This is a genomic window from Arthrobacter glycogeni (assembly GCF_054511155.1).
Map to the genome: position 1 here is coordinate 1 of NZ_JBTNDE010000013.1, position 114045 is coordinate 114045.

The 114045-nt window shown below is 65.0% G+C and carries 104 protein-coding genes, 1 tRNA gene and 1 pseudogene (1 of these 106 only partly in view); 55 read left to right on the forward strand and 51 right to left on the reverse strand.

Annotated elements, in window-relative coordinates; genetic code table 11:
* Positions 1-534: 534 nt before the first annotated feature.
* From ACX80O_RS10160 to ACX80O_RS10195, 8 genes are all read left to right on the forward strand, one after another.
* Positions 535-804 carry a hypothetical protein gene (locus ACX80O_RS10160; protein ID WP_459308358.1) on the forward strand — a complete coding sequence of 90 codons (270 nt, stop codon included), beginning with the start codon at positions 535-537 and terminating at the stop codon, positions 802-804.
* A gap of 1101 nt (positions 805-1905) precedes the next feature.
* Entirely contained in the window at positions 1906-3804 is a 1899-nt protein-coding gene (gene dnaK, locus ACX80O_RS10165) for a molecular chaperone DnaK (RefSeq protein WP_459308357.1), read from the forward strand.
* A 2-nt stretch (positions 3805-3806) separates the two neighbouring features.
* The gene (locus ACX80O_RS10170) at positions 3807-4520 is read left to right on the forward strand and encodes a nucleotide exchange factor GrpE (protein WP_459333368.1); all 714 of its coding nucleotides are present in this window, start codon (positions 3807-3809) and stop codon (positions 4518-4520) included.
* Between the two features lie 165 nt (positions 4521-4685).
* Entirely contained in the window at positions 4686-5687 is a 1002-nt protein-coding gene (locus ACX80O_RS10175) for a DnaJ C-terminal domain-containing protein (RefSeq protein WP_459308354.1), read from the forward strand.
* Between the two features lie 29 nt (positions 5688-5716).
* Complete coding sequence (locus ACX80O_RS10180) at positions 5717-6130, forward strand: heat shock protein transcriptional repressor HspR (RefSeq protein ID WP_459308353.1); 414 nt, start codon at positions 5717-5719, stop codon at positions 6128-6130.
* A 62-nt stretch (positions 6131-6192) separates the two neighbouring features.
* On the forward strand, positions 6193-6792 hold the full coding sequence (locus tag ACX80O_RS10185; protein ID WP_459333369.1) for a hypothetical protein: 600 nt from the start codon (positions 6193-6195) through the stop codon (positions 6790-6792).
* Positions 6793-6812: 20 nt separating this feature from the next.
* A complete protein-coding gene (locus ACX80O_RS10190) occupies positions 6813-7496 on the forward strand; it encodes a PspA/IM30 family protein (protein ID WP_459333370.1) in 684 nt (227 codons plus the stop codon).
* Positions 7497-7556: 60 nt separating this feature from the next.
* Positions 7557-8237, forward strand: a complete 681-nt coding sequence (locus tag ACX80O_RS10195) for an SDR family NAD(P)-dependent oxidoreductase (protein ID WP_459333371.1) — start codon at positions 7557-7559, stop codon at positions 8235-8237.
* Positions 8238-8265: 28 nt separating this feature from the next.
* On the opposite strand, the gene ACX80O_RS10200 is transcribed toward ACX80O_RS10195, so the two are convergent.
* The 8 genes from ACX80O_RS10200 to ACX80O_RS10235 form a co-directional block, all read right to left on the reverse strand.
* Positions 8266-9072, reverse strand: a complete 807-nt coding sequence (locus ACX80O_RS10200) for an ABC transporter permease (protein WP_459333372.1) — start codon at positions 9070-9072, stop codon at positions 8266-8268.
* The gene (locus ACX80O_RS10205) at positions 9069-10013 is read right to left on the reverse strand and encodes an ABC transporter ATP-binding protein (protein WP_459333373.1); all 945 of its coding nucleotides are present in this window, start codon (positions 10011-10013) and stop codon (positions 9069-9071) included. The genes ACX80O_RS10200 and ACX80O_RS10205 overlap by 4 nt, the downstream gene beginning before the upstream one ends.
* 18 nt (positions 10014-10031) lie before the next feature.
* On the reverse strand, positions 10032-10328 hold the full coding sequence (locus ACX80O_RS10210; RefSeq protein WP_459333374.1) for a transcriptional regulator: 297 nt from the start codon (positions 10326-10328) through the stop codon (positions 10032-10034).
* Entirely contained in the window at positions 10321-10971 is a 651-nt protein-coding gene (locus ACX80O_RS10215) for a hypothetical protein (RefSeq protein ID WP_459308342.1), read from the reverse strand. The genes ACX80O_RS10210 and ACX80O_RS10215 overlap by 8 nt, the downstream gene beginning before the upstream one ends.
* A 92-nt stretch (positions 10972-11063) precedes the next feature.
* Entirely contained in the window at positions 11064-12215 is a 1152-nt protein-coding gene (locus ACX80O_RS10220) for an MFS transporter (RefSeq protein WP_459333437.1), read from the reverse strand.
* A gap of 171 nt (positions 12216-12386) precedes the next feature.
* A complete protein-coding gene (gene trmB, locus ACX80O_RS10225; RefSeq protein ID WP_459333375.1) occupies positions 12387-13271 on the reverse strand; it encodes a tRNA (guanosine(46)-N7)-methyltransferase TrmB in 885 nt (294 codons plus the stop codon).
* Positions 13272-13415: 144 nt separating this feature from the next.
* Complete coding sequence (locus ACX80O_RS10230) at positions 13416-14192, reverse strand: type 1 glutamine amidotransferase domain-containing protein (RefSeq protein ID WP_459333376.1); 777 nt, start codon at positions 14190-14192, stop codon at positions 13416-13418.
* Positions 14193-14411: 219 nt separating this feature from the next.
* Positions 14412-15659, reverse strand: a complete 1248-nt coding sequence (locus tag ACX80O_RS10235) for a M20 metallopeptidase family protein (RefSeq protein ID WP_459333377.1) — start codon at positions 15657-15659, stop codon at positions 14412-14414.
* A gap of 304 nt (positions 15660-15963) precedes the next feature.
* On the opposite strand from ACX80O_RS10235, the gene ACX80O_RS10240 reads away from it, so the two are divergent.
* Positions 15964-17646 (forward strand): DEAD/DEAH box helicase, encoded by a 1683-nt coding sequence (locus ACX80O_RS10240; RefSeq protein ID WP_459308336.1) that lies wholly within the window; start codon positions 15964-15966, stop codon positions 17644-17646.
* Between the two features lie 168 nt (positions 17647-17814).
* On the opposite strand, the gene ACX80O_RS10245 is transcribed toward ACX80O_RS10240, so the two are convergent.
* On the reverse strand, positions 17815-19266 hold the full coding sequence (locus tag ACX80O_RS10245; protein WP_459333378.1) for an amino acid permease: 1452 nt from the start codon (positions 19264-19266) through the stop codon (positions 17815-17817).
* A gap of 93 nt (positions 19267-19359) precedes the next feature.
* Between ACX80O_RS10245 and ACX80O_RS10250 the strand changes: the two genes are divergently transcribed.
* Entirely contained in the window at positions 19360-19761 is a 402-nt protein-coding gene (locus ACX80O_RS10250; RefSeq protein WP_459308333.1) for a YccF domain-containing protein, read from the forward strand.
* Here the strand turns inward: ACX80O_RS10250 and lepB are convergent.
* The 7 genes from lepB to ACX80O_RS10285 form a co-directional block, all read right to left on the reverse strand.
* The gene (gene lepB / locus ACX80O_RS10255; RefSeq protein ID WP_459308331.1) at positions 19758-20246 is read right to left on the reverse strand and encodes a signal peptidase I; all 489 of its coding nucleotides are present in this window, start codon (positions 20244-20246) and stop codon (positions 19758-19760) included. The genes ACX80O_RS10250 and lepB overlap by 4 nt on opposite strands.
* On the reverse strand, positions 20234-21838 hold the full coding sequence (locus tag ACX80O_RS10260; protein WP_459333379.1) for a multicopper oxidase family protein: 1605 nt from the start codon (positions 21836-21838) through the stop codon (positions 20234-20236). Before ACX80O_RS10260 ends, lepB begins: the two co-directional genes overlap by 13 nt.
* A 72-nt stretch (positions 21839-21910) precedes the next feature.
* Complete coding sequence (locus tag ACX80O_RS10265) at positions 21911-23251, reverse strand: sensor histidine kinase (RefSeq protein WP_459308328.1); 1341 nt, start codon at positions 23249-23251, stop codon at positions 21911-21913.
* Complete coding sequence (locus ACX80O_RS10270; protein WP_459333380.1) at positions 23244-23933, reverse strand: response regulator transcription factor; 690 nt, start codon at positions 23931-23933, stop codon at positions 23244-23246. The genes ACX80O_RS10265 and ACX80O_RS10270 overlap by 8 nt, the downstream gene beginning before the upstream one ends.
* Before the next feature lie 190 nt (positions 23934-24123).
* Positions 24124-25092, reverse strand: a complete 969-nt coding sequence (locus tag ACX80O_RS10275) for an AfsR/SARP family transcriptional regulator (protein ID WP_459333381.1) — start codon at positions 25090-25092, stop codon at positions 24124-24126.
* Positions 25093-25189: 97 nt separating this feature from the next.
* Positions 25190-25738, reverse strand: coding sequence for a hypothetical protein (locus ACX80O_RS10280; protein ID WP_459333382.1), 549 nt, complete (start codon positions 25736-25738; stop codon positions 25190-25192).
* Positions 25739-25780: 42 nt separating this feature from the next.
* The gene (locus ACX80O_RS10285) at positions 25781-27727 is read right to left on the reverse strand and encodes a penicillin-binding transpeptidase domain-containing protein (RefSeq protein ID WP_459333383.1); all 1947 of its coding nucleotides are present in this window, start codon (positions 27725-27727) and stop codon (positions 25781-25783) included.
* A gap of 154 nt (positions 27728-27881) precedes the next feature.
* Between ACX80O_RS10285 and ACX80O_RS10290 the strand changes: the two genes are divergently transcribed.
* The 4 genes from ACX80O_RS10290 (at position 27882) to clpB (ending at position 36009) form a co-directional block, all read left to right on the forward strand.
* On the forward strand, positions 27882-31292 hold the full coding sequence (locus ACX80O_RS10290; RefSeq protein WP_459333384.1) for a hybrid sensor histidine kinase/response regulator: 3411 nt from the start codon (positions 27882-27884) through the stop codon (positions 31290-31292).
* Positions 31289-32206, forward strand: coding sequence for a GGDEF domain-containing response regulator (locus ACX80O_RS10295; RefSeq protein ID WP_459333385.1), 918 nt, complete (start codon positions 31289-31291; stop codon positions 32204-32206). Before ACX80O_RS10290 ends, ACX80O_RS10295 begins: the two co-directional genes overlap by 4 nt.
* Positions 32207-32263: 57 nt before the next feature.
* A complete protein-coding gene (locus tag ACX80O_RS10300; protein ID WP_459333386.1) occupies positions 32264-33262 on the forward strand; it encodes an aldo/keto reductase in 999 nt (332 codons plus the stop codon).
* A gap of 149 nt (positions 33263-33411) precedes the next feature.
* Positions 33412-36009 (forward strand): ATP-dependent chaperone ClpB, encoded by a 2598-nt coding sequence (clpB, locus tag ACX80O_RS10305; RefSeq protein WP_459333387.1) that lies wholly within the window; start codon positions 33412-33414, stop codon positions 36007-36009.
* On the opposite strand, the gene ACX80O_RS10310 is transcribed toward clpB, so the two are convergent.
* Complete coding sequence (locus ACX80O_RS10310; protein WP_459333388.1) at positions 36006-36587, reverse strand: hypothetical protein; 582 nt, start codon at positions 36585-36587, stop codon at positions 36006-36008. The genes clpB and ACX80O_RS10310 overlap by 4 nt on opposite strands.
* A gap of 807 nt (positions 36588-37394) precedes the next feature.
* On the opposite strand from ACX80O_RS10310, the gene ACX80O_RS10315 reads away from it, so the two are divergent.
* Positions 37395-37634 (forward strand): DUF3073 domain-containing protein, encoded by a 240-nt coding sequence (locus ACX80O_RS10315; RefSeq protein ID WP_459333389.1) that lies wholly within the window; start codon positions 37395-37397, stop codon positions 37632-37634.
* A gap of 107 nt (positions 37635-37741) precedes the next feature.
* Here ACX80O_RS10315 and purM read toward each other — a convergent pair whose 3' ends face one another.
* The 7 genes from purM to ACX80O_RS10350 all read right to left on the reverse strand — a co-directional run bounded on the left by purM (position 37742) and on the right by ACX80O_RS10350 (position 45419).
* Entirely contained in the window at positions 37742-38866 is a 1125-nt protein-coding gene (gene purM / locus ACX80O_RS10320; protein WP_459333390.1) for a phosphoribosylformylglycinamidine cyclo-ligase, read from the reverse strand.
* On the reverse strand, positions 38863-40422 hold the full coding sequence (purF, locus tag ACX80O_RS10325; protein ID WP_459333391.1) for an amidophosphoribosyltransferase: 1560 nt from the start codon (positions 40420-40422) through the stop codon (positions 38863-38865). The genes purM and purF overlap by 4 nt, the downstream gene beginning before the upstream one ends.
* A gap of 41 nt (positions 40423-40463) precedes the next feature.
* Positions 40464-40859 (reverse strand): hypothetical protein, encoded by a 396-nt coding sequence (locus ACX80O_RS10330; RefSeq protein ID WP_459333392.1) that lies wholly within the window; start codon positions 40857-40859, stop codon positions 40464-40466.
* Between the two features lie 19 nt (positions 40860-40878).
* Positions 40879-42318 carry a DUF2079 domain-containing protein gene (locus ACX80O_RS10335; RefSeq protein ID WP_459333393.1) on the reverse strand — a complete coding sequence of 480 codons (1440 nt, stop codon included), beginning with the start codon at positions 42316-42318 and terminating at the stop codon, positions 40879-40881.
* Positions 42315-42692 carry a sterol carrier family protein gene (locus ACX80O_RS10340; RefSeq protein ID WP_459308302.1) on the reverse strand — a complete coding sequence of 126 codons (378 nt, stop codon included), beginning with the start codon at positions 42690-42692 and terminating at the stop codon, positions 42315-42317. Before ACX80O_RS10340 ends, ACX80O_RS10335 begins: the two co-directional genes overlap by 4 nt.
* A 5-nt stretch (positions 42693-42697) precedes the next feature.
* On the reverse strand, positions 42698-43702 hold the full coding sequence (locus ACX80O_RS10345) for an asparaginase (RefSeq protein WP_459308300.1): 1005 nt from the start codon (positions 43700-43702) through the stop codon (positions 42698-42700).
* Positions 43703-43799: 97 nt separating this feature from the next.
* Positions 43800-45419 (reverse strand): molybdopterin-dependent oxidoreductase, encoded by a 1620-nt coding sequence (locus ACX80O_RS10350; protein ID WP_459333394.1) that lies wholly within the window; start codon positions 45417-45419, stop codon positions 43800-43802.
* A 103-nt stretch (positions 45420-45522) separates the two neighbouring features.
* On the opposite strand from ACX80O_RS10350, the gene purD reads away from it, so the two are divergent.
* Together purD and ACX80O_RS10360 are read left to right on the forward strand one after the other, a co-directional pair.
* Entirely contained in the window at positions 45523-46854 is a 1332-nt protein-coding gene (gene purD, locus ACX80O_RS10355; RefSeq protein ID WP_459333395.1) for a phosphoribosylamine--glycine ligase, read from the forward strand.
* 2 nt (positions 46855-46856) lie between these two features.
* Positions 46857-47738 carry a phosphoribosylaminoimidazolesuccinocarboxamide synthase gene (locus ACX80O_RS10360; RefSeq protein ID WP_459333396.1) on the forward strand — a complete coding sequence of 294 codons (882 nt, stop codon included), beginning with the start codon at positions 46857-46859 and terminating at the stop codon, positions 47736-47738.
* A 459-nt stretch (positions 47739-48197) separates the two neighbouring features.
* Here ACX80O_RS10360 and ACX80O_RS10365 read toward each other — a convergent pair.
* From ACX80O_RS10365 to ACX80O_RS10385, 5 genes are all read right to left on the reverse strand, one after another.
* Positions 48198-48274: transfer RNA gene (locus tag ACX80O_RS10365), tRNA-Pro, on the reverse strand.
* 65 nt (positions 48275-48339) lie between these two features.
* The gene (locus ACX80O_RS10370) at positions 48340-50190 is read right to left on the reverse strand and encodes an ABC transporter ATP-binding protein (RefSeq protein WP_459333397.1); all 1851 of its coding nucleotides are present in this window, start codon (positions 50188-50190) and stop codon (positions 48340-48342) included.
* Positions 50187-52013, reverse strand: coding sequence for an ABC transporter ATP-binding protein (locus ACX80O_RS10375; protein WP_459333398.1), 1827 nt, complete (start codon positions 52011-52013; stop codon positions 50187-50189). The genes ACX80O_RS10370 and ACX80O_RS10375 overlap by 4 nt, the downstream gene beginning before the upstream one ends.
* A gap of 106 nt (positions 52014-52119) precedes the next feature.
* Positions 52120-53070, reverse strand: a complete 951-nt coding sequence (locus ACX80O_RS10380; protein WP_459333399.1) for a metallophosphoesterase — start codon at positions 53068-53070, stop codon at positions 52120-52122.
* Between the two features lie 2 nt (positions 53071-53072).
* Complete coding sequence (locus ACX80O_RS10385) at positions 53073-55370, reverse strand: transglycosylase domain-containing protein (protein ID WP_459333400.1); 2298 nt, start codon at positions 55368-55370, stop codon at positions 53073-53075.
* A gap of 36 nt (positions 55371-55406) precedes the next feature.
* On the opposite strand from ACX80O_RS10385, the gene sp36 reads away from it, so the two are divergent.
* Genes sp36 through ACX80O_RS10400 form a run of 3 tightly spaced genes read left to right on the forward strand, consistent with a single transcriptional unit; the run spans position 55407 to position 56973 of the window.
* Positions 55407-55568, forward strand: a complete 162-nt coding sequence (gene sp36, locus ACX80O_RS10390) for a Sp36 family protein (protein ID WP_019483144.1) — start codon at positions 55407-55409, stop codon at positions 55566-55568.
* Positions 55565-56047, forward strand: coding sequence for a RidA family protein (locus ACX80O_RS10395; RefSeq protein WP_459333401.1), 483 nt, complete (start codon positions 55565-55567; stop codon positions 56045-56047). Before sp36 ends, ACX80O_RS10395 begins: the two co-directional genes overlap by 4 nt.
* Before the next feature lie 5 nt (positions 56048-56052).
* Positions 56053-56973 carry an NUDIX hydrolase gene (locus ACX80O_RS10400; protein WP_459333402.1) on the forward strand — a complete coding sequence of 307 codons (921 nt, stop codon included), beginning with the start codon at positions 56053-56055 and terminating at the stop codon, positions 56971-56973.
* A 105-nt stretch (positions 56974-57078) separates the two neighbouring features.
* Here ACX80O_RS10400 and ACX80O_RS10405 read toward each other — a convergent pair whose 3' ends face one another.
* Positions 57079-57756, reverse strand: coding sequence for a Crp/Fnr family transcriptional regulator (locus tag ACX80O_RS10405; protein WP_019483148.1), 678 nt, complete (start codon positions 57754-57756; stop codon positions 57079-57081).
* 246 nt (positions 57757-58002) lie between these two features.
* Between ACX80O_RS10405 and ACX80O_RS10410 the strand changes: the two genes are divergently transcribed.
* On the forward strand, positions 58003-59187 hold the full coding sequence (locus ACX80O_RS10410; protein WP_459308284.1) for a MarP family serine protease: 1185 nt from the start codon (positions 58003-58005) through the stop codon (positions 59185-59187).
* Positions 59188-59191: 4 nt separating this feature from the next.
* On the opposite strand, the gene ACX80O_RS10415 is transcribed toward ACX80O_RS10410, so the two are convergent.
* Positions 59192-60205 (reverse strand): DUF2332 domain-containing protein, encoded by a 1014-nt coding sequence (locus tag ACX80O_RS10415; RefSeq protein WP_459333403.1) that lies wholly within the window; start codon positions 60203-60205, stop codon positions 59192-59194.
* A gap of 283 nt (positions 60206-60488) precedes the next feature.
* On the opposite strand from ACX80O_RS10415, the gene ACX80O_RS10420 reads away from it, so the two are divergent.
* The 3 genes from ACX80O_RS10420 to ACX80O_RS10430 all read left to right on the forward strand — a co-directional run bounded on the left by ACX80O_RS10420 (position 60489) and on the right by ACX80O_RS10430 (position 64155).
* The gene (locus tag ACX80O_RS10420) at positions 60489-62126 is read left to right on the forward strand and encodes an ABC transporter substrate-binding protein (RefSeq protein ID WP_459333404.1); all 1638 of its coding nucleotides are present in this window, start codon (positions 60489-60491) and stop codon (positions 62124-62126) included.
* Positions 62127-62212: 86 nt separating this feature from the next.
* Positions 62213-63217 carry an ABC transporter permease gene (locus ACX80O_RS10425; RefSeq protein WP_459308279.1) on the forward strand — a complete coding sequence of 335 codons (1005 nt, stop codon included), beginning with the start codon at positions 62213-62215 and terminating at the stop codon, positions 63215-63217.
* Positions 63214-64155 (forward strand): ABC transporter permease, encoded by a 942-nt coding sequence (locus tag ACX80O_RS10430; RefSeq protein WP_459333405.1) that lies wholly within the window; start codon positions 63214-63216, stop codon positions 64153-64155. The genes ACX80O_RS10425 and ACX80O_RS10430 overlap by 4 nt, the downstream gene beginning before the upstream one ends.
* A gap of 79 nt (positions 64156-64234) precedes the next feature.
* Here ACX80O_RS10430 and ACX80O_RS10435 read toward each other — a convergent pair whose 3' ends face one another.
* The 5 genes from ACX80O_RS10435 to acs form a co-directional block, all read right to left on the reverse strand.
* The gene (locus ACX80O_RS10435; protein ID WP_459308276.1) at positions 64235-65965 is read right to left on the reverse strand and encodes a dipeptide ABC transporter ATP-binding protein; all 1731 of its coding nucleotides are present in this window, start codon (positions 65963-65965) and stop codon (positions 64235-64237) included.
* A gap of 14 nt (positions 65966-65979) precedes the next feature.
* Complete coding sequence (gene aroQ, locus ACX80O_RS10440; RefSeq protein ID WP_459308275.1) at positions 65980-66450, reverse strand: type II 3-dehydroquinate dehydratase; 471 nt, start codon at positions 66448-66450, stop codon at positions 65980-65982.
* A gap of 29 nt (positions 66451-66479) precedes the next feature.
* Positions 66480-66698: a hypothetical protein gene (locus tag ACX80O_RS10445; protein WP_459333406.1), complete on the reverse strand. Its 219-nt coding sequence runs from the start codon at positions 66696-66698 to the stop codon at positions 66480-66482.
* On the reverse strand, positions 66698-67789 hold the full coding sequence (locus tag ACX80O_RS10450) for an MFS transporter (RefSeq protein ID WP_459333407.1): 1092 nt from the start codon (positions 67787-67789) through the stop codon (positions 66698-66700). Before ACX80O_RS10450 ends, ACX80O_RS10445 begins: the two co-directional genes overlap by 1 nt.
* A gap of 133 nt (positions 67790-67922) precedes the next feature.
* Positions 67923-69887, reverse strand: a complete 1965-nt coding sequence (acs, locus tag ACX80O_RS10455; RefSeq protein ID WP_459333408.1) for an acetate--CoA ligase — start codon at positions 69885-69887, stop codon at positions 67923-67925.
* Between the two features lie 286 nt (positions 69888-70173).
* On the opposite strand from acs, the gene ACX80O_RS10460 reads away from it, so the two are divergent.
* The 3 genes from ACX80O_RS10460 to ACX80O_RS10470 are packed head-to-tail and all read left to right on the forward strand — an operon-like array spanning position 70174 to position 73088.
* Positions 70174-71616 (forward strand): hypothetical protein, encoded by a 1443-nt coding sequence (locus ACX80O_RS10460; protein ID WP_459333409.1) that lies wholly within the window; start codon positions 70174-70176, stop codon positions 71614-71616.
* A gap of 9 nt (positions 71617-71625) precedes the next feature.
* Positions 71626-72432: an endonuclease III gene (gene nth, locus ACX80O_RS10465; RefSeq protein WP_459333410.1), complete on the forward strand. Its 807-nt coding sequence runs from the start codon at positions 71626-71628 to the stop codon at positions 72430-72432.
* Positions 72429-73088 (forward strand): NUDIX hydrolase, encoded by a 660-nt coding sequence (locus ACX80O_RS10470; RefSeq protein WP_459333411.1) that lies wholly within the window; start codon positions 72429-72431, stop codon positions 73086-73088. Before nth ends, ACX80O_RS10470 begins: the two co-directional genes overlap by 4 nt.
* Positions 73089-73118: 30 nt before the next feature.
* Here the strand turns inward: ACX80O_RS10470 and ACX80O_RS10475 are convergent, their stop codons facing one another.
* Positions 73119-74834 (reverse strand): bifunctional 3'-5' exonuclease/DNA polymerase, encoded by a 1716-nt coding sequence (locus tag ACX80O_RS10475; RefSeq protein WP_459333412.1) that lies wholly within the window; start codon positions 74832-74834, stop codon positions 73119-73121.
* A gap of 170 nt (positions 74835-75004) precedes the next feature.
* On the opposite strand from ACX80O_RS10475, the gene ssd reads away from it, so the two are divergent.
* From ssd to ACX80O_RS10510, 7 genes and pseudogenes are all read left to right on the forward strand, one after another.
* Positions 75005-76084, forward strand: coding sequence for a septum site-determining protein Ssd (gene ssd, locus ACX80O_RS10480; RefSeq protein WP_459333413.1), 1080 nt, complete (start codon positions 75005-75007; stop codon positions 76082-76084).
* Positions 76081-77274 (forward strand): TadA family conjugal transfer-associated ATPase, encoded by a 1194-nt coding sequence (locus ACX80O_RS10485; RefSeq protein WP_459333414.1) that lies wholly within the window; start codon positions 76081-76083, stop codon positions 77272-77274. The genes ssd and ACX80O_RS10485 overlap by 4 nt, the downstream gene beginning before the upstream one ends.
* On the forward strand, positions 77271-78056 hold the full coding sequence (locus ACX80O_RS10490; protein WP_459308262.1) for a type II secretion system F family protein: 786 nt from the start codon (positions 77271-77273) through the stop codon (positions 78054-78056). Before ACX80O_RS10485 ends, ACX80O_RS10490 begins: the two co-directional genes overlap by 4 nt.
* A gap of 1 nt (position 78057) precedes the next feature.
* Positions 78058-78681 (forward strand): type II secretion system F family protein, encoded by a 624-nt coding sequence (locus ACX80O_RS10495; protein WP_459333415.1) that lies wholly within the window; start codon positions 78058-78060, stop codon positions 78679-78681.
* 223 nt (positions 78682-78904) lie between these two features.
* A pseudogene (locus ACX80O_RS10500) lies at positions 78905-79063 on the forward strand (DUF4244 domain-containing protein); the annotation flags it as partial.
* Position 79064: 1 nt separating this feature from the next.
* Complete coding sequence (locus ACX80O_RS10505) at positions 79065-79460, forward strand: TadE family type IV pilus minor pilin (RefSeq protein ID WP_459333416.1); 396 nt, start codon at positions 79065-79067, stop codon at positions 79458-79460.
* 10 nt (positions 79461-79470) lie between these two features.
* Complete coding sequence (locus ACX80O_RS10510) at positions 79471-79860, forward strand: Rv3654c family TadE-like protein (protein WP_459308257.1); 390 nt, start codon at positions 79471-79473, stop codon at positions 79858-79860.
* 107 nt (positions 79861-79967) lie between these two features.
* On the opposite strand, the gene sftH is transcribed toward ACX80O_RS10510, so the two are convergent.
* Both sftH and ACX80O_RS10520 read right to left on the reverse strand, forming a co-directional pair.
* Complete coding sequence (gene sftH, locus ACX80O_RS10515) at positions 79968-82298, reverse strand: DNA 3'-5' helicase SftH (RefSeq protein ID WP_459333417.1); 2331 nt, start codon at positions 82296-82298, stop codon at positions 79968-79970.
* A 51-nt stretch (positions 82299-82349) separates the two neighbouring features.
* Positions 82350-83000, reverse strand: a complete 651-nt coding sequence (locus ACX80O_RS10520) for a GNAT family N-acetyltransferase (protein ID WP_459333418.1) — start codon at positions 82998-83000, stop codon at positions 82350-82352.
* 98 nt (positions 83001-83098) lie between these two features.
* On the opposite strand from ACX80O_RS10520, the gene trhO reads away from it, so the two are divergent.
* A complete protein-coding gene (trhO, locus tag ACX80O_RS10525; protein WP_459308252.1) occupies positions 83099-84025 on the forward strand; it encodes an oxygen-dependent tRNA uridine(34) hydroxylase TrhO in 927 nt (308 codons plus the stop codon).
* Here the strand turns inward: trhO and ACX80O_RS10530 are convergent.
* Positions 84022-84582 carry a DM13 domain-containing protein gene (locus tag ACX80O_RS10530; protein WP_459308250.1) on the reverse strand — a complete coding sequence of 187 codons (561 nt, stop codon included), beginning with the start codon at positions 84580-84582 and terminating at the stop codon, positions 84022-84024. The genes trhO and ACX80O_RS10530 overlap by 4 nt on opposite strands.
* Before the next feature lie 160 nt (positions 84583-84742).
* On the opposite strand from ACX80O_RS10530, the gene ACX80O_RS10535 reads away from it, so the two are divergent.
* The 5 genes from ACX80O_RS10535 (at position 84743) to proC (ending at position 92381) form a co-directional block, all read left to right on the forward strand.
* Complete coding sequence (locus tag ACX80O_RS10535; RefSeq protein ID WP_459333419.1) at positions 84743-86329, forward strand: DUF7059 domain-containing protein; 1587 nt, start codon at positions 84743-84745, stop codon at positions 86327-86329.
* 237 nt (positions 86330-86566) lie between these two features.
* On the forward strand, positions 86567-89329 hold the full coding sequence (gene topA / locus ACX80O_RS10540; protein ID WP_459333420.1) for a type I DNA topoisomerase: 2763 nt from the start codon (positions 86567-86569) through the stop codon (positions 89327-89329).
* An 88-nt stretch (positions 89330-89417) separates the two neighbouring features.
* The gene (locus ACX80O_RS10545) at positions 89418-90440 is read left to right on the forward strand and encodes a Ppx/GppA phosphatase family protein (RefSeq protein ID WP_459333421.1); all 1023 of its coding nucleotides are present in this window, start codon (positions 89418-89420) and stop codon (positions 90438-90440) included.
* 29 nt (positions 90441-90469) lie between these two features.
* Entirely contained in the window at positions 90470-91252 is a 783-nt protein-coding gene (locus tag ACX80O_RS10550; protein ID WP_459308363.1) for a sugar phosphate isomerase/epimerase family protein, read from the forward strand.
* A gap of 283 nt (positions 91253-91535) precedes the next feature.
* Complete coding sequence (proC, locus tag ACX80O_RS10555; RefSeq protein ID WP_459333422.1) at positions 91536-92381, forward strand: pyrroline-5-carboxylate reductase; 846 nt, start codon at positions 91536-91538, stop codon at positions 92379-92381.
* A 51-nt stretch (positions 92382-92432) separates the two neighbouring features.
* Here proC and ACX80O_RS10560 read toward each other — a convergent pair whose 3' ends face one another.
* Together ACX80O_RS10560 and ACX80O_RS10565 are read right to left on the reverse strand one after the other, a co-directional pair.
* Positions 92433-93101 carry a potassium channel family protein gene (locus ACX80O_RS10560; protein WP_459308242.1) on the reverse strand — a complete coding sequence of 223 codons (669 nt, stop codon included), beginning with the start codon at positions 93099-93101 and terminating at the stop codon, positions 92433-92435.
* A complete protein-coding gene (locus ACX80O_RS10565; protein WP_459308240.1) occupies positions 93094-94506 on the reverse strand; it encodes a TrkH family potassium uptake protein in 1413 nt (470 codons plus the stop codon). Before ACX80O_RS10565 ends, ACX80O_RS10560 begins: the two co-directional genes overlap by 8 nt.
* Positions 94507-94635: 129 nt before the next feature.
* On the opposite strand from ACX80O_RS10565, the gene ACX80O_RS10570 reads away from it, so the two are divergent.
* The 4 genes from ACX80O_RS10570 (at position 94636) to ACX80O_RS10585 (ending at position 97014) form a co-directional block, all read left to right on the forward strand.
* On the forward strand, positions 94636-95835 hold the full coding sequence (locus ACX80O_RS10570) for an acetoin utilization protein AcuC (protein WP_459308238.1): 1200 nt from the start codon (positions 94636-94638) through the stop codon (positions 95833-95835).
* A gap of 33 nt (positions 95836-95868) precedes the next feature.
* Entirely contained in the window at positions 95869-96315 is a 447-nt protein-coding gene (locus ACX80O_RS10575) for an ArsR/SmtB family transcription factor (protein ID WP_459308236.1), read from the forward strand.
* 183 nt (positions 96316-96498) lie between these two features.
* On the forward strand, positions 96499-96711 hold the full coding sequence (locus tag ACX80O_RS10580; protein WP_459333423.1) for a helix-turn-helix domain-containing protein: 213 nt from the start codon (positions 96499-96501) through the stop codon (positions 96709-96711).
* 204 nt (positions 96712-96915) lie between these two features.
* Positions 96916-97014 (forward strand): 30S ribosomal protein bS22, encoded by a 99-nt coding sequence (locus ACX80O_RS10585; protein ID WP_003792170.1) that lies wholly within the window; start codon positions 96916-96918, stop codon positions 97012-97014.
* Between the two features lie 59 nt (positions 97015-97073).
* Here the strand turns inward: ACX80O_RS10585 and ACX80O_RS10590 are convergent, their stop codons facing one another.
* Positions 97074-97898, reverse strand: a complete 825-nt coding sequence (locus ACX80O_RS10590) for an HAD family hydrolase (protein ID WP_459308233.1) — start codon at positions 97896-97898, stop codon at positions 97074-97076.
* A gap of 79 nt (positions 97899-97977) precedes the next feature.
* Between ACX80O_RS10590 and ACX80O_RS10595 the strand changes: the two genes are divergently transcribed.
* Entirely contained in the window at positions 97978-98271 is a 294-nt protein-coding gene (locus ACX80O_RS10595) for a glutaredoxin family protein (RefSeq protein WP_459308231.1), read from the forward strand.
* Positions 98272-98386: 115 nt separating this feature from the next.
* A complete protein-coding gene (locus tag ACX80O_RS10600; RefSeq protein ID WP_459333424.1) occupies positions 98387-99106 on the forward strand; it encodes a redox-sensing transcriptional repressor Rex in 720 nt (239 codons plus the stop codon).
* Between the two features lie 19 nt (positions 99107-99125).
* Here the strand turns inward: ACX80O_RS10600 and ACX80O_RS10605 are convergent, their stop codons facing one another.
* Both ACX80O_RS10605 and ACX80O_RS10610 read right to left on the reverse strand, forming a co-directional pair.
* Positions 99126-99767, reverse strand: a complete 642-nt coding sequence (locus ACX80O_RS10605; RefSeq protein WP_459333425.1) for a hypothetical protein — start codon at positions 99765-99767, stop codon at positions 99126-99128.
* A gap of 148 nt (positions 99768-99915) precedes the next feature.
* Entirely contained in the window at positions 99916-100464 is a 549-nt protein-coding gene (locus ACX80O_RS10610) for a YceI family protein (RefSeq protein ID WP_459333426.1), read from the reverse strand.
* Positions 100465-100636: 172 nt separating this feature from the next.
* On the opposite strand from ACX80O_RS10610, the gene ACX80O_RS10615 reads away from it, so the two are divergent.
* Genes ACX80O_RS10615 through ccsB form a run of 5 tightly spaced genes read left to right on the forward strand, consistent with a single transcriptional unit; the run spans position 100637 to position 105531 of the window.
* A complete protein-coding gene (locus ACX80O_RS10615; RefSeq protein ID WP_459308224.1) occupies positions 100637-101314 on the forward strand; it encodes a histidine phosphatase family protein in 678 nt (225 codons plus the stop codon).
* 37 nt (positions 101315-101351) lie between these two features.
* Positions 101352-101966 carry a TlpA family protein disulfide reductase gene (locus ACX80O_RS10620; protein ID WP_459308222.1) on the forward strand — a complete coding sequence of 205 codons (615 nt, stop codon included), beginning with the start codon at positions 101352-101354 and terminating at the stop codon, positions 101964-101966.
* A gap of 48 nt (positions 101967-102014) precedes the next feature.
* The gene (locus ACX80O_RS10625) at positions 102015-102773 is read left to right on the forward strand and encodes a cytochrome c biogenesis CcdA family protein (RefSeq protein ID WP_459308361.1); all 759 of its coding nucleotides are present in this window, start codon (positions 102015-102017) and stop codon (positions 102771-102773) included.
* Positions 102773-104506 carry a cytochrome c biogenesis protein ResB gene (gene resB, locus ACX80O_RS10630; protein ID WP_459333427.1) on the forward strand — a complete coding sequence of 578 codons (1734 nt, stop codon included), beginning with the start codon at positions 102773-102775 and terminating at the stop codon, positions 104504-104506. The genes ACX80O_RS10625 and resB overlap by 1 nt, the downstream gene beginning before the upstream one ends.
* Complete coding sequence (gene ccsB, locus ACX80O_RS10635) at positions 104506-105531, forward strand: c-type cytochrome biogenesis protein CcsB (RefSeq protein WP_459308219.1); 1026 nt, start codon at positions 104506-104508, stop codon at positions 105529-105531. The genes resB and ccsB overlap by 1 nt, the downstream gene beginning before the upstream one ends.
* Before the next feature lie 178 nt (positions 105532-105709).
* Here the strand turns inward: ccsB and ACX80O_RS10640 are convergent, their stop codons facing one another.
* On the reverse strand, positions 105710-106123 hold the full coding sequence (locus ACX80O_RS10640) for a PLD nuclease N-terminal domain-containing protein (protein ID WP_459308217.1): 414 nt from the start codon (positions 106121-106123) through the stop codon (positions 105710-105712).
* A 30-nt stretch (positions 106124-106153) separates the two neighbouring features.
* Between ACX80O_RS10640 and ACX80O_RS10645 the strand changes: the two genes are divergently transcribed.
* Entirely contained in the window at positions 106154-106450 is a 297-nt protein-coding gene (locus ACX80O_RS10645) for a DUF4229 domain-containing protein (RefSeq protein ID WP_459308215.1), read from the forward strand.
* A gap of 84 nt (positions 106451-106534) precedes the next feature.
* Here ACX80O_RS10645 and ACX80O_RS10650 read toward each other — a convergent pair whose 3' ends face one another.
* The 3 genes from ACX80O_RS10650 to ACX80O_RS10660 are packed head-to-tail and all read right to left on the reverse strand — an operon-like array spanning position 106535 to position 109563.
* A complete protein-coding gene (locus ACX80O_RS10650) occupies positions 106535-107419 on the reverse strand; it encodes a 1,4-dihydroxy-2-naphthoate polyprenyltransferase (RefSeq protein WP_459333428.1) in 885 nt (294 codons plus the stop codon).
* Positions 107420-107472: 53 nt separating this feature from the next.
* The gene (locus ACX80O_RS10655) at positions 107473-108606 is read right to left on the reverse strand and encodes an AMP-binding protein (RefSeq protein ID WP_459308213.1); all 1134 of its coding nucleotides are present in this window, start codon (positions 108604-108606) and stop codon (positions 107473-107475) included.
* 6 nt (positions 108607-108612) lie between these two features.
* Entirely contained in the window at positions 108613-109563 is a 951-nt protein-coding gene (locus tag ACX80O_RS10660) for a 1,4-dihydroxy-2-naphthoyl-CoA synthase (protein WP_459333429.1), read from the reverse strand.
* Positions 109564-109720: 157 nt separating this feature from the next.
* Here ACX80O_RS10660 and ACX80O_RS10665 point away from each other — a divergent pair, with 157 nt between their 5' ends.
* The gene (locus ACX80O_RS10665) at positions 109721-110152 is read left to right on the forward strand and encodes a hypothetical protein (RefSeq protein WP_459333430.1); all 432 of its coding nucleotides are present in this window, start codon (positions 109721-109723) and stop codon (positions 110150-110152) included.
* 32 nt (positions 110153-110184) lie between these two features.
* On the opposite strand, the gene ACX80O_RS10670 is transcribed toward ACX80O_RS10665, so the two are convergent.
* Complete coding sequence (locus tag ACX80O_RS10670) at positions 110185-110622, reverse strand: VOC family protein (RefSeq protein WP_459308209.1); 438 nt, start codon at positions 110620-110622, stop codon at positions 110185-110187.
* Between the two features lie 93 nt (positions 110623-110715).
* A complete protein-coding gene (locus ACX80O_RS10675; protein ID WP_459333431.1) occupies positions 110716-111270 on the reverse strand; it encodes an SRPBCC family protein in 555 nt (184 codons plus the stop codon).
* A 196-nt stretch (positions 111271-111466) separates the two neighbouring features.
* On the opposite strand from ACX80O_RS10675, the gene ACX80O_RS10680 reads away from it, so the two are divergent.
* Together ACX80O_RS10680 and ACX80O_RS10685 are read left to right on the forward strand one after the other, a co-directional pair.
* A complete protein-coding gene (locus ACX80O_RS10680; RefSeq protein WP_459333432.1) occupies positions 111467-113092 on the forward strand; it encodes an ABC-F family ATP-binding cassette domain-containing protein in 1626 nt (541 codons plus the stop codon).
* 163 nt (positions 113093-113255) lie between these two features.
* Positions 113256-114045: the 5' portion of a thiolase family protein gene (locus ACX80O_RS10685; RefSeq protein WP_459333438.1), read on the forward strand. It continues 419 nt past the right edge of the window; the window shows 790 of its 1209 coding nt (coding positions 1-790); its start codon is at positions 113256-113258; its stop codon lies off the right edge, out of view.

Sequence of the window (114045 nt, forward strand, 5' to 3'; positions counted from 1 at the left end):
CAGGCCGACCACCGCCGCCACAGCCACCCCGCCCATCAACACCGGCCGATCAGCTGCCGCTTCCCGATCAGCCGCCGGGGCGGTCCACACCGCGCCGACGCCCAACGGACCCCCCGGACCATACCCACCAGACGCCCCACCAGACGTCCCCGACGAACCGCCCGAAGCCCCCGCGGACGTGTTCGAGGACCCACCCGCGGACGCCCCCGTGGACGTACCCGCAGACGTATCTGCGGGCCCTCTACTGGAGCCGGAGTCCGGGCCGGATTCGGGAGGGTATCCCTTTCCGGTAGGAGAAGCTGTACTGCTTTTCATACCCCCATTCCATCATCGGGCACTGACAAAATAAGGTCCGCAGGAGGACATCCGGAAAAGAATTTTGAACTATTTTTCGCGGCCCGGTCACAGCCCACAGGGGGCGTGCACGAAACCCCACAACCCACCCGCTGAGGCGTTAGATCGGGCGACTCACCCGATCACCCACCAGACCTCACGGTTCTGCGAAAGGGAAGGGGTTGGCGTGACGGTCTAGATATGCTCGATACAGCTGAATCAGTAGAGGCCACAATCGGTCGCATCACAGACTCCACTGTTCAGCACGACGACGTTCAAGATACAGACCTGACTTTGAAAGCCAGGCACCGGGCCATGTGGGCGTTGGGCGACTATCCGGCATTGGCCGCCGAAATCATTCCCGACCTTGGCACCGTGCTCGTTGACGCCGCGTGGGTGCAGCCAGGAGACCGGGTCCTCGACGTTGCCGCCAGAACGGGCAATGCGCCAATTCGCGCTGCCCAGACATGAGCAGTTCTCAATCGCCGCACCCGAGGGAACGTTCGATCAGTTTGTTCGCTCGCTGGATCCCGGGGAGGAAACGTTCGACCGGGCGCTCACCGACCAATGCGTCTTGGTGATACCCGATGCGTCGTTGGAAACGCGACGGTTCCTCAAGGATCTCCCTGACTGCCAACATGGACGCGCTTGAGCCGAGCCTGCCAGTGTTTGAGGCCGCAATGGAGCAGCAAACGGATCGCTGCCGCGTTGACCTAGGTATTTCCCAAGGCGTGCAGTAGACACTCAAACAAGAGGAGTCGATGGTACCGAGACCGCCACCTGCGCCTCTGGATGCCGGGCATTGTAACGGCATACTGAACGGAGCCACCCGACGCCCCTAAAGACGGTGGCTCCGTTTGGGGGAGCCCCTGCGGTCTCAGCCCGGGCTCAGCCCCAGCCACGCCTGTTCTATTGTTGCCGAACCGGGCACAGTGCGCCCGTGAGCGCCGTCAACGGTCGCTTCTGGAAGCGACCCCGCTTCACCTCACCCGAGGCAGCTCGGCAATTCGGCTGTGCTACTGATAGCCGTGCTATCGGGACCTCGGGTGGAACCTCCGGCGAGTTCTGCGGCGGTCGCAAACCGTGAAGCCATCGCAATGCCAATCCCGGGCTCCGCCGCGAAGTCCCGCGCGTCACTCTGCAGCAATCCAGAGACACACCGGATCGGTGAAGAGCCCTCTGCGCAAGCATGAGAGCGTTCGAGCCGGGCCGACCTGCCCCGAACGGGATAGCTACCAATTCGGTGTCGGCGAGAGCGGTGATTTAGGTCATTCGTGACGCCGATGCTGTCAATACCCCGCGCGGATCTGCCACGTGGCTTCCCACAACCAATATGTGGCCCGTTCTCTCACGGCTGAACCGTCGCAAATTGGGCCAGATCCGCGCCATTCCGCTTTCGCAACGTCGACAGGCGTTGAAGTTGAGCGAAGGTGACTCAACTTCAATTTGACTCTCCATCAAGCCTGAGTACAGTTGAGTGAAGAACGCTCAAGCCTCGGTCGTCGACAGAAGATTCGGGGAATCCAGGGGCTGGGCGCTCCCCTCACTACGGGCTGTTGAAAGGAAATACGCATGTCACGTGCAGTAGGTATTGACCTCGGAACCACCAACTCAGTGGTTTCCGTACTCGAAGGTGGCGAGCCCACCGTTATCGCCAACGCTGAAGGCGCACGGACTACGCCCTCGATCGTTGCGTTCTCCAAGGGCGGCGAAGTACTGGTCGGCGAGATCGCCAAGCGCCAGGCCGTCAACAACATTGACCGCACCATCGCCTCCGTCAAGCGCCATATGGGCACCGACTGGAGCGTAAAGGTCGACGACAAAAACTACACGCCGCAGGAAATCTCTGCGCGTATCCTGCAGAAGCTGAAGACCGACGCCGAAAGCTACCTGGGCGAAAAGGTGACCGACGCCGTCGTCACCGTCCCCGCCTACTTCAACGACGCCGAGCGTCAGGCCACCAAGGAGGCCGGCGAGATTGCCGGCCTGAACGTGCTGCGCATTGTCAACGAGCCAACCGCTGCCGCACTGGCGTACGGCCTGGACAAGGGTAAGGAAGATGAGCTCATCCTCGTCTTCGACCTGGGCGGTGGCACTTTCGATGTGTCCCTCCTCGAGGTTGGTAAGGATGAAGACGACTTCTCCACCATTCAGGTGCGCTCCACCTCCGGTGATAACCGGCTCGGCGGCGACGACTGGGATCAGCGCGTCGTGGATTACCTGCTATCCCAGGCCAAGGCCAAGGGCGTTGACCTGTCCAAGGACAAGATCGCGCTGCAGCGTCTGAAGGAAGCGGCAGAGCAGGCCAAGAAGGAACTCTCCTCGGCGAGCTCCACCAACATCTCCCTGCAGTACCTCTCGGTGACGCCTGACGGCCCCGTCCACCTGGACGAGCACCTGTCACGCGCCAAATTCCAGGACCTCACCAAGGATCTGTTGGACCGCACCAAGAAGCCTTTCAATGACGTCATCGCAGAAGCCGGTATCAAGGTTGCCGACATTGACCACATCGTGCTCGTGGGCGGCTCAACCCGCATGCCGGCCGTCGTTGAACTGGTCAAGCAGCTGGCGGGCGGGAAGGAGCCCAACAAGGGCGTCAACCCCGATGAGGTAGTCGCCGTCGGCGCCGCACTCCAGGCCGGCGTGCTGAAGGGCGAGCGCAAGGACGTGCTGCTCATCGACGTCACCCCCCTGTCCCTCGGGATTGAGACCAAGGGCGGCATGATGACCAAGCTGATCGAGCGCAACACGGCCATTCCCACCAAGCGCAGCGAAACCTTCACCACCGCTGATGACAACCAGCCATCGGTAGCCATCCAGGTCTTCCAGGGCGAGCGCGAGTTCACCCGGGACAACAAGCCACTGGGTACCTTCGAGCTGACCGGTATCGCACCAGCGCCCCGCGGCGTGCCCCAGGTTGAGGTCACTTTCGACCTCGACGCCAACGGCATCGTCCACGTGTCCGCCAAGGACAAGGGCACCGGCGCCGAGCAGTCGATGACCATCACCGGCGGCACCGCGCTGTCGAAGGAAGACATCGACCGCATGGTCCGCGAAGCTGAAGAGCACGCGGCCGAGGACAAGGAACGGCGTGAAGCAGCCGACACCCGCAACGGTGCCGAGCAACTGGCCTATTCCGTCGACAAGCTGATCTCAGACAACTCGGACAAGCTGCCCGAGGACGTCAAAACCGAGGTTCAGGCCGACGTCGACGACCTCAAGAAGGCACTGGAAGCCAACCCCGAGGAAGCCGGATCGGTTGACGCGGTCAAGGCAGCGTTTGAGAAGCTTCAGACGTCGCAGTCCAAGCTCGGCGAAGCTATCTACGCAGCTGCCCAGCAGGACGCGGCGGCGCCCGGCGCCGACGCCCCTCAGGACGGGACGACGCCGGACGCCGGCCCGGCCTCGAACGACGAGGACATTGTCGACGCCGAGGTAGTCGACGAAGACGACACCACCGAAAAGAAGTAGTCATGCCGCACCACGGAAACGAAGAAGAGCACCAGTCTGAACCGGTCAACTTCCGTAACAACCGGAAAATTGATCCTGAGACAGGTAAGGTCCGTGGGCAGCACCAGGACGACGACGGCGCACAGGCTGGTCCCACTGACCAGCCCGTGACACCGGACTCCGTCCAGGATCCAGTTGATGAAGCCAACGTCGACGCCGGGGAGCAGCCTTCCGACGGCAGCGATGCACTGGCTCAGGCCGAGGCGATCCTCAACGGGATTGACGGTGAAGGGTTCACCCAGCCCGCCGCCGAATCGGCCTCCGCATTGGAAGCCGAGCTGCGCACGGACCTGCAACGCCTGTCGGCCGAGTACGTCAACTACCGGAAGCGGGTCGAACGTGACCGGGATGTCGCCCGGGATATGGCGGTAATCGGGGTCCTGAATTCCCTGATGCCCGTGCTCGACGACATCGACGCTGCCCGCCAGCATGGCGACCTGACCGACGGACCTTTCGCCGCGATCTCCACGAAACTGGAGAACGCGCTGAAGACCTACGGCTTGACCCGGATCGACGAGACCGGCGTGGAGTTCGACCCGAATATCCACGAAGCCTTGATCCAGCAGCCCAGCGCCGACGTGCAGTTCGACAGCGTCAACCAGATTCTGCGGGCAGGCTACAAGAAGGGCGACCGAGTCCTTCGCGCAGCCCAGGTTATCGTCGCAGTACCTGAGTGATCGCCGAAAGGTGACACTTGCAGCTGGGCGGGGGCCTTGTAAGGGCCTTTAATATTCCTAAGGCCGTCCGCGGCCGCAGGAATTTCGTTGGCCCGTCAAGGCTTCCGTCCCGCTGCGCAACCGACTTTACGAACACCGCACACCGAGAGACTAAGGGGACACCAATTGGCCAGTCAGGATTGGGTGGACAAGGATTTCTATAAGATCCTCGGTGTCCCCAAAGATGCTTCCGGCGCCGATATCAAGAAGTCGTACCGGAAGCTGGCACGCAAACATCACCCGGACCAGAACCAGGCAACCGGCGGCTCGGACAAGATGTTCAAGGACATCTCCGAGGCCTACTCGGTGCTATCCGATCCTGAGGACCGCCAGCAGTACGATGCCATCCGAGCCATGGGTGGCGGCGCACGCTTCACTGCTGGGGGAACCAGCGGAGGGCCTGGTGGCGCCGGCTTCGAGGATATTTTCGGCAACCTCTTCGGCCAAGGCTCTGGACGGCCCAGCCCTGGCCGCCAACGCGCCGGTAGCGGAGGAGCCAGCTACAACAACCTTCCCCCCGAGTTCGCGGACCTGTTCGGGCAGGGTGGTGGCGGCGGATTCGGCGGGTACCAGCCCACCCCGCGCAAGGGCGCCGACCGAACGGCAACCACCAACATCTCTTTCGCCGGTTCCATCAACGGCACCACCATCGGGTTGCGCGAGCCGTCCGGCGAGGTGATTGACGTCCGTGTCCCTGCTGGAATCAAGGATGGCCAGAAGGTTCGTGTTCGTGGCAAAGGGCAGGCTGGCGCGGCCGGAAACGGGGACCTGATGGTCAGCGTCAGCGTCAAATCGCACCCGTACTTCCAGCGCGACGGCGACAACATTCGCGTTCACGTCCCGGTGTCCTTCCCGGAGGCAGCGCTTGGAGCGCAAATCGATGTTCCGACGCTCACCGGAGACACAGTCAAGGTCAAAGTTCCGGCCGGAACGCCGTCTGGGCGCACCCTGCGCGTCAAGGGTCGTGGCGTTTCGACACCCAAGGTGTCGGGTGACCTGCTGGTGACCATCGACGTCGTCGTCCCCCAGAACCTCAACAAGGACGCCGAAGCGGCTGTCGAGGCGTTCGCCGCCGCGACATCGGACGCCGACCCGCGTGCCGGTCTCGCCGCCAAGGCGAAACTCTAAAGCCAAAACCGCTGCGAGAGGAGGTCACGATGCCCATTGATGCAACCTTGCCTATTTACGTGATCTCCGTCGCCGCGGAACTGGCCGACATGCACCCGCAAACCCTCCGCCAATACGACCGGCTAGGTCTGGTGACGCCCAGCAGGGCGCCCGGCCGTGCCCGGCGCTATTCGCAGCGGGACGTGACCACCCTTCGCGAGGTACAGCGGCTCTCGCAGGAGGGCGTGTCATTGGAAGGCATTCGTCGAATCCTGCAGCTCGAGAACCAGGTGGCAGCGCTGCAGCACCGGGTGCAGGAGCTCTCCGACGAGTTGGCGTCCCGCCGTCGTCAGCCCGACTCCAGCAGGGTCTTCGCTGCGGGGCTAGCGGGCGACGTCGTCACCCTCGCCCGCGGGAAGCGTCCCCGCCCCCGAAGTCAGGCGATGGTGGTGTGGCGGCCGTGATGCCGGTGCCGCGAGCTGGCGTACCGCTGGAAACCCGCGCGGTTACGGTGCAGACTGGGGGTATGCCTCAACAGTCCTCCGACGCCGGTGATTTCGGCGAAATGATCCAGCTGCTGCTCCTGATCGGCGGGGCGACGCTGGTGGTGATTGGCTTGGGCATGGCGTTTGCCACCTGGATGATTGTCCGGCGGCTGCGCCGGACCGGCGTCGTGCAGCGCAGCTTTTCGAATGGCGTGCTGACAGCTCGTTCGTACGCGGTCGACGACGGCGTCCGGCGGATCGCGCGGCTCCGCCTGGAGCTGCGGCGCTCGGGTCAGGCGACCCGGCGGGCCTTGGATGCCGCAGCGGGGAGCGGGGGGCCAATTGGTGAACTTCCCATCGTGGCTGAAGACCTTTTCCGGGCCGAGCGTGCGCTCGAGGATCAGCTGCGGATGGCCGAACGCGAACCCGACCGGCAGCTCAAACGTGACCTGGCTGGCCGGATCGGTGAGCAGGTCCAGTCGTACGGCACCTTGTCGGCTGACCTCCGCCGGTCCCTGATGCAGGCCGGCCAGCCCACGGGCGCCAACGAAATCCAGCGGGCCAGCACCCACCTGACGCGCGAGATCAATGTGCTGCAGGCGTGGAGCAAGTCCTACGGCACACGCGACCAGATCCAGTAGAGGCTGAGGGGACCACCATCATGTCAATTGGCCGCCGCATTTCCCGCGTCGTCCGCGCCAACCGCACGGCGGCGCAGGAGAAGCCCACCGACCCGATCCAGACAGTCGACGAAGCGCACCGCCAGCAACTCGATCTGGTGGACAAGGCGCGCCGCAGCGTCGCAGACCTGACCGCCAACCGTCACCGCCTCGAACTGCTCGCAGGAGAAGCACGCGCCGAACTCAATCAACTTGAGCGAGCCGCGTCCGACGCTGTCAATGCCGGCGACGACGACGCCGCCCGCGCTGCCCTGCGACGCAGCATGGCCGCCTCAAAGCGGCTCGAAACGTTCACCCGCCAGCGTGACGGGCTTGATGCGCAGGTGCGCCAGCTCGACTCGAACCTTCAACGGCTCGAAACCCGGGTAGAGGATAACGGCATCCGCTACCAGACGCTCAAGGCCCGCCACGGCGCGGCGCAGGCCGAACTCGGGATGCAGGATGCGCTCGCCGGATCCGGGCAGGCGGCTGCGGGCGCCGAAGCCGCGGCACGGCGGGCCGAGTTGGAAGCCCGCCGCATGCAGGCCCAGGCCGCGGCCCGTGACGAGCTGTCCTGGTCCGACCCCAACTCCAGCCGGGTCGAGGAAGCCTTCGAGGAGCTGGAGGCCAGCTCGGCGGCCGACCGGGAGCTGGAGCGGCTGAAGAACCGTCGCCCGAGCGACTAGTTCCCGTGTCACGGAGGGCCACACCGCTCGCGCGGCTGCGCCGTGGGTAGACTCGGCGACATGACAACAATCAGTGGCGGGCATTTCTTGGTAGTCGGAGCGACGGGGGTGCTCGGCGCTGCGATGGCGCGGCAGTTAGTTGCTGCTGGCGCGCAGGTTACCCTCTCTGGACGATCCACCGCAAAGCTTGGCAGCCTTGCCGAGGAGCTTGGGGCTTCCGCAGCCGGAACCATTGCGGCCGATCTCACCCATCCCGGAGCGCCAGCCGACATAGCTGAGGCGTGCGGGGAAATTGACGGCCTGGTCTATGCAGCCGGTGTGGTCGCATTTGGTCACGTGGCGGAGCTCGACGACGAAACGCTGGATGAGCTTCTTCTGGTGAACCTCATGGCTTACATCAGGCTGATCCGGGCGGTAGTGCCGCAGCTGCGACGGGATGCGGTGGTCGCCCAGATCAGCGCGGTCGTGGCCGAGAGCCCCACCGCTGGAATGGCCGCCTATTCCGCCAGCAAGGCCGCCCTGAGCGCATTCGGGAAAGCTCTGGCCCTTGAAACCCGGCGGCAGGGCATCCGGGTACTCGATGTCCGGCCGCCGCACACGGAGACCGGGCTGGTCGGCCGGGCAATTGCGGGGTCTGCCCCACGTCTGCCCCAGGGGAAGGATCCCGAAGCTGTTGCGGCCCGGATCCTGACAGCAATTGTCGACGGCGAGAAGGATCTGCCGGCATCGGCATTCAGCTAGCCATTCTTGGGACGACGACAGTCGGGCCCTACCGGAACCGTCGTCCCTGATCCCGCCGGTTGGCCCATAGTGCCAACGCGCCGAGCACCACGGTCCACGCGGTGATGGTCAGGAGTGACAGCGGTTCAATGACGTGACCGGTGAACACCTGAACCGAGATGTCCCGTGCGGCCCGGGACGGCAGGAACAACGAGAAAGTGTTGAGCCAACCCGGGAAGAGGAACGGCGGCAGCAACATTCCCCCGGCGAAGGCGAGCGGGAAGAAGACCACCTGCGTGACGGCAATCGCTACCTTCGATGTGCAGAGATACCCGATGAACAGGCCGAGGGCCAGAAATGGTAATCCGCAGAGCAGCCACACCCCGATCGAGACCGGAACCCGCCACCAGGACAGCGGGCCGCCCGTAAACGCGTCGGGTGCCGCGGTGAGCGTGGCGCCCAGAATCAGGACCGGAATCAGGGCGATGAAGGCAAACAGTATGGCGGTCAGTGCCCGGGCTATGGTCGCTGGGAGCGGTCCGGCCGGAAGTGTCCGAAGATAGCTGCTCCACGGGTTCGCCCGTTCTTCAGCGACGCCGATTCCATAGTTGAAGAGGAACGCGCTCATCACGCCGAACAGCGCCAGCTGCGCCACTGCGGTCAGGGACGCGATGGGATCCTCGATGGTGGTTGCCTGCGGAATGACGAAGAAAAGTAGTGCCAGGGCAGGAAAGATGGTCGACGAAATCACCGCCACCGGAATCCGGAGTTGCTCCAGGATCTGGGCTTTGGTGTGAGCCCGGATCAGGGTTATCTGCGAGGGTGCTCCGGCCCGTGGGCCTGACATCTCTGTCATGACTGCTCCTGACTGATAGTACGGGCGCCCTGCTGGTTCCCGGTCAGCGCCCTGAAGGCTTCCTCAAGGCTGGCTGTATGCACTTCGAGGGACCGGACATCGAGGTTTTCCAGCACGAGCGCCCTCACCGTGGCGTCCCCATCCGTGGTGGTGATGGTGACGCGGCCGTCGTCGTGCGTTGCCACGCCCACGGTGTCCGCCAAGCGTTTGAACGACGACGCCGGCAACCCGGTACGGAAGGAGACTTTGCTGAGCGCGACGTGACTGCGGATGTCGTCCACAGTGCCATCGGCGACTACCGCCCCCTTGTCGATCACGACCACTCGCCCGGCAAGTGCCTGGATTTCCTCGAGGTAGTGGCTGGTGATCAGCAGTGTCCCGCCGGACCGCTGGTAATCGCGCAGGAGCCGCCACAGACTTTCCCGGGCCTCGACGTCCAGCCCGGTGGTTGGCTCGTCGAGGATCACCAGCGCGGGGCGCCCCACCAGGGCAAGCGCAACCAGCAGGCGCCGCTGCTGTCCACCGGACAAACCACCGCACTGGTTGGCGGCCATCGTGGACAGGCCGAAGTTGTCCAGGAGTTCGGCGGTGGGTACCGGATCCGGATAGTGGGCGGCGACAAAGTCAACGGTCTCGCTGACCCTCAGGGTCTGGGGCACTGACGTGGCTTGCGGTGTCGATCCGAGGCTTAACCGGGATGCCGGGTCCCGCGGGTTACCTCCGAACAGGCGCACCTCGCCGGAATCGACCCGGCGGAGGCCGCAGAGCAGGCTGATCAGGGTGGACTTGCCGGCTCCGTTGGGCCCCAGTAGCCCTACGGCTTCGCCGGAGCGGATGTCGAGGCTGACGCCGTCCAGTGCCGTGATTCCGCCGAATCGTTTGACGACGTCCGACGCTGAAGCAAGGATAGGCGCGGCGGGGGGTGTGGTGGGGGCAGTCATGGCAGCTCCGGTCGACGGTCAGGACAGCCCCGCGAGGAGTTCCCGCAGAGCCTTTCGATAGTCTGCGAAGGCGGCCTTGCCCTTCGGGGTGATCGCCACGTAGGTGGCGGGCGTGCGGCCCTCGATGGTCTTGGTGACCTCCACATACCCGGCGTCCTCAAGCTTGCGCAGGTGGGTGGAAAGATTCCCGGCGGTCATATCCAGGATTTTGCGGAGCTTGGTGAACGCGATGCGATCCCGTTCCCCCACCTCGTTGAGGGTGGTGATGGCCCTCAACCGTGCCTCGGCGTGAATGATCGGGTCAAGATCAGGCATGGGTCTCCTGCCGTTGCTGACGGCGGCGTAAGGTTTCCACCAGGGCGGCAACAAAGAACCCACCGGACCCCAAAATGAAGAACACCGTGAGGTAGTGGGTTGACCCACTCAACAGCGCCACCATGTTAATCACCAGGAACCAGATGCCCATGATGGACTGCGTTTTGTCGTTGAAGGTGGTTCCGCCGGTGATGTAGAGGAGGCCCACGATCAGAATGGCGATGCTATTGATGAGCATCCCGCGCACCCAGAAGTCATCGACGACGTTGGCGATGATCCCGCTCAGCGTCCCCATGACGAGGAATCCCAGCGCCCAGGCGACCCCATACATCCCGCCAACAAACGAAGAGTGTCCCCGAATACCACGGCTGTAGCGGCCAGCAATGACAATAGTGATCACGACGGCGATCAGAACCGCTGCCCCGAGGACGCCAAGTGCCGGTCCATAGGCGAGGGGAAGCCACCCGAACCGCGCACCATGCAGGGTGCCGAAACCGAGCAGCCATGCAAGCCCCCACACCAGATACAGTAGGGCCTCATTGCCCCGGAGTTCACGGCGCGCAGTGGCTTGAGCACTATGCACCACGCGTAGGGCGTTGTGCAGATCGAGAGGCTGCTCGCCGTCGGTCGCAGGTGTAGTCATTGTGGTTCCCCATTTCCTACGTGTCGTTATGCAAACCAGTTTGTCGCGCAAACCAGTTTGCACACAAGGGGCTGTAGGAAATACGTGCCAGACTAATCGTCTGGCACGCTGCGGAGGGTGGCTATCGCGATCATCCCCGCGGTCAGTGCAAGCCCTGACGCAAAGAAGACCACCCCGGTCCAGCCGGCCCCGACAAAGAAGAAGCCTCCAACCCAGCCGATCAGACTGGACCCGGCGTAGTAAAAAAAGTTGTACAGGCTAGACGCCTGGGCGCGACCCACGTCGGCGAGCCTCGGCGTCCAGCCGGCGGCCACCGAATGGACCGTGAAGAATCCGCCGGTAAAGGTCACCAAGCCCACAACGATCAGGGGGAGGGAATCGGACAGGGTCATCAGCAGGCCCACCACGATGACCGGAATCCCCGCCAGCATGACCCGCAGCCGGCCAAAGCGGCCGGTGAGGGTTCCTGCCACCCTGGAAGTGACTGTCCCTGCAAGGTAGGCGAGGAACAGGAGGCTGATCACCGCTCCCGGGAGGCCGAACGGCGGCAGTTCAAGGCGGAAACCTAGATAGTTGTAGACCGCGACGAATCCACCCATCAGCAGGAAGCCCTGCGCATACAAACCGAGTTGGCGAGCCGACCGGAGGTTGTGGACAATTCGCTCCGACAGCCTGGGGTCAACGTCCCGGACCGCCGGAACAAATCCGCGCGGTGCGGGCGCGAGCCAGACAAACGCCACTGCCGCGAGCGCTGCCATCAGGCTCGCCACCAGGACGCCGGCCCGCCAATCGAACAGGTCCGCCACCGGCCCCGCGACCAGCCGACCAGACAGCCCCCCGATGGTTGTCCCCGCGACATAGGTCCCGGCAGCGACGGCGGCGTGCAGCCGCTGCACCTCCTCGTTAAGGTAGACCAGGGCGATGGCGGGGATTCCGCCCAGCGCCGCACCTTCCAGGAAGCGCAGCACCAGCATCAGCTCGAAGGTAGGAGCCAGTGGCACCAGCAGGCCGAAAACGACGGCGGCGCTGATCGCCCAGGTCATGGCGCGCTTTCGGCCAGCCCGGTCAGCCACCCAGGACCAGGGGATCACCGCCAGGGCCAGCCCGATCGTCGCAGCCGACACCGTCAGCGATGCGTCCGCCGCGGAGATCGCGAAGTCGTCGGTGATGCTCGTCAGGACGCTCTGCACGGCATAGAGCTGGGAGAAGGTCGCCACCCCAGCGAAGAACAAGGCCCAAAGCATCCGGTTGTACGCCCGGCTGCCCTTGGGGTGACCATCCCACGTTCCCGGCGGGTTCACCGGAGGTCTCCCCGTGCAGGTCTGCTCAGGTTCCGAAGCGCCCGACGGCGTGTCGCCACCGACGCGCCGTCACTCAGGCGGGCGCGCTCGGAGAAGGTGTGCAAACCTGTCCGCCTAGTTCCGGCGATAGGTCAGATCGAAGATCATCCGGCCGGCTTCGTGGGCCTTGTTTTCGAAACTGGTGAGAATCCTGCCGTCAAAGCGGGGGGCCCACCCACCGCGGGCGTCGACGCCCTCATTGATGCCGGTGTTTCCGGTGCTGACAGGGTCCTTGCCCTCCCGTACGGGGGCTCCACCGACCACCAGTTCCACCCCGCTCTCCCACACCTGGGTGAGAGGACTGTCCGCGCCGGTGCGCTCGTTGTCGTGCACGTTAACGAACTGCTCCGAGCCGTCCAGGACGTCCCGCATCTGCACGGCATAGTCCGACCAGTCGGTCGCCAGCCGCCAAAGGCCACCCGGCGCCAGGGCCCGGGCAGCGGTCTCGGCAAAGTCGGCTTTTACCAGGCGACGCTTCCGGTGACGGGTCTTGTGCCAGGGGTCGGGGAAGAACACCCAGAGTTCACCGACGGATCCCGGCGGCAGCATGGTGGCGAGTGCTTCGGCAGCGTTCGCCTGCGCGATCCGGACGTTGGTGAGACCCTTTTGCTCGATCCGCAGCAGGGTCTGGGCGAGGCCCGGTTTATAGACTTCGAGCGCCAGAAAGTTGAAATCCGGCTGCAGTTCGGCGGCGTGGGTAATCGCCTCGCCCAGGCCTGACCCCACCTCGACGACGAGAGGGGCATCCCGATTAAACTCGGCGGCGGCGTCGAACTGGTACTCGGGATCCACCGAGGTGTCGGCCATCGTGTTGCGCGGCACCTCAACCACAAACCCATCCAGTTCCGCCCACGCCTGCCGCCGTCGGCCCTGCAGACGGGAGCCCCTCCGCACGAAGGAAACCGGCTGGGACAGGTGCGGTTCGGCTGGGGGAGTGGGGGCTGCTGGGTGAGTACTCATTGGTCTAAGCGTATCCAAGCCAACGAAACGCGCCCGTAGCAGTGGGCTGACATGGACCCGCGAACGCGAGTTTTCCACCCCGCTACCGCGGGCGCGCCGCCGACGGTGGTGTCGGTGGCGGTGCGGCCCCCGGAGTGCAGTCGGTTAGTGGTCGGACTCGGCTGCTGCTGCGGCTGTTGCCTTCTCGGCGTCCTTCTCTGCGCGTAGTGCTGTGGCTTCGTCCTGCTCCTCGGCCTTTTCCTGGTGAATGACCTCAGCGAGGAGCTTCTCCATTTCCTTCGCGACACCGCCGGCGGAAGCCGGGTTCTGGCCTGTGACCAGTCGCTCATCAACGACCACCTTCTCTTCGAAGACCCCCGCCGACACATGGGTGGCACCCTGTTCTTCCAGACGGTCCGCCAGGAAGAACGGAACGATCTTGTCCTTATCGGCAGCAACTTCCTCATCGTTGGTGAACGCTGCAACGCGCTTACCTTCAACGAGTCGGAGACCATTCTCCAGCTCAACGTTCAGTAGGCCGGCCGGACCGTGGCAGACAGCCCCGACCACACCGCCGGCGTTGTAAACGCTGGCTACCAGATTCTGCAAGCCTTCACTGTCCGGGAAGTCCCACATGGTGCCGTGCCCACCCACCAGGTACACGGCGTCGTACTGCGACGGGTCAACCACGTCTACCCGGGCCGTGTTGTAAAGCCCAGCCTTGGTCGTTTCGTCTTCGGTGAAGGCCACCTGAATGGGGTCGGAGGTGTCGACTTCGTCGCGGGGAGGCTGGCCACCCTTGATGGATGCGAAGTCAACGAAGTGGCCGGAGTCTTTGAAGACCTTCCACGGGTGGGCAGCTTCAGCCACGTTGTAGCCGGTTTTCTCGCCGGAGTCGCGGAGTTCGGAAACGCTGGTCAGTACAAGCAGAACTTTTTTCATTGAGTGCTCCTCTAGTCGTTGATTCCACCCTAGGCGAGGAGCACCCACAGCGCACCCCACAGGAAATGGCGCCGCGCCGGCTAGCGCTGCAGAAACTGGCTAGCGCTGCAGAAACCGATAGTCGCGCTAGTTATATCGGGCGCGGTCGCCGGTTTCTGCAGCGGAAGGGGGCAGCGTGAGTGTTCGACGCCGCGGCGGTCGCCCGTGCAGGAATTGGTGCTACCCGACTTGGCTCACGACGGCGGCCAGCCCGGCAATCCGCGACAGTGCAAGCTGAGCGTAGAGGGCCGCACCGTCGCCCAGAACGTTGTCGTCGAAGGTGGCATACGGGGAGTGGTTGAACGCGCTCTGCAGCGGGTCCGCTCCCGGGGCGACTGCCGAAAGGAACACGAAACTGCCCGGCACCGCGGCCAGGACCCGGGAAAAGTCCTCCGATCCGCTCAGCGGCTGCGCCATCCTGCTGTACCGGTGGGAGCCAAACAGGTCGGCGATGACCGTCTCGGCCCGCTCCGTCTCGGCGTCGTCGGTCACGGTCAACGGATACTCGGTCGAGTAGTCAACAGTCACCTCAAGACCGTGGGCGGCAGCAATACCCTCCAGTAGCCGCGGCACCACCACTTGCATCTTTTCCCGGTTCGCCTCCGAGAACGTCCGCACCGTGGCTTCGAACACCGCCGATTCGGGGATGATGTTGCGTTTGGTGCCCGCCCTGAGCACGCCGACGGTCACCACCACCGGATCGAACATGTTGAATTGCCGGGTGACCATCACCTGCAGCGCAGTCACCATCTCGGCGGCTGCGGTCACCGGATCCTTCGCCAGATGCGGAGCCGAACCGTGCCCGCCCGCTCCATGCACCGTCACATGCAACCCGTCCGAGGCGGACATCAGGGTCCCGGGGCGCGTCGACAATAGCCCATTGGGCGCGAGTGCCGACATCACATGGAGCCCATACGCGGCGTCGGGCCTGCGTCCGGCCGCCTCCAGCACTCCCTCGCGGATCATCACCCCGGCGCCGTCAAACCCCTCCTCGCCGGGCTGAAACATGAGAACGACGTCGCCCGCCAGCTGGTCCCGCCGGCCTGCAAGGAGTGTGGCGGCCCCGGCCAGCATGGCAGTGTGCAGGTCGTGTCCGCACGCGTGCATCGCTCCATCGATGGTTGACGAGTACACCACTCCGGTCTGTTCCTGGACGGGCAGCGCATCCATGTCCCCACGCAACAGGACCACCGGTTTCTGGGCTGACGCGTGGGATCCCTGACCGCGGAGCACTGCGGTCACCGACGTAGTGTCCCGGCCCAGGGTGACCTCATAGGGCAATCCGTCGAGCGCCTCGAGCACTCGTTCCTGGGTTCGAGGCAGCTGCAGGCCAATCTCCGGTTCCTGGTGAAGGCGGTGGCGCAACCGCACCAGGTCGTCATGAAGCCCTTGCGCGTCGGTGAGCACTGTCTCGGTGGAGTTGGTCATGGCGGCCTCCCGGTAGCTGTGGTGTCAGTCACTTTTACCCCCAGTTCACGGCCAAACCGCCGCCGACGCAAGTCTCGGGGAGCATTCGCTGATACACTAAGGGGACTTGCCTGCGTGTCGGCTTGCCTGGAAAGACTCCAACGCAGCCGGTTATTACCGCAGCTTGCGTCGATGAACGCTTTCTTTTGTCCCGCATTCGAGCTCACAACATTGGAGCGCGGTTGACACTGTTTGACTTTTCTTCGGCGACCCCCACTGGTCAACCGATTCGTGGGGAAGATGAGAAGAAAGTTCGTGTACATACATGACTACTTTTGCTGCACTCGGTGTGCCCAAGGCACTGGTCCAAACCCTTACCGCCCAGGGGATCACCGAACCGTTTCCCATCCAGGTCAAGACCCTTCCGGACACGTTGGCTGGCCGCGACGTCCTGGGCCGCGGCCGCACCGGCTCCGGAAAAACCCTTGCGTTCGCCCTTCCGATGGTGGCGCGCCTGGCCGAACAGGAAGCCGCCTACCGGCGCAAGCCGGGACGCCCCCTGGCGCTGGTCCTTGCACCGACCCGTGAGCTCGCCACCCAGATCAACGCCACCATCGAGCCGTTGGCAACAGTGCTCGGGTTGAACACCACAGTCATTTACGGTGGAGTGTCCCAGGCCCGCCAGGAAAAAGCCCTGCGCGCTGGTGTGGACATCGTCATCGCCTGCCCGGGCCGCCTTGAGGATTTGATGCGTCAAAAGATCATCACCCTTGACGCCGTCGAGATTACCGTGCTGGACGAGGCCGACCACATGGCCGACCTCGGCTTCCTTCCCGTCGTGAAGAAACTCCTGGACACGACGCCCAAGGAAGGCCAGCGCCTGCTGTTCTCCGCGACCCTGGATAACGGCGTGGACAAGCTCGTGCAGCGGTACCTCACCAACCCGCTGACCCACTCCGTTGACGATCCTCAGGCGTCGGTCACCACCATGGAGCACCACGTGCTCCTGGTCGGCGACCAGACGCAGAAGAAGCAGCTCATCGTTCAGCTCGCTTCCGGCAGCGGACGCCGTCTACTCTTCATGCGCACCAAGCACCACGCACGCAAACTGGCCAAGACCCTGACCGACGCCGGCATCCCTGCCGTTGATCTGCACGGCAACCTGTCCCAGAACGCCCGTGATCGTAACCTCGCCGAGTTTTCCTCCGGCGATGTGCGGGTGCTCGTTGCCACCGACGTCGCCGCCCGCGGTGTGCACGTTGACGACGTCGAACTGGTGGTCCACGTGGACCCACCCACCGAACACAAGGCGTACCTGCACCGCTCGGGCCGCACGGCGCGTGCCGGTTCGTCAGGCACCGTAGTCACGATCACCCTGCCGGAGCAGAAGTCTGAGGTCCAGAAGCTGATGCGCGCTGCCGGCGTTGACGTCGCTTTCGAGAACGTTAAGGCCACGTCGCCGCTGGTCGGCAAGCTTATCGGTGATATCGCCGAGAAGGTTGACCCCCGCACCCGGGCGTCGCTGGTCGCAGCACGTGAGGCACAGCGCGGCGGCGGCACCTCTACCGGAGCCAACGCCCAACGCAAGCGCCGCGGTACCGCGGCCCCTTCGACGGGTGGCCGTGGCGGACGTGGAGGACGCGGACGCGTCGCTGCCGAGCCGAGCGGCAACCGGTCAGAACGCCGTCAGGATCAGCCGCGCGGAGCCCGCTTCGGCGGCCAGACCGCCGGTTCGAATGGCGCAAGCGGCGGCGCACGCCGTCGCGACGACGACCGTCCAGCCAGCTCGGGAACCGGGGGCGGCGGCAACCGCAGCCGCCGTCCGGCTAGCGGTGCCAGGGCGACCGACGTCGCCTCCCACGGGCAGTCATCGCACAGGTCAGGTGCTGCTGCCAAGCAGGAGCCGGGCAACCAGCGCAACCACACTCCGTCGACTGGTGCAGGACGCCGGCCCAGCGGGCCGCGCCGCGCCACCGCGCCGGCGTCGAATGATCGCCGGACGAACTAGCTAACCCCCGCTAGGTGCCCTTCCCCGTCCGGGGAGGGGCACTTTCGTTTAACGCCACCAGTCGACGGTGAGCTATCCGGACGCACCGGATCAATCTAGACTTCCGGGGTGGGAATATCGGACCCGGATGTCCAGATTGACCACCGGAACGGAACGGGGGCCAGCTGGTCAGATCCCGTCGTGGACCACTTCCACATAGCGGGGGCTGTTCGGGTTCATGACCGAGTTACGCCGGCTGTAGCCGAAGTAGACGACCAGGCCGATGAGCAACCAGACACCGAAGCGGGCCCAGGTCTGCCAGTCCAGCTGGAACATGAGGAACGCCGAGGCGATGACGCCGAAGATGGGGATCGCGGGCATCAGCGGCAGCCGGAAGGTGCGGGGCTGGTCGGGCCGCTTGTACCGCAGCACGATCACGGCGATGCAGACCACCACGAACGCGGCAAGGATCCCGATGTTCGTGAGGTCCGCGATGATTCCGATCGGGAAGACCCCCGCAAGGAAGGCCGAGGCAACTCCGGCAATCCAGGTGACACGTTGCGGGGTGCCGTTGCTATCGGTCCCTGAGAACCACTTCGGCAGCAGGCCGTCCCGGCTCATCGAAAACCACACCCGGGTGACGCCGAGCAGGAAGGTGAGCATCACTGTCAGGATGGACAGTACAGCGAAGGCCGAGATGATCGTCGCGATCACCGGCAGCCCCACCGATTGGAAGGCGACGGCGAAAGCAGCGCTGGTGTCGAGGTCCTCCCAGTTCTGCATCCCGGTCAGGACCAGTGTCGCGAGAACGTAGAGGACCATGGCGATGGCCAGAGACAGGATGATCGCCTTGGGCATGTGTTTCTTGCCGTCGGTGGCTTCCTCTGCGGCGGTGCTCATGGCGTCGTAGCCGAAGACCGCGAAGAAGACTGTGGCGGCGCCGGCGAACACCGCGCCGAAGCCATTTGGGATGAACGGCGCGTAGTTCTGTCCGTCGACGAAGAAGAACCCCAGGCCGATGATGAACAGGATCAGCAGGATCTTCACCGCTACGGCAACCAGTTCGAAGCGCCCGAAGGTCTTGGTTCCCCTGCTGAGGATGAACGTGATGAACAGGCACACCACGATCGCCGGAAGGTTGACCAGTCCGCCTTCCAGGGTATCGGGGGTGCCCTGCATCCAGATCGGTACCTCGATGCCGATGCCCCTCATGAACTCGGTGAAGTATCCCGAGATGCCGATGGCCACCACAGCGACGATGGCAATGTACTCCAGCAGCAGGTCCCAGCCGATGAACCAGCCGATGAATTCGCCCAGTGCGACGTAGCCATAGGTGTATGCGGAACCCGCGCGGGGGATCATCCCGGCGAACTCGGCGTACGATAATGCCGCTGCAGCGCTGGCCAGTCCCGCGATGAGAAACGAGATCAGCACGGCCGGGCCAGCCCCTTCGCCGCCTTCCTGGCCGCTCGCCACCAAGCCTGCAAGGGTGAAGATGCCCACGCCGATAATCCCGCCGACGCCGATTGCCGTCAACTGCCACAGGCCCAGACTTTTGAACAGGCCACTCTTTGCCGCCTCGTCGTCCATCTGGGCGATCGACTTCCGCCTCATAATTGAGTGTGGATTTTGCTGTGACATGGTTCCTCCGTCAGGGTAGCGAGTGGATGGGTGCACTATTTTCAGGGATGTCCCCCATAGACCAGATGAGACCTTTGAAGGAAGAATAGACCCATGAACGCACTTCTGAACGTAATTTGGCTGATTTTCGGCGGCGTTTGGCTCGCGCTAGGCTACGTCCTCGCTGGCGTGATCTGCTGCCTGCTGATCGTCACCATCCCGTTTGGGATTGCCTCCTTCAGGATCGCCGCCTACGCTATCTGGCCCTTCGGACGGTCGATAGTGGACCGGGGCGGCAGGGCGTCCACGCTCTCGACGCTCGGCAATGTGATCTGGATTGTTGTCGCAGGTATCTGGCTGGCTATCGGGCATGTCCTGACGGCGATTCCCATGTTCCTGAGCATCATCGGCATTCCCCTGGGCATCGCCAACCTCAAAATGATCCCGATCTCCCTGACACCACTTGGCAAACAAATTATCGAGACGCACGGCAGCCGGGTCCCGCAACTGCGTTAGCGCCCACCGCCGGCTGCCGGCCAAATTATGGGAGTAGTCAACCGTTCGACGGCGACTGGCCCGAAGTCCCGCGAATCAATGGAAGTACTCCGATTGTCACCGAGCACAAAGACATGATCCTCAGGGACCGTGACGGGGCCAAAGTAGGTGCCATCGATGCTTTCGTAGTCAACGAACGCTTCGTCGGCGCGAACCTCGTCAATGAAAAGCACCGCATCCCGGATTGCTACCGTCTGCCCCTCGACGCCGACGACGCGCTTGAGGGTCAACGCCCCGTCCGTTGGGTGGGGAAACACCACCAGGGATCCAGCCTCCCCGGCTGGCTGATGTTTGTAGAGCAGCACGGTACTTCCCTGCTGCACCGTCGGCTCCATGCTGTCCGACGTCACGGTGAACGGTTCCAGAACCCACAGCCGGAGCCCGGCGAGCAGGGCAACTCCTAGCAATGCCGCGCCGAGGGCCCCGCGGGGTCCTAGCCGTCCCATGTTGCCGGTGCCGCTGTAATCGGATCGTTGGGATCGAAGGAGTTTTCGTCCAACCCGACCCGAAACTGAACCATCATGTCGTGATCCTCATGCGGGAGGTTGTGGCAGTGCATCATGTAGCGACCCTGGTGCGGCCCGAACTTCATCAACAGTCGAACGGTCTCTCCTTCGCCGAGATAGACCACGTCCTTTGGCCCCTTTTCGTAGGGGAACGGTACCCGACCGTTGCGGCTGAGAATCTTGAAATCTATCAGGTGGATATGGATGGGATGGAACCATCCACCGGAACTGTTTTCAAACTCCCAGATCTCCACGGCGTTCAGCCCGGGATCAGCGATGACCCGTTTGTATCCGCTGGTGATGACGTCCTGCCAGGTTTCTCCGTTGATAGTCCACATGTTTGAGAGGTCGTCACGCTTGACCCTGAATTTGCGCACTTTACTGGCTTCGGCTGGGTTGAGGTCCATCACCGGGTTGCTGGTGGTGAGTTGTACCGGGATGGTGTTCCAGGTGGGGTCGTCCTTGTCGACAGGCTCGTCGGTGATGTCAAATGCCATGATCTTGTTGGTGAAGTCGTAATCCACGTTGTTCTTGTTCGAGAGGTTCCGCAGCTCGATCCGTTGGCCGGTAGCGTACTTCCGGAAATCGATGAGGATCTCGTATCTTTCCGCGGAGGCATGCCGCCAGGAGGCCACTGCCTGGGACATCGGCAACAGCCCGCCGTCGCCGCCAACAACGGTCACCGGGTCGCCGGTACTCAGGGTGGGCCTTAGCGATCGGGAGATGCAGCAATTGAGGATCCGGAACCGGTAGACGCGTTTCTGCACCTTCATAACGGGCCACGGGCGGCCGTTGACCAAGATAACGTCGCCCCACAGCCCCGAGTGAGTGTTGTCTGCGTAGTTGAGGTTGCCGTTCGCCGCGAAAATCGCGTCGGAGATGCTCAGAGCCACATCGAACTTCCCCTGAGGGAGCAGCGCCCGCTCGACCGGGTCGTGGAGGTGATACTGCGCGACCAGCCCGAAGTAGACGTTGAGGGCGGTGAAGTGGACACCGTGGTCGTGATACCACAGGGTGCGCGCCGGCTGAAAATTGGGGTAGTGATAGTCCTTGCGGAACCCGGGACGGGTAATGTCGCTGGCGTATCCGTCGAATTGGGGCAGCGAGGCAGAGCCGTGCAGGTGAGTCGAGGTCGTCAGGGGATGGCCGTCGAAGGGGTGGATGGGCGGCAACTGGTTGCGGACCGTCAGGACCGCCTTTGTCCCCTGGTCCAGACTGATCGTGGGACCCGGGAAGATGCCGTTGTAGCCGAGGATCTGGGTCTTTAGTCGCGGAAGGATTGCTGCGGTAGCGGCCATTTCCGTGAGCGTGTAGTGATTGACCGGTGCGCCGTCCAGGGGGTCAATGCTTGTCGACACCGGTTGAAGGATGGGGGCCTGCGCGAATTGCGCTCGAAACGGGAGGGGCAAGTCCCGTGGAGCCAGGCGGCTAATGGATTTGGCGTCGACCGAACGTGTCGGAACGAGCAGGGTACCCGCGCCGAGCGCCCCCAATCCACCTCCGAGTAGCACTTGTCGACGTGAGATAGACATGATGGCCTCCTTCGAACGGTATGCTCCAGAATGCCAAAACGTCCTTACAGAAACCCTGTGTTCGTGGTGAGGTTACGCGGCGGAGGGCACGCGGCTGAGCGTCGCGATGACCGAGGTGCCGCGGCCCCCACCGGACAGCACCTGAAGGGATCCGCCAGCCTCTCTGATGGTGTCATGCATGAGCCGCAACCCAAGATGGCCGTCGGGCGAACCATCCTCCGGATTGAACCCGCGTCCGTCATCCCTGATGGTCATGACGGTGCTGGTGTCCTTCTTCAGCAACGATAGGTGGACCGTGTTCGCCTGCGCATGCTTGACAGTATTGGTGAGTACTTCCCGAGCCACCCGATACAACATGACCGCGTGGTCGCGGTCCATCTCGCAGTTCTCCGGAACCTGCAGCGCCACGTCGATGCCCTGTTCGCGGAGGGATTCCGCCAACCGGGTCAAAGCGGCAGGAAGGCCGAGTTTGTCCAGGTCAGGCGGGTAAAGCTCACTGGTCATGGCCCGCAGGGTCCTGACGTTTTCCTGAAGGATTGACCGGACGCGGCCGAACAACAGGCGTTGAGAGACAACACCGCGTTTCTCTTCGGACTCCATGGCGTACGACAGGCCGGCTAGGTCCTGGATGACCTCATCATGCAGGTCCCGGGCAATTCGCCGGCGTTCCAGATCGGACGCTTCAATGGCGTACTGCAGCAGTTTGCGTCGGGACACCTCGTGCGCCTGGATCCGGCGGGCGAGCCGGACAGCTGGTATCAGCTGCGCCATTTGAAGGACGCCGAAGGCAAGGAGGAAAATCGGAGCGATCGCCAAAAGCACGAGAGCCTGCTCTTCGCGCACGCCCTCGTCGTCGTAGTACGCCTCGAAGACCAGTTGCTCACCGGTGGCCGCCGCCGATGTGACGTATACCTCCACCAACTCCCCCGAGTCCGCCTCATACTCGTTTTCCAGTTCCTGCTGATTCTCCAGACTCGCGGTTCCGTCGGCTCCGGCGAGCAGGCCGGGGCCGGGACCTGGGAGGTCAAACCGCTGGCCGATCAGGGATGGTACGTCCGAATACACGATTCGGCCGTCCCTGTCCCACACCTTGATCCGTCGGACGTTGCCCCGTTCCAGCCAGGGTTTCAGACGGGTGTCGAGCTCCTCGATGGCCGCAGGGTCGCCTGCGATCAGTTGCGCTGTAATCAGCGGGCTGACGGCATAGTCAGCGAGGCGTTGTGTGATGAGCTGCGCATTGTCGAGGGCGTGGCTCTCAGCCTCCGCGCGGATCCAGAAGGCCACGGGCGTGGCAATCAGCACCATGACAAGCAGTCCGGTGAGGAGGAACTGCCCCACGGCGCTCCGAACCTTGGAACGCTCGGCAACTGTCTCTTTGGCGGCTGGTGGCCTCTGATGCCAGGCGCTATCCATGCCGATGATCAATCAGGAGCCCGAGGTTGGCGGCCACCGCAACTGCCTCGAGTTGTGAGTGCGCTCCTAGCTTACCGAGGATGGACTTGACGTAACCACGGCAGGTGTTTTCGGTGATCCCGAGTGCTCTCGCGTTGGCGCGGACGTCGTGTCCCGCCGCCATCAACTTGAGCACCTCCAGTTCGCGCTGCGTGAGAGCGGCGAACCGGGATCCCAGCCCCTGTGTCTTCCGCCGCGCACCGAGCTGGGTGACGAGGAGCGGGTGCACCATCATTCCGCCGTTCCGTGCGTGCCGCAGGGTTTCCAGAAGGGTGGCCAGGGAACCGTCCTTGGGCAGGAAAGCACAGATACCGCTGCCCGCAGCCCGGGTCAGCGCCCGCGGGTCAGGATCGCCAGTGAGCATAATCACACGGGTGTTCGGGGCCAGGGCAAGGATCTGCTCGGCCGCAGTGATGCCATCGCCGTCGGGCAGGTGATAGTCCATCACGACGACGTCGGGGCGCAGCAACATGAATTGCCTAATCGCCGTACCAATGCTGGTCGCGAATCCGACACTGGCCAGATCGGGTTCCCGTGCGAGGGCTTGGGCCAGCAACTCGGCGAAAGTTGCGTGGTCGTCGACGATCAGGACGCGGATTTGGGTCAGCTCGACGGGAACGGCATCGGCTGCAAGAACTGTCATGACAATCACCCCTACGGTGTCACGCCCCAACAGCTGTGTGTGTAGTTTGAGTATGCATCCTCACGGGCGACGAAACCAGTAAATGGTGCGGAAATCTTGACCAAATACTCGGCGAATCCTGAGGAGCCCATAGGGAGCCCCGTGGGTTGTGGCAAACCAGATGGTGATCATGCCACTTTCGGTCGACGTGTCAGGCAGTTGCCAGGGCCCTTTGCAGGAATGAGGACAGCACCTCACCCGCAAGGCGGACGGTCTTCCCGATCGCGGGCTCAGCCGGGACTGGACTAAGCTCGGTAGGCCCCTCTACCCGGCCATGCAGGATCAGGAGAGCCGAAAGTACATCGGCCAGCTCAGACTTGCCGGCTGCCGTGGCGCGCAGCAACCGGACCTGGGCATCCCGCAGTTTCGGCCCAGGGGTACAGCCGAGCTCGAGGTCCAGGGTGCGCCGACACCGCTCGTACGCCTGGAGGCCCTCAGTGTGACGCCCAGCCTGCTCCAGCGCGGAAACCAGTGCCGTCCACGCGCCCTCGTTCAGAGGGTCAGCATCCAGGGCACGCTCCGCCCAGCGGACTCCGTCACCCGGGTTCTGCAAAGCGCACGCGATCTCGGCGGCCTGTATCAGGGCGGACGTGACCCGGGCGGAATGCTGGGCGCGCTCTTCCTGCGCCCAGTCGGATCGAAGCTCATCGGCAAGCAGCGGGACAGCCGACAGTTCAAGGGCCTGCTGGAGCAGGGGATAGGCGGTTTGGGGCGAAGACGCCCGAACCCCACGCAGGAGGGAATTGAAACGGTCCAGATCGAGATCCACCAGCGATGGATCCATGACGTAGCCGCCGTTCGAGGTGCGCAGGACCCCCGTCTTGCCTGCGCCCGGTTGCAGGCGGCGCCGCAGCACGCTGACGTAGCTCTCCAGGGTCGCAATGGCCTCGGCTGGCGGGTGGTCGCCCCAGAGCTTTTCAATCAGACAGTCTTTCGACACCGGTGTTCCGAGTTTTAGGAGCAGGATTTCGAGGATCTGGCGTGGTTTGGGCCCGCCAAAGTGGTGCGCTTCGAGGACGACATTTCCCCGGCGGACCCGCAGCTTGCCGATGATCTGGATTGATAGGTGAACGGGTGGTGGGCCAGGACGGTTGGCCGGTGGTTGATGTGTAGCATCCATGATGTGCCCCTAGGTTGGATGCTTCAAATTTTCCGCTTCTCACTCACCACCGAGGAAGCCCCATCTGGGTGGTAAGCACCCCCAAAGTTGGGGGTGCTTACTGCCCGCCGGAGTGGTGGGCGGTGCCGAGCGAGAGGCGTACGCCGTCGTCGTTCTCAAGTGTCAGGAGGATCGCCTGGTCTGGCAGCTCGAATATGAGGGTAGCGGTGAGGTTGTCCCCTTGAGCCAGGAACGCCGATTCGATCGGAGCCCACACCACGTCATGACGGTCGGTTCCCACCCCCGCAACAAAGTAGTCGTCGGCGTCGAAGGCCACCCCATTGGGTTCAAGAGCCGTCAGCTCCAGCAGCACCCTGACCCGGTGTGAACTATCCCCGGGAGGATTGCCAAGCCAAGTGGGGCTGCCTTGAGGTTTCCAGTCGTCTGATTCGAGGGGGATGATCCCGTTGACGCGGCTCAACCCACCGGTAACGGCGGCCGAGGCACCGAGTGGAACGCTGGGAGGTTTCTCCTGGGACAGCGCGATGTAGACGAGACTGCCGACGATGAGTAGCAAAACGGCAGGGATGAGAGCAAAGCGACGCCGTCCCGATTTCGGGCGGGTGGGAGACGCAACCGATCCGGGGGGTACATTGTCGATGGCCATGCCACGATCATCACCGATTGACCATGGGAAAACCCTGACCAGCTACCGGGCGGCGCCGCGCAGGAAGGCATCCATCAGCGGTCCGCCGGAGGTCGAGCCCAAATCGCCTTCCTCCACAAAAACCGCTACTGCCAGATCCCCCTGCAACGCAACAATCCAGGCGTGGGTGCGCGGCGGCACCTCATCGCCGAACTCGGCGGTACCCGTTTTGGCGAGTACCGGTTCACCCGGTACATCGGCGAGGACTGTAGCTCCGCCCTCAGCGACGACCGCGGCCATCAGCGTGCGCAGCGTCCCAGCTTCGTCGCTGGTGAGGGTGCTCGGGGTGCCAGCGGGCGACGGCGATGCACTCGCCTCCGCCGTCGGCTCGGAGGCGAGCAGGGTAGGAGTAACCCGTTCGCCGGCCCCGACGCTGGCGGTCATGACGGCCAGCGCGAGTGGGGAGACCAGAACCTCGCCCTGGCCGATCATCGACGCTGCATGTGCTGTGCCGTCGGCGACGTCCGGCACCGATCCGAAGAAGGCAGGGATGCCGATCGGCGATTCGACGCCCACGCCAAGGTCAGCGGCCGCCGCGGCAAGTTCTTCCTGGGAGACAGCGTCGCGGGTCGCGATAAACCCGGTGTTGCAGGACTGGGCGAAGGTCTGCAGCAGCGGGATCTCCCCGAAGAACGCTGCAGGGAAGGTGCTGGCGTTGTTGAAGGTCCTGCCATCGACCACCAATTCCTCGGTGCACTGGGTGGGGGAGTCAGGGGTGAACCCCTCGCGCAGCAGGGCCAGGGAGGTGGCGATCTTGAACGTTGAACCTGGCGCATACTGGCCCAGCAGGGCAGTCTGTAGTCCGCCGCTGCCGGGGCCGTTGGCCACGGCGAGGATCTTTCCGGAGGAGGGGCGCAGCGCCACCAGCGCCGCCGCAGACGGCTCGTCCTGGAGAACCTCCTCGGCGAGGGACTGCAGTGTCGGGTCAAGGGTTACTGTCAGCGGTTCGCCCGCCGCCGGATCCTTTTCGAAGAGGACCGTTGGCTCGGGCTCCGGCGCGGGCTCCAGTTCGACGCCGTCGGCAGATTCCGGCGGTGCTGCGGAGATAACCAGCCCGGGGGTGCCTTCCAGCTGCTCGTTATGCTGGAGCTGCAGCCCGGACAATCCGGTAATGTCACCGGATTCGAGTTCCCCGCCGGATTGGTCGACCATTTCCGCGCTGGCCTGCCCCACAGCTCCGAGCAGTTCCCGGGCGAACGTCCGGGTGGGGGCCAGGGCAATCTCGTCGGGAATGGCCAGGGCGCCGGGGACGGCGTCGAGCGCCTCATCGGTGACGGTCCGCGACCCATCGTCACGGAGCACTATTCCCTCGACGAACGCTTCCGGTCCGGCTTCCGCCACCCGGGCGGCGAAGCCTGCCGGGTCGACGCCCACCAGATCGGCAAGGTCGGTGGCGGAGCTCGCCAGCTGGTCGTCGTCGAGCCGGGTTTTGTCGATGCCAACGCGGAGTACCGGACGATCCGTCACCAGCACCTCGCCGCCCGCGCCGAGGATGTCGCCGCGGGTGGCCGGGACTGCCGACACGGCCAGGACGTCCCCCGCAGCCAGGCCGGCGACCGCGATGCCTGGATCCCAGGCGACCTGCCAGACGTCATCGGTCCGGGTGAGCTCAACGGTGGTGCTGTAGGTCCAGTCGTCGTCGCTTGCGTCCACATCCCATACATGGTTCAGCAGGACGGTGGCCTGGTCCTCGGAGGCTGACTCGACGGCGGCGACTGATACGGCGGGTGACCGCGGCGCGAGCGCAGCGGTGATCGCGGCAAGTTCCTCATTGACAGCGGACACGGATCCGGTCGAGAACGCGGATCCGGTAACGTCGAGCGAGCTGAGGCCCTCAGCGAACGCCGCGGCGGCGTCGTCGGCGGTCGGCCCGGTGTCGGTGCAGGCGGTGAGTGTGAGAGCGAGAGCCGCAATAGTGGCCACTGTTGTTGGTCGTTGAAGGTTCCCCATTGAGCCATTATTGCCTACCCTCCACGGTGAGCCGTTACGCTAGCAAGAAGTCATAGAGACACGAAAGCGAACAGACACGACGGCGCGGTGAGAGGCCACCCCAAGGGTCAGCGCTCGGCGGGTCGCTACCGAGCCCGCTCTGAGAGGATTCCGCGTGAGCACACCCGTCGTTGGGCAGCAGGCTCCGACCATGCGCATGAGTAGCGGACACTGGTGGTTGGTGGGGATATTCCTTGCCGCAGCCGTAGCGATTGGCAGCTACCTCACGGCGAACAGGGGGGAACCCCTGGCCCAGGACATCGGGAATGTTGGCCTCCTCGCCTTCAGCCTGGCCGCAGCGGCCAGCTGCGCCCTGAGCTCCCGGCGGGACAAGGAATCCGCCAGGGCGTGGTGGCTGATGTCGGTGGCTGCGCTGGTTTGGTTCGGTGGCCAGGTGGCCTGGACCTATTTTGGGATGACCCGGGACCATCTCTATCCCTTCCCCTCGGTCGCCGATATCGGCTTCATCGGCTACGCCCTCCCCGCGACTGCGGCACTCTTTCTCTTCCCCCGCCCGCCCGCGACCCTCGTTTCCCGCCTGCACACGCTGCTCGACGGCGGGGTCATTGCCGGCAGTATGCTCTTCATCAGCTGGTCGACGGTCCTGGGGCCGTCGTACCGGGCCTCCGACGAGAGTGTCCTCGGCAGGCTCACGGGAACGGCGTACCCGGTGGTCGACGTGACGATCATTTCCCTGGTCCTCGTGCTGGGCATCCGACGGCCGGTCGGGGACCGGCTGCGCTGGTTCTGCATGGGCGGCGGCCTCCTTGTTTTGGCCATCACCGACAGCGTTTATGTCCGGTTGGTGTTCGAGGGTGTCGACGGCGCCACCGGATCGCCGCTGGTGATCGGCTGGATGCTGGCCTTCGCGCTCATCGCCCTTGCACCACTCGTCCCGCGCAACCCGAGCGCCGGCGTCGACCGGCACCGCTACGCCGTCGGGCTGGAATTGTTGCCCTACGCGCCGGTACTGGTGGCGATCATTGTCGCGGCAGTCATCGTGGTGGACGGCACCTATCCGGTCCAGCTGTGGATCGGGATTATCACCCTGGCGCTATTGGTGGTCCGCCAGGTCCTGATCGTGATTGAGAATGTCACCCTCACCAGGGGGCTGGCGGACCAGGTGGCGGCGCGCACAGCGGAACTCGAGGGGCTGGGTGCGATCGTCACCTCGTCGTCGGACGCGATCATCGGTTCCACCCCCGACGGGAAGATCGTCAGCTGGAACCCCGGAGCGGAGCGGATCTTCGGCTATCCAGCGGCGGAGACCCTGGGCAAGGACAAGGGGTTTTTGGTGCCTGAGGCGGCGCGGGAAGCCAACGACGCCGCGCACACCCAGGTGCACGACAGCGGAGAAAGCCACAGCTTCGATACCGCGCGGACACGCAGCGACGGATCAGTGGTGCAGGTCGCCATGACCATCTCGCCTATCTGGTCTGACGGATCGGTGCGCGGGCTCGCCACCATCGCCCAGGACATCAGCGAACGACGCGCGGCGGAGGCCGAGTTGCGCCGTGCCCGGGAGGCAGCCCTCGAAGCGACCCGGCTGAAGTCGGAGTTTCTCGCGACGATGAGCCACGAAATCCGCACCCCAATGAACGGTGTGATTGGACTGACTGGGCTACTGCTCGATACCCCGTTGGATTCCACCCAGCGCCAGTACGCGCAAGGCGTCAAAGGAGCGGGCGAGTCCTTGCTGCTGCTGATCAACGACATTCTCGACTTCTCGAAGCTGGAGGCTGGCCGGATCAACCTGGAAATGGAGTCCTTTGACCCGCGGACTCTCATCGATGAGGTAGCAGCCCTCCTGGCGGAGGGAGCGCGCCGGAAGGACGTGGAAGTGATTGCCTACTGTACGCCCGAGGTTCCGGCTCAGCTGATCGGCGACGCCGGGCGCATCCGGCAAGTACTGCTCAACCTTCTTTCGAACGCCGTGAAATTCACTGCCGCCGGTGAAATCGCCGTTCGGGTATACCGTGTCGAAGACGCCGGCGCGCTCACCGAGGGTCAGTCAATGATTCGGTTCGAGGTGCAGGACACGGGCATCGGGATCGCCGCGACTGACCACGAACGACTATTTGAGTCATTTGCCCAGGCGGACGCGTCGACCACCCGCAGGTATGGCGGCACCGGGTTGGGCCTGGCCATTTCCCGTCGGCTCACCGAGGCGATGGGTGGGACCATTGCGGTTGCCAGCACCCCGGGGACCGGGAGTACCTTCTGGTTTGACCTGCCGCTCGACGGGGGCCAGACAGCCAGTCCGCCGGAACCGGGCCTGCTCAACGCACTGCGGGTTCTGGTAGTCGACGACAACGCGACCAACCGCCTGGTGCTGCAGTCACAGCTCGGATCCTGGCGGATGCAGACCGAAGCCGTCGAGGATGGCCCCGCTGCTCTGGGACGCCTCACCGCCGCGGCTCACGCCGGCGAACCCTTCGACATCGCGGTGCTGGACATGTGCATGCCGGTGGTGAACGGGATTGAATTGGCCGAGGCTATTTCCAGCAATCCCGAGCTGTCGTCGACCCGGCTGATTCTGCTGACCTCGATCGGGCGCATCGACCGTGACCGGCTTGCCTCCGCGGGGGTATCTGAATGGCTGACCAAACCGGTGCGGAGTTCGGCACTCTACGACCGTTTGATGCACTTGATGAGTGATACTGACGTCGATCCGACGCCCGAAGCGATCCATTCACGAACCGTCCAGCTCCAGGAACCGGACTCGGAGCACGGGCCCAGCCCGAGAATCCTCGTGGTCGAGGACAACGCGGTGAACCAGTTGGTCGCCGAATCGATGCTCCTGAAGCTCGGGTACCGGGTGGATCTGGTCGGCGACGGCACCGAAGCTGTCAAAGCCACCTCCCACGAAACGTACGCGGCGGTCCTCATGGACTGCCATATGCCGGTCATGGATGGCTTCGAGGCCACCCGGGCCATCCGCAGCCGCGACGCCGCGCACCTGCCCATCATCGCGATGACGGCCGGGGCGCTCAGCGAAGACCGGGAACGGTGCCGCGCCGCGGGCATGGACGACTACCTATCCAAACCGGTGGACCTGGCCCTCCTGCAAACCACTCTGCTGCGCTGGGTGCACACCCCCGGGGTGCCCGCGTCCGGGGTGACAAGGTCGGTGGTGTCAAGGTCGGTGGTCGACGACGACGCGCCCGCCCGCGAGGCCCGCCAGGTGGTTGACCCGGCCCGGCTGGCGATGCTCCGCGGGTTGGGTGCCGACGACGGGTGGGGAGTGCTGCCCGCCGCGGCAGCCGCGTTCCTGGGCGGCGTTCCGGCTGACCTCGCCGAACTCAGGGGCGCCATGGAACGTGGGACCGGTCTGCGGGACGCCGCCCATAAGCTCCGGGGAGCCGCCTCGAATATCGGTGCGGACGGTGTCGCGGCGATCTGCGGCGAACTGGAAGACGCATCGCTCAACGACTCGGTCATCCACCCGGAGACGCTGGCCGAGCTGGAAATAGAGCTCGAACTCGTTTCAGCTGCACTCACCGAATCCGTGAAAGGGGCCCCATGAAAGTCCTGGTGGTCGACGACGATCCCGGCTCGCTGATGGTCGCCAAGGCAGTGGTGGAACAGTCAGGCTACGAATGCCTGTCCGCGACCAACGGCGACGCCGCCTGGGACCTGTTCCAGGAGTATCAGCCGGAGGTGGTGGTCACCGATTGGATGATGCCCGGACTGGACGGGTTGCAACTCTGCAAGGCTATCCGCAGTGGCGAGACGGATACCTACACCTATCTGGTGCTGTTGACGTCGTTTGGCTCCCAGGACGACGTCCTGGCCGGTATGGATGCTGGCGCCGATGACTATGTCACCAAACCGCTGGACCCGTTCACCCTGCGCACCCGGCTGATGGTGGCCCGCCGGGTGACATCGCTGCACGCCCAACTCGGGCGGTACCGCCAGGAACTGGCGAGGCAGGCACGGACCGATCCGCTGACCGACCTGGATAATCGGTTGAAGCTGACCGAGGACCTTGAGCTGCTCCACAATCGGAGCCTGCGCTATGGCACGCGGTATTCCCTGGCGCTCTGCGACGTGGACTACTTCAAGAGCTTTAACGACCTGCTGGGGCACCCTGCCGGAGACGGCGCGCTCAGGGCGGTTGCGCAGACGCTGACCCTGCTGTCCAGGCACACCGACGGCATCTACCGTTACGGCGGCGAGGAGTTCCTCCTGATCCTGCCGGACCAGAGCGAGAACGACGCGCGGGTAGCGGTGGATCGGATCCGTGCCGGTATCCAGTCCCTGGGCATTGAGCATCCCGGCAACCCGGAGAAGGTGCTGACGATCAGCGCGGGAGTCTCATCGTTCACGCCCGACCATGCGGTGGGCAGCGGCCAACTACTCAAGGAAGCTGACGACGCCCTCTATGCAGCGAAGGCGGCAGGCCGGAACCAGGTGGCCTGTTCCAGCCGGGCCCGGTAGGCCAGAGCCTGCGTCAGCCTTGCGCCCACCACCAGGGGAAGGCTTACGATGCCTTCTATGACGATTCCCAGAATTGACCTTGCCAGCGGTTTCACTGTCAGCTCCCAGGGGTTTGGGGGCATGGCATTGACCGATGTGTACGGGGGCATGAACCAGGTCGAGGCGTTAGCCACCCTCAACCATGCGGTGGACATCGGCGTGACGTTCATGGATACGGCCGACGTCTACGGCGCGGGCAGCAACGAGCAGCTGATGTCCCAATTGCTCAGGCACCGGCGCGATGAGGTGCAGCTCGCCACCAAATTTGGGATCCAGGGCAGCCCCGGGGAGGGGTATTCGGGGATCCGCGGCGACGCTGGCTATGTGCGTGAAGCGGCCGAAGCGAGCCTTGGCCGGCTCGGAACGGAAGTCATTGACCTGTATTATCTGCACCGGCGTGACGTCCGTGTCCCTATCGAGGAGACGGTAGGGGCCATGGCCGAACTGGTGACCGCCGGGAAAGTGCGACAGCTTGGCCTGTCCGAGGTTACCGCCGCTGAACTCCAGGCGGCACACGCGGTGCACCCGATTGCCGCAGTCCAGAGTGAGTGGTCCATCTGGAGCCGCGACGTTGAGTCATTGGTGGTGCCGATGGCCGCCCGGCTGGGCATTGGGTTTGTCCCCTACTCCCCGCTGGGGCGCGGCTTCCTCACCGGCACCGTCCAGGCGTCAACGCTGGGCGACGGCGACTTCCGCCACCGGGTGCCACGCTTTGGGGCTGACGCTCTCACCGCGAACGCGGCAGTCGTCGAAGCGGTTCAGGCTGTTGCGGCCGACGCCGGCGTCACCGCAGCGCAGGTGGCGCTCGCCTGGCTGGCGGCGCAGGGACTACGGTTCGGGCTCCCCGTGGTTCCCATCCCGGGCACGCGCAGGCAGAGCCGCATCGACGAGAACGCGGCTGCCACGACTGTTGTCCTCTCCGACGCGCAGCTCGACATGCTCGACGGCGCCGCCGCACTTGTCGTGGGGGAGCGGAGCGCCGATCTGAACTGGGTCTCGCAGGGAAGAGAGGCTTAGTCCTCTACCGATCGGCAAAAAGTGGTGCTCTACTGGGGGCCGGAGCGGAACTGTATGCTGTCAGCGAACCAGGCATCGTTCCCTGCTTCGGACAAGTTGAGCGAGGTAGACTCAACTTGACGGGTCATTGCTGTTCGAAAGGTTGAGTCATGGACGCCAAGTTCACCACCAAGAGCCAGGAAGCGTTGTCCGCTGCCGCGATGAACGCCTCGACCGCAGGCAACCCCCAGGTTGACCCGGCGCACCTGGTGAAAGCCTTAATGGATCAGCGTGACGGCGTGGCGGTGGCCCTCCTCAAGTCATCGGGTGCAGACCCCGATGCGGTCAGCACTCGGGCGAGCGCGGCGATCAAGGCCCTGCCGTCGTCGTCGGGCACCTCCACCGCGCAGGCGCAGTTCTCCCGCGATACCCTGCAGGCCATCAAGGCCGCCCAGCAGGAGGCCGAGACGCTGGGAGACAGTTTCATTTCGACTGAACACCTGCTCCTGGGCCTGGCTGCGGGCGCCGGCGCGACGGGCACCCTCCTGCGCACCGCCGGGGCCTCACGGGATGCGCTCGCGGCAGCCCTACCGGGGATCCGCGGCGACCGGCGGGTGACCAGCCCCGACCCGGAGACCACGTTCCAGGCGTTGGCGAAGTTCGGCGTCGACCTGACTGAGATCGCCCGGTCGGGGAAGCTCGATCCGGTGATCGGACGGGACAGCGAAATCCGCCGCGTCATCCAGGTCTTGTCGCGCCGCACCAAGAATAACCCCGTGTTGATCGGCGAGCCGGGCGTCGGAAAGACCGCAGTGGTCGAAGGACTCGCCCAGCGGATCGTGGCCGGCGACGTGCCCGAGTCGCTGCGCGACAAAACCCTGATCAGCCTGGACCTCGGCTCGATGATCGCCGGCGCAAAATACCGGGGCGAGTTTGAGGAACGGCTCAAGGCGGTCCTTGAGGAAATCAAGGCTGCAAACGGGCAGGTGGTCACCTTCATCGACGAGCTGCACACAGTGGTTGGAGCTGGCGCCTCCGAAGGCTCCATGGACGCCGGCAACATGCTCAAACCCATGCTGGCCCGCGGCGAACTGCGGCTGATCGGCGCCACCACCCTTGACGAGTACCGCAAGAACGTCGAGAAGGATGCGGCCCTGGAACGGCGGTTCCAGCAGGTCTACGTCGGCGAGCCCAGTGTGGAAGACACCATTGGCATCCTCCGCGGCCTGAAGGAACGCTACGAGGCTCACCATAAGGTCACCATCGCTGATTCCGCCCTCGTGGCGGCGGCCACCCTCTCCAACCGGTACATCTCCGGCCGGCGGCTCCCGGACAAGGCGATCGACCTCGTGGACGAAGCCGCCTCCAGGCTGCGCATGGAGATCGACTCGGCGCCCGAGGAAATCGATCAACTGCGCCGCTCGGTTGATCGGCTCACCATGGAGGAGCTGGCGCTGGCGGGGGAGAGCGACGACGCTTCCCAGGACCGGCTGCACGCCCTCCGCGCCGATCTGGCGGACCAAAAGGAAAAGCTTGCAGCACTCAACGCCCGGTGGGACGCCGAGAAGGCGGGGCTGAACCGGGTCGGTGATCTCAAGGCAGCACTCGAGGACCTGCGCTCGCAGGCCGAGCGGGCCCAGCGGGACGGTGACCTGGAGCACGCCTCGCGGCTGCTCTACGGGGAAATCCCCACCCTGCAACGCGAACTCGACGCGGCGCAGGCCGCGGAACCCGAGGGCACGCCTTTGCCGATGGTCGCCGAGGACGTTACGGCCACAGATATTGCCGAGGTGATCTCAGCGTGGACCGGCATCCCGGCCGGACGCATGCTGCAGGGCGAAAGCCAGAAGCTCCTGCACATGGAACAGGTGATCGGATCCCGCCTGATCGGGCAGTCCACTGCGGTGGCCACGGTCTCGGACGCGGTCCGCCGCGCCCGCGCCGGCATCGCCGACCCTGACCGCCCCACCGGCTCGTTTCTATTCCTCGGGCCCACCGGGGTGGGGAAGACGGAACTGGCGAAGGCCCTCGCCGGCTTCCTGTTCGACGACGAGCACGCGATGGTGCGGATCGACATGTCCGAATATTCCGAGAAGCACTCGGTTTCCCGGCTGGTGGGAGCCCCGCCCGGGTACGTCGGCTACGAGGAGGGTGGGCAGCTCGCCGAGGCGGTGCGCCGCCGCCCCTATAGCGTGCTGTTGCTCGACGAGGTGGAAAAAGCCCACCCCGAGGTCTTCAACATCCTGTTGCAGGTGCTCGACGACGGCCGCCTCACCGATGGGCAAGGTCGTACCGTCGACTTTCGTAACGTGATCCTGGTGCTGACCTCCAACCTGGGATCCCAGTTCCTGGTTGACCCGTCGCTGTCCGACGCAGCGAAACGTGATGCGGTGATGGCCGTGGTGAACTCGAGCTTCAAGCCGGAGTTCCTGAACCGGCTTGACGATGTTGTCTTGTTCGATGCGCTCAGCCTTGACGAGCTCTCCCGCATCGTGGATCTGCAGGTACAGTCCCTGGCATCCCGGCTGCACGAGCGTCGCCTGAACCTGACGGTGACCGATGCTGCACGCGAATGGCTTGCCCTGACCGGGTTCGACCCCGCCTACGGTGCCCGACCCCTCCGGCGGCTAGTGCAGCGCGAAATCGGCGACCGGTTGGCCCGGGGCATCCTGGCAGGAACCATCAACGACGGCGACACGGTGCTGGTGGACCGCACCGGTGAAGCAGACGGTCTCAGCGTGACCGCGGAAGTGCTCGAGAGCCGCTAGTCGGTGATGAGGGTGTCGCTGATGATGTTGCCCTCGCTGCTGGTCACCAGGCAGTCCAACCGGCGGTCGCCGTCGGACCAGGCGTTTTGCTGCGGTGTGACGCGAAGGAGTTCGAGGTTCTCGTAGCGGGAGACGGCAGTCTCATCGAGGTCGACGCCGTCGCACACCTGCTGTGCGCGGAGGGCCAGCGCGTCCTCGCCGGGAAACTGATCACCGTCAGCGTAGAACTCGGTGGCGAGCAACTGCGCGTTGTGCGGGGTTGAGCAGGTCACCACTGTTGATCCGGTGTTGATGTCGACGAAGTCCCGCAGGCACTGGCCCGCGTCGAGATCAATGGGCAGGACATCCTCGGCAATAATGCCGTCGGCGCCCGGTGCGCCGTTGCTGATCGGTTCCGTGTCCGGCGAGGATGTCAGGCCGCTGATGAGGGCTACCAGAGCCCAGACCAGCAGTCCCAGGGCCAGCAATCCGAGGAGCGCCCCGCCGATCAGAAGGCCCCTGGTTCGTTGGCCTTTGCCCGCCGCCTTTCGTCCGTCGCGGCGTCGGGTGGGTTGGGTTCCCGCCGGGGGGGAGCCCATAGGGCCCGCCGGCCGGTTCGCCCGGCTGCCCTGTGGGCGGCTTCAGGTAGCTGTCCTGCGGGGCAGCCGGGCTTGGTGGAACGGCGGGGGCGGCAGCCGGCGGCGGCGTCAGGCCGCCTGGCAGGCCAGCCGGATCGGTGGTGGGGACTTCTGCCGGGGAATCGGTGGGGCTCGCGGCGCTCGCCCCGGCGGGGACGGGGCTGAAGGCGTCGACGTCTGATGCGGGGTCGGCGTCGTGAAAAAGCCCGTCCCACCGCTGTCCGTCAGTCGCCGCTGCCGTCCACTGGGGGGAGTCGCTGTCAGCGGGGAAGCTGGGCTGCGCCCGGTCGGACTCGACGCTGGGATCCCCGGCGAGGGGCGGGTTTGGATCCGCTGCGGCTTCGGCATCACCGGGCTGCACGGCACCCGGGCTCACGAGTTGTGGCTCGTCGGCCTCGACCGGCTCGGGGTGCCGGGCTTCAGCGTTACCCTTCCCGGGATCGGATGCGGAGCCCCGCGGGGTGTGCTCCTGATCGCGCATGGTGTTCCGCCCTGCCTTCTACGTTCGCGTGCGTCTGCCCGAAAGTGCAGGCGCGTCCGGTACGACTTTAGCCAAGATTCGCCCGCGCCACGTAGGGCCCGCCCAAACCTGCAGCACTGCCGAAGCTGCACGTTTTGCGGGTGGCCCGGGCAGCGCACGCGGGAGCCGGGAAAGCATGTAATCTATAGGTACGACAAACTGACCAAATACTCCGGGGCCTCGCTGCAGCCTTGGGCCGATAGGGCCCCAGTGACCACCTCCGGATCGACGCAAAAGGGGGTCACGCCATGGGGCGCGGCCGTCAAAAGGCAAAAGCTACCAAGCAGGCCCGGGACATCAAGTATTTCAGTCCCGCAACTGACTACACGGCACTGCAGCGAGAGCTCACAGGCCCAGGAGAGCGAGCCTCCAAACGTTCGGCAGGTCCGATAGAGCCGGTCGAACCGGACTATTCGGCGTATGCGGACAAATATGATGATGTGGACGATGATGACCAGGACGACGACGGATCGCGCCGCACTGGTTAGCTCATATCACGCAGCACCACAAAAGTGGGGTACCTGCAGGATAGTTGTTACGTAACGACTATCCTGCAGGTACCCCACTTTTCTGCGCCCCCATAAGGGCCGAAAGCCTAGGCGTACTGGCCGACCAGGCGCACCGATCCACCGTTGACGCCCTTGGCACCCTGCACGTAGTCGGGCCCCTCAGTGGATTCATCGGAGGCTGCTGCCACCTGACCCATCACCCAGGCGGGGACGCCCCGTTCGGTCAACCGCGCGATAGCGGCATCCGCGGCCGGGGCCGAGACGATCGCTACCATCCCGACGCCCAGGTTCAGGGTGCGTTCCAGGTCCGGCAGCGGCACCGCGCCGAGCTCGGCCACGAGCTTGAAGATGGCAGGCAGCTCCCAGGTGGACCGGTCGACTGTTGCTTCCAGCCCGTGCGGCAGCACCCGGGCCAGGTTGGCTGCGAGCCCCCCGCCGGTAACATGGCTGAAGCCGTGAACGCTTGAGTCGTTGCCGACCGGCAGGAAACGAGCCAGGTCGAGGCAGTCCGCAGCGTAGACACGGGTGGGCTCAAGGAGCTCCTCGCCGAGCGTGCGCCCCAGCTCACTGACCTGGCGGTCCAGCGCCCAGCCGGCCCGGTTGATGATGCGGCGCACCAGCGAGTAGCCGTTGGAGTGCAGGCCCGAAGACGCCATCCCAAGGATCACGTCGCCTTCCCTCACCCGGTCCGGGCCGAGCAGCGCATCGGCCTCCACCACGCCGGTGGCGGCGCCGGCGACGTCGTACTCGTGTTCCCCCAGCAGGCCGGGGTGCTCGGCTGTCTCGCCACCCACCAGGGCGGTCCCGGCGACCGAACAGGCCGCGGCGATGCCCCGGACAATGTCGGCGATACGCTCGGGCACCACCTTGCCGCAGGCAATGTAGTCGGTCATGAACAGGGGCTCGGCGCCGACCACCACGATGTCGTCGACCACCATGCCCACCAGGTCAAACCCGATGGTGTCGTGGATGTCCATGGCCTGAGCGATGGCTACCTTGGTGCCGACACCGTCGGTCGACGTCGCCAGCAGGGGCTTGCGGTAGGTCAGCAGGCGGGAGACGTCATAGAGGCCAGCGAACCCGCCGACTCCACCGATGACCTGCGGGCCGTGGGTGGCCCGGACGGCGTCCTTCATCAGTTCGACGGCGCGGTCGCCGGCTTCCACGTCCACTCCAGCGCTGGCATAGGTGATGGGGGAGTTGGTGGTCATACCCGTTCTTTCTTGTCTTCGGCGGTCAGCACTGCTTCGAACTCGCTGTCGGGTCCTGGATCGCACCCGTTGGATCCCGGGTCGTCGGCCGGATCGAGCCGTTCCAACAGGTTTTTGCCGCGGCGCTCCTCAGCGGGCAGCGCGATGGGATAGTCGCCGGTGAAGCAGGCGGTGCACAACCGTTCGCGCGGCTGCTCGGTGGCGGCGATCATGCCATCTTCGGAGATATAGGCGAGGCTGTCAGCGCCGATGGAGTTGCTGATCTGCTCCACTGCGGCGCCGTTGGCGATGAGCTCGGCGCGGGAGGCGAAGTCGATCCCGTAGAAGCAGGGCCAGCGCACCGGCGGGGAAGAGATCTTTACGTGCACTGAGGCGGCGCCCGCCTCGCGGAGCATCCGCACTACCGCCCGCTGGGTGTTGCCGCGCACAATCGAATCGTCGACGACGATGATCCGCTTCCCCCGGATGACCGATTCCAGCGCGTTGAGTTTCAGGCGGATGCCGAGCTGCCGGAGGGTCTGGCTGGGCTGGATGAAGGTGCGGCCCACGTAGGAGTTCTTCACAAATCCGTGAGCAAATGGAATGCCCGACTGCTCGGCAAAACCCACGGCGGCGGGGGTGCCGGACTCCGGGACGGGGATGACGACGTCGGCCTCGGCCGAGTTCTCGCGTGCCAGCTGGCGGCCCATTTCCACCCGGGCTTCGTAGACCGAGCGGCCGGCAATGGCTGCGTCCGGCCGGGCCAAATAGACGTACTCGAAGACGCAGCCAGCCCTAGTGGGCTGGGCGAAGTTCCGGGTGCGGACGCCGTCCTCGTCGATCGCGATGAACTCGCCGGGCTCGATCTCCCTGATGAAACTGGCACCCACGGTGGCCAGGGCTGCCTGCTCGGAGGCGACCACCCAGCCACGTTCGAGGCGGCCGAGGACCAGGGGGCGGACACCGTGGGGGTCCCGCGCCGCGTAGAGGGTGCCTTCATCCATGAACACGAAGCAGAAGGCGCCGTTGATTTTGGGGAGCAGTTCAAGGGCGGTTTCTTCGAGGGACCGGCCGTCGTCGCCCGCGAGGAGGGTAGTCACCAGTGCGGTATCCGAAGTGTTGCCCTGGGCCATTTCGCCGCTGCGCGGCTTCCCCTGGCGGTCGAGGATCATCTGGTAGAGGTCCGCCGAGTTGGTGAGGTTGCCGTTGTGGGCGAGAGCTACAGTGCCGACGGCGGTGGCGCCGAGGGTAGGTTGCGCGTTGGCCCAATTCGAGGACCCTGTGGTCGAGTACCGGCAGTGGCCGACAGCGATGTGGCCTTCGAGGGTGTTGAGGGTGGTTTCGTCGAAGACCTGGGAGACCAGGCCCATGTCCTTATAAACGTTGATCCGCTCACCGTTGCTGGTGGCGATGCCGGCAGATTCCTGGCCACGGTGCTGGAGCGCATACAGACCGTAGTACGCGAGCTTGGCCACCTCCTCGCCAGGAGCCCAGACACCGAAAACACCGCAGGCATCCTGAGGGCCCTTCTCACCTGGAAGAAGGTCATGGGAAAGATTTCCGTCACCGCGAACCATTGCATCATTCTCTCACGCGTTGGCGTTGGCGCTTCCATCGGTCAGTCGGGGTGAAGCTCGTCGTCGTATGTGCGCTCGGCGACGGCGCGTTGGGTGCGGCGGACGCTGATCCGGTCCAGGACCAGGACCAGAAGAGCGCCCAAAAGCAGGCCGGGGATTGCGAACACCATGATGAAGAATCCGAAGATGGATTCCCGGGTCAGGGTGGCATCGCCGGGGCCGGCATACGCGACGATCGCCGCGACAATGACACCGACCAACACGCCGAGCCCCATGAACGGCGCGAACCGCGGTGCGCGGCGCACCGTCACTTCACGGCGGGCTGGGCCTCGCTCCTGGCCGTCGGTGGGGCCGGGCGTCTCGCCGACCGGGGCTTCGGCGTCGGGCGATGCTGCCTCAGCGCCCTCGTCACGGGGTGGCTGCTGCTCTGAACTCATGCTTTAAGGCTACCGGCGATTAGCCGACCCGCCTGACCACCTGATAGCCGTCCTCCCGAAAGATCAGTTCATAGGACGATCCGGGATAGGTCTCTTCGGCATGTGCCACTGCGTCCTCGGGCTGGGTGGGGCCCCAGCTCCAGTCCTGGTTGTCGACGATCAGGTAATCCGGCGGCGGATTGTCGTTGCCCAACCAGAACACCTCGGTGTCGGGAACCAGATACGGCATCAGCACCACACCGCTCTCCACGCTCGCGCCCGCCGGGAACAGGGTTATCAACCGGTCTGCTGTCTCCCACCGCCCGGACTGGCGGAAGGTGTCCGGGTCCGCCAGGTCGCCCAGGGGTTGGGTCGGTAGCAGGAGGAGGGCGACGACGGCGACGGCCGGGACGACGGCGGCGCCGGCCACGCGCAACCACCGCCGTCGTGACCGGCGGGACGTGTCAATGGCGTCGATCAGCGCGGCGAACAGCACGGGCATCAGAACGGCGCTGTAATGCCATTCGGGCCCCCAATAGACGTCGTTTCCCGACACGAAACGCCACGCCACGGTGGGCACCATGACCAGGGCCAGCGGCGACCTGAGGAACAGGAAGCCGCCAGCCAGCAACAGCAGCCACACCGTCTCGTATTTGGCGCCCGCGGAGAAGATGGTGACCAGGGCACCGAGAGGGTCTGCGAGCATCCCGCGGACGTCGATCCGGTCGGAGTAGTCGTACTGTCCACCGCTGTTGAGCAGGGGCAGGATCACCGCCACGGAAAGCAGCAGCCAGCCGATTCCCCAGGCGGCGAGCCACCATCCGATCCGGTTCTTGTACCGCCAGGCGATGACCAGTCCGATCGCCGCGACAGTCAGGCCCAGGTCCTCCTTCACGAACACCAGCAGCCCGGCCCAGACGACGGCGGTGCGCAGCCGGCCGCTAATCATTGCCTCAAGAGCGAGCGCCAGCAGCAGAACCGCGAAGGCAATCTCGTGGAATTGCGCGGCCACTGCCGTCTGCAGACCCCACGACAGCCCGTACGCCGCGCCGAGGCAGGTGCCAATGACCGTCCCGAAACGGCGGATCCCCAGCCGGGCGATGACCAGGACCGAGACCCCGATCAGGAGATTCTGGACCACCAGCAGGGTCAGGCCGGAAGGGAAGAAGGCATAGGCGGGGCCGAGGAGCACCAGGAGCGGATGAAAGTGGTCGCCGAGCAGGTTGAAGCCGTCGCCTTTGATGGGGACAATCGGCGCGTCGAACCCGGCGTACGCCTTGGCCAGCTGGGTGAAGATGCCAAGGTCCCAGGAGGGGGTGTCCAGCCGGTTCCACTGCGCCACCGAGTACACGGTGTACAGGACGGTGACGAGGAGGGCGGTGATCAGCGCAGCCGACGGCTGCCTGCGGATGGCCGACGTCGTCGACCGCAAGCCCTCAGTGATGAAAGAGGTTCGCGGGCGTGTGTGCTCGGCGGTCATGACGGCGAACGATCCTGAGCGGCGAACAGCGGCAACAAGTCACTCAGGTCGGCCCGCTGGCCTGAGGCAGCGACCCTTCCGGCGTTCACGGCATCGGCCCAGGCCAGGGTTCCGGTCACGAGGGCCAGCCAGGTAGCGGCGTCGGTCTCCACCACGTTCGGCGGCGTGCCACGGGTGTGGCGGGGCCCGGCGATGCATTGGGCCACCCCGAATGGCGGCACCCGCACCTCTACGCTGTTGCCCGGAGCGCGTTCAGCGAGTTCCTCCAGGGCGTAGCGCACGGCAGTGGCCGTCTCGGGCCGGGCGGCAGATCCGGACCGCACCGCGTCGAGGGCTGACTCGCCGGCTGAGGCGGGGATCCGTCGTCGTGCCATCGCGGCTAGTCCAGGAGGGCCGTGACCGGTCCGGCGAGCCGGAGCTTGCCAACCGGTTCGTTGCCGCCGAGCACCGGCGGCACCACTTTTTCGAGGACGGCACCCACCTTGTCGACGTCGACGGCGCCTGCCGCAGCCAGGAGGGTCAGGCCCACCAGGGTGGTGGCGCGGATGTTGCCGTCCAGGATCTTGAGGGCCAGGGAGACGCCGGTGTCGGTACCCATGACCAGCACCCCTTCGGCGCCGTTCTTGGAGATGATGCCCAGATCTTCCATCACCACCGAATTTTCCCGGCCGCGTCCGTGGACGGCCCAGGGATAGTCGAGCATGGCGGTGGCAATCGTCGCCGCGCGGGCGTCGGCGTGCTTGTCGGACGGGGCGCGGGAGAACTTGCCGATACCGCGGGCCAGGCCCTTGAGCGACACCGCGGCGAGGGGAGCCCCGCAGCCGTCGACCCCCCAGTGGGACACCTGCTCTTCGGTGTACTCCTCGATAACGGCTGCAATGCGTTGCTGCAACGGATGGGAGGGGTCAAGATAGGTGGAGTGATCCCAGTTGTTCTCGGTGCAGGCCCACAGGAAGGCGGCGTGTTTGCCGGAGCAGTTGAACGCGATGCGCTGCTTGCCCTTCTCGGTGCGGATCAGCCAGTTGCGGGCTTCCTCGTCCTGGGGCCAGTCGGCCGGGCACTGGAGGTGCTCCTCGGAGACCCCGGCGGCGCTGAGCATGGTGCGAACCACGTCCATGTGCTCATGGGAGCCCACATGGCTGGCGGTTGCCAGCGCCACCTGCGGCCCGCGCAGCGGGACCCCCGACTGCATGGTCGCGAGGGCCTGGAAAGGTTTGAGGGTGGAGCGCGGGAAGACGGGGGCGTTGATGTCGCCGAGCTCGGTAACCACTGTGCCATCGGCGGCCAGGATCACCGCTGAGCCCAGGTGCCGTGATTCGATGAAGCCGTTACGTTCCAGGACAGCCAGGTCTACGGCGTCGGAAGAGGAGAAGGTCTGAGGCATGAAACTAGTATCGCCCATCGGAGGGGTGCGGGGTGGAGCTTGTGCCCACCGGAGTGAACGGACATCCGGTGGGCACAAGATTGGAGGCTAGGTGGGCCTAGGCGACGGTGAACTGCACCGACTGCCAGCCCGAGGCGCCGTTGGGTACGGTGTCGGCGCGTTCCTCGGTCTGCACGCCGTCGGGGTCGTAGGCACGGGCGCGGACCGTGTGTGAGCCCGATTCGAGGTTGATCTCGTGGGACCACTGGCGCCAGGTGTCCACCGACGCTTCGGTGGCGAGCGTCGCTTCCTCCCAGTCGCCGTCGTCAATCTGGACTTCAACCTTGGTGATGCCGCGGTGCTGCGCCCACGCTGACCCGCCGATGGTGGAGGTACCGGCCGGGAGCTGGGCAAAGGAGCGGGGCACCTCGACGCGGGCCATGGTCTTGATCGGACCCTTTTCGGACCACCCGCGGTCGGTCCAGTAAGCGGTCTTGTCGGCGAACCGGGTGACCTCAAGATCGACAACCCATTTGGTGGCCGACACATAGCCGTACAGGCCGGGAACCACCATGCGGACGGGATAGCCATGTTCCAAGGGAAGGGGTTCGCCGTTCATGGCGATCGCAAGCATCGCATCGCGGTCATCCTGCAGGATCGGCAGGGGAGTGGAGGCGCTGAAACCGTCGGTGCTGGTGGAAAGCACCATGTCCGCGTCGCCGGTCGGCCTGGCCCGCGCCAGCAGCTCGCGGATCGGGTAGCCGAGCCACTTCGCGTTGCCGGCCAGGTTTCCGCCGACGGGGTTGGAGACGCAGGTCAGGGTGACGTGGCGTTCGATCAGGTCCGCATCGAGCAGGTCCTGAAAGGTCATGGTGATCTCTTCCTCCACCATGCCGTGCACCCGCAGCTCCCAAGTCTCCAGATCGATCTGCGGCACGCTCAGGGCAGTGTCGATCCGGTAGAAGTCGGGGTTGGGGGTCAGCCAGGGGACCACGCCGTCGACGCCGGATTCCACCCCGGCGGGGATAGCCGGTGCGGCGCTGGCCGGGGTGGGGAAGGTGAGGGCCTCACGCGCCATGTTGACCGTGTTGCGGGCTCCGGCGATGGCCCGGCCGCCGGCAGCCGCGGCTCCGGCGACGATGGCGGTGATGCCTGCGGCGGCGAAGAAGGTGCGTCGGCTGGTGCCGTTGGTTGTTGCCGCGCCAGCCGTGCGGGCGGTGGTGCTGCTGGCGCTGATGCCGTTGGTGGTGCTGCTGGCGTCTGAACGGTGGGCGCCGTCGTCGTGGGCTGCATGCAGCGCACGGACCAGATAGCGCAGGGCAAGCAGCCCCACGGCGGTTCCGATCACTGTCGGCACGGCGTCCAGCAAGGTAGCCCCGGCTCGGGAGATCACGGCAGCGACGATGACTGCACCCATCAGCAGTACGCCCGCCACCCCGAACACCCATTTGCGGTAGGCGACCACGCCGAGGATGGCAGCAAGGACAACAATCGTGACGCCCATCCCGACGAAGAGCGCCACCTTGTCTTTGGTGCCGAAGGTGGCGATGGCGAAGTCCTTCAGCCACGGTGGGGTGAAATCAATGAAGGTGGAGCCGAGTGCGATCAGCGGCGCGGCGCGGGCGGTGAGGAAGGCGCCGAGCAGCTCGGCAACGCCCAGCACCAGGCCAGCGGAGACTATTCCGGCCAGTGCTGCCAATAAGGATTCCTTGCGCCCGGGGCGTCGTAAAGCTTTCATGCCTTTAATTCGGAGTGACGTGTCGAGAGTATGGGTTGTCATAGGGGTGATTCGCCCGTCACACCGTCGCGAGGACTCGGCCGAGCCAGTACGCTGATCTACTGTGAAGGTTCTAGTGATAGGCCCCGGCGGCCGCGAACACGCCCTTGTCCGAGCGTTGCTGGCCGATCCGTTCGTGCACGAGGTGCACGCAGCCCCCGGCAACGCCGGTATCTCGGGCATCGTGCCAACCCATGCCGTTGACGCCGCCGATCCGGCCGCCGTCACCACGCTGGCCCAGTCGCTGGCCTCGGACCTGGTGGTGATTGGTCCTGAAGCGCCGCTCGCCGCGGGCGTGGCCGACGCGCTACAGGAAGCGGGGATCCCCGTTTTTGGTCCATCGCAGGAGGCCGCCCAGCTGGAAGCGTCGAAGGCTTTCGCCAAGCAGATCATGGCCGCAGCCAACGTCCCGACCGGGATGGCCCGGGTGGCTTCCACCCCTGAGCAGGCGGCAGAGGCGCTGGACATTTTCGGTGCCCCCTTCGTCGTCAAGGATGACGGATTGGCCGCCGGTAAAGGCGTGGTGGTCACCTCCGACCGCGCCGAGGCCCTCGAGCATGCGCAAGCCTGCTTCGACGCCGGCGGCACGGTGGTGATTGAAGAGTTCCTCGACGGGCCCGAGGTGTCACTCTTCGTCCTCTCCGATGGCCGCAACGTGCTGCCCCTCGCACCTGCTCAGGACTTCAAGCGCATTCACGACGGCGACCAGGGACCAAACACCGGCGGTATGGGTGCTTATTCACCCCTCGATTGGGCCCCCACCGGGCTGGTTGACGAGGTGATTGACCGGGTCGCGCAGCCGACCATCGACGAGATGGCCCACCGCGGCACCCCGTTCGTCGGGGTTCTTTACGTTGGGCTGGCGTTGACCGCCCGTGGCCTGCGGGTGATCGAGTTCAACGCCCGGTTCGGGGATCCCGAGACGCAGGCAGTGCTGGCCCGGCTGCGAACACCCCTCGGCGGGGTGCTGTTGGCCGCCGCCAAGGGCGGGCTGGACCGGATCGAAAGCCTCAACTGGTCACCGCAGTCAGCGGTGGCGGTGGTCCTCGCCTCGGCAAACTACCCGGACGTGCCCCGTACCGGCGACCGCGTGCGTGGCCTGAAGAAGGCCCAAGCGGTCGACGGCGTGCACGTGTTGCACGCCGGAACCGCGCTGAAGCACGGCAAGGTGGTGTCGGCCGGTGGGCGGGTACTCGCCGTCGTCGGGCTCGGGGATGACCTCGCCGCCGCCCGCGAGAAGGCGTACAGCGGGATGGCGCAGCTCGAACTCAAGGGTGGGCAGTACCGCACCGACATTGCGCTCAAGGCGGCGCGGGGCACCGTTGCGGCACCGATTGTTGCCTCACCGTTGACGCCCGCGACCGCTGCTTCGGCAGCGAGCCCTGCGGGGGCCTGAGCGTGACCTTTACGCCGTCGTACATTGACGTTCCCGGCTGGAAGCACAGCTATTCGGGAAAGGTGCGGGACCTGTACTCGCCGCTGACCGGGCCGGAGGACCGGGTGCTGGTGGTCGCAAGCGACCGGATCAGCGCCTACGACTTCGTGCTGTCGTCGGAGATTCCGGACAAGGGCCGCGTCCTGACCCAGCTGAGTCTGTGGTGGTTTGAGCAGCTCATCGAGGTGCCCAACCATGTGCTGTCCACCGAGGTGCCTCACGAGGTGGCTGGCCGGGGGATGATCTGCAGCAAACTGGAGATGTTCCCGGTGGAATGCATCGCTCGCGGCTACCTGACCGGGTCCGGGCTGCTGGAATACCGGTCGGCGGGCACCGTGTGTTCGCTTCCGTTGCCGGCCGGGCTGGAGGATGGATCCCGGCTGGAGTCGGCCCTGTTCACGCCGTCGGCCAAGGCAGCGGTGGGCGAGCACGACGAGAACATTGCCTACGACGACGTCGTCGCCACCGTTGGCGCACGCGTGGCGGAGGAGTTGCGGCGTCTGACCCTGGCAATCTATGGCCGGGCCGAGGAAATTGCCCGGTCCCGGGGGATCATCCTCGCTGACACGAAGGTGGAGTTCGGGCTGTCCGCCGACGGGCAGATCACCCTCGGGGACGAGGTGCTGACCCCCGACTCCTCACGGTTCTGGGATGCAGCTTTGTATGCGCCGGGCCAGGCGCAGCCGTCCTTCGACAAGCAGTTCGTCAGGGATTGGCTCACCTCGGATGCCTCCGGCTGGGACAAGGCCTCCGCGCCGCCGGAACTCCCCGCCGAGATCATCTCGAAGACCCGCGGCCGGTACATCGAGGCCTACGAGCGGCTGACCGGCCTCACTTTCGCCTAGTTCCACCCCGTTTCGCTGACCCATCACCTGATTTCGTGCACTCCTGCTCACTGAGGGCGCCGTGCCAGTGGGCATGTGGGTCTATGCCCAGTCTCTGACTGCCCATCGTGGGCAGGTGAGCGGGATCGGCTTCACGCGATCCCACTGCTGGACCTTGACCGCTGGGATTGTCTAGACCTTCCCGCTGACCGCCTCTGATGGATGGGAAGCGGTGCCGGGGAACCCGTATTGTGCACTCCTGCTCACCAGGCGGGCCTCGTGGGTGGGCATAGCCGCTTAAGCTCAGCTACCTGCGGGCTTGAGTGGGCATTTGTGTCGGGCGGACAACGCGGCTCCCGCTGATGGGCCTTCATCAGTGGGATTGACTCGCCTTCCCAGTGATCGTGCGCGGGGGTGGGAAGCCGTGGTCATGAAAAATCCCCGTGGTTGGCCTTTCTGAGCCATGAGGCGTTTTCACAATGGTCGGGGTGACAGGAATTGAACCTGCGACCTCGTCGTCCCGAACGACGCGCGCTACCAAGCTGCGCCACACCCCGAAGCTGGCGACCGTCAAAATTGGCCGCTCCAGCAACAGACTACCTGAGCACCCGGGGATGTAAAGCTAAACCAGCGTCTCCTGCCAGGCCGCGTGCAGGGTCGCGAACCGGCCGTCGCCGCCGATCAACTCCGCCGGGGTACCGTCCTCCACCACCTCGCCGTCGTGAACCACGAGCACCCGGTCGGCGATCGACACCGTGGATAGGCGGTGGGCGATGATCAGGGCGGTGCGGTTGCCGAGCAGCTTCTGCAGCCCCTCCTGCACCAGCCGTTCGCTGGGGATGTCCAGCGACGAGGTGGCCTCGTCCAGGATCAGCACCGCGGGGTTGGCCAGAAATGCGCGGGCAAAGCTGATCAGCTGGCGCTGCCCCGAGGAGACCCGGCCGCCACGCTTGTTCACGTCGGTGTCGTAACCGTCGGGCAGGGACCTGATGAACGCGTCAGCACCCACCGAGCGGGCCGCCGCCTCGATCTCCTCCCGGGTGGCTTCCGGCTTCCCGAGCGCAATGTTGTTCGCCACGCTGCCGCTGAACAGGAACGCCTCCTGTGTCACCATCACGACGGCGCGCCGCAGGTCGCGGGGCTCGACCTCCCGGATATCGATACCGTCGAGCGTGATGCCGCCGGCCGAGACGTCGTAGAACCGGGCGATGATCTTCGCCAAGGTCGACTTGCCGGCGCCGGTCTGACCCACCAGCGCAATGGTCTGGCCGGCTGGGATGTGCAGGTCCATGGTGGGCAGGATGACCGGGCCGTCGCCGTAACGGAACTCCACGCCGTCGAACCTGATCTCCCCGCGGGGATCCTTCAGCGGCACCGGGTTCCGGGGAGGGCGGACGGTTGGCACCTCCTCGAGGAGACCGGACACCTTCTCCAGCGACGCCGACGCCGACTGGAACGAGTTGTAGAACATGGCCATCTGGTCCACCGGTTGGAAGAACCGCTTGCTGTACAGCAGAAGGGCGAGCAGGGCGCCGACGGCCAGCGAGCCATCCAGCACCCGGAACCCGCCCACCAGCAGCACCACGGCAACGGTCACGTTGCCGATCAGCACCAGGCCCGGCTGGAAGATGCCGTTGAGGTTGATCGACCGGACGGTGACCTGGCGGTAGTCCTCGGCCAGCTCGTCGTATTTGGCGGCGTTGACTTCCTCGCGGCGGAAGGCCTTGACCGCGCGGATCCCGGTCATGGTCTCGATGAAGTGGACGATCAACCGCGCCGACACCACCCGTGAGGAGCGGAACGCGATCTGTGAGTGCTTCTGGTACCAGCGGGCCAGCAGGAACATCGGCACCGCGGCGACGAGGATCAGCAGACCGGTCCGCCAGTCGAGGATGAAGATGGTGATAGCGGTGAACAGCATGTACATGACGCCGGACGCGAGGGAACTGACCCCGGAGTCCAGGAGTTCGCGCAGCGCCTCCAGGTCGGAGGTCTGCCGGGAAATGATGCGCCCCGACGTGTACTTTTCGTGGAACTCGAGGCTCAGCCGCTGGGTGTGCCGGAAGACGCGGAGCCGCAGATCCAGGAGCATCGCCTGACTGAGCAGTGCCGTCGCCCGGACGTAGCCCGCGGTCAGGGTGGCCGTCAGCACGGCGGCGATCAGGTAGGTGAGGCCGGCGAGCCAAAGGTAGGTCGGGTCGCCGTCGAGCAGTGACGGAAGGGCGTTGTCGATGCCGAACGCGATGACGGCAGGGCCAGCCACGCGGGCGGCCTGGGAGCCAACCACCAGGGAGATAGTCCAGCTGAACTGCCGCCGGTTGGGCTGGATGAGAGACCCCAGGAGCCGGAAAGAGCGGGACCGCACCGACTTGTTCTGGGCCTTGGAGAGGAGGACGTCGTCCTCGTTGGCGACGCCCGACGACGTCCCCCCGGCGGGTGCCTTCCCGTTGTTTGGCTGTGGTGATGTGCTCACGCGAGTGCCCCCTCGTCGTCGTTCTTCAGGTCCTCAAGTTCGGTGTCAAGATCGGTTGGCTCGTCGTTGAGGCTCGCGATCACGTACCGGTAGTGGGTGTTGCGGGCCAGTAGCTCGGTGTGGGTGCCGACGTCGGTGATTCGGCCGTCCTCGAGCAGCGCCACCCGGTCGGCGAGTGCGACGGTCGAGGGCCGGTGGGCGACGATCAGCGTGGTGGTGTGATCGAGGACCTGCCGCAGGCCTTTCTCGACGAGCTCCTCGGTGCGCACGTCGAGCGCCGAGAGCGGGTCGTCGAGGACCAGTACCCGTGGTTTGGCGGCGATGGACCGGGCCAGGGCGATCCGCTGGCGTTGGCCGCCGGACAGACTCAGGCCCTCCTCACCGATCAGGGTGTCGACGCCGTCGGGCAGGGAATACGCGAAGTGCGCCTGGGCGACGTCGAGCGCCTCCTCCAGAATGTTCTCGGCGTGGTGGTCATCCCGCGGCTCGGCGCCCATCAGGACGTTCTCACGGACCGAGCTGGAGAACAGGGTGGTGTCCTCGAAGGCGACCGAGACGTGGGTGCGCAGGTCGTCGATGGCGATACTGCGCAGATCCGTGCCGTCGATCCTGATGGAGCCGCCGGTCACCTCATAGAGGCGCGGGACCAGCTCCAGGAGGGTGCTCTTGCCGCTCCCGGTGACGCCGACCAGCGCCATCGTCTCACCCGCCCGCAGGGTGAGATTGATGCCGTTTAGCACATCGGCGGTGCCGTCCTCGGCGTCGGGGTAGCGGAAATGCACATCGGTGAAGGTGACCTCGCCGCGGGGGTCGGTCAGGCGGACCGGCTCCTCGGGATCGGTGATGGTGTTGACGGACTCCATGACCTCGTAGTGCCGGTCGATGGCGGTCTTGGCGGTGAAGGTCATGGCCAGCAGCGGACCGATGAACTCGACCGGGGTGGCGACCACTGCCGCGGTGGCGAAGAAAGCCACCAGAGCGCCAATGGACAGGTCACCGTTGGCGGCAAACAACACGCCGACCACCAGTGAAGCACCCAACGCCAGTTCAGGCAGCAGGGTGACGATCAGGGAGAAGTTGGCCAGCGAGCGGGCCTTGTAGATTTCCGTCTGCCGGAGCTCCTCGGCCTGCAGGTTGAAGCCCTCCAGGGCCTCGCGGCTGCGACCGAAGGCCTTGAGGACCCTGATGCCGTGCACCGACTCCTCGACGGTGGTGGCGAGATCGCCGGCCTGGTCCTGGCTCTTCCGGGACACCTTGCTATAGGAGGTGCGGAACCTGAAGCCATAGATCATGATCGGCAGCGCCGCGGCAAGGAAGATCAGGGCCAGCACCCAGGAGGTCAGGAACATGACGACGACGCCGATCACTACGGTCAGCGACGTCACCACCAGCATGATCAACCCGAACGCCATCCACCGGCGCATCAGGTTCAGGTCAGACATGGCACGGGAGAGGAGCTGGCCGCTGCCCCAGCGGTCGTGGAAGGCGACCGTCAGGTCCTGCAGGTGACGGTAGAAGGAGGTCCGCATCCTGGTTTCGACAGTCGTCGCCGGTGCGATGACGAACTGACGGCGCAACGCAACGAAGGTCGCTTCAAGAATGCCCAGCAGGAGGACTACCCCGGCGGCGATCCACACGGTCGACGTCGCACCTCCAACGGCGAGGGCATCGTTGATCAGCACCCGGAATACCTGGGGGATGGCCAGCGCCATCAGGCTGGCGCCCAGCGCGCAGGTGAGACCCAGCATCAGCCGCGGCAGGATGGGCTTAAGGTGCGGGTACAGTCGGCCGAGCGATTCCCACAGGGTGGTTTGAGTCTGCATGCTTCCGTCTTGACACTGAGAGGCGGATCTACCGGGAACGGGCTTTTCGTGTCCCGTAGCAACTATCCTATGTCAGGGCTGTACCCGTGTCCCGGGTGGCCGCACGCTACGACTGAGCCGGCGGAACTTCCCTCACGGTGAGGGTGAGCAACACTGCCTCGGGGCGGCAGGCGAAACGGACCGGCGCGAACCGCGATGTGCCAATTCCTGCCGACACGTTCAGCGGGATACTGCGGCCCTCATGGTTCCAGTTGGTGACACCGCGGGCCCGCCAGGTGGGAAGGTCGCAGTTGCTGACCAAGGCCCCGTAGCCCGGGATGCAGACCTGACCGCCATGGGTGTGGCCGGCAAGGATGAGATGTGCGCCGCCAGCGGTGAAGTAATCCAGCACCCGCTGGTAGGGGGCATGTGCGACGGCGATCTTCAGGTGCCGCGCGTCGGGGGAGGTGCTGCTGCCGGCGGGGTAGCCGGCGTAGGAGTCGCGGTTGATATGGGGGTCATCCACGCCGGTGAAGTCGAGCCGCAGATTTCCCACGGCTACCGACTGGGAACGGTTGGCGAGGTCAATCCACCCCGCGTTCCCGAAGCCCCTGAACATCTCCGCCCATGGCAGGGCTTTCGGTTCATGCCCGGACCGAGGCTTCGACGGACCGGCGAAATACCGCAGCGGGTTGTTCAGCACCGGGGCGTAGTAGTCGTTGGATCCGGGCACAAACACGCCGGGAAACTGCAGCAACGGGCCGAGGGCCTCGAGCAGCGGTTCAACACCTTTGCGGTGGCTCAGGTTGTCGCCCGTGTTGACCACGAGGTCAGGTTTGAGCCGGGCCAGGCCCTTCAACCACTGCGTCTTGGCGGTCTGCCGAGGCGCCATGTGAATGTCGGAGAGGTGCAGAACTCTCAGCGGACGGCTGCCCGGCGGGAGGATCGCCAGGGTCTCCTCGCGCAGCCGGAACAGGTTGCGTTCCACGAGGGAGGCGTAGCCGAGTCCGGCGACGGCTACCGCTGCGGTACCACCCAACGCGATCGTCGTGGCGTCGAGCAGCTTCGATGAACCCAAGATCAGCCTTCGTCTTCGTTATTGTCTGGATTATCGGGATTGTTTCCCGGTGGCGCATCGGCTGGCGGGCCGCTATTTCCAGGATCACCCTGGTTGCCGGTTCCCGGACGTGTGGCCCGGTCACCGTTGCCGGGCCGTGTCGTGGTGCTGGGGCGTTGCGCGTTGAGCATGCGCTGCGGAGGGTCGGCGAACGGCTCGGCCGGGTAGAGGCCAGGGATCTGCTGCATGAAGCGTTCCCAGGATGGCGCCGCGACGAACGCGCCGTCAATCTCCTCATAAATCTGCCCGCCAATGCGCAAGTCAGAGAGCGAAACGCTGTTGGCTTTCCAGTTTCCGAGCCAACTCGCCGTGGCCATACCTGAGTTGTAGCCCATGAACCAGGTTTGTGACCGATCATCATTGGTTCCCGTTTTTCCCGCCATCGGTACGTCGCCGAACTCGAGGAGCTGACCCGATCCACGGTCCATCACGGCTTCGGTGGCGTAGTTGATTCCACGCGCCAATTCCTTGGGAATCGCCTGCTCACATTTCTGTTCCGGGACGGGGAAGCTGGTGCCGTCGACAGCAACCACTTCGGTAAGAGCCCGCGGCTCACAGGTCAGACCCTCGGCTCCCAAGGCGGCGTAAGCCGTCGCCATGGACATTGGGGACACCTCGCTGCCGCCACCAATCAACGCCGAGGGTAATACCTGAAGCGGCGTGTACTCACCCTCCGCGCTCTTGCCGTCATGGACACCGAGATCGGATGCGATCTGGAACGGCATGCAAAGGTCGATCTGGTCGGCCGTCTCCATAGTGACGGTGTTATAGGACTGCGCCAGCCCCTCAAGAACCGAGTAGTTGCCGTAGTTGATGTCCCCGTAGTTCTGCGGCTCGTAGGGCTCAGGTCCGGGATTCTCCCAGTAACCATTCTGGAGGCAGCTGGCCTCCCACCGGTCTCCCACTGGGTACTCTTTTTTGCTGCCATTCACCACTGTATTCAAAGCCCTACCATCCTCAAGCCAACCTCCCACAGCGAATGGTTTGAACGTCGATCCAGGCTGGAACCCGCCGACCCCGCCGAGGGGCATAGCGGGGTCTCCACCCTGAAAAACGTCAACGTTGAAATTCAGCACTGAATCGCCTGGCTCGGTACCCGGCATATACCTGGTGTTCTGAGCCATCACCAGGATGTCTCCGGTGCCCGGCTCGATGCTGACCATCGAGTGGCCAACCGAGGGGTCGGTGGTATCGCGGGCGGCGGTTTCGGAGATGGCCGTCTGTGCGGCTGTCTGCGCTGCCGGGTCCAGCGTCGTCGTAATGGTGAGGCCTGCGCGGTAGAGGGTGTCCTGACGCGCTTCAAGGGTTTCACCGTACGCCGGATCGTTCAGGACCAGGTGGGTGACGTAGTCACAGAAGTACGGTGCCTGCTCGGCGCCAACACAACCGCTCAGCGTAGGAGTGATAGCCAGGCCCAAATCGGTGACGACGGCGGCGTCGTACTCTTCCTGGGTGATGTGGTCATTGGACAACATGGCGTTGAGCACCAGGTTGCGACGTTCCAGCGAGCGCTCCGGGTTGAGCTCGGGGCTGTAATAGGTGGGTCCATTTACCACTCCTGCGAGGAGAGCAGCCTGTTGGATGTTCAAATCCGCGGCTTCAACGTTGAAGAAATATCTCGACGCTGCCTGCACTCCGAAGGTAGTGCCGGTAAACGGCACTATGTTGAGGTAGCCCTCAAGGATCTCGTCCTTGCTCAACTCCTTCTCCACGGCGATGGCCAGTTTGGCTTCGCGGAGCTTGTCGCCGATGGTTTTTCCGCCGCTGAAGGTGACAGATTCGTCGCCGTTCTGCAGGCTGGCATCGATGAGAACGTTGTTGACGTACTGCTGGGTGATGGTCGAGGCGCCGCGGGTGACGTCGCTGCTGACGTTGCTCACTATCGCGCTCATGATGCCCTGCAGGTCAACGCCGCCGTGCTCGTAGAACCGGGCGTCCTCAATCGCGAGGAGCGCGTTTACCATGTTGGGGGATATCTGGTCGAGGGTGACCGGCTGACGGTTCTCTTCGTAAAGAGTCGCGATGAGCGACCCATCAGAGGCGAGGATCCTCGACGGCTGGGCCAGAGCCCCGCGCTCCAGTTCCGCCGGCAGTTCCTCGAAGAACTGGATCGATGCGGAAGCTCCGGTACCCGCCGCCGCAGCGATGGGGACCAAAAGACCCGCAGCAAGCACCCCGCTCAAAGCACTGATTCCGAGAAACGCAATCATCTTCCCCAGGGTGGTTGCTGTGTCAAAGATCGGTGATTTACGAGCAGCCATTACTCCAGTTTACAAGCACGCGCTAGTCTGTGAACCATGACCAAATGGGAGTACTCCACAATTCCGCTCATCATCCACGCCACGAAGCAGATTCTGGATCAGTGGGGCGAGGACGGCTGGGAGCTGGTGCAGGTAGTTCCCGGACCGGACGGCAAGGGCCTCGTCGCCTACTTGAAACGAGAGAAGAACCAGTCGTGACCAGCACCGACAACCCAACATCAGCTGTGGAACAGCGGCTGCTGGAGCTTGGAATCACCCTTCCGGATGTTGCGCAGCCCCTGGCTTCGTACGTACCCGCGGTGGTTAGTGGTAGCTACGTTTTCACTGCCGGGCAACTCCCCCTTATTAACGGTGAACTCCCAGCTTTGGGCAAGGTCGGCGCTGAGGTGACACCGGAGGCCGCCAAAGAGTATGCGGCGATCTGCGCGGTCAACGCCCTGGCGGCTATCAAATCCCAGATTGGGGATCTCGACCGGATTAGCCGGATTGTCAAGGTCGTAGGCTTCGTCGCGTCCGACCCGAGCTTCACCGGCCAGCCCCAGGTCATCAACGGAGCGTCCGACCTCCTGGGGCAAGTACTCGGCGACGCCGGTGCGCACGCACGGTCCGCCGTCGGCGTCGCAGTTCTTCCCCGGGATGCGCCGGTGGAAGTCGAAATTATCGCGGAGTTTGTCTGATTCCTGTGGGCCATATTAGTAACCGACTTTTCCCAGTTCCCGAAGATCAGCTTGACGCAGCGCGAAGCTGGGTCGAACACGGCGAGCGTACGCCGGTCAAGCCGCGCTCGGCGTCGTCGGTTGTGTTGATCCGTGACGCCCCCGCCGGCACCGAAACCTATCTGTCGTACCGGCGTGGCGAATCCCCGCTGGGGATCGTCGCGTTTCCGGGCGGCAGCATTGAGGAGTCCGACGACGACGACGTCGCCTGGTTCGGTCCCGCGCCCGCCCAATGGGCCAAGGCGATGGGCATTGACGACATGTTCGCGGCGCGGCGCCATGTGGTCGGAGCCATCCGCGAGTTGTTCGAAGAAACAGGGGTGCTGCTGGCAGGGCCGGACGCCGCATCCCTCGTCGACGGCAGCCGGAATCCTGAATGGATGAAGGCCCGTGAGGACATCGCCACTCAGGAACGATCCTTTTCGGAGATCCTGACGCGCCGGGGACTGGGGATCCGCACAGACCTGTTGAAGCCGCTGGCTCACTGGCTCAGCCCGGATTACGCCCACCGACGGTTTGACACCCACTATTTCGCTGCCGCGCAGCCGACCAGCCAGGAAGCATCAGTGCTTGGAAGTAAGGGAATCTGGGGTGAATGGCGGTGCGCTGCCCGGGAGGTGGCGCGTGCCGAGACCACAGCGCTGGGCGACGAAGTGGGCCAGCCCAATTCCGTGGGTCGCACGCTGGACGAGATCGCGGTTCCCGCCGTCGAACTGATGTTGGAGAAGATCGGGTCGTCCAAGGGCTGCGTCGCCTATCTGACGCACAAGCGACCCATGAAAGTCTATTACCCGCACCTCGTTACACCCTCCGAGGAAGCCGACCCGATGCTTGAGGTCGCCTGCTCCGTAGCCACCGAGGGCGGGTCCGGCCAGCGCGGCCGCTGACCCCCTCCACACTCAGCCATGCCTGCCGCGGCGGGGATCGAACTGAAACATTAGTGCAGCTTCGACAACACCATGGCAACTACCCGCCACGGGTGCGCAAAAGGTTTAGCGGCTGCGCTGACGCAGACGCTGGATGTCCAGGATGACGACGGCGCGCGCCTCAAGGCGCAGCCACCCCCGCTGCACGAACTCAGCCAGCGCCTTGTTGACGGTTTCGCGGGAGGCGCCGACCAACTGGGCGAGCTCCTCCTGCGTCAGCTCGTGGGCCACCAGGATGCCATCAGTGGCCGGACGACCGAACCGGTCAGCCAGATCCAACAGGGCCTTCGCCACACGGCCCGGAACGTCCGAGAACACCAAGTCGGCCAGTGATTCGTTGGTACGGCGCAGCCGGCGGGCCAGGGCCTGCAGCAGCTGCGCGGAGACCTCGGGACGCGTTTCCAGCAGTGTCCGAAGGTTCTCATTCTTCAAGCCGGCAAGACGCGTCTCGGAAACAGCGGTGGCCGTCGCGGTGCGCGGGCTGGGATCGAAGAGGGCCATCTCGCCGAACAGCTCACCTGGGCCGAGGATCGCCAGTAGGTTCTCGCGACCGTCCTGGGCGGTGCGGCCCAGCTTGATCTTCCCTGACACGATGAAATACAGCTGGTCGCCCTGATCGCCCTCGCGGAAGACTGAGGCCCCGCGGGAGAGGTCCACTTCGGTCAGCTCGTCGGTGAGTGCGGCGAAAACGTCGTCGCCCAGTGAAGCGAAGAGCGGCGCTCGGCGCAGTACCTCGATGTCCATGAATTCTCCTGATAAATTGTCGGCTCGTCCCATCTTGCCGTACATAACGAAGTTGTGACACCTGCTACACGCATGTTCGCCGTCGGAATAGCCGAATTGCCCATCGATCAGACCCAAACTCCCTGGTATGGCACTGAACACGGCGCAACGGAGTGCCCTGAGCGCTCAGCAGATTGTCAGTACCGCCGGATACACTCACACAGGTAGCGGAGGCGAAGTGCCTCCTGACGATCAGGGAGAGCGCACGTGCCGGACTTCACCATCTTGGACATTCTGCTGGTGCTGGCACTGGTCGGATATCTCGTTGCCGGCCTCCGCAACGGGTTCCTGGTGACGCTCGGCGGAATCGCAGGCTTCGTCGCCGGAGCCGTAGCGGCCTTCTTCGCCATCCCACTGGTCAGCGAATGGGTGCCCGACGACGCCTGGCGGCTTCCCGCGATCATCCTCACCGCACTGGTGCTGGTGGTGGTCGGCCAGGCCCTCGGCTCGCGGCTCGGAGGAGGAATCCGCCGCGCCCTCGACTTCCGACCGATCCGGATGGTGGACCGGCTGCTGGGAGGTGCCGTCAATCTGGTGGTCGCCGCACTGGTGATGTCCATGCTGGCCTTCAGTATTGGCACCCTCGGTATGCCCTTCCTCTCCCAATCCATCGCCTCGTCCCAGGTGATCAGGGGGATTGACAACCTCACGCCGTCGCAGGTGCGCACGTGGATGGCACAGCTGCGAACCATCGCCGTCGACGACGGAATCCCCACCATTCTCGAAAGCGTCGCCCCGGCGGCCCCGATGCCGGTCCCCGACGCGGCCGTCGACACCCCGGAGCTGGCCGCAGCCTCCGCATCGGTGCTGCGGATCGCTGGCACGGCTTTCCAATGTGGCCAGAACCAGACCGGCTCCGGCTTCATCATCGCTCCGGGCCGGGTGGTGACCAACGCGCATGTGGTCGCGGGAGTCAACGAACCGGTGGTGGAGATACCCGATGGGGGAGCCCTGCCCGGCCGGATTGTGCACTTCGACGCTGTACGGGACATTGCTGTTCTCGCCGTTGACGGCTTGGACCGCGCCGCCCTGCCACTCGGTGAGGACCTGGCCCGTGGGGATACCGCGGCGTTCGCCGGCTACCCGGCGGGTGGACCCTTCCAGATCCAGCCAGCAAGCATCCAGAATCGCAGCGACGTCCTGGTCTCGAACATCTACGGGGCCGACCCGTCGCCGGTGAACGTCTACAGCCTCGCGGCGAATGTCCAGCAGGGAAACTCTGGCGGACCGTTACTGGACCTGCAGGGCAGGGTGGCAGGAGTCATCTTCGCTAAATCCACTCAGGACGCACCGGTCGGCTATGCCCTCACCCTGGCCGAGCTGCGGCCGATCGCCGAACAAGCGGGCGCCTTCGCCGACACCGTGTCGGCGGGACAGTGCAACCGCCGCTAACGGATCAGCTTAGCCAGTCGAGGGCCTGCCCGTGGCCGCCCGTCCGGGCCACCGCCTGCCCGTTGTGGGCCAGAACAAACAGGCGGTCCACCTCGGCGTCATCTTTCTGCAGCGCCCCCTCGACGCCGGGCAGCACCCCATACCCTTCGTTGGACAGCCAGTGCAGGGGCCGGTCCCGGTCCGCTGTGAGCCGCCGCATGGTGTCCCGAAAAGCACTCCGCCCCGCCTCGTCCACGTAGGAGAGGACAGCGCTGTGAAAGACCACGACGGTGGCGTCGGTAGGCGCCCGATGCACCAACTTCTCAAGATCGACGGTCAGATCCCCCTCGACCAGCAGCGGCGGTTCGCGGCGGGCCACGGTCACGGCGGCACGCAGCCGGTCCAGCCGGCGGGTGTGCTCCGGCCAGACGAGCGCCTCCAGCCAGGCGACGTCGTCGTCGTTTGCCACATCGAGCGGATTCAGGTCAAGGCCAGCCCGAAAACCCACGCGGGGTACCCGGTCGGGTAGCGGGGGGCCGCCACGCGTGGCACACTCCATGACCAGCGCGTCCGGAACGTCGGCCGCGGACAGGATCGGGCCCCCGTCGTACGAGTACCCGTACCGGTCCGGGTACAGGCACAAACCGGCGGAGGCGCCCACCTCGACCAAAGCCAGCGGCATGTTTTCGTCGCCGGAGCCCGCGGCGATCCGAGCAAGTAGCGGCAGAAGCACCGCGCACCGGCCCGCCTCGTTGGTCTGGGTGCTCCGGGCGAGCATCGTCCCGCGCACCTGCGGCCAATGTTCCAGGACGAACGCTCGAAAGTCCGGGTATGGCCCCGGTTGGACGCCCTCGAACCGTGCAGCGCCCAGCAGCAGGTTGGGTTGACGTTTCGCGGCGGGCAGATCGTTCAGCAGAGCGAGTAGTTCTGAATCCTCGCTGATCCCGGTGCACCACGCGTCGTAGGTGGCCGAATATCCGCGGGTCTCGATGAGAGCGAACCGCCGGTACCAGGCTGCGGTGTCGAGCTTTTCGGGCATGCTGTTCCTTCCGATTCGCCGGGTCAACCGCTCCGAATCTCTCCCGGCCGGGGGGCGTGCGAGCGATGGACGCGTGATCAAATCGTAATCTCCTCTGTGATGTAAATCCCATTACAGCCCATACTCCGGGTTAGGCTCATTCCACAGATTGCTACGCTCTGCGTCGCCGTCAGGGCATCACGTCACGTGCACTGCCTCACCACTCGTACATGAGGAGCTCAACATGCAAGTAAGCGCCACACGGTCGCGCAGCTCACGCCCCGCAAAGAAGCGGGCCGCTGTGATGACGGCTGGATTGGCAATCGGTGCGCTGTTGCTTTCCGGCTGCGTCGAAAGCCAGCGGGACGAAGGCACTGCCGACGGCGGTGAAGCGACAGTCGATTCGACCTTCGTTTTTGCTGCCTCCTCGGACCCGGCATCCCTCGACCCTGCATTTGCCAGTGACGGCGAGACCTTCCGGGTCAGTCGCCAGATGTTTGAAGGATTGGTCGGTGTGGAGGCAGGCACCGCTGATCCCGCTCCGCTCCTCGCCGAGTCCTGGGAAACCTCCGAGGACGGCCTGTCGACCACCTTCGCGCTGAAGGAGGGTGTTACGTTCCACGACGGCACCGCGTTCAACGCCGAAGCGGTCTGCTTCAACTTCGAGCGCTGGTACAACTGGACTGGAGTGGCACAGGCGCCCTCAGTGTCCTACTACTACAACAACCTGTTCCGCGGCTTCGCCGACTCGCCGGACGCTGCCGTCTACGAGTCGTGCGAGGTGAACGGTGACCTTGAAGCAACTGTGACCCTCGCGCAGCCCTTCGCCGGGTTCATTCCTGCCCTGTCGCTGCCAGCCTTCGCCATGCAGAGCCCGACGGCGCTCGAAGAGTTCGCTGCCGATGACATCGGCGGCTCCGCCGAAGCGCCCGCCCTGAGCGCGTACGCCGAGGGGAACCCCGTCGGAACCGGACCGTTCAAGTTTGACTCCTGGGACGTCGGCGAGCAGCTCCAGCTGTCCACCTACGAGGACTACTGGGGAGAGCAAGGTCAGGTGGAGACCATCATCTTCCGCATGATCAGCGACCCACAGGCGCGCACCCAGGCCCTGCAGGCCGGGACGGTTGACGGGTTCGACCTGGTCTCTCCAGCAGACACCCCGACGCTCGAGGACGAAGGCTTCATGATCGTCCCTCGTGACCCGTTCACCATCCTGTATCTGGGTCTGAACCACGAGGTCGAAGAGCTTAGCGATCCCCTCGTTCGGCAGGCCATCCACCATGCCATCGACAAGCAGGCCTTGATCGACCAGACGCTTCCTGAAGGAACGCAGCTCGCCACCCAGTTCATCCCTGACGTGGTTGACGGGTACAACGACGAGGTCACCACCTACGACTACGATCCCGAACGCGCCAAGGAACTGCTTGCAGAAGCGGGCTACCCCGACGGCTTCGAGGTCCAGTTCAACTACCCGACGGGTGTTTCACGGCCTTACATGCCCACTCCTGAGCAGGTCTTCACCAACCTGACCGATCAGCTGAGCGCGGTTGGCATCACTGCAACACCGGCCCCCGATGTGTGGACCCCCGATTACCTCGACAAGATTCAGGGAACCGCCGACCACGGGATCCACCTGCTGGGCTGGACCGGCGACTACAACGACACTGACAACTTCATCGGCGTGTTCTTCGGCCAGGAGAAGCTTGAGTTCGGTTTCGACAACCCCGAGCTGTTCACCGCCCTGAGCGATGCCCGCGGCATGACCGATCGTGAAGAGCAGACGGCAGCGTACGAGAAGATCAACGAACAGATCGCCGAGTTCAACCCGGCGATCCCGTTGGCTCACCCGGCGCCGTCCCTGGCCTTCGCGCCGCGGGTCACGTCCTACCCGGCGAGCCCCGTCAACGACGAGGTCTTCTCCATGATCGAACTCAGCGAGTAACATCCTCAACGGCAGGAGAGCCGGGTCCTCTCGGGCCCGGCTCTCCTGCCGTTGGACAGTGTTTGACCCGTTTCTGAAAGGACCTCGTGTTACGCGTCATAGGTAAGCGCCTCGCGCTGCTGGTACCCACCCTGATCGGCTTGTCGATCCTCTTGTTCCTGTGGGTGCGTAATCTTCCCGGTGGGCCGGCAACAGCGCTGCTGGGCGAGCGTGCCACACCGGAAGCGGTGGAAAGGGTGAATGAGCTGTATGGCTTCAATGAGCCGATCATCACCCAGTACTTCACCTACATGGGCAAGCTCCTGCAGGGCGACTTCGGCATCTCCATCATCACCGGTCGCCCGGTGCTGGAGGAGTTCGCCACCCGGTTCCCTGCAACGATCGAGCTGACCGTCGTTGCCCTGATTTTCGCGATCGGGATTGGGATCCCCTTGGGCTACCTCGCAGCCCGCCACTACGGGCGTTTCGTCGACCACAGCTCAGTGGTGCTCAGTCTGCTCGGGATCACCATTCCCGTGTTCTTCCTGGCCTTCATCCTGAAATACATCTTCGCCATCCAGTGGCCCATCCTGCCCCCAGACGGGCGACAGAATCCTCGAATGAATGCCACGCACGTCACCGACTTCTATGTCCTGGACGGAATGCTCACGGGCGAGTGGGATGCCGCCTGGGATGCTTTCCAGCATCTGATCCTGCCGGGCATTGCGTTGGGCACCATTCCGCTGGCCATCATCGTGCGGATCACCCGTGCATCGGTCCTTGAGGTGCAGAACGCCGACTATGTCCGCACCGCCCGTGCGAAAGGCCTGCTCGAAAAGACCATCAGGAACCGTTTCATTCTCCGCAATGCCATGCTTCCTGTGGTGACCACCATCGGCCTGCAACTGGGCCTGCTGATTTCCGGCGCGGTGCTGACCGAGACGGTCTTCGCGTTCAACGGGATAGGCAACTTCCTGCGTGATGCGATCTTCGGCCTCGACTACCCCGTGCTTCAAGGGTTCATCATCTTTATTGCCGTCCTGTATGCCCTGATCAACCTGATTGTTGACGTTTCGTATAGCATCATCGACCCGAGGGTGCGTGTGCAATGAGTACCACTTTGCCTCCCGCGGCCGGCGGCGGCGTGTCGCCTGCCGAACCGACCATTCCCGACGGCGCCGGCACCGGCCTCTGGAAGGACGCCTTCCGTCGGCTGAAGAGAAACCCCCAAGCCATCGCGGGTGCCATCATCGTGGGATTGTTCATCCTGGTGGCCATCCTCGCGCCAGTCTTGGCCCCGTACGGTGGCAACGAACTGCCGGGCCGGACGGAAATCACGCCGACCAACATTCCCGGCCCGGGCGAGATCGATGCCTACCCGCTGGGCCTCGACCGGTTCGGTGGTGACCTGATGAGCAAGCTCATTTGGGGTGCTCAGGCGTCGCTGCTGATCGGGGTTATCTCCACCACCCTCGGACTGGCTGGCGGCATGGTCCTCGGGCTGCTCGCTGGGGGGCTCGGCGGCTGGGTCGACAGCGTCATCATGCGGTTCGTCGACATCCTGCTCTCCGTACCGAACCTCCTCCTCGCGGTCAGCATCGCCGCAATCCTCGGTCAGGGGCCGTACGCGGTGATGATCGCGATCGGCGTCTCCCAGGTGCCCATCTTCGCGCGCCTGCTGCGTGCCTCGATGCTGTCACAGCGGGGCTCGGATTACATCCTGGCCGCGCAGACGCTGGGCCTGAGCCGTTCCACCATCACCATGAGCCACCTGCTGCCCAACAGCGTGGGACCGGTCATCGTCCAGGCCACCCTCACCCTGGCCACCGCCGTGATCGACGCCGCTGCGCTGTCCTTCCTGGGGCTGGGCGGCGGGCTGCCGCAGACCGCTGAGTGGGGCAGGATGCTCACCTATGCCCAGAGCGAGCTCGCGAACTCGCCGCAGTTGGCGTTCCTGCCGGGCATCTGTATTGCCGTCACAGCGCTGGGCTTCACCCTGCTGGGCGAGTCGTTGCGCGAGTCGCTGGATCCCAAGACCCGCAAGAAGTAGGTCAAACCAGCCCCACCTACCTACAAAAGACCCCGGCACCATTTGGTGCCGGGGTCTTTTGGGCTTTTGCGGAGAATCCCTAGGCGATGTTGAGTTCGTTGCCGGGGATCGACGCCAGCAATTGCCGGGTGTACGGGTGGCGCGGGTTCTGGAACACTTCCTCGGAGCTGGCGGCTTCAACCAGCTCGCCGTCCTTCATGACACAGACATAGTCGGAGATCAGGCGAACCACGGCAAGATCGTGGGAGATGAACAGGTAGCTCAAGCCCAGCTCAGCCTGCAGATCGCCGAGCAACTTGAGGATCTGAGCCTGAACCAGGACGTCCAGCGCCGAGACCGGCTCGTCGCAGATGATCAGCTCTGGTTTCAACGCCAGCGCCCGGGCAATCGCCACGCGCTGCCGCTGCCCACCGGAAAGCTCCGACGGGTATCTGCGCAGGGCAGTCTGCGGCAGGGATACCTGGTCCATCAGCTCGCGGACCCTGGCACGCCGTTCACTTTTGGAGCCACGCTTGTAGGCGTTGAGTGGCTCCTCAACGATCCGCTCAATGGTGAACATGGGGTTCAGTGACGAGTACGGGTCCTGGAAAATGGGTTGGACCCGTTGCCGGAAGTCGTGTAGCTGGTCCTTGTCCAGCGTTCCAACATCCATCCCGTCGAAGGTCATGGTGCCCGACGTCGGCTCAATCAGCTTCAGGAGCATCCGCGCGGTGGTGGTCTTCCCTGACCCTGATTCCCCGACGATGGCGACCGTCTGGCCGCGGGGCACATCAAGGGTCACATTCTTCGCCGCGTAGAAGTCTTCCGAGCTGCCCCGCCGTTTGTAGACCTTGGTCAGGTCCCGGATCTCGACGATGTTCCTACCCGGCACGGTGGCGGCAGGGACAGCTGACGTAGCGTCGGTCTGGTGCTCGACGAACGCCGCCTCGGCCACTTCCGTCCGCTTGCCGGCGTCGGCGTTGTAGGTGCCCGGCTGGAGGCGGACCGCCGCAACGCTGGGGGCCGCGCGTACCAGCGACTGGGTGTACGGGTGCTGGGGATCGTTGAGGAGCTGCAGGGCCGGGCCGGCTTCCACCACCCGGCCGCGGTGCATCACCACCAGATCCGACGCACGCTCGGCGGCGAGCCCCAGATCATGGGTGATGAGGAGCACCGAGGTGCCCAGCTGCTCCGTCATTTCATCGATCTGGTCGAGAATGGTGCGCTGCACGGTGACGTCGAGGGCGCTGGTCGGCTCGTCGGCGATCAGCAGCCGCGGCTGGCAGGCCAGCCCGATGGCGATCAGGGCCCGCTGGCGCATGCCCCCGGAGAATTCGTGCGGGTACTGCTTGGCGCGCTCCCCGGCGTCGGGCAGCCCCGCGGCGGTCAGGACCTCGATGACGCGCTCTTTGACGTTTTTCCTGGTCGCCATCCCATGGACCAGCAGCGTCTCAGCCACCTGGGTGCCAATTTTGGCGACCGGGTTGAGGTTGGACATCGGGTCCTGCGGCACCAGGCCGATGGCGCGCCCGCGGATCGCGCGCAGTTTCGACTCGGGAAGCGTCACGAGGTTCTGGCCCTCGAACATGATGCTCCCGGTGGTGACCCGGCCGTTGGACGGCAGCAGGCCGATGCAGGACATCGCCGTCGTCGACTTGCCTGAACCTGACTCACCCACAATGGCGAGGGTCTTTCCGCGTCGAAGCGCGAAACTCGCATTCTCGACGGCTTTCACCTCGCCGTAGGTGGTGCTGAAGGTGACTGCGAGGTCTTTGACCTCGAGGAGCGGGGCGTCGCTAGTGTCGCCGCCGATGGGTGTGATGTCGATCATGTGTCCATCGTCCCTCATGACGCGGCGTTACCGGCGTATCCCGAGGAGAGTTTTTCGATCAGGAAGTCGACGGCGAACCGGTAGCCGCTGATCCCGGCGCCCACGATGACCGCATCAGCGACCGCAGAAAGGTAGGAGTGCTGCCGAAACTCCTCGCGCCGGTGCACGTTGCTGATGTGCACCTCCACCACGGGGAGTCCGACGGCGGTCAGCGCGTCCCGAAGGGCGATGGAGGTGTGGGTGTAGGCGCCGGCGTTGATGACGATGCCGTCGGCGGTGCCCGTCGCGCCCTGGATGGCGTCGACCAGCTCGCCCTCATGGTTGGACTGAAAGCAGCTGACGGCCCAGCCGTGGCCGTCAGCGGCGTCGGCGGCCACGGCCTCGACCTCGGTTAGCGTGGCCGTCCCGTAGGTCTCTGGTTCGCGGGAGCCCAGGAGGTTGAGGTTCGGCCCGTTGATGATCAGGAGCGTGGTGGTGTTCGGCATGGCTTAACTATGCCCCACGCATCGGGGGTCTAGTCCGCTCTGTGGCGCAGACGGACCGCCGCCAGCGCGCCTCCGAGGGTCACACAGCTCATGAGGGCGAGCACAATCCCGGGGTGCCACCACGCACCATCGGTTGCCGTTCCGAGGATCTGGGTGATGGAAGGAGTGAACCCGGCGACGATCGCTGCCAGGCTGTAGGCGAAGGACAGGGCGGTAAAACCGGTCCGGGGCTCAAAAAGATCGGCCATCAGTCCGCCCAGCGCCGCCCAGCTGGCGGTCGGGAGGATGCCGCCAAGAGGATGGCTGCCACGTAGGTGGGGGCGTCGGCGATGCTGATCACCCAGTACAGCGGGAACGCGATCAACGCCGTGCCGATAGCCCCACCAGCCACCACCCTGGCCGAGCCGATCTTCATGGCAAGATAGCCGAACGCGGGGATGGTCAGCAGTTGCAGCAACGAGCCGATCAGGGCTGCATTGAGGACGGTCTCCTGACTCAGCCCCAGCCGTTGAGTCCCGTACGCCTGCGTGTAGGAAACCATGAGGAAATAGGACCCGATCCCGAGTACTGCAGCCGCGGCCGCCACGGCAATAGCACCGGGCTGGCGCCGGATGACGTCGAAGAACGGGATGCTGGCCCGCGACTCGGTCTGTACCGTCGCCTTGAACACCGGCGTCTCGTCGATGGCGAGCCGCAGGTACAGGGCGACGCCCAGGAACGGAAAAGCGAGCAGGAACGGGATACGCCAGCCCCACGTCGTCATCACCTCCGGTGCCACGACGGCGAGGATCAGAAAGACCAGTGAGATGAGCATGGTGCCCACGGGGGAACCGAGTTGGGGGATGGACGCGTAGAGCGCCCGCTTGCGTGGTTCGGCGTGCTCGGTGGCGATCAGGATGGACCCGCCCCATTCGCCGCCGAGGGAAAGACCCTGGAGGAGGCGCAGCACGGTCAGCAGGATAGGCGCCCACACGCCGATCACGCTGTAGTCGGGGAGCAGGCCAACGGAGCCGGTGGCAAGGCCCATCAGCACGATGGTCCAGATGAGGGTCTTCTTGCGGTCGATCCGGTCGCCCAGATGGCCGAACAGGATCGCCCCCAGCGGGCGAGCGACGAAACCCATCGCGAAGATCAGAAACGCGGAGAGCGTTCCGGCGAGGGGATCCTGGGCAGCGAAGAACACCTGGTTAAACACCAGCGCTGCGGCAGTCCCGAAGACGTAGAAGTCGTAGCTCTCAAGGGTGGTGCCGACAAACGAGGCGGCCGCGGACTTGCGGGCCATCGCGCGGTTGGCTGCTGCGGGCGGACCGGTGGTCGCGGCGGAGGTGGTAGTAGACACGTCTTGAAATTGTCCTCGGCGGTGGGGAGCCGCGCTATCAATCCCGGCCAAGATCACACCCGTGCGGGACGCAGATCACAGCAGGCCGGAGGCCGCCGCCACCTGGGTTCGTCCCGGGTGGCGGCGGGAAGGGCTACTTCCTCAGTGAAGCGGCGATCTGCGCCATGATCGTCGGATCGGACAGGGTGGTCGCATCGCCGACCTCACGGCCCTCGGCCACATCCTTCAGGAGCCGGCGCATGATTTTGCCGGACCGGGTCTTCGGGAGTTCCGGGACCACCAGGATGTTGCGCGGCTTGGCGATTGGCCCGATCTCCTTGGCTACGTGATTGCGCAGAGTGGTGACGATGTCGTCGTCGTCCACGGCCGACCCCCGCAGGATCACAAACGCGACCACAGCCTCGCCCGTCGTCTCATCCGATGCGCCGACGACGGCGGCCTCAGCGACGGACGGGTGGCTCACCAGCGCCGACTCGATTTCCGTCGTCGATAGCCGGTGACCGGAAATGTTCATGACGTCGTCAACCCGGCCGAGCAGCCAGATGTCACCGTCCTGGTCCTTCTTGGCGCCGTCGCCGGCGAAGTACATGTTGTCGAACCGGGACCAGTAGGTGTCCTTGAACCGCTGCGGGTCACCCCAGATGCCCCGGAGCATGGATGGCCACGGTTCGCGGACCACCAGGTAGCCGCCCGACCCGTTCGGCACCGACTGGCCCAGCTCGTCCACCACGTCGATCGAGATGCCGGGCACCGCCACCTGCGCGGACCCCGGCTTGGCGTGGGTGACGCCGGGCATGGGCGCGATCATGTGCGCGCCGGTCTCGGTCTGCCACCAGGTGTCGACCACCGGTGCGCTGCCGCCGCCGATCATTTCCCGGTACCACATCCACGCCTCGGGGTTGATCGGTTCGCCGACGGAGCCCAGGACGCGGATTGAGGTGAGGTCATACTTCTTCGGGATGTCCCGGCCCCACTTCATGAAGGTCCTGATGGCGGTCGGCGCGGTGTAGAGGATGGAGACCTTGTACTTCTCCACCAGCTCCCACCAGCGGCCCTGGTGCGGGGTGTCCGGCGTGCCCTCGTACATCAGCTGGGTGGCACCGTTGACCAGCGGCGCGTAGGCGACGTAGCTGTGCCCGGTGACCCAGCCAACGTCGGCCGTGCACCAGAACACGTCGGTTTCGGGGCGTAGATCGAACGTGTTTTTGTGGGTGAACGCCGTCTGGGTCAGGTAACCGCCGGTGGTGTGGAGGATGCCCTTGGGCTTCCCGGTGGTGCCGGAGGTATACAGGATGAACAGCGGATGCTCCGAGTCATGCCCGACGGCGGTGTGCTCGGCTGACGCGGAGCCGACGACGTCGTGCCACCAGACGTCGCGCTCCTCGGTCCACTCGACCGGCTCACCGTTGCGTTTGACGACCACCACGTTGGTGACGGTATGCCCCTCACGTTCCAGGGCGCCGTCGACGGCGGGCTTCAGCGAGCTCGGCTTGCCCCGGCGGTACGTGCCGTCCGCGGTGACCACGAGTTTAGCTTCGGCATCGTCGATCCTGCTGCGCAGCGCTTCAGCCGAGAAGCCGCCGAACACGACCGAGTGCACGGCTCCGATCCGCGCGCAGGCGAGCATCGTGATGACTGCCTCGGGGATCATCGGCAGGTACACCGCCACGCGGTCGCCCTTCTCGACGCCGAGGGAGAGGAACGCGTTTGACGCCTTTTTGACCTCTTCGGTGAGCTCCGCGTAGGTGTAGGAGCGGGTATCGCCGGGCTCGCCTTCGAAGTGGATGGCCACCCGCTCGCCGAGGCCCGCCTCGACGTGGCGGTCCAGGGCGTTATACGCAGCATTGACCCGCCCGCCGACGAACCACTTGGCAAACGGCGCATCTGAGAAGTCGAGGGCCTGAGTGAAGTCCTCATCCCAGGTCAGTAGCGCACGGGCCTGGGTGGCCCAGAACTCGGGCCCGGCCTCGCCCTCCTCGTACAGGGACGGCTGGGCGACCGCATTCGCAGCGAACTCTGGTGTCGGGGGAAAGCGGCGTTCCTCGTGGAGCAGATTTTCGAACGCGTCGCCTTGCGTGGTCTGGGTGTCCTCAGACATGTTCAACCCTTCTTCGTGCCGGTTTTCTGGGCGGTGAGCGCCCGGTCCGAAACCGGCACGCAGCACCGCGATACTGCTGACCAGACTAACCGGGGGTGCGGCTTTTGTGTGTGGGCGCTCACACTCGTGCACGTGAATGGTTGAGTTTCTGCGGTGAGTGGCGCGCCTCAGCCGGGCGGTGGCTTGCATGGGTAGTAGCGGAGAGGAGGGTTGACTAGTCTGGTGACAGGAAGAGAATGCTGGCGACTGCGGCCCGCCCGGCCGCTGCGACGAATGGAATTTCGACATGACAGACCCGCACACGGACCGGTTCGCCGGCAGCAGCAGTGACAGAAACGCATCACCCACCGGCGTCGAACCGCAGGCATCCGGCGGAAATGAGGCAGTCTTTGGGCCATTCACCCTCCGCGAGGTGGTGATCGGCGGCTCGGTGCTCGTCATTTTCATCGGCTCGCTGTTGCCGTTCTTTGAGGCTGGCGGTTTTCTCGGCAACCTGTGGAACGCGTCGTCGCTGTTCTTCCTCAGCGTAGGCATCGTCCTCCCGGTCGCCGCCGCTGGCTTGCTCGCGGCCCGGCGGCTCGGTACCGAGGCTCGGGTCGGATCGTTGTCGGTAGACCAGTTCGCTTCAGTAGTCGCCGTTCTGGCCGCCGCCTTCTTCTTCCTGCAGACCGTGACCGCCTTCCATTACGGACCGTTCATCTGCCTGCTCGGCGCGATCGGCATGCTGGCCGCGACGGTGGGTGGCCCGCACCTGCCCAAATTCTCCGCTGACTTCGCTGGCCGGCCGACGTCGGGCGCGCACGTCGTCGCCCGAAGTGTCCTGCCAGTGACGCCCAAGGCACCGAAGGAACCCAAAGCGCCCAAACCGGTTCCCGCCGAACAGGTCACTCAGTTCAGCGAACAGCAGGGCACGGCGTCGGGCGGCTCCGGCGCAGCAGTTCCCGCCGGAGCAGGAACGGCAGGGGCCCGTGCCGGAAACGCAGCGTCAGCGGTCCAGCCGGGCACGTCCACCGGCCGCGGCAGGTTTGGCTTCGGCGCAGCGACCAAGTCCCCCTCGTCCAGCGGGTCCGGGGGCACCCCTGACGCGCACCGGACCGGCGAAGTCGGTGCCGTCCCCGGTGTGCAGGACAAGGAGCAGCCGGGCTCCGGTTCGGCGGGCTACCCACGCTTCGCCGACGAGGATTTTGCCCCCTACAGCGGGTCACCGGATTCGGTGCACTCGACCGACGAAGACCAGCCCGTGGACCAGGTGGCCAATGCTGCGGTTGACACGGAAACCGCTAATGCGGCCTCCGCCACGGACGCTGGGGCCAGCTCTCCGGCAGCTGAAGAGGTGCCTGTGGACACGGGCCGGCAGGGCGCCGTGCAGGAAACAGCCATCACAGCCACGGCGTCCGCAGCCGCTAGTGCAGCGGAAACCACGGCGGCGGCAACCACCGCCCAGCCGGTGGTCGAGCGAACGAAGGCCGAGTCTCAGGAGTCCATCTCCGCGACCAGGGAACCCGACCATGATGACCCGGTTGTTGAGGCGTTCTGGTTCGCCGTCGGAACCCCCCGCCCGGTGGTTGATGAGGCTTCGGGTGTTGAGCTTTTCGTCCTGCGGCCCGGTGACTGGGAAGTAGGGATCGAGGACCGCGGCGAGGAGTTCCTGGTCCAGGACAAGCGCACGGGCCGTATCGGCGTGATGCGGGATCTCACCAACATCGAACGCGCACCGAGCGACGGGTAGGCACCGGCAGTGGTCAGGACAGTCGGGACCGGAACGTCGGATCCAAGCCCGCTCGCCGCGAAACGGCGGGCACGCCGGATCCACCGCAGGCTGGCCGGGGAATACCCCTACGCGGTGGCGGAGCTCGACTTCAGGAACCCCTTCGAGCTGCTCGTGGCGACGGTGCTGTCCGCCCAGACCACCGATGTTCGGGTCAACCTCACCACGCCGGGCCTGTTCGCCAGATACCCGGACGCTCGCAGCCTGGCCGAAGCCGACGAACTAGCGCTGCAGGACCTGATCCGGCCCACCGGGTTCTTCCGCGCCAAGTCGCGGAGCCTGCTGGCGTTGTCCACCCGGCTGGTTGACGACTACGACGGGGTGGTCCCCGCCCGCCTTGAGGACCTTGTCACCCTCCCTGGCGTGGGGCGCAAAACGGCCAACGTGGTGCTCGGCAACGCGTTCGGTATCCTGGGCATCACCGTCGACACGCATTTCGGCCGGCTGGCCCGGCGCTTCCGCTGGACCGAGTCCGACGACGCAGTGAAGGTGGAGGCGGACGTCGCCCGTTTGTTCGATCCGCAGGATTGGACCATGCTGTCCCACCACGTGGTGTTTCACGGCAGGCGGGTATGCCACGCCCGCAAACCCGCCTGCGGGGTGTGCCCCCTCGCGGCCCTCTGCCCCGCCTATGGCGAGGGTGAAGTGGATCCGGTCAAAGCCGTCAAACTACTGAAGTATGAGCTGGCCCCGGGTAGGGAGGAGCTGCTGCGCCTGATGAGGAGCGGCGCAACGCGGGGCGAACTGCAGGCCGCCGGATACAGTCTCGGAGCATGAGCGCCCGTCAGGAATTGCTCAGCCTGGCGACGGGCTCGGTGGGGAAAGCGGCAACGCTGCGCGGCATAGACCCCGCCAGGGCCCGTGCCGCCGCCGTCCTCATCCTCTTCGGCACCCTCGACAACCGGCCGGCGCAGTTTCATGCGGAGGCGGTGCCCGATGACCTTGACCTCCTGTTGGTGCTGCGCTCCGGAGAGCTGACCGATCATCCGGGCCAGGTAGCGTTCCCGGGCGGTCGGATCGACGACAACGACGACGGCCCGGTGGCTGCGGCGCTCCGCGAGGCATGGGAAGAAACCGGCGTTGACACCACAGGGATCGAGGTGCTCGGCCAGCTGCCTGAATCGGGGCTGCCGGTCAGTAACTTCCTGGTCACCCCGGTGCTCGCATGGTGGGCCCGACAGTCGCCGGTCACCGCCGTCGACGAAGCCGAGTCGGAGCACGTGTTCCGTGTTCCGGTCGCTGACCTGCTCAATCCGGCCAGCCGCCGGACAGTGGTCAGTCAGCGGAACGGCGTCACCTGGACCACTCCCGCCTTCCTGGTGACAGGCGTCACCGTGTGGGGTTTCACCGCTATGCTGCTGGACACGCTATTTGATGATTTGGGCTGGACCATCCCGTGGGATGACTCGCAGCAGATCCCGCCGCCGCTGTAGCATGCGCCTGTGCATAAACCGAAGCACCGGTCACTTGGCGTCGGCATAGGAATCAACCACCATGACATTGACCGCAAATTCGATGGGAATGTCGCCGAACATCAACCGGGTCGCGGACTGCGCGGCCTCGGTCACCAGGCGGCAGACCTCGTCGACCTGCCCGTCGGGGACGTGCAGCATCACCTCGTCGTGCAGGAAGAACACCAGCTGATTGACCGGGGCAGGCGTTGTCGACGCCCGCAATTGGCGGCGCAGCTCCGCCAGCCAGCACAGGGCCCATTCCGCAGCGGTTGCCTGCACCACAAAGTTCCGGGTGAACCGGCCGCGGGAACGGGCCAGGTTATCGGCGCGACGCTGCTCCTCGGCGGACGAGGTCTGCTGGGCTGCGACCCACGCGTCGGTCGCCGGCGGGCACCCCCGACCGAGATAGCTGCTCACCACGCCTCCGGCCTCGCCAATGCGTGCGGCACCTTCCACCACCTGGATAGCCTGCGGGTAGGTGCGGGCAAGCTGCGGCATCAGCCGCCCCGATTCGCCAGTCGTCGCTCCATACATGGCGCCCAGCATCGCCAGTTTCGCCTTGGCCCGGTCGCCAAAGCCCTGCTCGGCGATCCCCTGGTACAAGTCTTTGCCGCGTGCCGCCGTCGCCAGAGCCGAATCGCGGCCGAGGGCCGCCAAGACCCGCGGTTCCAGCTGCGCAGCATCAGCGACCACAAACCGGTGGCCGGGGTCGGGGCGCACCGCGTCGCGGATCTGCTTGGGAATCTGCAGTGCGCCGCCGCCCCGTGACGCCCACCGCCCGGAGACGACGCCGCCCACCACATACTCGGGGCGGAAGCGGCCCTCCTGGACCCACGCGTCCAGCCAGGTCCAGCCGTTGGCGGTGAGCAGCCGGGACAACTTCTTGTACCGGAGCAGCGGCTCAATTCCCGGATGCTTATGCTGCTCCAATTCCCAGGATCGGGTGCTGGTCACCTCGATGCCGGCCCGGTGTAGGGCCCGCAGCAGTTCTTGCGGCGAATCAGGGTTGAACCCCGGGTTCTTCAAGTGAACGCGCAGTTCCCCGGCGATCCGTTCCAGTTCGGCTGGCCGAACCCCGTCACGGGGGCGGGGGCCCAGCTCGGATTCGAGGAGCGACTCGTGCAGGTCGCGGCGCCAAGGAATCCCCGCCGCCTCCATCTCGGCAGCCAGCAGGGCGCCAGCCGATTCCGCAGCCAGCAGCAGCGCCAGCCGTTGCGGTCGCGGTCCGCCGGCAACGGCCTGCTGCTGCTGGCGGAACTCGGTGAGGACGTCTGCCGGGCCTGGCCCACTGGGGGTGCTGGGCGTCTCAAAAAGACTGGACTGGCCGGCGGGGTTGGGCAGCGGCGGCACCTGCCGGGCGGGCAGCTGGTCCGGCTGGTCGGCGCCGTCCCGGAGCGCGGCAATGTACGGTTGGTCGGCGCTGACGCTGGAGTGGCGGAGGATATCGCGGCTCAGGCTCAGGTCACGGCACCGTTCAACACTGATCGACTGTTTCAACAGTGCCGGATACCAGGCACGGGTGGAATCCCAGACCCAGCGCACTTTCTGGGCCTCAAAGTGGCGGACTGCTGCGGTAAATTCGTCCCGCCCGACGACGACGGCGTCGCCGGCGGGAGTGCCCGAGGCATCAGCCGGCTGCAGCACGGCGGCGGCATCCTGCGTCGGCTCCGCGGCGGCGTCTGCCTGGGTGCTGCGGGCGGGCGGCACGGACACGACAACATACATGCCTCCATTGTCTCCCGCATCCGCGATTGTCCGGTCCCAGCGGAGCGTCACCAGGACCTGGCCCATCTCCGACGGCGCACTCGTCCTCCACAAGCACCCGCCAGCGGAGGTTTGTCCACATTCGCCCGTTGAGGCTGCTCACCGGTGAGACAACGGTGCAGGCTGGGCTCATGACAGATGGACGGCCCTGGCTCCCGGAGCCAGGGAAGGCGGGTGCGGCGTTGGTTACCGGCTCGCAACGCATCCGCGATGAGACGGCCCGGGTCGCGGCAGCGGCTGGCCTTGAGCTCACCATCACGGCGACCCTGGCCGAGGCCCGCCAGGTTCGCCCGGCAGTCGTGTTGGTAGGCAGTGACAGTCCGGAGAGCCGCCTGGACACCGACGCCGAGCTGATTCTCGTGGGCCTTCCGGGGGAGGAAGGAACCGTATGGGAGGTTGCGGCCAAGCTTCACGCCACCCGGGTCGCGATTCTGCCCGCTGCGGGGGATTGGCTGGCGGAACGGTTCGCGTACCTCCGGGCCGCGGGGTCACGCGGTCACATCCTCGGCCTGATGGGTTGTTCCGGCGGGGTGGGAACGAGTTCACTGAGTTGCTGGCTCGCGCTCGCCGCGGCCCGCTCGGACCGGTCCACCTTGCTGATCGATGGCGACTGCGCTGGGGGAGGACTGCACCTAGCACTGCCTGAGACACCTTCCGGCGTCCGCTGGGAGGATCTCGGAGAAATCAGCGGCACGCTCAACCCCGACCAGCTCGCCGGGGCCCTCCCCACGGTCAGAGGATTCGCCCTGCTGTCCATGGGTGGGTCCCCCGCGTCAGAGTCCAGCATCGTGGCCTCGTCAGCAGTTCACTCGGTGCTCGCTGCCGCGCGCAGCGCCTTTGACCTGACCCTCGTTGACCTGCCCGCCGGCTGGCCGTGGGGCGGTCCGCTGCTCGCTTTCTGCGATGAGGTGATGCTCCTGGTTCCCGGGCGGACGCGGCCCATTACCGCCGCCCGCTCAGCGGTTGAGCACCTGCGGTCGCTGCCCACCTCGGTGATAGCACGCGGGCCGTTGGGCCCGGGACTCGATCCGGATGGAGTCGCAGAGCTGGTGGGACAACCCCTGATGGGTTACCTCCCGCACCTGCGTGGCGTACCGGAGGCTGAACGGCAGGGGCGGCTCCTGACCATCGGCGCGCACCGCGCTATTCGGCGCCTCGCCGCCCAAACCCTGGCCACAGTCCCCGCCGGGATCGGTAGGGCAGCGTCATGAACAATCCAGCGCGAGCCCCACGTCGTGCTACCGGCCACGACGACGCCGCGACCACGATGGTCAGCGAAGTCCGTCAGGCCGTCCTGGCGGAACAGTTGCCACTCACCGGGGCCCGCCTGGCCGCGGCCGTCCAGTCCACCGGCAGACTCCTGGGCTCCGCAGGGACCCTCAGAACTGTGGACCGGGTCCAGGCCGAGCTGCAGGGTCTCGGGCCGCTACAACACCTGGTGGCTGATCCGGCCGTAACTGACATCCTTGTTAACGGTCCGGATGAGGTGTGGGTGGACGGTGCTGACGGACTGCGACGAACCACTGATCGCTTCAGCACCGACGCCGAGGTGCGTGCGCTGGCGGTGCGCCTCATCTCTGCCGGTGGCCGGCGCCTCGACGACGGCAACCCCTGCGTCGATGTCCGCCTCGCGGCCTTCCGTGTCCATGCAGTCCTTGCCCCAGTGTCCACCCGTGGCACCCTGCTATCGATCCGCATCCAGCGTCAGCGGGGGTTCAGCCTCGAGGAGTTGACCGGCTCCGGAACACTTGACCCGTTCATGGCCGATGTGCTCCGCGCAGTGGTCGAACGACGCCTCAATTTTCTGGTCAGCGGGGCAACCGGCACCGGAAAGACCACGCTGCTCTCGACTCTGCTGGCGCTGAGTTCGCCCACCGAACGACTGGTGACCGTTGAGGACTCGGCCGAGCTTAACCCGCGCCACCCGCACACGGTTCCGCTGCAAAGCCGCCACGGCAACGCCGAGGGAGCAGGCGCCGTCGACCTGGCCGAGCTGGTGCGGCAAGCCCTGCGGATGCGTCCAGACCGTCTGATTGTCGGCGAGTGCCGTGGAGCGGAGGTGCGTGACCTCCTCACCGCAATGAATACTGGGCATTCGGGCGCCGGCGGGACGATCCACGCCAATTCAGCCGAGTCCGTCCCCGCCCGGCTGATGGCCCTGGGCTCTTTGGCCGGGCTGAGTCGCGACGCGGTCACGGCGCAGGCGGCCAGCGCGCTCGACGTCGTGGTGCACCTCGTGCGTGGGCAAACCGGCCGACGGGTGGCGGTGATCGGTCTGGTGGACGTGGACGATGCCGGACAGCTGATCGTGAGTCCTGCCCTCACCCGGCGAGGCGCCGCGTGCGAGCCTGCCTCAGGATGGCCCCAACTTCAGGGGCTGCTACGTCTGGGATTGCCGTGACGGGGGTCACCGTGGGGATCCTGTTGATGATGGCCTTCCTGCTTCTCGCCTTTCCGACCGAACTGATCGCCGGAGCCAGCGGCCGGGCGACCTCCTCGCGGGTTCTGCACCGGATGGCCGGACTGTGGCCCGTGGACCGTTCGGTCGACCCGTTGGAACTGCCCCTCTTCATTCATCAGCTGACGGCGCTGCTACATGCGGGCAGATCTCCGCACCAGCTATGGCAGGACATGGCCGTGGTGTATTCGGCGGCTGACACTGAGCGGGCGGCGGGCGCTGGTCCCGGGTTTGGTGCTCACGCGTCGCCGGTGCTCTGGGCGGCACAACAGGCTGCAGCGATCGGCGAAGGTGTCCCCGAAGTGCTTCGCAGAGCCGCGGTCAGCCAATCGACGGATGGGCGCTGGCGTCCGGGCCGGGCCAGGACCCCGCCTGCGAACGGCGTGGGTCTGTGGCGGGACCTGGCCGTGTGCCTGGAGATTTCTGAACGTAGCGGCGCTCCGCTGGCTGATGTCCTGGGCCGGTATGCCGCCCAGCTTGATCAGTCCCTCGATGCCGCCGCGGCCCGGGCGACGGCGTTGGCCGGGCCGGCCGCCACCGCACGGCTCCTCGGCTGGCTCCCATTCTTCGGGCTGGGCCTGGGCTACCTCACCGGTGCGCAGCCGCTCGCCATCCTGTTGGGCTCGGTTCCTGGTCTGGTGTTGCTTGGCGTGGGAGTGTCCCTGATGGTGCTGGGGCGGCTCTGGTCCGGCCGTCTGGTGGCTGCGGCTGCGAAGGGTGGCTGAGATGACCGGCGTCTTGGTCTTTCTCGTGCTGTGTGTGGCTGCTCTGTTGCTGACCGGATCCGGGCGATCAGGGCGCGGTGGCCAGGATCCCGCGGCCCCCGGAGCTGACCCGGGACCTGAGACGCCGCCTCGTCGAGGCCGTCTCAAGACCTTTGGACGACCTGCGCTGCGGGACTTGGAGGGGGTTGATCCAGCGCTCATGATCGATTTGCTGGGTGCCATGCTCGCAGCCGGGGCGCCAATCGAGGCTACGCTGGCGGTCCTCGGTGATTCCTGTCCACCGCCCTTGTCGCTCAGCTTGCAGAAGGTTCAGGGAGCCCTCGCCCTCGGTGCCGACTGGGAGACGGCGTGGAACTCCGCTATCTCCCAGTCCGATGCTGCGACGGGCGCAACCCTTCGGGAGCTTGATGCGGCTCTTCGGTTCGCTGCGCTGACCGGTGCGTCGTCGGCGGGGATTGTGCATGCCTGTGCCGGGCAGCTCCGTCGCCGGAGGAACAACGAAGCTGAGCAACGTGCGGCAACGTTGGGCGTCCGGCTGGTGGTGCCGTTGGGCCTGTGCTATCTGCCGGCCTTCATCTGCCTGGGTGTGCTCCCTGTGGTCTTCGCCCTGCTCCCACAGTGGTGATGACTGCGGGTCCGCCGGTACTGAGACTTATCCACATAGCTCTGGTTCGGACCCCGCGGTATGGCACGACCGGGCAGAGTCATGGCAGGGCGCGCACGTGCTCTACCGGAGAGAGGTCGTTGCAGTGGTTGACCTCACCGCGAAGGACTACCTGGAGGAAGACATGTCAGCAACAAAATTGTGGGAACTCTGCAAAGGGCGTCGGCCGGTCATCCGGTGGCGTCGACTGTCCGGCTCCGAGGCAGGGATGGCGACCGCCGAATATGCCATCGCTACCCTCGCCGCGGTCGGGTTCGCCGCACTTCTGGTGGCGGTTCTGTCCAGCGGCGAGGTCAGGGGCATGCTGATGTCTCTGATCAGTTCAGCGTTGAGCTTCGGGTAACGTGCCGAAGCCACAGAACCGGCACTCCAATGGATTGCAGGGGACCGCGCTGCAGCGTGGGGCGGTGACAGCGGAGGTGGCGGTTGCGCTGCCGTCCCTGGTTCTGCTCCTTGCGCTCCTCCTGGGTGCTGCAACGGCGGGTCTGACCCAGCTGAGGCTGGAGGAGGCGGCCCGAGCCGGGGCCAGGGAGGTGGTCAGGGGTGAGCCGGCGGACCAGGTACGGGCGACGGTGAGTAGGCTCGCTGGCGGACAGGCCCGGTTGGAGCTGACCGGCGACGGTGAGTGGTCCATCGTGACTGTTAGTGCCCGCCTCGCCGTCCCGTTGCTGGACCTGGTGGGGTGGGACCTCTCGGCCTCCGCGTCAGCGCGCGCTGAGATCCTCGGCGTTGGCCAGTGACGATCAGTCTATGAGAAGCCCATCGATGACCCGTCGCCCCCGGGCGGAGACCGGAGCCGGTACCGTATTGGCGTGCGGGTTCGCTCTGGTCATCATCACGCTGATCGCCGCCGTGGTCGTGCTGGCGCAGGCCGGGACGGTGGCCGCACGGGCGGCCACTGCAGCAGACCTCGCCGCGCTCGCCGCCGCTGATGCGTCACGGGGACTGATCATTGGAGATCCCTGTACTGTGGCGGCAGAGACGGCTGCCGCCCACGGAGCGTCTCTGCGGTCCTGCGACCGGGAAGGCCCTGGCGGCACCATCGTGGAGGTGCGGACCAGCCTGAAGGTGAACGCCGTCGCCGGGTACCCGCTTCTCCCGGATGCGACGGGTCGGGCACGCGCCGGGCCGCCACCCTAGCTCTATCAAAGTCTGCCAGCCCGCCAGCCCTGGCTGGCTGTTGATGTAGTCAGTGTCAGTCTGTCGGTCGACCAGTTACTCAGTCGGCCTGTCGGTCAGCTGGTTAGTCAGGGGGCCGCGGCAGGGTCCTGGGTCAACACCAGGGCCAGCAGTGCCGCAGCGCCGGATTTGCTGAGCGGGTTGTTCCTGTTGCCGCATTTGGGTGACTGGACGCAGGAGGGGCAGCCGATGTCGCATTCGCAGGCAATGATCGCGTCCAGGGTGGCCTGAATCCAGATTCTCACGGCCTCGTATCCCCGTTCGGCGAATCCCGCCCCGCCGGGGTGACCGTCGTACACGAAGATGGTGGGCAGCATCGTATCGGCGTGCAGGGCCGTCGACACCCCACCGATGTCCCATCTGTCACTCGATGCGACCAGGGGAAGTAACCCAATGGCGGCGTGTTCAGCCGCGTGCAACGCACCCGGCAGGTCAGCGGCAGTCAGATCAGCATCCTCGAGCAGCCGCTGGTCGAACTCGAACCAGACCGCCTTGGTATGAAGGTCACGCGCACCGAGTTCCAATGCCTCCTCTGACAGGATTTCGTTGGAGACGAAGGCTTTCCGCTGGAAGGACACTACCTGGGTGGTCACCTGCACCTCGCCGAACCGAATCTGCACTCCACCCCAGTCCTGCGTCCGGCTAGCCCCGATCACCTCAATTTCCGTGATGTCCCTGGCCTGGGTGTAGTAGTCGGGGTTGGACCTGGTCACCATTGCACAGTGATCCTGCTCGTTGAGCTCATCCACCACATAGGTTTGCCCCTGATGCACGTAGATCGCTCCGGCGTGGGCCTGATAGTGGCTTTGCGGTGAGTCCATGGTGCCGAGCACAGTGCCGGTGCCGGTCTCGACAATGCTGATGGGGCCGCCGCCGTCGGCTCGCAGGTTCACCATCCCGGCCGCGCTCTGCGGGTGGGTCCAGAACCAGCCGGCAGGCCGCTGCCTGAGGAAGCCCTGATTCACCAGCTTGGCAAGGAGCTCTTCAGCCCCGGCGCCGAACAAGTGTAGCTCTGCTGGTGTGAGCGGCAGTTCGGCCGCTGCCGCACACAGATGGGGGCCGAGTACATAGGGGTTGGTCGGGTCGAAGACCGTCGCTTCGACCCCAACGTCGAATACCGCTTCCGGGTGATGCACCAGGTAGGTGTCGAGCGGGTCATCGCTGGCGACGAAAGCGGCGAGCGCGTCCTGACCCGACCGTCCGGCCCTGCCGATCTGTTGCAGGAGGGAAGCACGGGTGCCGGGCCACCCCGCAACCAGCACGGCATCCAGCCCGGAAATGTCGATGCCGAGTTCAAGGGCGGGGGTACTGGCCACCCCCAGCAGCCGTCCGTTGCGGAGCGCAGATTCCAGTTCCCTGCGCTCTTCCGGGAGGTAGCCCGACCGGTAGGCGGCCACCCTGCTGGGCAGGCTTGGATGAACCTCGTGGAGCAGGCGCTTCGTTGTTGCGGCGATGCTTTCCGCCCCGCGCCGGGACTTGATGAACGCGATTGTCCGGACTTGGGCGGAGACCAGGTTGGCCAACAGGTCAGACGTTTCGGCGATGACGGTTCGGCGTTTGGGGGCCCCGTTCTCTCCCTTGAGCTCGGTGAGCTCGGGCTCCCAGAAGGCTACGGTAGTCGACCCGTGGGGGGAACTGTCTTCCACCACCGGCGTCGCCTGGCCGCCGATCAATTTGCCGAAGGAGGCCGCAGGGTCGGCGGACGTGGCGGAGGCGCCGATGAACACGGGGGAGACACCGTAGTATTCGCAGACCCGCCGCAGTCGCCGCAGGAGGTTGGCCACGTGTGAGCCGAAGACACCGCGGTAGCTGTGGGCTTCGTCGATGATGACGTACTTCAGGCGCCGAAAGTATCGCGCCCACCACGCGTGGTTGGGCAGGATGCCGTAGTGCAGCATATCGGGGTTCGCCAGCACCAGATTTGCGTGGTCCCGAATCCATCGACGAGCGGCGGTGTCGGTGTCACCATCGTAGGTTTCGGCACGGACCGTCGGGATGTTCAACGCCTTTACTGCCGCCAGCTGGTCCGCGGCGAGCGCCTTGGTGGGGGCAAGGTAGAGGGCCACCGAACCGGTCGGCTCCAGTGACACCCGATCGGCCAGGGCCGTCCGGTGAATCTCGTCCAGCACTGGCAACTGGTAGCAGAGCGACTTGCCCGACGCGGTGCCCGTGGCCACAATCGTGTGTCTACCGCTGTGGGCTGCATTGGCCGCAACCACCTGGTGCTGCCACGGGGTGGTGACGCCTAGCGCGCCGTACGCGAAAACAATGTCCGGGTGCGCCCAGTCCGGCCATGGTTGCAGGCGGGCGTTCCGGGCCGGAATTTCCCGCACGTGAACCAGCTGCTCCGGTTCGGCACCCCCGCCAAGCAGGGGGATCAGGGAGTCATGAAGGGCCACGTTGCCATTGTGTCACTCTGCCAGCCGGTCACTCCGCAATCCGGCAGGGGGTCAGGCACGAATCACAAACACGTCGGCCAGATGCTGCCAGCCCAGGTACTGGTAGAGCTCCTGCCCGTCAGCCGAAGCCATCAGCAGCCCGTGTTCTACGTCGTCTTCGAGGACGGCGGAGGTGAGCGCCCGCATCACGTAGCTGCCGAGGCCGCGGCGGCGATACTGTTCAGCAGTGATAATGCGGTCGTAGACGGCGAAGCCATCCTCTACCGCCACCGATCCGCGTGCAGCTTCCTCCCCGTTGGCCATCACCCTCACACGGCGGCACGACGGTTCGCGCAGGTGGGTGAGGGAAAACACCTCGTCCGGTGGACGCGGGTCCTCGACGTCCTGCCCGTCCATGTTCACTGTCATCAGCGCCTGATGGTTGTCGATCACTCTCATCCCCAGCGGGCTGAGAGTGGCGAGCAGTGCGTTCATCCGGGTGGTGACGACGGTAAGCAGCCGGTTTGGATCGGCTTTCGTCTCAGCGGCGAGCGCCAGCGCCTGCTCATCAGTTGGTTCATACAGGAAGTGCTCCTGCTGATTGCCATTGTCCGTCAGCGAAACGGATACGGTGCTGCCGTCGTCGTGCGGCTGATAGTCCCGGCAGGAGGACCAACCGGAAATCCACGTAGCCAACAATTCCCTCGACAGATGTGCACTCATGGAATGACCATAGTTTGTGCGACTGCTATTGAACATAGGAAGCCCGCGCCGTAGTCGATTTGAGACCTGGTAGACAGCGGGCCGTTATGCTTAAATGCGTGTCCATGAACCGCATTGTGCTCTATTACGCCTTCACTCCGCTGTCCGATCCGGAGGCCATCCGCTTGTGGCAGCGCGCCCTCTGTGAGAAGCTCGGTCTCCGCGGCCGCATCCTGCTATCGAAGGACGGTATCAACGGCACAGTGGGCGGCGAGCTGAACGCGATGAAGCAGTATGTCAAAGCGACCCGTGAATATCCGGCTTTCAAAAAGATCGACATCAAGTGGTCGGACGGCGGGGCGGCGGACTTTCCCCGGCTGAGCGTCAAGGTACGTGACGAGATTGTGTCTTTCGGTGCTCCGGACGAACTTAAAGTCGGCGACGACGGCGTGCTGGGCGGCGGAACGCATCTGTTGCCGGCCGAGCTGCACAGCCTGGTCGATGTGAAGAAGGCCAACGGGGAAGAGGTGGTCTTCTTTGATGGACGTAACGCGCTTGAGGCGCAGATCGGCCGGTTCCGGAACGCCATCGTCCCCAACGTTGCGACCACCCAAGACTTCGTCAATGAACTGGACTCCGGCAGGTATGACCACCTCAAGGACAAGCCGGTGGTCACCTATTGCACCGGGGGCATCCGGTGCGAAGTCCTCTCCAGTTTGATGATCAACCGGGGATTCGCAGAGGTGTATCAGCTCGACGGTGGGATAGTCCGATACGGCAAGGAGTACGGCGACTCGGGACTCTGGGAGGGTTCCCTTTATGTGTTCGACAAACGCATGCACGTCGAGTTTTCGAAGGACGCCAAAACTATCGGCAAGTGTGTCCGCTGCGAGACGCCGACCAACAAGTTCGAGAATTGCTCCAACCTTTCCTGCCGCAACCTCACCCTCTACTGCGCCACCTGCGCTGCATCCCCGTCGACCCTTCGCTGCCCCCAGGGCTGTGAATCGGACGAGGCTGAGGCCACGGCGTCGGGCGCAGCCTAAGTTTCCCCGCCAGTCAGGCTAAGCTGCGCCGCCCCGAAGGATACGCCGAACTGGGCACACCACAGGTCCACCGATTTGAAGGCTGACAGGTCGACGTCGGCCGGGATTTGGTACACCTGGTTGCCTTGGTTTCCCTTGATGAGGCCCAGATCGTAGAAGGCTGCCGACCCCGCGGTGTACCAACCGTCTGTCCCCTCGACAACATCGGCTGCACTGAGCCACACGTGCACATCCGGTCCATTTGAGGTGTCCAGATCCTCAAGTGTCAGAAGACGCGTTCCGTCTGGCTGCTCAATGATCCGGACCGACCCGGTGGTCGCGTGTTCGTGAGCGATCAATGACCCCGAGGCGAGCTGAACCGGACCCGGGGGAGGCGGAGTGTCCGTCGTCGGGGATGGCGCCTCAGAGGTGGGAGCCGTCGACGGTGGACGACTCTCGGTGGTGACCGCCACCACAGGAATCTGGTCGTCCACCCGCACATCAATGAACAGCAGCCAGGGTTTGAACACCACCAGTCCTCCTACCAGGACGACGACGGCGACCGCGGCCGCCACCATGACCCACACGCTCCTGCGGCCTCGGTCTTGATGAGCTGTTCTACCGGTGTCCTTCATGCTCGAAAAGCTAGCACCGGCGGACGACGGCTAGTGCCCTGGGGGCCAGCTGTTAGCAAACGGTAAGGTCTTCCGGGCGCAGGACAGTCAATAGACTTGAACCATGACTTACAACGAACTGCCAGCCGACGTTCCCGATACGCCGGTCAGCAGTTCACCCGCGGCACTCAACCACCTCGGCGCTGATCTACGGGCTCTGAACTACACGGTCGACGGCGTCGCGGACCTGATCGGCGTTGAAGCCTGGGAGGCGTTGCAGAAGGACCAGCTGATTCCGGCGCTGCTCGCCTGCCGGGCGGCACCCACTACGAAAGACCAGCCCCTGGCTGCGGTGCTGCTCTGGCTGCTCGGCGAGCCGGTACCCGACGCGCAGCTGGGCAGGGCTTTTCCCCGCACGACACCCGACGGCCTGGGCAGGTTGGGGCTCGCGGAACGCGTCGAGGCCAGCGGGTGGCGGGCATCCGTGGACCTGCGCCCCTATTCGTCCGACGCCGGCGGGGACTTGTGGGTGGCCAGCGACCTCGGCCAGCATCAGCGCCCGGGAGTGCTCCGCCGCGACCATGTCCTGGGGATAGGCCAGGCCTCGCTTACCCTGGCCCAGCTCACCATCCGGCCAGCAGTGGATCGTGCCCTGGACCTTGGGGTCGGGTGCGGGATCCAAACCTTCCACCTCCTCGGCCATGCGCGCCACGTCACCGCCACCGACATCTCGGCCCGGGCGCTCGCCTTCACCCGGTTCAACCTCCTGCTGAACTCCGAACAGCTGGACCTCGACCCGGCCGACCTCGACGCGAGGGTAACCCTGCGCCAGGGCAGTCTGCTGGATCCCGTCGTCGGGGAAACGTTCGAGCTGGCAGTCTCCAACCCGCCGTTCGTCATCACCCCGCGCCGGGTAGGTGAAACCCTCGACAACCAGTTCACCTACCGCGACGGCGGACTGCCAGGCGATGACATTGTCTCTACCTTGATCAGGGAACTTCCCGGCGTCCTCGCTCCCAGCGGCTCAGCCCAGTTGTTAGGCAACTGGGAAATCCCCGCCGGTGGCCGCTGGCATGACCGCATCGAGACCTGGATCCCCGAGGGGGTGGGCTGCTGGGTCGTTCAACGGGAACAACTCTCGCCGTCGGACTACGCCCAGACGTGGCTGCGGGACGCCGCTGAGTCCCGGGACCCGCACCGGTTCGCTGACCGCTACGCCGCCTACCTGGACGACTTCGCGTCCCGGGCCGTTGAGTCCATCGGCTTCGGCTCCGTGCTCCTCCGCTCTCAGCAGCGGGACGCACCGCTGCGCCGTTTCGAGGAGATCACCCACGCGCTTGAGCAGCCCATCGCCCCCCACATCGCCGCCGCCGTCGCCCGGTACGACTGGACCATGGCCCACGCCGACGACCTCCCCGGGCAGCACCTGATGGTGGCCGACGACGTCACCGAGGAACGCCACCAACGCCCCGGGGCCGAACACCCTGGTGTGATCCTGCTCCGCCAGGGGGCCGGATTCCGGCGCACCACCCTCCTCAGCACCGAGCTGGCCGGATTCGTGTCCACCTGCGACGGCGAACTCTCAGCCGGCCAGATCGCCATGGCGCTCGGCGCGCTGTTGGGCCAGGACGACGACGTCTTCCGGGCCGCGCTCCTGGCCGATGTGCGCGAGCTCGTCCTGGACGGATTTCTGAGCCCGGCAGAGGGTTGACGCCCGGGAAACCAACGGATTCCGGGCCCGCAGCAGCGTTGCTGGGTGGCGCCCGGTAAGGAGAGCTTGTACACAGTTATCCCGCTTGTGTGACCACTGGTACACCGGAGCCGTTACCCTATTGCAGGAAGGCATACCGCATACTGTGAAGGGTATAGGGGCCCGATTGCCAGGGTCCCCCGGTACGACTACCGCTGAAATGCTACCCATTCAGCTTTACCTTTATATAGGAGAGAAGTGCCCACTAAGGCAACGGACAAGCAGCCCGGCCGCAAGCTCGTCATTGTTGAGTCACCCGCGAAAAGCAAGACCATCGCGGGCTATCTTGGCGAGGGCTTCGAGGTCACGGCGTCCATGGGGCACATCCGGGATCTTCCCCAGCCCTCGGACCTCCCCGCCGAGCTGAAAAAGACCGGTGTCGGCAAGTTCGCTGTGGATCTGGACAACGACTTCGAACCCTACTATGTGGTCTCCGCCAACAAGAAGAAGACAGTCGCCGAACTCAAGGCCGCACTTAAGGGTGCCGAAGCTCTCTACCTCGCGACTGACGGTGACCGTGAGGGTGAAGCTATTGCCTGGCACCTGCTGGAGGTCCTCAAGCCCAAGGTGCCGGTCTACCGACTCACCTTCCCTGAAATCACCAAGGAAGCCATCCAGCGCGCCCTGCTTGAAATGCGGGAGCTCGACATCCCCATGGTGGACGCCCAAGAAACCCGTCGCATCCTCGACCGCCTGTATGGCTACGAAATTTCACCAGTGCTCTGGCGCAAGGTGGCCCGCGGTCTCTCCGCCGGCAGGGTGCAATCGGTCGCTACCCGACTGGTGGTTGAACGTGAACGCGAACGGATGGCCTTCCGGGCCGCGTCCTACTGGGACCTCACCGGCACGTTCTCCCCGCAAAGCGGCGACGAGCCTCAGTCTTTCGGCGCCAAGCTGGTCAGCCTTGACGGTTCACGCGTGGCCACCGGCAAGGACTTCACCGACCTCGGTGAACTGAAGTCACCGAGTGTGGCACGGCTCGACGCCGAGACGGCCGGTTCGCTGGCCGCCGAACTGCAGAACTCCGAGTTCGCTGTCCGGTCGGTGGATACCAAGCCCTATACCCGACGGCCCGCCGCGCCGTTCACGACGTCGACCCTGCAGCAGGAAGCCGCGCGGAAGCTCCGGTTCTCCTCCCGGGTCACGATGCAGGTTGCGCAGCGTCTGTACGAGAACGGTTATATCACGTACATGCGTACCGACTCGCCCGCGCTCTCGGACCAGGCAGTGAACGCTGCCCGCCGTCAAGCCGCCGAACTGTACGGAGCCGAGTACGTTCCCGACGCCCGCCGCGTCTACAAGGGCAAGTCGAAGAACGCACAGGAGGCCCATGAGGCCATCCGCCCGGCGGGGGATTCCTTCCGCACCCCGGCCCAGGTGGCAGGCCAGCTCCGGGGCGACGAATTCCGCATGTATGAACTCATCTGGAAGCGCACCGTCGCGTCCCAGATGGCTGACGCCAAGGGTTCCACCGCCACGCTCCGGCTGGGCGCGCTGGCGGCCGGTCCTGACGGGTTGACCCGCGACGCTGAGTTCTCGGCCTCCGGCACTGTCATTACCTTCCGTGGTTTCATGGCCGCCTATGAGGAAGGCAAGGACGCTAGCCGTAATGAGCAGGATGCGGCCGACGACGGCGGGCAGGGAGCCCGGCTCCCCAATCTTGCGGCAGGCGACAAGCTGGGCGCCGAGGAGGTCACCGCCGTCGGGCACGAGACCTCACCGCCTCCGCGTTACACCGAGGCGTCGCTGGTCAAGGTGCTCGAGGAGCTGGGCATCGGTCGGCCCTCCACCTACGCAGCGACCATCTCCACCATCATGGACCGGGGGTATGTGCGGACCCGCGGGCAGGCCCTGGTCCCCAGCTGGATCGCGTTCTCGGTGGTCCGACTCCTGGAAGAGCACTTCCATGACTATGTCGACTACGATTTCACCGCTGAACTGGAAGAGGACCTGGACCGCATCGCGCGCGGCGAGGCAGGCCGGGTCGACTGGCTGAACCACTTCTACTATGGGGACCGCAAGGTCACCGGACTGCACACCATCGTCAACGACCTGGGCGAGATTGATGCACGCAAGATCAATTCGATCGAGATCGCCGAGGGCATCACTCTGCGCGTCGGCAAGTTCGGCCCGTACCTGGAGAAGCCGCTTCCGGCCGACGCTGAGGAGGGAACCGAGCCGCAGCGCGCCAACGTCCCGGAGGATCTAGCCCCCGATGAGCTGACCGTCGAGAAGGCCATCGAACTGATGAACTCGTCCGGCGCCGAAGAGCGGGTCCTCGGCGAGGATCCGGGGACGGGCCGCTCGATCGTGGCACGGGACGGACGCTACGGACCGTACGTCATCGAGCTTATCCCCGAGGTGACCGAGGAGGAGCTGGCAAAGCAGCCGGTTGAGTTTTACAAGAACGGCAAGCCCAAGCCGCCCAGGAAGCCGGTCAGGGAGAAACCCCGTACCGGCTCTCTGTTCGCCTCCATGGCACTGGATTCGGTAACACTTCAGGACGCCCTGAAGCTGATGAATCTTCCGCGGGTGCTCGGCACCGATGCCGAGGATAAGGAGATCACCGTCCAGAACGGTCGGTTCGGTCCCTACCTGAAAAAGGGTACGGACTCGCGGTCCATCGGGTCCGAGGAGGAAATCTTCACCATCACGCTGGAGCAGGCGCAGGAGATCTACTCCCAGCCCAAGCAGCGGGGTGGCCGGACCGCCGCGGCGCCGCTCGCCGAGTTTGGTGACGACCCGGTGTCCGAGAAGCCAGTGGTGGTCAAGGACGGCCGGTTCGGCCCCTACATCACTGACGGCATCACCAACATCACAGTGCCTCGCTCGACTGCCATCGAGGAGCTCACCCGGGAAGTGGCACTGGAACTGCTGGCAGAGAAGCGGGCCAAGGGACCGGCCCCCAAAAAAACAACAAGCCGTGCGCCGGCCAAGCGCAAGGTCGCAGCGCGCAAGTAGGGGCCGGGGTTCTCAGCGAGGCCCGTAGTGGGGACAGGACGTCGTGGGGCGCGTCGTCAACGAAAGTATCGACGAGAATAATGGAATCATGCGTTTAGGCGTTCTGGATATCGGATCAAATACTGTGCACCTGCTCCTGGTGGATGCACATGCTGGGGCACGTCCGGTGCCCTTCGCTTCCCACAAGCGACCGCTCCAGCTCGTAGCGCATCTGGACAATACCGGTGCGATCACCGATCGTGGGCAACGCGAACTGATCGCGTTCGTCACGGATGCCAGAGAGTTTGCCAGTCGCCACGGTGCCGAGGATTTCCTGGCGTTTTGCACCTCGGCGATCCGCGAGGCTGCCAACGGGGAGGCGGTACTGCGGCGGGTCAAGTCGGAAACGGCTGTGGTGTTGCAGGAACTCAGCGGCGACCAGGAAGCGGCTATGACCTTTCAGGCGGTACGGCGGTGGTACGGCTGGAGCGCCGGATCCATTCTGAACCTGGATATCGGCGGCGGCTCCTTCGAGATGGCGATGGGCGAGGATGAGCTACCCGAGGTTGCGATCTCGGTCCCGCTGGGCGCCGGCCGGCTCACCCGGGACTGGCTCTCCGAAGACCCACCGACGGCGAAGAGTGTGAAGCACCTCCGCCGGTACATCCGCACCATCATGAAGGATGCCGCCGCCGGGTTCAGCTCGCTCGGCGAACCGCACCTGGTGGCTGGGACGTCAAAGACGTTTCGGTCGCTGGCCCGGCTGGCGGGCGCTGCGCCGTCCGCAGCAGGCCCCTTTGTACGCAGGGACTTGCGGCTCGAGGACCTATCCTTGTGGACCAAGCGGCTAGCGGCGATGTCGGTGAGTGACCGCGTGAATCTCGACGGCGTTTCGGAGACTCGCGCCCCCCAGGTCCTGGCAGGAGCACTGGTGGCCGAGGCAGCCCTCGAAGTCTTCACGGTGGACAGTGTGAAGATCTGTCCGTGGGCGCTGCGCGAAGGCCTGCTGCTCCGAAGGTTCGACACCTTGATGTTCGAGGCACAGGAGCCGATGCCCGCCGTAGGCGTCGGGCATGTGCAACTGAGTTCGGCCCTCCAGGACGAACCGTGGGCAGGACGCGCGGCGTTGTGAACGGGGAAGTTGCGCCGGGGCGGAAGGACGTGCGGGTGGCATTGTCCAGCGCCTCGGTCTATCCCTTGGCGGTCCATGAGGCGTTCGCCGTGTCCCGCAGTCTGGGGTACGACGGCGTTGAAGTGATGGTCACCAACAACCATGTAAGCCAGAACCCGGACAAGCTCAGCGCGCTCAGCCAGCAGTACGACCAGCCGATCTTGGCCATCCATGCCCCGACCCTCCTGCTCACCCAGCAGGTTTGGGGTAAGGCGTGGACCAAAGTGGAAATGTCAGCAGCGATGGCGGCCGAGGTTGGGGCGACGACGGTAGTGGTCCACCCACCGTTCAGATGGCAGAGTGGCTACGCGGAGAATTTCGCTGAGGGAGTGCGGCGCATCACTGACGAGTACGGCGTCACGATCGCCGTCGAAAACATGTATCCCTGGCGGGTGCGGGGGCGTGAAGCCAAGGCCTATCTGCCGCACTGGAACCCGGTGCCGCAGGCCTATGAGGCAATCACCTGGGACTTCTCCCATGCAGCTATCGCAGGGATGGACTCGCTCGAAGAGATGCGTACCTTGGGCGGCCGCCTATCCCACGTGCATCTGACTGACGGTACCGCCAACGGCAAGGACGAGCATCTGCTGCCCGGCCAGGGAACTCAGCGCTGCGCCGAGTCGCTGCAGTTCCTGGCCGGTTCAGGCTTTGGCGGAGTGGTAGCGGTCGAAGTGAGCACCAGGAAAGCGAAAGGTGCCGACGAGCGGAATAAGTGGTTGGGGGACACACTCGCTTTTGCTCGACGGCACCTAGGTCAGGCCAAGGAAACCTGACGGTTCATCACTCGCACCTCTAGGAGGTATTACCAACATTAGGACAGCTACTTGTGAGTATGCCGAGAGCGAGCTGGTAACTCAATGCATTAAAAGGACGGTGCCGGTGAGCTGTTCAGGAAAGTGGGGGGCAATCCTGTGTCGTCACCGGCACCTGAGACCGAACCAAAGAAAGTCCGATGCTCATCTCTTGCACCTTTTTGAGGCAATAACGAGTGTACTGTTATTTTCTTCCTAATCTTGCCGCGGCATGCTGCGAATTTCTCCGTGGCAAGATGGGACCATGAGCAACCCAACTGCACCAACAATTTCTTTCCTCGGCTGCGGGTCAATGAACGAGGCGATTCTCGGCGGGCTCCTCGCCGGCGGGATGCCCCCCCGCTTGGTGACTGCCACCGTGCGCAGCGCTGAGCGCGCCGCCGAACTTCGCCGGGTGCATGGGATCACTGTGCTGGCTACGTCGGAGGACCCGGAAGCGAACCGCGTCGCCGCAGCCACTGCCGACGTCGTCATCCTGGGCGTCAAGCCCGTGGGTACGATCGAACTGGCCCGGGAAATCGGGCCCGCCCTGAAATCGACAACAACGGTTGTCAGTGTTGCAGCCGCCATCTCCCTAGCCATGCTGGAAGCGGCGCTCCCGGCCGGGCAGCCGGTAATCCGCTCAATGCCCAACACCCCGTCCCGCCTGGGTAAGGGCGTGCTCTCCATCTCGGCGGGCACCCACGCGGGTGCTTCGCTGATGGCCCAGACGCGCGCAATCCTCAATTCGGCGGGCACCGTCGTCGATATCCCCGAAGAACAGGTGGATGCGCTCTCCGCGGTCAGCGGCTCCGGGCCGGCCTATGTTTTTTACCTCGCGGAGGCCATGGCCGCGGCTGGGGTGGAGCTGGGGCTGGACCCGGGACTGGCGAAAATCCTGGCCACGGAAACGGTGGCAGGGGCCGGCTTCATGCTGGCCGAACCGGACGCAGATCCCACCGCGCTCCGGCGCGCAGTCACCAGCCCCAACGGCACTACGGAGCAGGCCATCGCGACGTTCGACCGGTTGGACCTGCCGGTCATCATCGCCGCTGGGGCCCGGGCTGCCAGTAACCGCGCCCAGGCCATCACGGAGGAGCTGGACAGCTAGGCCCTCCGGGCAACCCCCCGGTGACCCGCCCCGGGGGTTTGGTGCCGAGGTTTAGGGGCGGGCGGCGAACCGCTCCAATAGGTCTACGTGCCCGGAGACGATGAGCATGTCCCGACTCGTCACCTTGGTATCGGGCCGCGCGTAGGTGAAGTCCTCCCCGGGTGATTTCACGCCCACCACCGTGACGCCGTATTTGGACCGCACAGCCGATTCGCCCAGGGTGAAGCCCTGTGTTTCCTTGGGCGGATACATCTTGACGATCGCAAAGCCATCATCGAACTCGATGAAGTCCAGCATGCGCCCGCCGACCAGGTGTGCCGCCCGCACCCCGGCGTCCGCCTCAGGGTAAATGACGTGATTGGCGCCAATCCGCTTCAGGATCTTGCCATGCGCTGGCGTGATGGCCTTCACCCACAAATGATCGATGCCCAGGTCCACGAGGTTCGCCGTAATGAGCACGCTCGATTCGATGGACGTACCGACGCCGACGACGGCGGCGGTGAACTCCTGCGCCCCGAGCTGGCGAAGTGCATCAATGTTGGTGGCATCGGCCTCGACCACATGCGTGAGCACCCCCGACCACTTCTGGACAAGCTGGGTGTCCCGCTCAATGGCCAGAACCTCGCGGCCTTGCTTCACCAGTTGCTCGGCGGTGGCTGAACCGAAGCGGCCGAGTCCGATTACCAGGACTGGGGCGTTGTGTGCTGGTCTTTCAGCCAATGATCGGCCTCTCTTCGGGGTAGTGGTACAGGGTGCTGCGTTGCCGCAGAGCGAGCGCCGACGCGAGCGTGATGGTTCCCATCCGACCGGCGAACATGAGCGCGGCAAGGACGTATTTGCCTTCGGGCGGCAGCTCAGCGCTGAGATTGGTGCTCAGTCCGCAGGTGGCGAACGCCGAGATCACTTCAAAGAGCACCCTGTTGAGGTCCTCTTCAGTCATCCATAGCAGGACGCCGGTGGCGAGCAGTACCAGGGTGCCCCCCATGAAGATCACGGAGATCGCGACCCGCATCACGCCTTCGGGAATTTTACGGCCGTAGGCCTTCACATCCGAGTCGCCGCGGGCCTCCGCCACGATTGCCAGGAACATCACGGCGATCGTGGTCACCTTGATGCCGCCCGCGGTGGAGGCGGACCCCCCGCCCGCAAACATCAACGCGTTGGTCAGCAGCATGGTGGCGGAACCCATCTCGGCCTGGTCCACCAGGTTGAAACCCCCTGAGCGGGTCATCACCGACGCAAACAGGGCATGAATCAGCTTGTCGCCGCCGCTCAACCCTCCGATGGTCCTGTTATTGGACCACTCCAGCGCGCCCCACGCGACCGCCCCCAGAACGAGAAGAATCAGCGACACGTTCACTGTCAGTTTGGTGTGCAGGCTCCACTTACGGACCCGGAGGCGGTACTGGATGAGGACCAGGATCACCGGGAAGCCAAGGCTGCCCAGAAACACGCCGACCATCAGCGGCACCAGGATGAAAAGGTCAGTCTCGTAGGGTACCAGGCCGTCAGAGTGTGGCGTGAATCCTGCGTTATTGAAGGCAGAGATCGAGTAGAACACGCCATGCCACACGGCCAGCCAGAAGGGTTCGCCGAGCACCATGAATCGTGGGATGAGCATCAGGGCAAGCGCGACTTCCACCACCACCGAGGTAGTGATGACGATGCGAAGCAGAGTGCCCACTTCGCCAAGCCGGCTGGCGTTGTTCAGTGCGGATTGAGCAAGTAGTTTTCCGCGGACGCCGAGGCGCTTGCTCACCATGAGGGCGAGCAGGGATGCCAGCGTCAGCGTTCCCAGTCCGCCCACAAAGATGCCGATCAGGATGACCAGTTGCCCGAAGAACGACCAGTGGGCGGCCGTCGAGACGACGGTCAGGCCCACCACGCAGACTGCCGAAACGGCTGTGAAGAGCGCGTCATGGAGTGCGGTGACGGTGCCGTCGCTGGAGGCAATCGGCAGGCTAAGAAGTGCGGTGAAGATGATGATCACACTGAAAAAGACGATCAACGCAACCCGCGCCGGCGAGCTGTTGGCTACACCATCAATAAAGTCCCGGATACGAGCAAGCACCCTAAGGTACACGCTCTGTTCTTCCCGCAGCCAGGATGGCTGTCCTCTTGCCATTTCGTTCGCTTTGCCCCGGTTTCGCAGTCTCGACTTCGAATGGATCGCTCCAGATGTCCTTCGAGTAGTAAACCACTTCCGCCGGGCCAGTGTGTCCAGACAACCAGTAAATCACGTAGCCTGTCAGTGATGAGTAGCGAACCCCCGTCGTTCCCCACCAGCGTCGTCTGGGACGACTCCATGCTGGCCTACAACTTCGGGCCCACCCATCCGATGAACCCGCAGCGGCTGGCGCTCACGGCACGCCTTGCCGCTGACTTAGGACTCTTCGACCGTGAGGGGGTTACGCTGGCCGCCCCTCTTGTTGCTACTGACGTCGAGTTGCGCACCGTTCACAGCGACGACTATATCGCGGCGGTGCGAACGGCCAGCAGCAATCCCGATCAGGCTGACGCCGCCGTCGGCCTGGGCACTCCGGATAATCCCGCGTTTGCGGGCATGCACGAGGCCAGCGCGCGGCTCGTCGGTGGCTCTCTGGCGGCAGCGGACGCGGTCCTCAGCGGGCATGCCGTGCACGCTGTGAACTTCGGGGGCGGCATGCATCACGCCGCCCGGTCCGCGGCCAGTGGGTTCTGCATCTACAACGACGCCGCCGCCGCCATCCAGCGACTGCTCGACGCCGGCACGCAGCGGGTCCTCTACGTCGATGTGGACGCCCACCACGGTGACGGGACCCAGAGCATCTTCTGGAATGACCCGCGTGTGATGACCATTTCACTGCACGAGACCGGAATGAGTTTGTTCCCCGGCACCGGATTCGCCAATGAAACGGGCGGCCCTCGCGCCGATGGTACGGCAGTGAATGTCGCGCTGCCCACCCTCACCGGTGACGGCGGCTTGCTGCGGGCATTTCATGCAGTGGTGCCGCCGCTGGCCGGGGCCTTCCAGCCCGAGGTCATCCTCAGCCAGCACGGTTGCGACAGCCATGTGGATGACCCGCTCACCAATCTCAGGATCAGCATTGACGCTCAACGCGAGCTGGCGGTCAGCATTTGCGATCTGGCCACCCGGCTCTGCGAGGGGCGGTGGATCGCCACCGGCGGCGGCGGCTACAACCTCACCAGCGTTGTCCCGCGCGCCTGGTCGACACTGATCGCCATCGCCGCCGGAGCGCCCATCGGACCGCAAACCGCAGTGCCAGAGTCATGGCGCGCCCATGTGCTGGAGCGCTACGGCAAACCCGCCCCCCGATTGATGGGAGATGGTGCCGACCCTTGGTGGCGCTCGTGGGAGGTCGGCTACGACCCGGACGACGACCTCGACCGCACCGTGATGGCTACCCGTAAGGCCGTCTTCCCTCTTCACGGGCTCGATCCTTGGTTTGACTAGCACCGATTGCATATATGCCGCTAGGGTAATGGGATGGTAGTCGAGGATGTGTTCGCAGTTGTGGCTGAAGGTACCCGTCGCGAAATTCTCGGATCACTGCGTTCCGGAGACAAAGCGGTCGGCGAGCTGGTGATCGAATTGGAAGTCAGTCAGCCCACCGTGTCAAAACACCTCAAAGTGCTCCGCGAGGCCGGCTTGGTGTCAATGCGCGCTCAGGGCCAACGTCGCTTCTATTCCCTGAGCCCGGCGCCGTTGCGCGAAATCGAGTTGTGGCTCGGGTCGTTTGAACTTCCGGCCCAGCCGCCAACGGCCCCGGAGGTGGGGGCGACCGCGCACCAGTCCCCAGCGCTTGCAGCGGCTGTGGATCCGGCAACAGATATCGCGGGTCAGCCGGCCTTCGGGCGCACCGTTGGGCGGGCGGCCGAGCGGGCCGCGGACCTCTTCGCGCAGTTGCCCAAGCTTCGACGCCGCCGGGATTAGCCGCGGGCGGTGCAGCGACAGGTCGTGATCTCCTGGCGCTTTCACTTTGGTCACAGCAGCCACTACAGTATGTCATGGCGGGAAGTCTAGTTATTCAAGACGACACGCCGTGCGGCTGCTACGTGGCATGCCTCAGATTGCACACGTTGGGGGTGCAGACCTCAATGTTAGGAGCAGTGTGGGATGGTAGACGCGAGTAATTTCTCTGACGTCAGGTTTCTGACCGTAGCCGAAGTCGCGGACATGATGCGGGTTTCGAAAATGACCGTGTACCGCTTGGTTCACTCGGGCGAGATGCCAGCAGTGCGGTTTGGTCGCTCGTACCGCGTTCCCGAATCGGCTGTCGAACAGTTTGTCAAAGGTGCAGCCGTCGAAGGTCAAGCAGGAACCGGATAGTCGGTGAGCCGGCCCTCGATTGGGTCGGTCGGGGGTGTCGTCAATTAGCGGTACCCTGTTAAGGAGCGTTTTACGCGCTGTCGGCTAGGCGTCCTTGTGGCGAAAGGTCCGGTCCGCGTAGGTATTTGCGTTATTGTCAGCATCCGATCGTGACGCCCACCCGGGCCGCGTGTTGGAAACCGAAGATCAGTTTGTGAGGACTTTATGGGTTCAGTAATTAAGAAGCGCCGCAAGCGTATGGCCAAGAAGAAGCACCGCAAGCTGCTTCGCAAGACTCGTCACCAGCGCCGCAATAAGAAGTAGCTTTACTTCCGGAGATAGGTTCGCCCGCGAGGGTGGGCCTTTCTCCGTTAACGGACTGCTCAGCTGCCGCGCATCCTGGTAAACCCCCGCCACAGCCCATACACCGCGCCGGCGCCCGTGGCCGCCTTGAGGCCGAGGGTCGCTGCCCGCCGGCCGCTCCGGAAGTCGTAGATGGGCCAGTTGTTCTCACGGGCATGGCGCCGTAGCCTGCGATCGGGGTTGATCGCCACCGGATGCCCCACGATGCTCAGGAGGGGAATGTCATTGTAGGAGTCGCTGTACCCCCAGCACCGCAGCAGGTTCAGGCCCTCTGTCTCCGCCAGGGCGCGCACGGCCACCGCCTTGGCCGGACCGTGCAGAAATTCCCCCACTAGCCGTCCGGTGTAGAAGCCGTCAGCCACCTCGCCGACAGTCCCTAGGGCTCCAGTGAGTCCAAGGCGATTGGCAATCACGCTGGCCACCTCCACTGGGGTTCCGGTGACCAGCCACACCCGTCGCCCCGATTTGAGGTGCTGTTCGGCCAGGGCGCGCGCTCCAGGCCAGATCTTCGAGGCGATCATTTCGTCATACACTTCTTCGCCAAGGGCCTTGACGTCTTCGTGTGCAATCCCGATGGCAAAGGCTAGCGCAGCGTCGCGCACCGAGTTGATGTCGGTCATATTTTCCCCGCGCATCACAAAACGTAGCTGTTTCCAGGCCAGGCCACTGGCAAACCGGAGAGTGAATGCCTTGCGCTGGTACATTTTCCGCGCCACATGAAAGAGGCTCGCCCCGCGCATCATGGTGTTGTCCACATCGAAAAAGGCGGCGTCGCCACCCGGCCCGGGGAGGGTGGCGGCTACCCCTGGAGCGACCCGCAGGGGCCCGGTGCTGGCAGCGGACATAATGTGAGTCTAAATCACTTGAGTCGGGCCATGTGGCGTGATGCCACGCGGTGCATAGCGAGGCGGTAGCTTGGGTGGCATGGTTACTCCCCCCGAGCCCGGACTGCCGGGCGTCAATCCCGGCCATCCCACAGTTGAGCTACTGACCCGTCCCGATTGTCATCTGTGCGCCGAGGCACGGGTTGTGGTGGCGTCCGTCTGCGACGAACTGGGGGTGCGGTGGCGCGAACTTTCGACAGCTGACGAGCCGGCGTTGCTGGAACGGTTCGCCGAGGAGATCCCTGTACTCCTCATTGACGGGGTGCAACGGGACTTTTGGAAGATCGACGGGGCCCGACTTCGTCGGCTTATCACGCGGGGACCAGCCGCATGAGGGCCGGCTTTGTGACGCGCGCCTGGCGCTCTAAGGTGGAGTTACTCGCGACGTCGGCCGGTCCGTCGTCACATGGCCTTGCCGTCAAGCGGTGGGCGGACAGCAAACGGAGCGATTGAAAGTGACGCCGGAAGTACCAGAGCTACACCTGTCAGGGAGCGGTTCCGCCGCACGACAGATCCCGACGGCGTCCTTGACGCGCCTGACCATCTATCTGCGGGCCCTCAATTCGCTGCTGGCGGAAGGGACCGAGCGAGTGTCCTCCGACCGGTTGGCTGAGGCGGCCGGCGTCAATTCCCCGATCCTGCGCAAGGATCTGTCCTACCTCGGCTCCTACGGGACCCGGGGTGTGGGCTATGACGTGCAATACCTGAACCGGCAGATCTCCGCCGCGCTCGGGCTGACCCTGGACTGGCGCGTCGCGATCATCGGGGCAGGCAACCTCGGGCGGGCCCTGGCTGGCTACTCGGGCTTCGAATCACGAGGATTCGAAATTGTCTCTCTCTTTGACGCAGACCAGCTGATAGTCGGTGCCGAAGTCGGGTGGTTGCGGGTAAGCCCGGTTGGGGACCTGGAGCAGGTGCTGGAGCGGACCCGCGCCAATATGGCGGTGCTAGCGGTCCCCGCGGCAGTGGCCCAGTCGCTCTGCGACCGGCTGGTTGCCGCAGGCATCACGAGCATTCTGAGCTTCGCGCCCGTGGTGTTACAGGTGCCGGAGAGCGTCCAGTTGCGCAAAGTGGACATGGCTACCGAGCTCCAGATTCTCGCCTACCACGCACAACGGGCGCAGGAGCCGGATAACGCTTCCGACTCCCGCACCCGGACCGCCCAGTAATCCTGAGGCGTCGCTGGTCCTAGAACTGGCCGGGAACAACCTGCTTCTGGAAGTATGGTCGTGCCGGCTTCAGGAAGGTCATCACAACGCCGGCCACACCGAGCAGCAAGGCGAGAATCCCGATGACGGTCTCCAGCGGACCCGGGGTGGCGAGCTCCTGCCCTTGCAGCAGGTCACTGCCCTCAAGCATCGACAGCGACAGGAGGCCGAACAGGTAAATCAGGACCGAGAGGGCCGCCAACACTGTCGCAGTGATTCTGGCCCAGTTGTGACCCTTGCGGATGAAGATCGCGAGCAGGATGTAGATACCGGTGGCCACCGCTGCGAAGACCAATGTGAAGGCAATTCCGGCACCCCCAGCGGGTCCCTGTGCCGGAACGGAAAGAACGCCGATGATGCTCGAGAGGAAGCTGAGCACCCCGGCAGCGATGATCAGCCAGAAGGCGCGCTCCACTTCCTTGGGTGCAGGGCCCTTCTCGGTCATTGACACCTGACTCATATTCCCCGGGTAGTTATAGCCGGAGGGCTGGGCATTCTGGTAGCCATAGGGGGCGGCCTGACCATCTGGTGGGAGTGGCCCCGAGGGAGGCTGCTGTGTCTCCGGGTTGTCACGCGGGGGGATGTCCTGACCGGGATTGTGGTCGTTGGGAGGTGTGCTCATTGCCGGTTCCTGTTCACTAGAGACTGACTGGTGTAGACCCTGTGGGATCACACCGCCAACCCTAGCGCGAGGGGTCGGGCAGCGGTGGGATTAAACGCCAGCGGCTGCCGCCCTCCAGTGGAGAGCGGCAGCCGCTGGCAGGGAATGACTACTCGGCCGGGGCCACGAATGCCGCATCAAGGTTGATGGTCACCTTGTCGCCGACGAGCACGCCGCCGGCTTCGAGGGCTGCATTCCAGGTCAGTCCGAAGTCCTTGCGGGAGATGACGGTCTTGCCGGAGAACCCGGCGCGGGTCGCACCGAAGGGATCTACTGCAACGCCGTTGAATTCGGTTTCGAAGACGACGGGAAGTGTGATGTCGCGGATGGTCAGGTTACCTGAGAGCTGGTAGGTCTCACCGGCGCCCTGAATGGTTGTCGATTCGAAGGTCATTTCGGGGAACCGCTCGACGTCGAAGAAGTCCTCGCCGCGCACGTGGCCGTCACGGTTGGCGTCGTTGGAGTTGAAGGAAGCGGTCTGGATGGTGGCGGTCACCGTGGAGTCGTTCAGCGAGGTTCCGACGTGGAGGGCGGCGTCGACAGTGTCAAATTGACCGCGCACCTTGCTGATGCCGGCGTGCCGTACGGTGAAGCCGACCTCGCTGTGCGAGCCGTCCAACGTCCACGTGCCGTTGGTCAGTCCTGTGGGAATTGCCATGATGAGTCTCCTGATCGTAATGCGGTCTGGGCGATGCAGCCGAGGCGGCCGGGAGGCCGTCACCTATAATAAACATGCATTTGCATCAATTATTCCCGAAATTACTCCAATCTTCAAATAAACTCGAGACGGCGGATTTAGCTGCCCGCCCGAACTCTGAGAAACTGGAGTCATGTCCCTTGCTACCGTCCACCTCGTGCGTCACGGCGAAGTCCACAACCCCGAGCGCGTGCTGTACGGCAGGCTGCCGAACTTTCACCTCTCTAACCTGGGCCAGGAAATGGCGCAGCGGGCTGCGAAGCACTTCGTCCGCAGAGCCAACGATGGCGCCCGAATTGTCCGGTTGGTGGCCTCTCCGCTGACCCGTGCACAGGAAACCGCTGCGCCGATTGCCGAGCAGCTCGGGCTGGACATTGTGACCGACGATCGGGTCATCGAGGCCTATAGCCGTTTCGAAGGCATGGCCCAGGTTGCCCGCCAACTGCGGTATCCCCGCCACTGGCCATTGCTCGCCAACCCCTTCCGGCCGTCCTGGGGCGAGCCATACAGTCAGCAGGTGGGGCGCATGATGGCGGCTGTCGATGACGCCCGCCGCGCCGCCGTCGGGCAGGGTGAAGCCGACACGTCCGCGGGGCCAGCCGAGGTGATCGTGGTGAGCCACCAGTTGCCCATCTGGGTATCGCGGCTCGCTGCGGAGAACCGTCGGCTCTGGCACGACCCCCGTGACCGTGAATGCACCCTGACATCCATTACGTCGCTGGATTTCGACGCCGGACGCCTGATCGGGGTGCGGTACGAGGAACCCAGTGCTGACTTGTTGGCCGGTGCAGCGAACCTGCCGGGAGCATAATAGTATTACTACACGTTGTAGAAATGTGGAAGAAGCTGTGAAAAATATCGACCGATCCGCTGGGCGCCTGCAGAAGCTTGGCGTAGCGCTGGCCATTGGCTTGTCCGTCTCCCTTGCTCTTTCAGCGTGTGCCGCTGATGATCCGCTGGCTCAACAGGCCGCCGTCGGTGACAACAAAAACTACATTGCCGGCGATGGTTCGGTGACTGAGTACGCAGCGGCCGAGCGAGGGGAGCCCCTCGCCATCACGGGAACCAGCTACGACGGACCTGTAGTGGACTCGGCGGACTGGGTTGGTCAGGTCACCGTCGTAAACTTCTGGTACGCCGCCTGTGCTCCCTGCCGCGAGGAAGCACCCGATCTGGTGGCGTTGCATGAAGAATATGAGTCAGCGGGCGCCCAATTCTTTGGGGTCAATATTCGCGACTCCCAAGAGACGGCCGAGGCGTTCGAGCGTACCTTCGACATTCCCTACCCGAGCCTGAACGACCAGGATGGCGGCGTGCTGCTGGCCATGACCACCTATGTTCCCCCGCAGGCGGTACCCACCACCCTGGTGATCGACAAGGAAGGCCGCGTCTCCGCGAGGATTCTCGGGTTGGCCGACAAGAGCACTCTCGGCGCCCTCATCGAAGCCGCGTTGGCCGAGTAACTCACAGTGACCCTCTCCCTGAGCACCGTCATCGGCGGCTCCATGCCCATGGCCGCCAGCAACGCGTTCGCCGATACCGTGCTGAACGGCTCCATGCTCCTCGCACTGCCTGTCGCGCTTCTGGCCGGCCTGGTGTCCTTCGCATCCCCGTGTGTCCTTCCCCTGGTTCCCGGCTACCTGGGCTATGTCACGGGGCTGACCGGCGTCGATCTTGAACAACAGAAGCGCGGTCGGATGCTGACCGGGATTGCCCTGTTCGTGCTCGGATTCTCGGTGGTCTTCATGGCGTATGGGGCGCTGTTCGGTCAGTTGGGCGCGTGGATGGTGGGCTCGGAGAGGTGGCTGATCCCCGTGATGGGCATCGTCGTGGTGCTTATGGGGCTGATCTTCATGGGCGGTTTCTCCTGGTTCCAGACGGAGAAGAAGTTGCGGACCAAGGTTCCGACCGGCCTCTGGGGTGCACCCCTCCTCGGCTTGACGTTCGGTCTGGGCTGGGCGCCCTGTATCGGTCCCACCCTCTCGGCGGTGCAACTGCTGGCGTTTTCCAACGACGACGCCAGCGCCGCCAAAGGGGCGGCCCTCACGTTCGTGTACTGCCTGGGTCTGGGCCTTCCCTTCCTGTTGATTGCGCTGGGTGTCCGCCGCGGCATGGGCGCACTGGCGTTCTTCAGGAAACACCGACTGTCGCTACAGCGTTTCGGTGGCGGCATGCTGGTGGTGGTGGGCGTGCTGATGGCCACCGGCGTCTGGACCCTCTGGATCAATGAATTACAGAACTGGCTCGGCGGGGTGACCCTTCCCATCTGATGACTGCTGACAACTTTGACAAGGGGCAGACACTGACTCCCGACACCCCTGAAAACGGCAAGCCCGACGTCGCGCTGCCGGCGCTTGGCTTCCGCGGCAGCCTCCGCTGGGGCTGGACCCAGCTCACCAGCATGCGGACAGCCCTGTTCCTCCTGCTCCTCCTTGCGGTCGCTGCTGTGCCCGGATCGCTGTTTCCGCAACGCCCGGCTAACCCGGCGGTGGTCACCCAGTACATTCAGGTCAACCCTGACACCGGGCCTATCCTCGACTGGTTCCAGCTCTTCGACGTGTATTCATCGGTCTGGTTTTCGGCCATCTACCTGTTGCTCTTCATTTCCCTCATCGGCTGTGTCATCCCGAGGGCCATGGCCCACGGCCGGGCGATGAAGTCGAAGCCGCCCCGGACGCCCCGGAAGCTCTCCCGGATGCCGATCTATGGGACCCTCGTCCTCCCCGCAGCCGCCCAGGCCGGCGGCTCACAGCTCACGGCAGCGTCAGCCGCCTCCGATGCTGCGGCGATGTTGAAGAAGCGCGGATATCGGGTGGACCTGCGTGACACGGGTTCAGCACAACCCTCAGTGGGAGCCGAACGCGGATTCCTCAAGGAGGTCGGCAATCTGGTGTTCCACTTCTCGCTGATTGGTGTTCTGGTCTCGGTGGCGCTCGGGGGCCTGTTCGGTTACAGCGGGCAGAAGATCATTGTGGAGGGCGACAGCTTCGTCAATACCCTGGTGGGCTACGACACGTTCACCCCCGGCGCCAACTTCGGCGCTGGCCAACTTGAACCGTATTCGCTGAGGCTAGACAGATTCGATGTGCAGTTCGACCGTCAGGAAACCCACTACGGGCAGCCACTGGACTTCACCGCCAACGTCACCACCAAGGACGGCCCCGATGCAGGGGAAGTCGGGCAGGTCCTGAAAGTCAATTCTCCACTGAGTATCGGCGGCACCGGGATCTACCTGGTTGGCAACGGGTACGCGCCGGTGGTCACCGTCCGCGATGGCAACGGCGACATTGCCATGCAGGGGCCGGTGGTGACGATCCCGCAAGACGGGTTGTTCACCTCGCTCATGGTCATCAAAGCTCCCGATGCTGCACCGGACCAGCTCGGCTTTGTCGGATTCTTCCTTCCGACGGCGTTCGTCGGTGAGGATGGTGTCGCCTTCTCCCGTGACCCGGATCCGTTCAACCCCCAGCTGAATCTGAACTCGTATTATGGCGATCTTGGCCTCGACGACGGCGAACCGCGCAGCGTTTACCTACTGGATACCGAGGACCTGACCGAGCTCAACAGCCGCACCAGCGACGAGGGTGGAATCGTCCTCGGGGCGGGCCAGACCTACGATCTGCCGGAAGGTAAAGGTTCGATCACTTTCGACGGATTGGACCGCTACATTGCAGTAGACATCCGCCACGATCCAGGCCAGCTGGGCGCCCTCATCTTCTCGACCCTGGCGCTGGCCGGGCTCAGCGCTTCACTGTTCATCGGCCGGCGCCGGGTCTGGGTTCGCACCGGAACCCATCCCGATGGTCGGATCATGGTCGAGTACGGGCTACTGGCCCGCGGCGAAGACCACCGGCTCACCGGTGAAGGAGCGACCATCGATAAGGCGCTGCGGGAGCAGTGGCTGGTGGAAGACCGGGTAGAGGAGCAAGATGGGAAGCCTGACGCCTCGGGCAGCACCACCGAACACGTATCACACCAGGTAGGAAACGGTAAGGACAGCTAATGCCAACAATCGACCAGACCCTCGGGGAGTTTAGTGAGCGTTTCATGTTGCTCGCGGCCCTTACCTACACGGTCGCGTTCATCATCTTCACGCTCGACCTGGTGAAGAGCAGCAAGCGGATCCGGGCGGTCGAGGAGAATCTCGCCGCGTCCGAGGAGGCCGGGCAGCTGGTGCTGGTGGGTGCCGATCAGATCAACCGACCGGCTACCCGCGGCGGGTCCACCGATGTTACCGGCGACACGATGGCCGACGACGCGATGGACTACTCAGGTCAGCGGAAGTTGGCGCGCATCGCCGTCGTCCTGACTGTCGTCGCCGCAATGATTCACGCAGCCGGCGTGGTCTCCCGCGGACTGGCGACGAATCGGGTCCCTTGGGGCAATATGTACGAGTTCTGCACCACCGGCGCGCTGGTCGTGGTGTTGGTGTTCCTGGCGGTGCTGATCCGCAAGGATCTCCGGTTCCTCGGAACCTTCGTCGTCGGTCTCACACTGGTGATGCTGTGTGCCGCGACCATCGGGTTCTTCACCCCAGCGGGCAACGTGGTCCCTGCACTGCAGAGCTACTGGCTCATCATTCACGTGTCGGTGGCGGTGGCCGCGTCGGCGCTGTTTACCCTGACGTTCGCGATGTCGGTCCTGCAACTCGTGCAGACGAGCCGGATCCGGAAGCTTGCCGCAGGCGGCCCGGACCGTGTGCCGTTCATGCGTTTGGTCCCGTCGGCGCTCAGCCTGGAGAATCTCTCCTACCGGATCAACGCCATCGCCTTCGTGATGTGGACCTTCACTCTAATGGCCGGCGCCATCTGGGCCGAGGAAGCGTGGGGTCGGTACTGGGGCTGGGACGTCAAAGAGGTGTGGACCTTCGTGATCTGGGTGGTCTTCGCCGGTTACCTGCACGCACGGGCCACCCGCGGCTGGACTGGTACCAGAGCTGCCTGGCTGGGCATCATCGGATACCTCTGTATCGTCTTCAACTTCACGATCGTGAATATGTACTTTTCGGGCCTGCACAGCTACGCATAGGTGAGCAACCTGCCCCGCGGGGGTCAAACTGGACCGCGGTGGGGGATATACCGCCCACCGCGGTCCAGATTGACCCGCGATCGGGAGCCGACGCCGGGTGAAGCCTCTCCGCCGACGCCGGGTGAAGCCTCTCCGCCGACGCCGGCGGCCTCCCAGCCGACGCCAGGCCCGGCCGGGTTCAGACGGTCTTGCCGCCGGTCTCGTTGTCGGCTTCGCCGTCGTTTTTCCGCTGGTCCTCGCGGGCTTTCTTCTCCTGCGCCGCGCGGAGTTCACGTTCCTTGCGCCGGTTCTCCTTCTCGCGGGCTTCCTGGCGACGTTTCGCCTCAAGATTCTGCAGGAACTGGGGATCGTCATCGGGTGCTGTGGGATGCCGGGGAGCGGGACGCTGACGCCCGCGGGTGCCGCTTGGGCGGGGCCGTCCGAACAGGAACCAAAGCCCAGCGCCGAGGAGTGGCACCAGGACGATCGCGGCAAGCCACGCTGGCTTGGAGATGCTGCGCACCGAGTGCGCTTTGGTCATAATGCAGTCGATCAGCGCGTAGACGATGACGGCGACTGCAACGAGGATGAGGAACAACAACAGGCGAGGCATCTGTCAATTGTAGGCGAGTAAACTTGGCGAGTGCCCTTCCTGAAATTCTCCGCCCTCCGCTTCGGCCTCGTCGTGGTCTTCTTCGTCATCTCCTACTGGCTGGGCCTTGGCGCCTTCTTCTCGGCAGCCATTGCAGCTATTTTGGCCTGGTGTGTGACTTACCTGTTTTTCCGGTCCATGCGCGATGCCGCGTCGGCGTCGCTGCAGCGCAGGTTCAAAGACGGTGCGCCGCCCCGGCGTAGCCTCGCCGAGCTCGACGACGCCGCCGCCGAGGATGGCTATGATCCGAACACTTCGGTCAACGCGGATCGCAAGCCCCTCAGCTGACGGGCAGGCGAGGCGCGAAGAGCCAGTCGCGTACAAGGCCCTCAGGGCGCGCAGGTCAGCCCAACACCGGGTCAGTGGTTCAAACTAGGCCAGGACCGTCGTCAGGACCACACCGGCGCCGAACAGCACGCTGAACCCCAGATTGATCAGGCCGGTCTGCTTCAGGACCGGGATCAGACTGCGCCGCTTCTTGCCCTTAAGCATCAGCCAGCTGGGCATCAGACACGCCGGAACGAGCAGTAGAACCAGCAGCACCCACGGGTAGTCGTACACCAGAAACAGGGGCAGCAACAGTGCCGCAGCGAGCATCATCACGTAGGTGATCCGCGCTGTAGTGTCTCCGAGCCGCACGGCGAGGGTGATCTTCCCGGCCTCGCGGTCCGTCGGGATGTCCCGCACGTTGTTGGCCATGAGGAGTGCCATCGCGATGATCCCGGTACCGATTGCACCGATCCAGGCCACAGCGTTCAGCTGCCCCGCCTGGGTGTAGGTAGTGCCCAGCGTCGCGACCAGGCCGAAGAATACGAACACAAAGACATCGCCGAGGCCCATGTAACCGTAGGGGTTGCGACCGCCGGTGTAGCCCCAGGCGGCAGCCACGCATCCAACGCCCACCAACAGCAAGAACCAGGTCTGGGAGAGCATAATGAGGCTGGTGCCGGCGATCATCGCCAGCGCGAAGCACGCGAACGCCGCCCATTTGACCTGGCCGGGGCGTGCGGCGCCGGATCCGGTCAGGCGGAGCGGTCCCACCCGGTCCGCGTCGGTTCCCCTGACGCCGTCGGAATAGTCGTTGGCGTAGTTCACGCCGACCTGCAGCATGATGGCGACGACGGCGGCCAGCAGAGCGTTGACGGGTTTGAACGCTTCAAGGTCGAACGCAGCCGCACACCCCACGATCACTGGTGCAATCGCCATGGGGAGGGTTCGCGGGCGGGCGCCCTCAAGCCATTGTGCGGCAGTAGCCACGGTGCTGTCCTTTTCGTTGGTGAGTGGTGAGTGGTGAGTGGTGAGTGGTGAGTTTAGGCGTCGGAGCGCCCGAGCAGCGCCCGAACAGCCAACCGATCGGGTTTGCCGTTAGGCAGGAGAGGCAGTGATTCGAGGGCAAGGATGATCCGGGGGACAGCGTGAGCGCCGAGTGAGGCCCTCGTTTGCTGACGCACCTCGTCGGCGCTGACCTGCCCGACGACGGCAGCGGCCACCGCGGTGCCCCATTCGGCGCTGTCGATGCCCAGCACCAGGGCCTCCTGGACGCCTGATATGCCCTCGATGACTGAGGTCACCGCTGCGGCTGACACCTTCAGTCCGCCAGTCACAATGACATCATCGAGCCGACCGGCGACGGTCAGGACCCCGTCAGTGTAGTCACCGGCGTCGTCGGTCCGGAACCAACGGCGCCCGGAATTGAACGCGAACCGGTCTGCACTGAGTTCGGGCTGCCCCAGGTACCCGTCAGCCAGGACGGGTCCGCTGATCCACAGCCGGCCCTGCTCGGTGGTGAGGTCGACCCCATCCAGGGGAACGCCGTCGTACACGCAGCCGCCGCACGTCTCGCTCATGCCGTAGGTCAGCACCAGGTTCAGCCCGTGCCGGCGGGCGTCACCCAGAAGCGCGGCGGAGGCCGGGGCGCCGCCGAGCAGGATGGCGTTGAATCGGCGGAGCACCTGGAGTGTCCCGGGCCGCGGGTCCTGGAGGAGGCGGTGCAATTGGGTGGGAACCAGCGACGTGAAGCGGACCTTGTCGGTGAGCTCCCCGGCAGCCTGGGTGAACGCCTCGGCCGTGAACGGCGCCGCCAGATCCATGGCCCACGGCCGGGTCCCGGCGTACAAAGACCGGACCAGCACCTGAAATCCTGCTACATAGTGCACCGGCAGGGTGAGGAGCCACTGCCCCTCGGCCTTGAGCGCCAGAGCGGTGCCCATCGCCGAAGCGGCCAGCGCATCGACGCTGAGCAGTGTCTGTTTCGGGAGGCCCGTCGATCCCGAGGTGCTGAGGACCGCGGCAATCTCGTCGTTGGGCAGTTCCCCGTCGAAGCGCTGCCCCGCGTCGGCATGAGGTGCGACGGCGGGCCCTTCCCCGGCGAGCGCGGCGGCCAGCGGCGCGAGGAGCGCATGAGGGTCGGCTCCGGGCGGCGTGTGGAACGGTAGCAATTCCATGGTGGCCTAGAAGTAGTAGGGGTAGGCAGACCAGTCTGGCGCGCGCTTTTCCAGGAAGGCCTCTTTGCCCTCGACCGCCTCATTGGTCATGTAGGCCATCCGAGTGGCTTCGCCGGCGAAAACCTGCTGGCCGGCGAGGCCGTCGTCGGCCAGGTTGAACGCAAACTTGAGCATGCGGATGGCCTGTGGACTCTGCCGTGCGATATCCGCCGCGTACCGCAAGGCCGTGTTCTCCAGTTCCGCGTGATCCACCGCCTCGTTGACGGCGCCGATGGCGACCATCTCCTCCGCCGAGTACTCGCGGGCAAGGAAGAAGATCTCGCGGGCCTTCTTTTGACCGATCTGGCGCGCCAACAGCGCGGAGCCGTAGCCGGCGTCGAAACTGCCGACGGTGGCATCTGTCTGTTTGAATTTTCCGTGCTCACGGGAGGCGATTGTCAGGTCGGCCACCACATGCAGGCTGTGCCCGCCGCCGGCCGCCCACCCGTTGACGACGGCGATGACAACCTTGGGCATGGTCCGCATCAACCGCTGCACCTCAAGAATGTGCAGCCGGCCAGCACGGGCGGGGTCGACACTCTCGCTGGTCTCGCCGTCCGCGTACCGGTAGCCGTCGCGGCCTCGGATCCGCTGGTCTCCGCCCGAACAGAACGAATGGCCCCCGTCTTTCGGTGACGGCCCATTGCCGGTCAGTAGGACGGTGGCAACGTCGGAGCTCATCCGGGCATGGTCCATGGTGCGGTAGAGCTCGTCAACGGTGCCCGGCCGGAACGCATTACGCACCTCGGGGCGGTTGAACGCAATCCTGACGGTCGGGAGATCCCGCACCTGACCGTCAGGGCTCCGCTCGACCTGTCGGTGATACGTGATGTCCTGCAGGTTGCCGAACCCGGAGACGAGTCGCCAGCGGGCAGTGTCAAAGAGGTCCGAAACCTGTGGGGGAAGGTCAATAGTCACCCATCGAGTGTAGCTTTGCGGCACGCCGTTGGAGTGAATAGGGCTTTTACGGCTATCAAACGGTTTCGTTACCCGGCCGTGCTGTCGGATTTTTGCGGGGTTTGGTTAGCTAGCGCGTGAGAGCTGGCTAAAGGGGTCGGCCGTCGGAGGGAAAGTCATGAAATTCACTAAGACGATCGCACTCGCGGCCGTCGCCGCTTCACTCGCACTTCCCGGAGCTACGGCCGCCATGGCAGCTCCAGAGGAGAGCATGTTCGTTCCGTTTGATGAGGCGACGGTCGTCGATCCGGACACAGTCACCTTTGTCACCGGGGGCCTTCTTGCCGCCGATGGCACCAATCTTTGCGCCACCAACCCGGGTTCCATCGTATTCCCGGACGGAACGTACCCTTGCTTCATCGATTTCACATCGCCCGACCCTGACCCCGTACCTCAGGTGGGTCAGATGCCGGTGGGCGGCGTCGATACCGGGGTTGCCGTGAGGGCTATCGTCCAACCGGATGATGCGATACCTATTGTGTTGCTGGTAGGGGCGGCAGGTGGTCTCGCCGCTGTCCTGTTGGTGCGTTGCCTGCTCCGGGGTGTCTGACCACTCCCGCCCCGATGGGCCTGTCAACGTCGTCAGGATATGCAGAACTCATTGCCCTCGGGATCCGCCATCGTGTACCAGATATGAGGACCCTGGTTAGCCTGATACAGAAACCGTGCGTCCCGGCCCTCGAGCCGGGACCGAAGCTCGTCCTTGTTGTCGCCGTCGAGATTGACATCCAGATGGCAGCGGTTCTTGACCGTCTTCGGTTCGGGGACGAGCTGGAACAGTATGCGTAGGCGGCCTTTTTGGCCCTCCTCGCCGGGGCGGCAGATGGCCGACCCCTCGCGCCATACCCGGATGCCGTTGTGTACGACAAGTTCGTCTGGTTGGGCCCAGCCTTTGGCGATCACGTCGTCGATGAAGTCCTGATCGGTGGGCTCGACCACCCAGCCGAGCGTTTCCGCCCACCAGTCAGCCTGAGAATGGACGTTGGTGCAGTCGATGGTGATCTGGAAGGTATACGTCATGGCTCGACAGTAGAGCCCGGTGATAGGGGAGGCTAGGGAATTGCGGACAGATGTGGTCCGTGATCCCGACAGCGGTCTCCTCGTCCTCCTCGGTCAGGTGCTGGAATTCAGCGCGCGATGGTCCCGTTCAGCGAGCCGCCGGAGTTCGCGGAGTTGTTTGCGCATCATCATCAGGTCACCCCATGCGAGGGCCGCCTGCCGTAGCCCGGACAGCGGCCCAGTGGGCAGTGGCACCGAAAGACGGGCCTTTAGCCGTGAACCCTGCCCCACGGGGTCGACCGAGTACTCAATAGCTAGCGCTCCGAAGAGGTGGGCGGCCCGCTCTGATCGGAGTACGACGGCGAATGAGTGTCCCGGGTCGACCGCTGACACGGTGAAGACCCGCATCACCGGATCCCCCACCCGAACATCGATCACCTGCGGATCAAGCAGTTGGGGGCTGCGCCGTCCGAAGTTGTCAATCAGGTCATAGCTGTAGGGAGCCCGGCGAAGCTGGGTGGTCCACGCAAACATCAGGTCCGGAGTGCAGTCAACGTCCACCGCACGAATCCACTGCTGGCTGGACGCGACGGCGGCGTCGTCGACCGAGCCCCCCGAAATGCTTGGGCTGGTCTCCGCCCAGTACCAGGGCACGCGTGACACTGTCATGGCCCCATCCTGCCGGAGATCCGCCAACACCGCGACAGACCCGGCAATCGCTATTGGGTTGACGGCCCGCCCGCGCGGGGGCACGCTGGTGCCATGAGGAAGTAGCCTTGCATCTGGCCGACCGCCGGTGCCCGCCGCCCGCCCGGTCCCACATGCCGCCCTGCTGCCGCCCTCTCCGACACTGCGAGGAAACCCTTTGACCGAACATCTACAACTCTCCGAGGTGTCCCATGGGTACGGCGACCGCCTGCTTCTTGACCATGTTGAGCTCACGATTGGCCGCGGCGAACGGGTCGCGGTGGTGGGTGAGAACGGTGCCGGCAAGTCGACGCTGCTGCGTCTGATCGCCGGGGTGGAGGTTCCCGACGCCGGCCAGATCGCAGTGCACGGCACGGTTGGCCACCTCCCGCAGACCCTCGACCACGCCCCAACCGACACCGTGAGGACCGTGATCGACGCTGCCCTGAGCGGAATCCGGGCCCTCGAAGCCGAGCTGAGGACCCGCGAGGCGTCGCTGGATTCAGCGGATGCCGATGAGCTGGAACGCTACGGCGCCGCTCAGTCCGAGTACGACCTGCACGAGGGATACAGCGTCAACTCACGGGTCGACGCCGCCCTCAGCCAGCTCGGGCTCGGCGACCTCCAGCGGGACCGCACCCTCGGCACCCTTTCCGGCGGTGAACGGGAGCGCCTTGCACTTGCCTGCCTGCTCGCCGACCCGGCCGCCATCCTGCTGCTGGACGAGCCGACCAACCACCTCGACGACGACGCCGTCAGCTGGCTCGGGCGCGAGCTCGCCGCCCACCGTGGTGCAGTCATCGCCGTCACCCACGACCGATCCTTCCTGCGTACCTTCGCCACGACGATTATTGAAGTGGACGGCGATCGTCGCGAACTACGGCGCTATGGCGACGGGTACGAGGGATATCTCAAGGCCAAGATTGCCGAGCGGCGCCGCTGGGAGCAGGACTACCAGCAGTGGCTCGACGCCAAGGAAGCCGAACGGGTCAAGGCCGCAGCGGTGGAGGGGCGGATGGGCTACGGTCGCCGCCGCGACGGCGACAAGATGGGGTATGACTTCAAACAGGGCACAGTGCAGGAAGCCATCACCAGCCAAAAACGCAACGCCCAGGAGCGGCTGCGCCGGTTGGAGGAGCAGCCGGTGGACCGGCCGCCACAGCCCCTCGTGCTTTCGGCGCAGTTCGGCGGCCAGTCACTGACCGGTCCGGTGCTCGAACTCTCAGGGGTGTCAGTGGGGGACCGCTTGTCGGTGGAGTCGCTCAGCGTGGGGGCGGGGGAGAATCTCCTGGTTACCGGGCCCAACGGCGCGGGCAAAACAACGCTGCTCAATGTCCTGGCTGGCGCCTGCCCAGTAGACGAGGGCGTTGTGACGCAAGGCGGCAGCCTGGGGTATCTTCCGCAGGAACTGGCGCCGCACCGGCAACCGACCTTACGGCTACTCCCGGCCTTCGCCGCCGGCCTGCACGGGGATCTGGACGAACACGCCGACCGTTTGCTCAACCTGGGCCTGTTCCGCACCGCCGACTTCCTGGTCCCGGTGGGAACCCTCTCGGCCGGACAATACCGCCGGCTGGCCCTGGCCCGGCTCCTGGTAGGTCGCTACGACGTCATCCTGTTCGACGAGCCCACCAACCACCTCGCCCCGGTCCTGGTGGGCGAGCTCGAGGAGGCTCTGGCCGAATACGAGGGGACGCTCGTCGTCGTCAGCCACGACCGCGAACTGCGGCGGTGGTTCGACGGGCTTCCCTCCGGTCAGGAGCTCCGGCTCGAGGCGGGAAGGGTTATTGGAGCGCCACACTAGCCCATTCCCGCCAGAATAGTGCCGGACCCGCAGCCGAGCGGTGGGGCAACAGCGACCCTGCGGGGGAGCCACTATTCCAGGCACGTCTGTAATATAGAACGAACGGTCGGTAATTGAGCTGGCCGGATGACTAACACAATCGCTGATGATTCTGGAGGCAGGCATGGCCGAGGCATTTCTGGTCGGTGGGGTTCGTACCCCGGTGGGTCGCTACGGTGGAGCGCTCTCCGGGGTCAGGCCCGATGACCTCGCAGCACTGGCGATCCGCGACGCGGTGACCCGGGCAGGAATTGACCCCAGCGAAATCGACGAGGTAATCCTCGGTAACGCCAACGGTGCCGGCGAGGAAAACCGCAACGTCGCCCGCATGGCCTCGCTCCTGGCCGGACTACCGGATACGGTTCCTGGCATCACAGTCAACCGGCTCTGCGCGTCGGGCCTGTCAGCGATCATCATGGCGTCCCACATGATCAAGTCCGGCGCCGCCGACATCGTCGTCGCCGGCGGCGTGGAATCGATGAGCCGTGCGCCCTGGGTAATGGAGAAGCCCGCCAAAGCCTTCGCCAAGCCCGGGGAGGTCTTCGACACGTCCATCGGCTGGCGGTTCACCAACCCGATCTTCGCGGCGCAGGACAAGACCACGTACTCCATGCCGGAAACCGCCGAGGAGCTCGCGTCGGTGGACGGCATTACCCGCGACGACGCAGACGCCTTCGCCCTGCGCTCCCACCAGCGGGCACTCGCCGCCATCGAAGCAGGCCACTTCCGTGACGAGATCCTTCCGGTGCACACCCGCCACGGCAAACGCGAGGTCACCGTCGACACTGACGAGGGCCCCCGCGCCGATACCACCCTGGATGTCCTCGCCGGACTCCGCCCGGTCGTCAGGAAGGATGGTGTGGTCACCGCCGGGAACTCCAGCTCGCTGAACGACGGCGCCTCCGCCGTTGTCG

Excerpts from the sequence above, each read along its gene's own strand:
- ACX80O_RS10475 (WP_459333412.1), bottom strand. The coding sequence starts at position 74,834 with ATGTATGTTGTCGTGTCCGTGCCGCCCGCCCGCAGCACCCAGGCAGAC.
- ACX80O_RS10430 (WP_459333405.1), top strand. The coding sequence starts at position 63,214 with ATGAGTACCACTTTGCCTCCCGCGGCCGGCGGCGGCGTGTCGCCTGCC.
- ACX80O_RS10315 (WP_459333389.1), top strand. The coding sequence starts at position 37,395 with ATGGGGCGCGGCCGTCAAAAGGCAAAAGCTACCAAGCAGGCCCGGGAC.
- ACX80O_RS10300 (WP_459333386.1), top strand. The coding sequence starts at position 32,264 with ATGACGATTCCCAGAATTGACCTTGCCAGCGGTTTCACTGTCAGCTCC.
- ACX80O_RS10345 (WP_459308300.1), bottom strand. The coding sequence starts at position 43,702 with ATGCCTCAGACCTTCTCCTCTTCCGACGCCGTAGACCTGGCTGTCCTG.
- ACX80O_RS10545 (WP_459333421.1), top strand. The coding sequence starts at position 89,418 with ATGCGTTTAGGCGTTCTGGATATCGGATCAAATACTGTGCACCTGCTC.
- ACX80O_RS10285 (WP_459333383.1), bottom strand. The coding sequence starts at position 27,727 with ATGGGGAACCTTCAACGACCAACAACAGTGGCCACTATTGCGGCTCTC.
- ACX80O_RS10260 (WP_459333379.1), bottom strand. The coding sequence starts at position 21,838 with ATGTCTATCTCACGTCGACAAGTGCTACTCGGAGGTGGATTGGGGGCG.
- ACX80O_RS10495 (WP_459333415.1), top strand. The coding sequence starts at position 78,058 with ATGACCGGCGTCTTGGTCTTTCTCGTGCTGTGTGTGGCTGCTCTGTTG.
- ACX80O_RS10230 (WP_459333376.1), bottom strand. The coding sequence starts at position 14,192 with ATGAAAAAAGTTCTGCTTGTACTGACCAGCGTTTCCGAACTCCGCGAC.
- ACX80O_RS10470 (WP_459333411.1), top strand. The coding sequence starts at position 72,429 with ATGAGCGCCCGTCAGGAATTGCTCAGCCTGGCGACGGGCTCGGTGGGG.
- ACX80O_RS10190 (WP_459333370.1), top strand. The coding sequence starts at position 6,813 with ATGTCAATTGGCCGCCGCATTTCCCGCGTCGTCCGCGCCAACCGCACG.
- ACX80O_RS10160 (WP_459308358.1), top strand. The coding sequence starts at position 535 with ATGCTCGATACAGCTGAATCAGTAGAGGCCACAATCGGTCGCATCACA.
- ACX80O_RS10675 (WP_459333431.1), bottom strand. The coding sequence starts at position 111,270 with ATGACAGTGTCACGCGTGCCCTGGTACTGGGCGGAGACCAGCCCAAGC.
- ACX80O_RS10460 (WP_459333409.1), top strand. The coding sequence starts at position 70,174 with ATGACAGACCCGCACACGGACCGGTTCGCCGGCAGCAGCAGTGACAGA.
- ACX80O_RS10535 (WP_459333419.1), top strand. The coding sequence starts at position 84,743 with ATGACTTACAACGAACTGCCAGCCGACGTTCCCGATACGCCGGTCAGC.
- ACX80O_RS10200 (WP_459333372.1), bottom strand. The coding sequence starts at position 9,072 with ATGACAGAGATGTCAGGCCCACGGGCCGGAGCACCCTCGCAGATAACC.
- ACX80O_RS10250 (WP_459308333.1), top strand. The coding sequence starts at position 19,360 with ATGAACGCACTTCTGAACGTAATTTGGCTGATTTTCGGCGGCGTTTGG.
- ACX80O_RS10170 (WP_459333368.1), top strand. The coding sequence starts at position 3,807 with ATGCCGCACCACGGAAACGAAGAAGAGCACCAGTCTGAACCGGTCAAC.
- ACX80O_RS10625 (WP_459308361.1), top strand. The coding sequence starts at position 102,015 with ATGGCCGCCAGCAACGCGTTCGCCGATACCGTGCTGAACGGCTCCATG.
- ACX80O_RS10595 (WP_459308231.1), top strand. The coding sequence starts at position 97,978 with ATGGTTACTCCCCCCGAGCCCGGACTGCCGGGCGTCAATCCCGGCCAT.
- ACX80O_RS10405 (WP_019483148.1), bottom strand. The coding sequence starts at position 57,756 with ATGGACATCGAGGTACTGCGCCGAGCGCCGCTCTTCGCTTCACTGGGC.
- ACX80O_RS10180 (WP_459308353.1), top strand. The coding sequence starts at position 5,717 with ATGCCCATTGATGCAACCTTGCCTATTTACGTGATCTCCGTCGCCGCG.
- ACX80O_RS10215 (WP_459308342.1), bottom strand. The coding sequence starts at position 10,971 with ATGACTACACCTGCGACCGACGGCGAGCAGCCTCTCGATCTGCACAAC.
- ssd (WP_459333413.1), top strand. The coding sequence starts at position 75,005 with ATGACAGATGGACGGCCCTGGCTCCCGGAGCCAGGGAAGGCGGGTGCG.
- ACX80O_RS10445 (WP_459333406.1), bottom strand. The coding sequence starts at position 66,698 with ATGGCCGATCTTTTTGAGCCCCGGACCGGTTTTACCGCCCTGTCCTTC.
- ACX80O_RS10235 (WP_459333377.1), bottom strand. The coding sequence starts at position 15,659 with ATGACCAACTCCACCGAGACAGTGCTCACCGACGCGCAAGGGCTTCAT.
- aroQ (WP_459308275.1), bottom strand. The coding sequence starts at position 66,450 with ATGCCGAACACCACCACGCTCCTGATCATCAACGGGCCGAACCTCAAC.
- ACX80O_RS10350 (WP_459333394.1), bottom strand. The coding sequence starts at position 45,419 with ATGAAAGCTTTACGACGCCCCGGGCGCAAGGAATCCTTATTGGCAGCA.
- dnaK (WP_459308357.1), top strand. The coding sequence starts at position 1,906 with ATGTCACGTGCAGTAGGTATTGACCTCGGAACCACCAACTCAGTGGTT.
- ACX80O_RS10665 (WP_459333430.1), top strand. The coding sequence starts at position 109,721 with ATGAAATTCACTAAGACGATCGCACTCGCGGCCGTCGCCGCTTCACTC.
- ACX80O_RS10415 (WP_459333403.1), bottom strand. The coding sequence starts at position 60,205 with ATGCCCGAAAAGCTCGACACCGCAGCCTGGTACCGGCGGTTCGCTCTC.
- ACX80O_RS10485 (WP_459333414.1), top strand. The coding sequence starts at position 76,081 with ATGAACAATCCAGCGCGAGCCCCACGTCGTGCTACCGGCCACGACGAC.
- ACX80O_RS10335 (WP_459333393.1), bottom strand. The coding sequence starts at position 42,318 with ATGACCGCCGAGCACACACGCCCGCGAACCTCTTTCATCACTGAGGGC.
- ACX80O_RS10245 (WP_459333378.1), bottom strand. The coding sequence starts at position 19,266 with ATGTCACAGCAAAATCCACACTCAATTATGAGGCGGAAGTCGATCGCC.
- ACX80O_RS10605 (WP_459333425.1), bottom strand. The coding sequence starts at position 99,767 with ATGAGCACACCTCCCAACGACCACAATCCCGGTCAGGACATCCCCCCG.
- resB (WP_459333427.1), top strand. The coding sequence starts at position 102,773 with ATGACTGCTGACAACTTTGACAAGGGGCAGACACTGACTCCCGACACC.
- ACX80O_RS10195 (WP_459333371.1), top strand. The coding sequence starts at position 7,557 with ATGACAACAATCAGTGGCGGGCATTTCTTGGTAGTCGGAGCGACGGGG.
- ACX80O_RS10220 (WP_459333437.1), bottom strand. The coding sequence starts at position 12,215 with ATGCTTTGGGCCTTGTTCTTCGCTGGGGTGGCGACCTTCTCCCAGCTC.
- ACX80O_RS10340 (WP_459308302.1), bottom strand. The coding sequence starts at position 42,692 with ATGGCACGACGACGGATCCCCGCCTCAGCCGGCGAGTCAGCCCTCGAC.
- ACX80O_RS10265 (WP_459308328.1), bottom strand. The coding sequence starts at position 23,251 with ATGGATAGCGCCTGGCATCAGAGGCCACCAGCCGCCAAAGAGACAGTT.
- ACX80O_RS10655 (WP_459308213.1), bottom strand. The coding sequence starts at position 108,606 with ATGGAATTGCTACCGTTCCACACGCCGCCCGGAGCCGACCCTCATGCG.
- ACX80O_RS10275 (WP_459333381.1), bottom strand. The coding sequence starts at position 25,092 with ATGGATGCTACACATCAACCACCGGCCAACCGTCCTGGCCCACCACCC.
- lepB (WP_459308331.1), bottom strand. The coding sequence starts at position 20,246 with ATGGGACGGCTAGGACCCCGCGGGGCCCTCGGCGCGGCATTGCTAGGA.
- ACX80O_RS10575 (WP_459308236.1), top strand. The coding sequence starts at position 95,869 with ATGGTAGTCGAGGATGTGTTCGCAGTTGTGGCTGAAGGTACCCGTCGC.
- ACX80O_RS10205 (WP_459333373.1), bottom strand. The coding sequence starts at position 10,013 with ATGACTGCCCCCACCACACCCCCCGCCGCGCCTATCCTTGCTTCAGCG.
- ACX80O_RS10585 (WP_003792170.1), top strand. The coding sequence starts at position 96,916 with ATGGGTTCAGTAATTAAGAAGCGCCGCAAGCGTATGGCCAAGAAGAAG.
- ACX80O_RS10530 (WP_459308250.1), bottom strand. The coding sequence starts at position 84,582 with ATGGTGGCGGCCGCGGTCGCCGTCGTCGTCCTGGTAGGAGGACTGGTG.
- ACX80O_RS10570 (WP_459308238.1), top strand. The coding sequence starts at position 94,636 with ATGAGTAGCGAACCCCCGTCGTTCCCCACCAGCGTCGTCTGGGACGAC.
- ACX80O_RS10310 (WP_459333388.1), bottom strand. The coding sequence starts at position 36,587 with ATGGGCTCCCCCCCGGCGGGAACCCAACCCACCCGACGCCGCGACGGA.
- sp36 (WP_019483144.1), top strand. The coding sequence starts at position 55,407 with ATGACCAAATGGGAGTACTCCACAATTCCGCTCATCATCCACGCCACG.
- ACX80O_RS10590 (WP_459308233.1), bottom strand. The coding sequence starts at position 97,898 with ATGTCCGCTGCCAGCACCGGGCCCCTGCGGGTCGCTCCAGGGGTAGCC.
- ACX80O_RS10375 (WP_459333398.1), bottom strand. The coding sequence starts at position 52,013 with ATGCAGACTCAAACCACCCTGTGGGAATCGCTCGGCCGACTGTACCCG.
- purF (WP_459333391.1), bottom strand. The coding sequence starts at position 40,422 with ATGGTTCGCGGTGACGGAAATCTTTCCCATGACCTTCTTCCAGGTGAG.
- ACX80O_RS10580 (WP_459333423.1), top strand. The coding sequence starts at position 96,499 with ATGGTAGACGCGAGTAATTTCTCTGACGTCAGGTTTCTGACCGTAGCC.
- ACX80O_RS10240 (WP_459308336.1), top strand. The coding sequence starts at position 15,964 with ATGACTACTTTTGCTGCACTCGGTGTGCCCAAGGCACTGGTCCAAACC.
- ACX80O_RS10610 (WP_459333426.1), bottom strand. The coding sequence starts at position 100,464 with ATGGCAATTCCCACAGGACTGACCAACGGCACGTGGACGTTGGACGGC.
- proC (WP_459333422.1), top strand. The coding sequence starts at position 91,536 with ATGAGCAACCCAACTGCACCAACAATTTCTTTCCTCGGCTGCGGGTCA.
- ACX80O_RS10185 (WP_459333369.1), top strand. The coding sequence starts at position 6,193 with ATGCCTCAACAGTCCTCCGACGCCGGTGATTTCGGCGAAATGATCCAG.
- ACX80O_RS10210 (WP_459333374.1), bottom strand. The coding sequence starts at position 10,328 with ATGCCTGATCTTGACCCGATCATTCACGCCGAGGCACGGTTGAGGGCC.
- ACX80O_RS10520 (WP_459333418.1), bottom strand. The coding sequence starts at position 83,000 with ATGAGTGCACATCTGTCGAGGGAATTGTTGGCTACGTGGATTTCCGGT.
- purM (WP_459333390.1), bottom strand. The coding sequence starts at position 38,866 with ATGACCACCAACTCCCCCATCACCTATGCCAGCGCTGGAGTGGACGTG.
- trmB (WP_459333375.1), bottom strand. The coding sequence starts at position 13,271 with ATGAGTACTCACCCAGCAGCCCCCACTCCCCCAGCCGAACCGCACCTG.
- ACX80O_RS10270 (WP_459333380.1), bottom strand. The coding sequence starts at position 23,933 with ATGACAGTTCTTGCAGCCGATGCCGTTCCCGTCGAGCTGACCCAAATC.
- ACX80O_RS10330 (WP_459333392.1), bottom strand. The coding sequence starts at position 40,859 with ATGAGTTCAGAGCAGCAGCCACCCCGTGACGAGGGCGCTGAGGCAGCA.
- ACX80O_RS10280 (WP_459333382.1), bottom strand. The coding sequence starts at position 25,738 with ATGGCCATCGACAATGTACCCCCCGGATCGGTTGCGTCTCCCACCCGC.
- ACX80O_RS10435 (WP_459308276.1), bottom strand. The coding sequence starts at position 65,965 with ATGATCGACATCACACCCATCGGCGGCGACACTAGCGACGCCCCGCTC.
- clpB (WP_459333387.1), top strand. The coding sequence starts at position 33,412 with ATGGACGCCAAGTTCACCACCAAGAGCCAGGAAGCGTTGTCCGCTGCC.
- ACX80O_RS10565 (WP_459308240.1), bottom strand. The coding sequence starts at position 94,506 with ATGGCAAGAGGACAGCCATCCTGGCTGCGGGAAGAACAGAGCGTGTAC.
- ccsB (WP_459308219.1), top strand. The coding sequence starts at position 104,506 with ATGCCAACAATCGACCAGACCCTCGGGGAGTTTAGTGAGCGTTTCATG.
- ACX80O_RS10615 (WP_459308224.1), top strand. The coding sequence starts at position 100,637 with ATGTCCCTTGCTACCGTCCACCTCGTGCGTCACGGCGAAGTCCACAAC.
- ACX80O_RS10385 (WP_459333400.1), bottom strand. The coding sequence starts at position 55,370 with ATGGCTGCTCGTAAATCACCGATCTTTGACACAGCAACCACCCTGGGG.
- ACX80O_RS10640 (WP_459308217.1), bottom strand. The coding sequence starts at position 106,123 with ATGCCTCGCCTGTTGTTGTTCCTCATCCTCGTTGCAGTCGCCGTCATC.
- acs (WP_459333408.1), bottom strand. The coding sequence starts at position 69,887 with ATGTCTGAGGACACCCAGACCACGCAAGGCGACGCGTTCGAAAATCTG.
- ACX80O_RS10670 (WP_459308209.1), bottom strand. The coding sequence starts at position 110,622 with ATGACGTATACCTTCCAGATCACCATCGACTGCACCAACGTCCATTCT.
- ACX80O_RS10295 (WP_459333385.1), top strand. The coding sequence starts at position 31,289 with ATGAAAGTCCTGGTGGTCGACGACGATCCCGGCTCGCTGATGGTCGCC.
- ACX80O_RS10510 (WP_459308257.1), top strand. The coding sequence starts at position 79,471 with ATGAGAAGCCCATCGATGACCCGTCGCCCCCGGGCGGAGACCGGAGCC.
- ACX80O_RS10420 (WP_459333404.1), top strand. The coding sequence starts at position 60,489 with ATGACGGCTGGATTGGCAATCGGTGCGCTGTTGCTTTCCGGCTGCGTC.